Raw genomic sequence first — 93,656 nt, 5'->3', positions numbered from 1 at the left:
AGCCGGGACGGCCACCGCCATAGCCACCGCCGCCCCAGCCTCCATGATATCCGCCACCGGGAGGGCGGAACCCACCTCCGCCCGGACCATGAAAGCCACCTCCCATACCACCGGGTCCCATACCACCACCGTGAAAGCCCCCACCGGGGCCTCCGCCGCCATGAAAGCCTCCGCCTCCGCCACCCGGACCTCCGCCCGGTCCGCCCCCATGCTGGGCAAAAGCGGGAACGGAAATCGTGGACGCCAGCAAGGCCAGCATCAGTGCAGCGGCCGGTCTATATGTGAGGGTCATGGCAAGTCTCCTGCGGGAAAGCCCGATCATATGTCCCATATCGGCATTACCAGATCGTGTAGGAAGAGGGCATTTCCATGACGAAACAACTTGTTTCACGTGAAACACTTCCGTCACCTTCGCTTCCGCTTCGCGCCAAGATGCCCCCCAAGGCTTTCCAGCGCCAGACGAAGCTCCTCGTCCTCGATATCCGGCACTTCGATCTGCAACGGTTTCGGGCGCTTCGGCGTCGGCCGTTCGAACGCCACCAGATCCTGAACAATCTTCAGACGCTCGATCCCATATTCGCCCCGCAGCCCACACGCCACATTGATGCGCTCGATAATCTGCGGCGCAAGATGCTGAAGCTCCATGGCAATCGGCCCCGCACAGGCCAGCGTCAGCGTTCCCGCAGACAAACGGCGCGGTTCGGTCTGTTTGGACAGACGCGGACCGACAAAATCCGCCCAGTCCATCATCAGGCGCGCCAGAACCGGCGGCTTCTTCTTGAAGACAGGCTGCGTCAGCGCCTGAACGAAAGACCCGATCTGCTTCGTGCCAGAACGACGCGGCGTCCAGTTACGATCAGGCGCGGGAACCCAGCCATCAGGCTCCTGCGCCGGTTTCTTTCGGGCTGTATTTCGTAACGGGCGCTTGTCCGAACCGCGATCCTTCGTCATATCCGTTCCCGTGACTCCTGATGCATCCGCCCTGCTGCGCTGGTACGACCACCACCGCCGCGCCCTTCCTTGGCGCAGCCTGCCCGGCCAGCGTCCAGACCCGTATGCCGTCTGGCTGAGCGAAATTATGCTCCAGCAGACAACCGTCAAAGCCGTCATATCCTATTACGAGCGCTTTCTCACGCATTACCCTACAGTTCAGGACCTCGCGGCGGCTCCGCTCGAAGACGTCCTGCACCTCTGGGCCGGCCTCGGCTACTATGCCCGTGCCCGCAATCTCCATGCCTGTGCGAAACGGGTCTCCGAACGCGGCGGCTTCCCAGACACGGTCACAGAGTTACTGACCCTCCCCGGAATCGGCGCCTACACGGCCCGCGCCATTGCCGCCATCGCCTTTGGGCGCCCCGTCGTCCCCGTTGACGGCAACGTCGAACGCGTCACGGCCCGCCTCAACGCAACCGAAGAGCCGCTCCCGGCTGCACGCCCGCTTCTGGCAAAACAGGCCGCACTCCTGAACGCCGACCCTGTCGCCCAAAGCCGTCCCTCCGACTTCGCACAGGCCCTGTTCGACCTCGGCGCAACGATCTGCACACCCCGCAATCCCGCCTGTCTGACCTGCCCCTGGCAGACCTCCTGCATCGCCCATGCAAGCGGGATCGCAGCCCGACTCCCGGCCAAACAGCTCAAACAGACACCCCCCACCCGCTACGGCGCACATTTCCTCTTGCATGATACCGACGGCCAGATCCTGCTGCGAACCCGCCCTCCCACAGGCCTGCTGGGCGGCATGGACGAGCTTCCCGGAACGGACTGGCGCAGCGCACCCTGGAGCGAAAACGAAGCCCTCACCCATGCGCCCTGCCTGACCGACTGGACCCGCAAAGGCGAAATCCGCCACGTCTTCACCCATTTCACCCTGTTCCTCACGGTCTATGAAGCTTGCCTTCCACAGGGCCATAATGCAGGGATCGATTCCTCTTTCGGCACGTTCCGTTCCACGAAACGCGCCGCCCTGCCCGGCGTCATGAAGAAATGTCTGGCCCTCACCCAACAGCCTTCGGAGACATGATGACTGAGACCCCTCCGACACTCCGCCTCTGGTTCATGGACTGGTTCGGCTGGATGCTCGATCACGACTCCCTGAAAGACGCCCTATGCCGCACTCCCTTTAAGGAAGGGCGCCTTCCGGGCCTCAGCGCTACCGTCCCACTACCCTTCCAGCTTCCCTGTAACCCGAGTCTAGAAAAGCGGATTTCACTGCCCCGCCCCTTTCCTGAAATGGAACTCAGGGAGCTTGCCTCGAACCATGTGGTCTTTTTCATCCCACAAACCGGAACCTATCTGAGAAGCTCCCCGACGGGTCCGAATTCAATAGACCTCTGGGCTCCCGAACCCAAAGAATGGGAAAAGTTCTTCCCCATGACAATGGAAATGCTGCGCGGCCTCTCCCTGTTCCTGAGGTCCGATCTCATCAACCTGCAAGACGACGCGGGAAATGCCCTGCCTGCCCCCACGCTCCAGCAAGGATTCGTGCTCCAGTTTGGCGACAGGACCCTCCCATTGTTCCTGAACACGACAACCCTGATCCAGATCGGCCAGATCATGCCAGGCGCCATCGCCAAAATCGCACTGACATGGGATACCGACGCCCAACCTGTCCATTTTACCGTATCCCGCGAAACACCCACCCAATCAGAAATAGTATAAAAATATCCCTATAAACGAAATATATGGAAAGATTTCTCCCATATATTCGACACACCATGACAAATTCTGCTATTTAAAATACCTGAACAAGACCGTTTCAGTCCTTATAATTTTCACAGAAATTGTCTGTCTGTATTGTATTCTCCCTCACGTGAAAGGGTTTTTTCAATTAATTGTAATTTTTGATCGATGTCCTTCACAGACAGAATTTTTGTTCTAAACATTTATGCGTCTGAAGCAGGCGGGTATTTCATACGAAGCCGGTCTGTTTTCCGGCTGTCATGGGAAGATATGTCGCCAACTGGTTCTTTTCTTGCCGTTTTCAGGGACCGTCTCAACGGACCGGACCGTTTATTGTCTTACCCCACCCATTATTTAACGACAGACAATCGCTATCCCGGATTTTATAATTTTCCGCTATCCCTGACAGTACATCATCCCTCGCAACTCTGCTTCAGACACCAGCCCGCAACCTGCCATCCGCCTGTCTCTGGTCGGATGACTGCATGGTCCTGTCAGCACGCCAGACCATCCAGTCATCTGACCGTCCCTATGGCTCCTGAGGTATCGAAATCATGACCTACACTGTCGGACATTATCTTTCCGAACGCCTGACGCAGATCGGCCTGAAGCATCATTTTGCCGTCGCAGGTGACTACAACCTCGTTCTGCTCGACCAAATGATCGAACAGGGCGGCACCAAGCAGATCTATGACTGTAACGAGCTGAACTGCTCCTTCGCCGCCGAAGGCTATGCCCGCGCCAATGGCGCCGCCGCAGCCATCATCACCTTCAGCGTCGGCGCCATTTCCGCCATGAACGGTCTGGGCGGTGCTTACGCCGAGAACCTGCCGATCCTCGTGATTTCCGGCGCGCCAAACACTAACGATCACGGTTCGGGCCACGTCCTGCATCACACGATCGGCACGACCGAATACAGCTACCAGATGGAAATGGCGAAGCACGTTACCTGTGCCGCCGAAAGCATCACCTCCGCTGAAACAGCGCCGGCAAAGATCGACCACGTCATCCGCACCATGCTGCGCGAGAAGAAGCCGGCCTATCTCGAAATCGCCTGTAACGTCTCGGCCGCACCCTGTGTCCGTCCGGGTCCGGTGTCGTCCCTGCACGCCCATCCACGCCCCGACGAAGCCAGCCTCAAGGCCGCTCTGGACGAGAGCCTGAGCTTCCTCGACAAGGCCAGCAAGGTCGCCATCCTCGTCGGCACCAAGCTGCGTGCCGCCGAAGCGCTCAAGGAAACCGTCGAGCTGGCCGACAAGCTCGGCTGCCCCGTGACGGTCATGGCCGCCGCCAAGAGCTACTTTCCCGAAACGCATCCCGGCTTCCGGGGCGTCTACTGGGGCGATGTCAGCAGCCCCGGTGCCCAGGAGATCATCGAAGGCGCCGATGCCGTGATCTGCCTTGCTCCCGTCTGGAACGACTACTCCTCGGGCGGCTGGAAGAGTATTATCCGCGGCGAAAAGGTTCTCGAAATCGATCCGGACCGCGTGACCGTCAACGGCAAGACCTTCGACGGCTTCCGCCTCAAGGAATTCGTCAAAGCCCTGAGCGAGAAGGCCCCGAAGAAGTCCGCAGCTCTGACCGGCGAATACAAGCCCGTCATCCTGCCGAAGGCCGATCAGGCCAAACCGCTGACCAACGACGAAATGACCCGCCAGATCAACGAACTGGTCGACGGCAACACCACCCTTTTCGCCGAGACCGGCGACTCATGGTTCAACGCCATGCGTATGCACCTTCCCGAAGGTGCGAAGGTCGAGACGGAAATGCAGTGGGGCCATATCGGCTGGTCCGTTCCGTCCATGTTCGGCAACGCCACCGGCTCGCCGGAGCGCAAGCATGTGCTGATGGTCGGTGACGGCTCCTTCCAGCTCACCGCGCAGGAAGTGGCCCAGATGGTCCGCTACGAACTGCCGGTCATCATCTTCCTCGTGAACAACCACGGCTACGTCATCGAAATCGCCATCCATGACGGCCCGTACAACTACATCCAGAACTGGGACTACGCCGCTCTAATGCAGTGCTTCAATCAGGGCGTCCCCGGCGAGGAAAGCGGCAAGTACGGTCTCGGCCTGCATGCCACGACGGGCGAAGAACTGGCCGAAGCCATCGCCAAGGCCAAGAAGAACACCCGCGGCCCGACCCTCATCGAGTGCAAACTCGACCGGACGGACTGCACCAAGACACTGGTCCAGTGGGGCAAGGCTGTTGCAGCCGCAAACTCCCGCAAGCCCCAAAATACCTGATCAACACCTGATCAACACCTGATCATAATCAGGTCTCTAACGAAAAACCCCCGTGTCAGACACGGGGGTTTTTTCTTTTGTACCGTATAAAAACCTGACAACCATCAGAGCAGACGCGCCACCTTCATGAACAGAAACGTCACGCTCATGAAGACGAAACAGACAATGCCTGCCTCCACGGTCCCCAAAGACCCCTGAGCCAGAAACATCCCGCCGGTATTCATCCCGAAGAAGCCGGTTACAAATGTCGCGGGCAGCATCAACGTGGTCCCGACGGAAACGATATACAGCCGCCGGTTGGTCTCTTCCGCCTGATTAGACCCAAGCTCATCCTGCAATGACCGCGCACGGTCCTGAAGCGCAATCAGATCGTCCAGAGCCGCATGAACCTGCCGCTCCGCACGGTCCCGGAGTTCGTCCTCCGCCCAGTCCGGAAGATCCAGATCCTCGTCTTTCAGAACGCGGTCAATTGGCGTCACAACCCGGCGCAGCTCGGTCGCACGACGACGCACCTTGCCCACAATACTCCCCAGATGCCCCAGATCGGAACGATGCTCGATCAGCAGGAGCACATCTTCCGCCCGATCCAGCTCATCATCCAGATGCCCGAGCTGACGCCGAACAGTTCCGGTAAATTCCCGCAAGGCCCGGTCAATAATCCCCGCAGGCGTTCTGGGAATCTGATCCGGCCTCAGGGAGCGATAGGCCGCCCCCAGTACCGGAATGGGATTGCGTCGCGTCGTAATCAGCAGATCCGGGCGCATCGCAAACCGCCAGGCACAGATCTCCCGGTCTTCTTCGGACAGCGCATCGTCAAAGGCGGGCAGCGCCCCCCAGATCAGATCCTCGAACGCCTCAAGCGCAATGCCATATTCCGTCTCGGCCAGCATGGCACAAACGTCTTCGGGCAAATCCGGCAGATGTGCGACATAGCCCCGCGCCGAACTATGCACCGTATCGAAATGCAGCCAGTACCAGCCTTCGTTCTCAAGCGGGCGTCCCGGCGCCAGAAGCGCCTCCACCTCAGCCGATCCCAGCGTCCGCAGTTCCTGTCCCGGAACGGCATGCACCGCCCAGACAAGCCCGTTTGCGAACGCAGGCGCGCCGGTTTCCTGATGCTGTGGGTCCAGAACCGTGAAGGGGAAGTTGTAGGCAGTGCTGTCTGACACGACATCCTCCTGTTTTCAGGGGGTTCAGGACCGGCAGAACCGGCATGCAGGTTCAACAGAAACGACAGGGCGACACGCCCTCTCCGGCTTCTCGCATGCCCTGCATATAGACGCAATATACCCGTATTTCCGCACCCAAACCGTCACGGAAATGCAACTCCATCCCAAACAGACAGTTAAAACACCATATCGCAATGAGTCTGCCCCGACATACGGGCACGCTCCTCCGGAAAGGAATATCCATGTCCATCCGCACAGCATTCTTCGCCACAAGCCTTCTGCTCGGAACCGCAATCGCCGCTCCTGCAATGGCTCAGGCTGTCAGCGCACCCAGCAACGATCAGCCACAGACCTCAACCTCCGCGATCCAGAAAGCGCAGAACTCCACAATCAGCCAGCCGAACAACGCCTTGCCGACCAACCCGCGCACCATAGCGGAACAGCCGGACCAGCCCGCTCCCGCAGCCCCCAGCCCCATGACCCGCAGCACGAACGAAACCGGTCCCGTCCCGTCGAACCAGAAGGACATACACACGCTTCCCGGCAAGCACCATCACACGCATAAAAAGACGTCCGCCCCAAGCAAGACGTCCGCGCCGGAATAAGAGGTAAAAGCCTATTGCCGGGCCCGCCCTTTGCGCGGGTCCGCCAAGCCTTTATACAGGCAGCCATCCAAAGATGGGCAGCAAGGGCCATTTCATGACGACGCAGGATTACAAGGTTCGCGACATTACTCTGGCAGACTGGGGCCGCAAGGAAATCTCCATTGCCGAAGGCGAAATGCCGGGCCTGATGGCTCTTCGCGAAGAGTACAAGGACACACAGCCGCTCAAGGGCGCCCGCATCGCTGGGTGTCTGCACATGACCATCCAGACCGCCGTTCTGATCGAGACGCTGATCGACCTCGGCGCCACGGTCCGCTGGTCCTCATGCAACATCTTCTCCACACAGGATCACGCCGCCGCCGCCATCGCCGCAGCGAACATCCCCGTCTTCGCCTGGAAGGGTCTGACGGAAGAGGAGTTCAACTGGTGCATCGAGCAGACCATCCACGGTCCCGATGGCTGGACGCCGAACATGATCCTCGATGATGGTGGCGATCTCACCATCATGATGCACGACAAATACCCCGAAATGCTCAAGGACGTGCGCGGCATCTCCGAAGAGACAACAACGGGCGTGCATCGTCTGTGGGAAATGTCCAAGAAGGGCACGCTGAAGGTTCCGGCCATCAACGTGAACGACAGCGTCACGAAGTCCAAGTTCGACAACCTGTATGGCTGCCGTGAGAGCCTCGTGGACGCGATCCGTCGCGGCACGGACGTCATGATGGCTGGCAAGGTCGCCGTGGTTGCCGGTTACGGTGACGTGGGCAAGGGCTCCGCTGCCTCCCTGCGCAACGCAGGCTGCCGCGTGCTCGTGACCGAAGTCGATCCGATCTGCGCCCTTCAGGCCGCCATGGAAGGCTATGAAGTCGTCACGATGGAAAACGCTGCCCCGCGCGGCGACATTTTCGTCACCTGCACCGGCAACGTGGACATCATCACGATCGACCATGTGCGTGAGATGAAGGACCGCGCTATCGTCTGCAACATCGGTCACTTCGACAGCGAAATCCAGGTCGAAGCCCTGCGCAACTATCGCTGGAACAACATCAAGCCGCAGGTCGACGAGATCGAACTGGCTCCGAACCGCCGCATCATCCTTCTGTCCGAAGGCCGTCTGGTGAATTTGGGCAACGCAACGGGCCACCCGTCCTTCGTGATGTCCGCATCCTTCACCAACCAGACCCTGGCGCAGATCGAACTGTGGACGGCAAAGCCCGGCCAGTACGAAGTCAAGGTCTACACCCTGCCGAAGTCTCTGGACGAGAAGGTTGCTGCCCTGCACCTCGCAAAGGTCGGCGCAGAACTTTCCAAAATGTCACAGAAACAGGCGGACTACATCGACGTTCCCGTCAACGGTCCGTTCAAACACGAAGAATACCGCTACTAAGACGAGGCCGGTCAGGAAGGGCGAAACCCGGTTGCGCCCTTCCAGATTTCCTTAACCAGCAGGAGTTACACCCATGGGTCTTTTCAGCACGATCATGTCCAAGATCTTCGGACATGCAGAAGCCGCCACACCGTCTACCACAGCCGCTCCGGCTGAAGCAGCCGCCGCTCCCGCAGCAGCAGCCCCGGGAGCAGCGCCCGTGGATGTGGACGCCGTCCTGTCCGGTCTGGCAGCAAATGCAGGCCAGCCGCTGAACTACAAGACTTCCATCGTGGATCTCCTGAAGCTGCTCGGCCTCGACAGCTCGCTCCAGTCCCGTAAGGAACTGGCAGGCGAGCTGCATTATTCGGGCAGCACGGACGACACCGCGACGATGAACGTCTGGCTCATCAAGCAGGTCTATGCCGAGCTGGCCAAGAATGGCGGCAAGGTTCCGGCTGACTGGACGCACTGATCCGCGTCCTCTCCATCACGAAAAAAGCCCGGCTGGTGACAGCCGGGCTTTTTTTATGAAACGCTGACCTTAGGGAAGGATCGCATTCCTCGGCTCAAGCGTCTGCATCGAACGCTCCACACCGGACGCCTGCCCTGCACGCAGTTCCTCCAGAGACTGATGGAATATCCTCACTCTGACCTCTACATGCCGGTCCGGATAACGCCACCGCTCGAACGCCAGAACCGTATCCGGCGCAGTACTGTCTGGCTGATCGTCAAACGTCCATGACAGCCCGAAGATCGCCGCCAGCGCATCCTGGTTCGTATCGTGCCCCGCCAGAACCAGCAGACGTGTGGAGTCCGTCACACCCGGAATCTCCGGCACCGGACCGTCTGCCAGAAACGCCCGAATGCTCTCGGCCATCACCCCGTTACGCGCCGCCGCCACAACAGGCAGACGCCGCAACATCCGGCTCTCTGCTTCATGAACCGGCAAAACGGTTTTCAGCAGCTCCCGAACGTCCGCTTTGGCAGATCCGAAAACATCCAGCGGAAAGCCTTCGGAATAGAGCAGCGACAGACTTTCCGCCGCCATGCCGCCCGTCGCCACCCCTCCCGAGAGACGCGGGGCGCCTTTCTTCCATTCAAGCACCGCATCATCGCGCAGACACCATGCTGGATGCGCAACACCGTCACACGCGCCGGGCGCCATAAGTGTCTGCAAAGTCTGCAAACCATGTTGAACGTCCGAACTCTTTGAGACGGGCAGCATGGAGGCAAACGCCTGCTCCGTCTCGTGCTTCGACGGCACTGCGCGTCCAGCCGAAATGGCATTGAACACAGGGTCCGGTCCATGCTCCTGCCAGTGTGCAGAAACATGACAGTCCGGAGCCAGTCTCCGCGCCCAGACCTGCCCGGTCTGCTGCGTTCGATGATCCGCACCATCCGCCCAGATCCGCACATTATCGGAACAGGATCGTAACGGATCAAATCCGAGATTCACATAATGCGTCCGGACAGCCTGAACCATGGCCCCAAGCGCCACAGTCCCGTGCGGCGTCATTTCTCCGGGCGCAACAGACCATTCAGGCCAGTCGAAGCCAGTCTTCTCCCGCAACGCCGTTGAAGACGCCGTCGGACTGCGAATCCCGTGTCGCGACAGCAGCACAACTTTTTCCAGAACAGGCCCTGACGGCACGGAGGCACCGCCCGAACATCCCGTCAGGAACAAGGCCAGCAGAAAAACAGAGTGCGTCTTTTTCACGGGAAGGTCGCCGTCATGTTGAAGAAGACGCTACGACCTGCCAGACGCCAGTAAAGCGGCGCATCACCATAAGACTGGTTGCCCGCAAAATCGCTGATGGAGCGGTTGTTGAAGAGGTTGGAAATCTTGAGGCTCGGCGTCACGTCGCGCATGAAACCACCGATATTGTGAATGCGCCACCCCAGTGCCAGATCCGCCGTCACATTGCTGTGGATTTTGTACTGGTTTTCAAACATCGCATTTCCGGCCGCATTCGTGGTACTGTCCAGCCCCCAGTGATGCCCGACATATTTCCCCATCAGTGAGAAATACGGCCCCTTCGGATTTTCATAAAGCAGACCGAACGATGCCAATGAATCCGGCGTCGTCGCAACGCGCACGGTGCTATGTTTGTAGCGCGCATCATTTACGCTGTAATTGCCATAAAGCGAGAAGCCATATCCAATGACATACTGCCCCTCAAGCTCGATGCCTTTATAAATCGCGCCGCCACTATTCACGTATGTGGATGTCGTTCCGATCCCATCGACCTTAATCTGTGCAGAGGCGATATAATTGGAAAAATCGATATAATATCCATCCAGTGACAGCATCCAGTTCTTGCCGTGATAGACCGACCCAACCTGATAATTCAGCGTCGTTTCAGGCTTCACGTTTCCAACCGACTTCACCTGAAAAACCGACATCGGAGGCGCCAGAAAACCGCGCGCGATCTGTGCATAAGCGCTCCAGTTTTTCATAATCCGTTGATTAATCGCAATAGACGGCTGCCAGGATCCATAATGCTGCGTATCATTCAGCGGCACCTTCGTGGACTTGTTGATGGCCGCATCATAGTCCCTTGTGAACATGGAATATTTCACACCCGGCTTGATAACCACCCCCTTCCAGGGGTGAATATCCAGTTCGAGATAGGGCTGAATGGTCGTGTTCAGATCCGAAATATCATAACTGTAAGCCGACCCGGTTTTGGACGGAACCGGTATCGAATTTTTACTCAGATCGAGTGCATAGGTGTACCGACGGTCCTTCTGCACGTCCGCCCATACACCGAACAGAACATCCCCATAAACCGTATGCGCCTTGAATCGTAACGTATCGCCATAAGAACGGAATTTGGCGTCCGCATATTTCCCGGGAATATCATTTGCATAGGTCGCCACCTTTTTCCCGGCCGTATTGTAGAACGTCACCCCGTTCGCAGCCGTGCTCGTCTGGCTGGCATCCGTGCTTTCCGTATAATCATGCTCAAAACCGCTCGTATAAAGCTGGTTCTCCATCGTCAGCCACGACGCAAGACGGCTTTTCAGACTGACGTAATCAAAATCGGACGTGTAGGTGCTGGGGTTATATCCATAATAACACTGCTTAGACGGGTCGTTGCACAGCCCGTAATTCTTTCCGTATTTCGCATATTCCGCGAGCGTCGCGCCCTGCGTCGTAAACTGCCATTCCTTGTTATAGGTCGTCTCCAATGTCAGCGTCGTCTCAGGCGCAAGGTCAATCACGTCTTTGAACATCAGATTGCTCCGGCGTTCTGCCGAATTGGTCAGATATCCGTTCGTTTCCTCATGCTGCATATCGAGAAATGCACGACCAAAGCGCGTCTTGCCACTATCAAATTCGATACCGCCTGCACGTGTATTAAAGCTGCCATAGGTCCCATACAGCGACACACCCCTCTTGGCCGGAGGCGTCTTGGACGTGAAACCCATCGTGCCACCAAAGGTGGCATTACCGATCGTCGAGCCCGTTCCCGGACCGCGATCAATCTGCGCCTCTCCAAGGAAATGCGAAATAAACAAAGACGATGTCGTGTGATGCAGATCGGTAGCATCGCCAAACGGAATACCGTCGAACGTCATGTTGTACTGGCCGTCCTGAAACCCGCGCAGGCTCATCGCCTCCGCTTTACCCATTCCGGGACCGTTAGGATTTTGGGAATAAACGCTCGGCTGAAAGCGGATGATGTCGTCGATGCTGGCAAGCGGAATAATATTGTTGCTCAGAAAGCCGGACTGAATTTTTGATGTCGGCTCCGTAATGTCTAGCGGAACCGTCGCAGGCGCAATTCGCGCGGCATGACCCAGAACGGTCAGATTTTCCACACCGGGCGTCGCGTCTTTTTCTTTTCTACTTTTATGCTCCTCATGCTTTTTCTGTTTTGCATCAGGAACATCAGCCTGCGCGCCTCCTCCCAGAAACAGGGCACCGGCAAAGCACCCGGAAAGCAGGATATGGTTACGCATCTTGAACGTCATGGGGAGTGGGCTCCAGTGATTGGCGCGCACTCCATACGGAAGGCTTCAGGTCAGGAAAACTGCTTTACCGTTCCTGAAATAAAACATTCACACGTTTTACTTCAAATCTTCATACTTATTTTGAAATATTTCTTATTTTATATTTACGGCAACGGCCTTTTATCTGCAATAGGGTCAATCTTCGGCTCGGTCAGTGGTCCTGAATCCACCACAACCACCAGATCTCCCGCAATCGGCGTGGGCTGCCGATCTTTTGGAAGCAGCGCCTGAAAACGCGGATCGTAGCTGGCAGCCTGTTCATACAGAGCGTCGATCAACCCGTAATGATCCATGAACTTGTTCATGGTCGCCGGAATACGAATGCAGCCTTCCGACGCCGGATGCCCCAGACGCCATTCAAGAAACTGCGGGTCCGTCGCATGGATCTCCAGCCGGATCTGCCCGGTTTCATGTCGCGGCAGCCAGCCCTTCATCGCCGTCTGCCACCCCATGTCCCACACGCGCGATCCCTTCGCGCCGATGCCACGGATGCCGTTCTTGTTTTTGGTGCCTTCCGCCCGGTAGCCCAGACGGTCCGCCGTGTTCTGAAAAACCCCGATCGGGGTAATGTAATAATATTTACGCCCCGTCGTCCCGGTTGAAACCGGCGTCCCGCCAAGAGACTCCCACGGCGCATCCGGCAATGCCAGAACGTAATCCAGATGCTGGATCTGCTCGTTGCGATCCACAACCATAATGAGCTGCGGCCGCGAAATCGGCATATTCGCCTGCGTTACCTGCTCCTTCGCAAGAGTCAGAAACGCCCGGCGGCGCTCAGGCGTATAGGTGCTGAACCCCTTAATATTATGCTTCATCAGCACAGCAAGACGCGACGCCTCCTCCCGCGCGGCCTCATCGGACACAACCGGCAGATCCGGAATATCCAGAGGCGGCGGTGCCAGATCGGGCCGCGGAGGCGTATCGGTCGGCGGATTGCTGGCTGGCGGCGGGACTGACACTCCCAAGGACGGCGTCGTATCCGGCTGATGGCCGGACAGTTCCGGGCCCGCGCCATCTGGTCGCGCACAGGCTGCTAGTGGTGCCAACCCCACAATCATTGTTGTGGACGCACATAACAGAACTGCAAACCGCGTCAGTCTGGAAACATCACGCATCTTCAGGGCACCATCCTCGGGTTCGGAACAACAGACAGAACGCGAGGGAGCAGAGACCTGTCCGGCGTTCGGCATGACTGGAACGTCTTCAACGCACCAGCCACGCAAAAGGCATCACAGATCCAGAAGCAGGCGCCTCGGATCTTCCACAAGCTGCTTGATCCGGACGAGGAAGCTCACCGCTTCCCGCCCGTCCACGATCCGGTGATCGTAGGACAGCGCAACATACATCATCGGCCGGATCACGATCTGTCCGTCCCGCACGACCGGACGGTCCTGAATGGCATGCATCCCCAGAATGCCCGACTGCGGCGTGTTCAGGATCGGCGTAGACAGCAGCGAACCAAAAATCCCGCCATTCGTGATGGAGAACGTCCCGTGCGACAGTTCCTCCAGCTTCAGACCGCCCGTCCGCGCCCGCTTGCCGTAATCGGCGATGCGACGCTCCAGCTCGGCAAAGCTCATCTGATCGGCGTCATGCAGCACCGGTACCACCAGCCCGCGCTCCGTGCCTACCGCAATGCCCAGATTGACGAAATCGCGATAGACGATCTCATCGCCTTCGATCTGCGCATTGATCGCCGGATAATCCTTCAGCGCGCCCACCACGGCCCGCGCGAAAAAGGACATGAAGCCCAGACGCGCCCCGTCATGCTTCTTCTCGAACTCGTCCTTGTATTCCGCCCGCAGCGCCTTGGCGGCTGACATGTCGATCTCGTTGAACGTCGTCAGAATGGCCGCGGTGTTCTGCGCCGCCTTCAGATTCCGCGCGATCGTCTGACGCAGACGGCTCATGGGAACCCGACGCTCCCGCGCTTCATGTGAGAACAGCTTGGGGGCCGGGGTAACGGAAACAGGCTTCGGCGCCTCAGGAGCAGGAGGTGTAACACGCCCAGAGGATGCGACAGGTTCCGGAGCCGCAGCCTTGGGAACAGGAGCCGGTTCAGCCGCGGCAGGTTCAGGCGCAGCCGGTGCGTCCGCCGTCTCGTCCACCGCCCCCAGCAGACCGCCGATTTCGACTTCCGTGCCCACCGCCACACAGTCTTCCAGACGCCCGGCGGAAGGGGCAGTCACTTCAACACTGACCTTGTCCGTCTCCAGTTCAACGATGGTCTCGTCATGCTGCACATAGTCGCCGGAGTTTTTAAGCCACCGCGCGACAGTCGCAGTCGTCAGGCTTTCTCCAAGCGCCGGAACCCTGATTTCGACCGTCATGCTGCTTCCCTGTCTTGCGTCCCGCCGCGAAGCGGGGAAATGTCTGTGCCGTACCCGGCACTCTGTCCGGAAAAGGTTAAGAATGCAGAATACTGCATCTTCGTTCCCAGTGGGAGGCGGAACCCTCCCCGTCGCCGGACTTTGAAACCAAAACACAGGAGGCCGCAATGTCCCACCCGCCCGACCGTCCTGAAATTCTGGACTCCGACCATCTTTCCGCCCGTACCCGCGAGATCCTGACATCGCGGCTTTCGGTCTCCACCGCACAGCCGCGCACCCTGTCGCTCCGGGCCTATGCCGTCCTCGACGCGCTGCTGCCCGTCCTGCTCCCGCTGGACGAAATCCTGCCTCCCGGCACCGACATCGCCATGACGGTCCGGATCGACGCCGCGCTCTCCGGCCCCCGCGATGGCTGGCGTTTCGCGGACCTCCCGCCCGATGCCGAAGCCTGGGAATCCGCCCTCCTGACCCTCGACGACGTCGCAGCCGAACAGCACGGACTCGCCTTCATCCACCTGGCCCCGGACCTACGCGGCACCCTGCTCGACGCCGTCATGGACGGGCAGATCGGTCTCGAACGCGAAGGCCGTCTCACGGCATCCCAGATGAAACGCTGGTCTGGAGACCTGCGTGGCGAGGTCGTGGACTGCGTCATGAGCGACGCGCGCATCCAACAGGCACTCGGCATTTCCTCCAGCCTCACCGGCGGCGACACTGTCTTTCAGGGCTTCACCGAAGTCGGCCCCGACAGCCGCGAGTCCTTTGAACCCAAAGCCACCGCTCCCCTTCTCCAGATGGCAGAGTCCAGCGAATGAGCAGTACGACCGTCATAAAGACATTCGCCGAAACGGACATCGTCGATACCCTCATCATCGGCAGTGGTGCCGGTGGCGCGCCGCTGGCCGCAGAACTCGCCCGCAACGGCAAAAGCGTCGTGGTGCTGGAAGCCGGACCCGCTTTCCCCGCCACGGGACATACGCCCGACGAAGTGGCCGCCCGCGAACTGTACTGGCTGCATGAACGCCTCTCCGCAGGCACAAACCCTCAGGCTTTCGGTGGCAATAATAGCGGCACCGGTCTTGGCGGCTCCATGCTCCATTACGGTGCCTTCATGCCGCGCATGGACGCCCGCGACTTTCACCTGCATACCGAAACCGGCAAGGGCGTGGACTGGCCCTTCGGTCTGGACGAACTGCTGCCCTATATCGAGCGCGTGGAATCCTTCATCGGCGTCTCCGGTCCCGCCCATTACCCATGGGACCCGGAGCGCCGCTACGCCTATGCACCCCCACCCGCCAATTCCGCCGCCCTCAAAATGCGCGAAGGCTGCGACGCGCTCGGCCTGCGCCACGCAGACGGCCCGGCCGCCCTCATCACACGCGATATCGAACAGCCGCATTTCGGCACCCGCCATGCCTGCGCAAACTGCGGGGCCTGCCATCAGGGCTGCCGCAACGGCGCCAAGTCAGGCACGGACAACACATGGCTCCCCATGGCCGTCGCCTATGGTGCGGAACTACGCCCCGGCTGCTTCGCCCACACGATCGAACGCGACAGCTCCGGCCGCGTGACCGGCGTGGTCTATCGTCAGAACGGCGTCGAGCACCGCCAGAAATGCACAAGCCTCGTCCTCGCCGCCGGTGCCGTCGAAACCCCGCGCCTGCTCCTGACAAACGGCCTCGCCAACAGTTCCGGCCAGGTCGGCCAGAACTACATGACCCATGTCTCCACACAGGTCTGGGGCGAGTTCGACGAAGATATCCGTCCCAATCGCGGTTACCCGTCCCTGACTATCACCGAAGACATGATGCGCCCCAAGGATGCGGATTTCGTCGGCGGCTACCTCGTGCAGTCGCTGGGCATGATGCCCGCAACATGGGGCCAGAACCTCGCCCGCAGCACCACGACACGCGGCCCGGCCTTCGCCCGGGCACTGGCCGGATACAACCGCTCCGCAGGCATGGGCATCAACGGCGAATGCCTGCCCCGCCCCGAAAACCGCGTCACACTCTCGGACGAAAAAGACGCCTTCGGCATCCCCAAACCGCTGATCGAACATTCCTACGGCCCCAATGAATGGGCCATGCACCACCACGCTGCCCGCCTCCTGACGCAGATGTGGGAGGCCGTGGGCGCAAAGGACATCCGCGTCATCGACCGCGCCGCCCACATGATCGGCACCTGCCGCATGGGCACGGACGCCGACAGCAATGTCGTCAATCCGGTCGGCCGCAGTTTCGATATCGACAATCTGTGGATCTCCGATCATTCGATCTTTCCAAGCGCTGCCGCCGCCAACCCGGCTCTGGCCATCATGGCGCTCTCCCTCCGCACTGCGGAGGCCATGCTGAAGGCCTGATTGAAATCTGACATAGATCAAAGTGATCCGGAGCCTGCGCAGGAGTCTTGACACTGCTTCGCGCGCTCCGGTAAGCGAAGGACGACTTTCCGGTGGCGTCCTGTCACCCGGTCTCCCTTTCCTTACGGATGCTTCCTGCTTCCCCCGTCCTGCGAAATCCTCACAGATCACCGCCTGACACAAGCAGTTCCCGTACAGTAGCTCCGCCTTCTGTACGGTCGCGCATTCCTCCCCCTATCAGGTCTGCCACTACCGGCACATCAAGGCGCGTCTTTCATGCATCTTGCCGAACTCAAGAAAAAATCCCCAGCCGACCTTCTGGATTACGCAGAGGAACTGGAGATCGAGAACGTCTCGTCCATGCGCAAGCAGGACATCATGTTCGCCATCCTCAAAGCCCTTGCCGAGCGCGATCAGGCGATCTACGGCGAAGGCACGCTCGAAATCCTGCCGGACGGCTTCGGTTTCCTGCGCAGCCCGGAAGCCAACTATCTTCCCGGCCCCGACGACATCTACATCTCCCCCACGCAGGTCCGCCGCTTCGGCCTGCGCCCGGGCGACACGGTTGAAGGTCAGATCCGCGCCCCGCGCGACGGTGAGCGCTATTTCGCGCTGCTGAAGGTCAACACCATCAATTTCGAGGCCCCGGAAACCGTCCGGACCCGCATCAACTTCGACAACCTCACGCCGCTCTACCCCGAGCGTCGCCTGAAGATGGAAGTCGAACAGTCCGAAGCCGCTATCACGGAATCTTCTCCGCGCAGCAAGGGCAAGAAAGACCAGCGCGACTACACCCCGCGCGTGATCGACCTCGTGACGCCGATCGGCATGGGTCAGCGCGCCCTGATCGTCGCCCCGCCCCGCACCGGCAAGACCGTGATGCTCCAGAGCATCGCCGCCTCCATCTCCGCCAACCACCCCGAAGTGTTCCTGATCGTCCTGCTGATCGACGAACGTCCGGAAGAAGTGACGGACATGGCCCGTTCGGTCCGCGGCGAAGTCGTCTCCTCCACCTTCGACGAACCGGCAACCCGCCACGTCCAGGTAACGGAAATGGTGCTGGAAAAGGCCAAGCGCCTCGTCGAGCACAAGCGCGACGTGGTCATCCTGCTGGACTCCATCACCCGTCTCGCCCGCGCCTACAACACCGTCGTCCCCTCCTCGGGCAAGGTGCTGACCGGCGGTGTGGACGCCAACGCCCTGCAGCGCCCCAAGCGCTTCTTCGGCGCCGCGCGTAATATCGAGGAAGGTGGCTCGCTGACGATCATCGCAACAGCCCTGATCGACACAGGCTCGCGAATGGACGAAGTGATCTTCGAAGAGTTCAAGGGCACCGGCAACGCCGAACTCATTCTGGACCGCAAGCTCGCCGACAAGCGCACCTTCCCCGCCATCGACATCACCAAGTCGGGCACGCGTAAGGAAGAACTGCTGGTCGATCGCGCCGAACTGTCCAAGATGTGGGTCCTGCGCCGCATCCTCGCCCCGATGGGCACGATGGACGCCATGGACTTCCTGCTGGACAAGCTCAAATACAGCAAATCCAATCAGGACTTCTTCGACGCCATGAACAACTGATCCCGAATCAGCATGGCCGACATGAAAAAGGGGAGCTCCGGCTCCCCTTTTTTGTTGTCCGGTCTATCGGAATGACGGGAAAGCCTGTCTGTTACAGCACACCTTCCAGATGCAGCATGGCATGCTTGTCCGCGATGCCTCCCAGTCCCGAATATCCGCCAAGCCCCGCCCGACCGACAACACGGTGACAGGGGATCAAGATCGGAATCGGATTCGCTCCAACCGCTCCGCCAACCGACCGCGCAGACCCACCGACCTCGGCCGCGATATCCGCATAAGTCCGCGTCTTGCCGTAAGGAATCCGGCGCAACGCGTCCCAGACCTTCTGGCGGTATGGAGTCCCGTAAGGACGATAGGGCAACGTGTCGAAATCGACCGATTCCCCATCAAAATAGCGCTCCAAAAGGTCGCGGGCCTTCAGAAGAAGTGGAGTCTCCTCCTGATCGCGCCCCCAACCCCAGTCCAGAGCGACGATCTGGCCCTCATCTTCACTGATGGTAAGGGCCCCGAAAGGTGAGTGGCAGGATAGCTGTGGCATGAACGACACGGTGCCCGAGCGGCTCAAAACCGTCAATCCGGCAGTGTTGCCATTGAGACCGATGCTTTTTAGCCATGCGATTGACGCATATCGCTTAGCCTCAATATGCAAAATAAACATATTGTACCGCTTCAGTAGGCTTTCCAGCAATACTCTGTAATGTGTTGGAAAACTGCCCTTTTTTGTATCAGAAACGCGACAGGACGTTATCCGGAACGCCTGTGTAATCATTCCCTGAGCCACATCATAGCCCGTTTCAGGATCATCCTGCCCCACCCCTCACGGAAACGTCAGAAGCCGTGTTTGTCTTAAACAATAAAATAGGGTCAGTAAGTTCTCATGCTGGCGGTGTCTGGTACTGATCGTTGGATTGAGAGGACAGGATTTTCCCCTGCCCCTTTCAAGACTGCATAGGTCCAGAATATCACAGCGGAAACAGTCTTTACAAAAAGGACAGTTGGATCATGACTTCTGGTCTACTGACGCCGATCAAGGTTACGAAAAAGCGCCTTCTCAGCTGCGCAGCCGTACTGGCACTCTCAGCTGCTGTTCCCGTCGCTTTTGCGCAGGAAGATACGGGCTCAGCAATTACAAGTGCCGATAACGGCGGCAATGTCGGAAACTGGATGTCCTACGGGCGCTCCTATTCCGAGCAGCGCTTCAGCCCGCTCGACCAGATCAACAAGGACAATGTCGGCCAGCTAAAGCTCGCCTGGCACTACGATCTGGATACGAACCGCGGTCAGGAAGGCACGCCTCTGGTCGTGAACGGCGTCATGTACGCCACGACCAACTGGAGCAAGATGAAGGCGCTGGATGCAGCGACCGGCAAGCTCCTGTGGGCCTACGATCCCAAGGTTCCGGGCAACATCGCCGATCGCGGCTGCTGTGACTCCGTCAACCGCGGTGCTGCCTACTGGAACGGCAAAGTCTATTTCGGCACGTTCGACGGACGTCTGATCGCACTGGATGCCAAGACCGGCAAGCTGGTCTGGAGCGTCTACACGATCCCCAAGGAAGCCCAGCTCGGCCACCAGCGCTCCTATACGGTTGACGGCGCACCGCGCATCGCCAAGGGCCGTGTCATCATCGGCAACGGCGGCGCCGAATTCGGTGCCCGTGGCTTCGTGACGGCCTATGACGCCGAAACCGGCAAGATGGACTGGCGCTTCTTCACGGTTCCGAACCCCGACAACAAGCCCGACGGCGCAGCCTCCGACGACATTCTGATGTCCAAGGCCTATCCGACCTGGGGCAAGGGCGGAGCCTGGAAGCAGCAGGGCGGCGGCGGTACCGTCTGGGATTCGCTGGTCTATGACCCGGTGACGGACCTCGTCTATCTCGGCGTCGGCAACGGCTCGCCCTGGAACTACAAGTTCCGCTCCGAAGGCAAGGGCGACAACCTCTTCCTCGGCAGCATCGTCGCGATCAACCCGGATACCGGCAAGTACGTCTGGCACTTCCAGGAAACGCCGATGGACCAGTGGGATTACACCTCGGTCCAGCAGATCATGACGCTCGACATGCCGGTCAACGGCGAAATGCGCCACGTGATCGTCCATGCCCCGAAGAACGGCTTCTTCTACATCATCGATGCGAAGACCGGAAAATTCATCTCGGGCAAGCCCTACACCTACGAAAACTGGGCCAATGGTCTGGACCCCATCACGGGCCGTCCGAACTATGTGCCTGACGCTCTGTGGACGCTGACGGGCAAGGCCTGGTACGGTATTCCGGGCGATCTGGGTGGCCATAACTTCGCCTCCATGGCCTACAGCCCACAGACGAAGCTGGTCTACATCCCGGCACAGCAGGTTCCGTTCCTCTACGATCCGCAGAAGGGTGGCTTCAAGGCCCACCACGACAGCTGGAATCTCGGACTGGACATGAACAAGATCGGCCTGTTCGACGACGCCGATCCGCAGCACAAAGCCGATAAAGCGCAGTTCCTGAAGGATCTGAAGGGCTGGATTCTGGCCTGGGATCCGGCAAAGCAGCAGGCAGCCTTCACGGTTGACCACAAGGGTCCGTGGAACGGTGGTCTGCTCGCAACCGGTGGCGGCCTGCTCTTCCAGGGTCTCGCAACCGGCGATTTCCATGCCTACGATGCTACGAACGGCAAGGATCTCTTCAGCTTCCCGGCACAGAGCGCCATCATCGCGCCTCCCATCACCTACACCGCCAACGGCAAGCAATATGTTGCGGTGGAAGTGGGCTGGGGCGGCATCTATCCGTTCTTCCTCGGTGGCGTGGCCCGGACATCCGGCTGGACCGTCAACCATTCCCGCGTGATCGCTTTCGCGCTGGACGGCAAGGACGCACTGCCGCCGAAGAACGAACTCGGCTTCCTGCCGGTCAAGCCGCCTGAGAAGTGGGATGAAGCCCGTACGAAGAACGGCTATTTCCAGTTCCAGACGTATTGCGCCGCCTGCCATGGCGATAACGGCATCTCGGGTGGCGTTCTGCCTGACCTGCGCTGGTCCGGTGCGATCCGCGGACAGGAGAAGTTCTACAAGCTCGTCGCCAAGGGGGCTCTGACCGCCTACGGCATGGATCGCTTCGACACGTCCATGTCCCCGGCCGAGATTGAAGACATCCGCAACTATCTCGTGAAGCGGTCCAACGAGTCCTATGAGGACGAAGTGAAAGCCCGCGACAACAAGCAGGGCGTCCCCAACGACCAGTTCCTCAACGTACCCCAGGGTCCGGTTGAGCCTGCAACGGCGGACCATCCGTAACGGGCAACCGTTACGGTAAAAGGAGGCACGTGACATGCTCAATGCATCAATTCGCGACAGGCTGGTATCTGAGATGAAACAGGGATGGAAATTCGCGGCCGCAATCGGCCTCATGGCGGTGTCGTTCGGCGCCGCCCATGCCCAGGACGCTGATGAAGCCCTGATCAAGCGTGGCGAATATGTCGCCCGCCTGTCAGACTGCATCGCCTGCCATACGGCTCTGCACGGACAGCCCTATGCGGGCGGTCTGGAAATCAAGAGCCCGATCGGCACGATCTATTCGACCAACATCACGCCGGACCCGGAACACGGGATCGGCAGCTACACCCTTGAGGACTTCACGAAGGCCATCCGCAAGGGCATCCGCAAGGATGGTGCAACGCTTTACCCGGCAATGCCCTATCCTGAATTCGCGCGTCTGTCCGACGACGACATCCGCTCGATGTATGCCTACTTCATGCATGGCGTGAAGCCGGTCGCCCTTGCCAACAAGGCACCGGACATCAGCTGGCCGCTCTCCATGCGCTGGCCGCTGGCCCTGTGGCGCGCCATGTTCGTTCCGAGCATGACGCCGGGTGAAGACAAGAGCATCAGTGATCCGGAAGTCGCACGCGGCGAATACCTCGTCGACGGACCGGGCCATTGCGGCGAATGTCATACCCCCCGCGGCTTCGCAATGCAGCTCAAGGCTTACGGAACGAGCGGCGGCAACGTCTATCTGTCCGGCGGTGCACCGATCGACAACTGGATCGCCCCGAGCCTGCGCAGCAACAGCGATACGGGTCTGGGTCGCTGGTCTGAAGATGACATCGTCACCTTCCTCAAGAGCGGCCGTATCGACCACTCCGCCGTCTTCGGTGGCATGGCCGACGTGGTGGCCTACAGCACGCAGCATTGGACAGACGACGACCTGCGCGCCACGGCCAAGTACCTGAAGAGCATGCCGGCCGTTCCGGAAGGCAATAACCTCGGCCAGGATGACGGTCAGACGACCGCCCTGCTGGACAAGGGTGCTCAGGGCAACGCCGGTGCGGAAGTTTATCTGCACAACTGTGCCCTCTGCCATATGAACGACGGTACGGGCGTCAACCGCATGTTCCCGCCGCTGGCTGGCAACCCGGTTGTCCTGACGGATGATCCGACGTCGCTCGCCAATGTCGTGGCCTTCGGTGGCATCCTGCCCCCGACCAACACGGCACCGTCCGCCATCGCCATGCCCGGCTTCAAGAACCACCTCACCGACCAGCAAATGGCCGATGTCGTGAACTTCATGCGCAAAGGCTGGGGCAACAAGGCACCGGGAACCGTATCCGCTGCTGATATGCAGAAGCTGCGTACGACCGGAGCACCGGTCTCAACGGCTGGCTGGAACGTCTCCAGCAGGGGCTGGATGGCCTACATGCCGCAGCCTTACGGCGAAGGCTGGACCTTCTCTCCGCAGACCCACACGGGCGTGGACAACGCACAGTAAGCGTTTCCCACTCTCTGACAGTCTGAATAAAAGGGGCGGATCGGAAACGATCCGCCCTTTTTTCATGCTCGCACGCCCATCATTGCAAGCTAACCATTTTCACCACGGGGCCTCCTGCACTACATAGAACCCCATGACGCGCTCCTCCCGCCCGGACCACACCCCGCAGGTCATTTTCGCACTGGCAACCGGTCCCTCCCGCGCCGCCATCGCGATCATGCGCGCCAGCGGCCCCGGCAGCGATACGATCCTGCGCGCGCTGTGCAACGGACATCTCCCCGAACCCCGCCGTGCAAGCCTGCGCACCCTGCGCCATAACGAAGAGGTGCTCGACCATGCCGTCGCCCTCTGGCTCCCCGGCCCGAACTCCTACACAGGCGAAGACGGCTTCGAACTGCATCTCCATGCCGGTCCCGCCATCATCGCCCGCGTCGCCGACGCCCTGACCGATCTGGGCGGCCGCCCTGCCGAACCGGGCGAGTTCACCCGCCGCGCCGTTCAGAAAGGACGGCTGGACCTGCTTCAGGCCGAAGCCATCGCCGACCTCGTGGATTCTGAAACTGAAAGCCAGCGCAAACAGGCCCTGCGTCAGGCCGACGGCGCCCTGAGCCGCCTGTACGACGACTGGGCACAGCGCCTGCGCCTCGTCCTCGCCCATCAGGAAGCGCTGATTGACTTCCCGGACGAAGACCTCCCTCAGGACGTGGAAGACGGACTGGTCGAGGAACTCTCGAAGCTCCACACCGAAATGTCCGCCCATCTTCAGGACAATCGCGGCGAACTTCTGCGTCGGGGCCTGACCGTCGTGATCGCGGGCTCACCGAACGTCGGAAAATCCAGCCTTCTCAATGCGTTATCCGGAACAGATGCGGCAATCGTCACCCATCGTGCAGGCACGACCCGCGATGCCATCGCACTCGACTGGATTCTGGGCGGTGTCCGCCTCCGTCTGATCGACACGGCGGGCCTGCGGGAGACGGAAGACGAAATCGAAGCAGAAGGCATCCGCCGCGCATTGTTTCACGTGAAACAGGCGGATGTCGTACTGCATCTGATCGGCCCCGATGAGAGCTTTGAAACTCTCTCTGGACAGGAAATTCCCATCCGGACGAAAATCGACATCGCACCAGCCCCGTCCGGCATGTTAGGGATCAGCACGCAGTCCGGCGAAGGACTTGATGCGCTGCGTCAGGTTCTGTCCGAACGGGTGTCCGCTCTCATGGCCGGTTCGGCCGCGCCTCCTCTGACCCGTGCCAGACACCGCACCGGAATCCAAGAGGCCGCAACCCATCTGGACCACGCCCGGACCGCGACATGGCCGGAACTGCGGGGCGAGGAACTCCGGCTGTCCATGCTGGCTCTCGGGCGTCTGACCGGACGTGTAGATGTTGAATCCCTGCTCGATGCGATTTTCGGGCAGTTCTGTATCGGGAAGTAGGTTGTGAGCGATTTCGATGTCATCGTGATCGGCGGCGGTCATGCCGGATGTGAAGCTGCAGCGGCATCGGCCCGTTTCGGCGCGCGCACCCTGCTGCTCACCCATCGGCTGGAAACGATCGGCGCTATGTCCTGCAACCCCGCCATCGGCGGGATCGGCAAAGGCCATCTTGTGCGCGAAATCGACGCGCTCGACGGCCTGATGGGCAAAGCCGCAGACCGCGCAGGCATCCACTTCAAACTGCTCAACCGCTCCAAAGGGCCGGCCGTTCACGGCCCCCGCGCACAGGCCGACCGTTCGCTCTATCGCGCCGCCATTCAGGATCTGCTCGCCGCCACCCCCAATCTGACGATCCGTGAAGGCGCAGTCGGAGACCTGATCGAAGAGAACGGCGGCATCACCGGCGTCATCTGCGAAGACGGTCGCGAGTTCCGTTGCGGCGCAGTTGTCCTGACCGCCGGAACCTTCCTGCGCGGCGTCATCCATGTCGGCCACACCCAAACGGAGGCCGGACGCATCGGCGAGGCTCCGGCCAAGCGTCTGGGCGAACGGCTTTATGCGCTCGGCCTCCAGATGGGCCGCCTCAAGACCGGCACACCGCCACGTCTAGCCAAAGACAGCATCGACTGGGAAAACCTCCCGGCCGATCCCGGCGATGCCGAGCCCGAAGCCTTCAGCCCTATGACGACGGCCATCACCAACCCGCAAGTCGTCTGCCGCATTACCCAGACTACCGCCGAGACCCACAGGATCATCAACGAGAACCTGCACCGCTCGGCCATGTATGGCGGCGCCATCGCCGGACGCGGCCCACGCTACTGCCCGTCCATCGAAGACAAGGTCGTCCGCTTCGCCGACCGCAGTTCGCATCAGGTCTTTCTGGAGCCCGAGGCCCTGCCCGGCAATCCAGGCGGCGATCTGGTCTATCCCAACGGCATCAGCACCAGCCTGCCCGCCGACGTGCAAGCCGCCATGATCGCCACCATGCCCGGCCTGGAAAACGCCCGCATCGTCACCGCAGGCTATGCCGTCGAATATGATTACGTGGACCCTCGCGAGCTTCTGCCGTCCCTGCAACTGCGTCGCCTGCCGGGCCTGTATCTGGCCGGACAGATCAACGGCACGACCGGCTATGAAGAAGCAGGCGCACAGGGCCTCCTCGCAGGACTGAACGCCGCCCGCGCCACGGCTGGAAACGAGGCCCTCACGCTGGATCGCAGCGACGCCTATCTCGGCGTCATGATCGACGACCTGACGCTGCACGGCATCAGCGAACCCTATCGCATGTTCACATCCCGCGCCGAGTATCGTCTCACCCTGCGCGCGGATAATGCCGACCTACGCCTGACGCCCAAAGGAATCGCCGCAGGCTGCGTCCTGCCCGAACGCGAAACGGCTTTCACCGCCCAGAAAGCCGAACTCGACGCCGCCATGGCCCGCGCCGCCGAAACAAGCTTCCTGCCGCAGGCCCTCCGCGACGTCGGTTTCGAAGTCTCTCTGGATGGCCGCCGACGCACGGTTCTGGACGTCCTCGCCAGCAACGGCGACCACACGATCCTGAACGCGCTGGCCCCGTGGTTCGCCGAACTTCCTCTGCGTGTGCGCCGTCATGTCGAGACCGAAGCCCGCTATGGCGGCTATCTTCACCGGCAGGATCGTGAAATTCGACAGCTCTCATCGGAAAGTGCCATCGCCCTTCCGGCCGATCTGGATTACACTGCCATCGGCGGCCTGAGCAGCGAAATGCGCGAGCGTTTTTCCCAGGCCCGCCCGACCAGTTTCGCCGCAGCACAGCGCGTGCGCGGGGTCACACCTGCCGCGCTGGTCGCCCTGCTGGCCCATGTAAGGACCCTGTCATGACCACCGTTTCACGTGAAACACACGAAAGGCTGGAGCGCTTCGCCGACCTGCTCGTGCAGTGGAACGCGAAAATCAATCTCGTCAGCCCGCGTGACATTGCCCAGCTCTGGCCTCGTCATATCGAGGACAGCCTCCAGCTTGCCGAACTGATCCCCGAAGGGGCCACCATCACCGATCTGGGTTCGGGCGGCGGTTTTCCGGGCATCATTCTGGCCATCGCCACAGGCAACCCGGTCACGTTGATCGAATCGGACCAGCGCAAATGCGCCTTCCTGCGGGAAGCCGGACGCATCTGCGACGCGAAGGTCACGGTCATTGCCAAGCGTATCGAAGCCGCTAGCCCCCCTCCGGCCGACATCATCACGGCCCGGGCGCTGGCCCCCCTCAACAGGCTCCTCGACTGGGCGCGGCCATTGCTGAAAGAAGACGGGTTCTGCCTGTTTCTGAAAGGTCAGAAGGCGCAGGCCGAGTTGACCGAGGCCAACGCCGACTGGCACATGAGCCACACCATTGTTCCCAGCCGCACCGACCCCGGCGGAGCCATCATCAAGGTCAGTGATTTCAAGCGTGTCGTCTAAAACCGAATCCCCCACCACCCGGATCATTGCCGTCACCAACCAGAAGGGAGGCGTCGGCAAGACCACCACCACCATCAATCTGGCCGCAGGCCTCGCCCGTCAGGGACAGCGCGTCCTGCTCGTGGATCTGGACCCGCAGGGCAACGCCTCCACCGGCTTGGGCATCGACTACGACCAGCGCAACACCGGCACCTATGCCGCACTGATGGTCGAAGCCGAACCCCACGCCCTGCCCCAGCCGACCGCGTTCGAGAATCTCTCGATCATCACGGCCAACAACGAACTGGCTGGCGCAGAGCTTGAAATGATCGGGGACGAGCGCCGCGAATACCGTCTGCGCGACGCCCTGCATGCGCTTGAAGGCGATTACGACACGATCCTGATCGACTGTCCGCCAAGCCTCGGCCTGCTGACTCTCAACGCGCTGGTCGCGTCCGACAGCGTGATCGTGCCGCTGCAATGCGAGTTCTTTGCGCTCGAAGGCATCAGCCAGCTCGTCCGCACCATCGACCGCGTCCGCCGCGCCTTTAACGCAGACCTGCATCTCGAAGGCATCATCCTGACGATGTACGACCGGCGCAACAACCTGTCCGAACTTGTGGCGCAGGATGCGCGCGGCTTCTTCGGCGATCAGGTGTTCGAGACAATTATTCCGCGCAACATCCGTATTTCCGAAGCCCAGAGCCATGGCAGTCCGGTGCTGGATTACGACGCCCGCTCCACGGGCGCCATCGCCTATCTGGCGCTGGCGGACGAGTTAATCAAACGCAACAAGAATAAGACAAAGGCGTAACCGGCGATGGCCAAAAAGGACAGTTCCCCGCGTCTTGGTCGCGGCCTCGCAGCCCTTCTGGGTGATCAGGCGCCGCAACTGGCCCGCGCCACACGCGCAAACGCCACACCACAACAACATTCATCCCTGCCCGTGGATATTCTGGCCCCAAGCCCCTTCCAGCCGCGACAGGACATGAACCCCGAGCGCCTGTCCGAACTGGCCGATTCGATTCGCTCACGCGGCGTCCTGCAACCCCTGCTTGTCCGCCCCGATCCGGAAAAGCCGGGTCATTACCAGATCATCGCCGGTGAACGCCGCTGGCGCGCCTCACAACTCGCAGGCCTGCACAGCGTCCCCGTCCATATCCGCGAACTGGACGACACGGACGCGATGGCGGCCGCTCTGGTCGAAAACCTCCAGCGCGCGGATCTCAACCCGATTGAAGAAGCCGAAGGCCTGCAACGCCTCGTTACGGACTACACCCTGACGCAGGAAGAACTGGCCGGTGCCGTCGGCAAGTCCCGCCCACACATCACCAACACCATGCGCCTGCTGAACCTGCCGCCGGAAGTCCGCGCGCATGTCCGTAACGGCGCCCTCACAGCCGGTCACGCCCGCGCCCTGCTCACCCATCCCGATCCGGTCGCTGCCGCCAAACTCGTCATCGCCCGCGGCCTGAACGTCCGCCAGACGGAAGCCCTCACCAGCGGCAAAGAGACCACGACCCCGGCCAAAAAATCGCGGGACGCGGAAATTCTCCAGATCGAAAACGATCTCTCCTCCCGCCTCGGCCTGAAAGTCCATATTTCCTATAACGGCAAAAAAGGCGGCTCCCTGAAGATCGACTATACGTCTCTGGAGCAGTTCGAAAGCGTCATGCGCCTCCTCAACCGCAAATAAGACACTGAAAAATAAGGTTTTTCTTCTTTTTCAGACCAGACGCGAAGAAAAGAAGAAAAACCTCTTGCAGCCTCCCGCCGAATCCCGCTATAAGCCGCTCCACCGGTAGACGGGCCATGGGCACATAGCTCAGTTGGTAGAGCAGCTGACTCTTAATCAGCGGGTCCAAGGTTCGAGCCCTTGTGTGCCCACCATGCCCGTCTCCGGTTATTTCCCAAAAATTCTATCTTGATCTGCTAAAGCCCGCTCCGGGTCTTTTCGCATGTCTGGACAGCCCCTGAAATCCAGAGACTGCCCCACAGTTCAGCCCCGGAAATCAGGCAGTTCGTTGACCGTCACGACACGCCACAGGCAGTCGATACGCTCCAGAATGGTGATGGACAGGTTCTGGATCGAAAACCGCAGCGCCGTATCGGGATGCACGCCCAGCGCATGCGCCAGAGCCGCGCGGATGGCCCCCCCATGACTGACGACAACCATGTCCTCGCCTTCATGCGCATTCGCCAGATCCTCCAGACCATGCGCCACACGCGCACAGACATCCAGCATGCTCTCGCCGCCCGGCGGCAGTTCACAGGCAGAAATGGACCAGAACGGATTGGGCGGCAGACGCAGCAGAGACATGAACTCCGTATGCGGCGTTCCATGCCATTCCCCGATCGACTGCTCGATGAAACGGCCGTCAATCGTCACATCCTGCGAGAATGCTCCCGCCTTACGGATTTCGCTCGCCGTGTCGCGTGCGCGCTGGAGCGGTGAACTGTACCACAGCGCATCAATCGGCAGACGTCGCGCCAGCGTGGCATAGCCCCCCAGCTGGCTTGCCATTGCTTCCCGGCACAGCGGCACATCGAGCGCCCCATACATCGTCTTGCGCGCACTGGCTTCCACGACCGCGTGGCGAATCATCCAGAACCGGGTAACGCCCTTCGGCAGTTCCGGCGTATCGAGAAAATGCCCGTGCGGGACCGCTTTATCTGTCTGGGTCATGCTAATGGGGCGTAACGGGGGACAGGGTTCGCGTCCAGCAGAACATCCCAGTGTTTCAGGATCAGTTCCAGTTTTCCAAGCACCCGGCGCGCATCCATGCATTCGCGCTGCAAGCGGCGCTCCTCGTCCAGCCCTTCATGCGACGGCTCTCCCGAAACCAGCCGCGCGCCCGCACACAAACGCAGCGCCCCCGCCGGTCCATCCAGCATCGGATGCGGCACCGGGACGGGCTGCCCCAGAACACAGAGCAGACTGCCCTCCCCTTCCGTCACCCAGGGCGACAGATCCGCATTCAGCCAGCGATGCAGCCGTCGCGCATCTTCCAGCGCAAGGGGCTGGCCGGGCGCATGCGGGTCCTCCACCAGAAACGACAGGATGGTCGGAACGGCATCCCAGCGCCCGTCATCAAAAGGCGTGCCCATGGGCAGCATGGTCAGGACAGGACGGGCCCGCACCATGGCAACGGCCTCCGTCATGAACCGCGTCAGACGACTGCGAATGACCGGATCGGGCAGCGCAAACAGCGCGTCCATTTCGGCCAGCGCCGCATACCAACGCAGGGCCAGCCCGATATTGTGACCGTTATTGAGCGCCGACGCATCCGCGCCTTCCGGCCACTCATCGCGGTTGCCATAAGCCCGCAATCCCTTCGGAAGCGACAGGGACGGTAAACGGTTGCGAATTTCAGGAGGGAGAAGAATGGCCCCACAGAAAGGTGGGCCCGTAAAGAACTTGGAGCCGGTCACCATGACGATGATCCCCCGCTCCACCCAGCCCGCCACCCGCGACGGACTCAGTCGCGCCTGACAGACATCGATAACGACGCTGAGCTGATCGCCCAGCTCGGTACACAATTCCCAGACAAGATCCATGTCCGGTGCCGCAAGCCCGGTCTTGGACTGATCCAGCCGATGCAGCAGCACATGACGCCCTTCAGCCGCTTCGCGTCGCACAAGAGCCGCACATTGCGCATTGATCTCCGCAACAGGCCGCGCCGTCCCGTCAGCCGCACGGATATCAACACCGATCAGCCGCGTTTCCGGAGAAAACCCTTCGATCACCTCGCCCTTGCCCACCAGCGTGGAGCACGCACTGTCCGTCGCAAAATGTCGACCGCAAGCCGCCAGAGGCACCCCGCTGCCCGTTTCATCCGGGGCCAGAAGAATGGACGTCACCGGACGCTGCGTTCCCGCCGCCACAAGCGCCAGAACCGCCAGTTCACAGTCCGTCCCGGATGCCGACAGCAGAACCGCATCCTCCGGCAGACCATAATGAGCCCCGATCGCCGCACGAGCCCGGCGCACGACACCTTCCTGAACCAGATCCGGGTCCTGCTTGGCAAGCAGCGCACTCATCATGGTGCGTCGAGCGGATTCAGCCCCTCCAAAACCGCGTTCGGACAGCGAAGACGCCGTCGATGAACCAAAAGTGATCGCCCAGGGCCGAGGACGATGGGAGCTGGAATACCGGTTCAACCCGGTATGCGGATCAACGGCCAGCCGGGAATCCCCGCCCCCGCTCATCAGGCTCTCGGCGGGTGCCAGAACGGGCCACAACCGGGTCAGAACCCCTTGCAGACGCTCGGCTTCAGACTGTGTGAAAGGCGGCATATCCGGCAGAAACGCGCTCAGCGTCTCCCAGCTCTGAAAAAGGGCCGGAGCGTAAGGCACATCGCCCGCAAACACGGCCAACCAGGCCGGAAGCGGCGCAACATCACCAGTATCCAACGCATGAAACAACGCCGCCACGCGCGCCGCGGCAAAGCTGGCCAGAAACGGATTGGCGCCCGGCTCCAGCAACCGCATAAGTTCAATCGCATGGCGCAGGAAAGTCGGCGCAAGGCGCGGGGCCTCAAGACATAGTCCGCCGAGCTTGAGCGTCGCCGTATGCAGGCAGAAAGCCTGCCCCGGCACCAGCTCTCCCTCGATCCGGAACGGAAGCGGCAGTGACACATCCAGAATCGGAACCAGCCCATCCGCAATCACCCGCAGATCGGGCCGCTCCAGAACATCCGTCAAAGAGCGTGTCAAAGTATCAGCCAGCATGCCTGCCTCTCCTGCCTCCGCACGACTGTGGGATTAGCCCATCAGCCCGGCCAGCGCGAGAGGCGAAAACAGTCCGTGAAAATCATCTTCATGATTTTACAGAAGCTCCCGCAGCGTTATTTGCGCTGTTCCAACAACACTGTAAGATCAAATGACTCTGCAGGGGTCCAGACCCTGATTTTAACCAAGAGGTTCAAATGCGGATTTTGCTGACAGGCGGTTGCGGCTTCATAGGATCGGCCGTTATACGCCATCTGATCCGGAACACGGACCACTCGGTCCTGAATGTTGACTGCATGACTTATGCAGCCTCGGAAGACACCATCAGCGAAGTCACAGGCGACCCCCGCTACTCCCATGCGCGTGCGAACATCGTGAACGGTGTGGAAATGCAGCGCCTGTTCGAGGAATATCGCCCCGACGCCGTCATGCATCTCGCGGCGGAAAGCCATGTGGACCGCTCAATCGACGGCCCCGGCATTTTTATCCAGACGAACGTCGTCGGCACCTACTCCCTCCTCGAAGCGGCTCGCAAATACTGGAACACGCTGGGAGACGCTGAAAAGAAGGCCTTCCGCGTCCACCATATTTCCACGGACGAAGTCTTCGGCCATCTGGAGCCAAACGATCCGCCGTTTACGGAAACAACCCCTTACGATCCCCGCAGCCCGTATTCGGCCTCCAAGGCGTCGTCCGACCATCTGGTCCGCGCCTGGTTCCATACCTACGGCCTGCCGACCTTCGTCACCAACACCACCAACAATTACGGCATCTGGCATTTCCCGGAAAAGCTGATCCCGCTGGTCACGATCAATGCGATCGAAGGCCGCGACCTTCCGGTTTACGGCAAAGGCGAAAACGTCCGTGACTGGCTGTTTGTCGAAGACCACGCCGAAGCTCTGGTCAAGGCGGTCGAAACCGGCAAACCGGGCGAAACCTATGCCATCGGCGCCCGCCAGCCCCGCACGAATCTTGAAGTCGTCAAGAAGATCTGCGCCATCCTCGATGAGCTTCAGCCGGACCCGGCTGGCCCGCGCGAACGCCTGATCCGCTTCGTCACCGACCGCCCCGGCCATGATTTCCGCTACGAAATCGACCCGTCCCACGCCGAGAAGGAACTCGACTGGAAAGCGACGCACGATTTCGAAAGCGGCATCCGCAAGACGGTCCAGTGGTATCTCGACAACCGCGCCTGGTGGGAAGGTATCCGCTCCAAGCGCTACACAGGCCAGAGACTGGGAGCCAGCAAGTGAGCACCATCGAGACCAAGCCCATGAAGGGCATCATCCTCGCCGGCGGTTCGGGCACACGCCTGTATCCGATGACGATGGCAGCCTCCAAGCAGCTGCTGCCGGTCTATGACAAACCGATGATCTACTATCCCCTTTCCACGCTGATGCTGGCGGGAATCCGGGACATCATGATCATCACGACGCCCCATGACATGCCCCAGTTCCAGCGTCTTCTAGGCGACGGCTCGCAGTTCGGCGTGACTTTCGAATATCGCGTCCAGCCCTCCCCGGACGGTCTGGCACAGGCCTTCCTGATCGCCGAAGACTGGATTCAGGGTGCACCCTGCGCGCTGGCGCTGGGCGACAACCTGATTTTCTCCGAACATCTCGGCGTCCTGCTGCGCGCAGCCTCCAACCGCCCCGAAGGTGCCACCGTCTTCGCCTATCAGGTCCGCGATCCGGAGCGTTACGGCGTGGTCTCCTTCGACGAGAGCGGCCTAGCCCTCAAGGTCGAGGAAAAGCCGACCCATCCAGACTCCAACTGGGCCATCACCGGGCTGTATTTCTACGATCACCGCGTCGTGGACTTCGCCAAAAAAGTGAAGCCCAGCCCCCGGGGCGAACTGGAAATCACCGACCTCAACCGCATGTATCTTGAAGAAGGTACGCTTCAGGTGGACCGTCTGGGCCGCGGCTGCGCCTGGCTTGACGCCGGTATGCCCGACAGTCTGATGCAGGCCGGAACCTTCGTGCAGACCATTCAGTCCCGCCAAGGCATGCTGGTCGGCTCTCCTGCCGAGGTCGCCTTTCGCAACAAGTTCATCAATGCCGATCAGCTGCGCGATCATGCCAAGAAAATGGGCAAAACCGAACTGGGCCGCCTGCTTCTGGAACTGGCCAACAGCTGATTTTGTTCCCAGGGTTCCTGGTCCGCTGAAATACGCGGCCGGAACCCTTTTTTAGAAATTTTCACGGCAGGATTTCAGCATGAAGGTCGAACGTCTTTCCATTCCAGAGGTCATTCTCGTTACGCCTCCCCGTTTTGGTGACAATCGCGGCTTCTTCTCCGAGACCTACAATGTTGATCGTATGAACGACGCTGGCATTACCCTGCCCTTCGTTCAGGACAACCAGAGCCTGTCGCGCCAGAAAGGCGTCGTCCGTGGCCTGCACTGCCAGCTGGCCCCCTATGCGCAGGGCAAACTGGTGCGCGTCACACGCGGCGCCATCTGGGACGTCGCCGTCGATGTCCGCACAGGATCGCCAACCTACGGCCAATGGGCAGCCGCTGAACTGTCTGCTGAAAACTGGTCGCAGCTCTGGGTACCGCCTGGCTTCCTGCACGGTTTCGTCACGCTCGAGGAAAATACGGAAGTCCAGTACAAATGCACTGCACTCTACAGCAAGGCGTCAGAACGGGCGGTCATCTGGAACTGCCCGGAACTGAAGATCGACTGGCCCGTTTCCGAAGCTGATGCCGTCCTGTCCGACAAGGATCTGGTCGCACCGCATTTCTCGGAATCCAAAGGCTGGTTCCAGTACGAAAAGTGAGCATGACCATGCCCGGCACAGGTCCCATTCTCGTCACAGGCGGCAACGGTCAGCTTGCCACGTCCCTCCAAACGCTCGGCAATGACCGCGTCATCCGTATCGGACGGCCGGAATTTGATTTCGACCACCCGGAAACGATCCCCGCCGCCGTTGAAAAATACAAACCTTCCGTCGTCGTGAACGCTGCCGCCTGGACGGCTGTCGATCTGGCCGAAACGGACAAAGAGGGCGCTGCCCGCGCCAATAATTCCGGCCCGGCGGCACTCGCTGCCGCCTGTGCACAGGCAGACATTCCGTTCATCCACGTCTCGACGGACTATGTTTTCTCCGGCAACAAGGGCACGCCCTACACCGAAGACGACGCCACCTCTCCCGAGACGGTCTACGGCAGCACCAAAGCCGAAGGCGAACAGGCCGTCCTGACCGCGAACATCAAAAGCATCATCCTGCGCACGTCATGGGTCTATTCGGCCCATGGTAAAAATTTCGTCCGCACCATGATCAATGCGGGCGCCAAAAACCCCGTGCTCAAGGTCGTAGGAGACCAGAGCGGCAATCCGACCAGTTCAGACGATCTGGCCGAAGCCATTCTCGCCATCATCGCTCTGATCGAGCGGGATGGCTGGAAACCGCAGTACAAGGGCATTTTCCATGCCAGCGGCTCCGGCGAAACCACATGGTACGGCCTTGCCGTCGCTGCTCTGGAAGAAGCTGCGAAACATGGCCAGACCATGCCGCAGGTCAACGCCATCCGCACCGAAGAATGGCCTACCCCAGCCAAGCGTCCGCAGGACTCCCGGATGGACAATAACAAGCTCCATCGCGTTTTCGGCGTAAAGATGCCAGACTGGCGCGACAGCGTGACGCGTATCGTTCACAAGCTGTTTTCTGAAGCCTGACCGACTGTTGCCCTCTCCCGGCAGGGGGCAACTGCCTGTCTCTCTCTGGCGTTGCGTTCGAATGATTCCCTTTCTCCATCTTTCGGCCTTAAGCCCGGGTGCCGAAACATGACACAGAAAAGGGCCGAACCTTCCCGCCACGTCGCCATCCTCCTGTCATTATATAACGGTGCCGCTTATCTGGACGCGCAACTCGCCAGCATCCTGGCCCAGACCCATACGGACTGGACCCTGTACTGGCGCGACGATGCCTCCACTGACGGCTCCAAAAGCCAGATGCGCGCTTTTGCAGAAGGTCCCGGACGGGGACGATGCGTCGAAATCGCAAACCGGCATGAACGCCTTGGTGTCGCCGGGTCCTATGCCCATCTGCTCGACATCGTGGCAGACACACCCTATGTCGCCTTCGCCGATCAGGACGACATCTGGGAACACCAGAAACTCGGATGGGCCGTGAAAGAAATCGAAGACGCGACCCGCCGACACCCGAACGGAACACCACTCCTGTATTGTGCCCGGCAATATCTGACGAATGCCAATCTCACCATTCTCCAGAAATCCCCGACCCTGCGACGCAAACCCGACTTCCCGGCCTCCCTGACACAGAACATCGCAACAGGGCATACGGTTCTGCTGAACGCCGCAACACACAGGCTGCTGCGAAACAACTCTCCGCCGCCGTCGATCCTGCATGACTGGTGGGCCTATCTCCTGACAGCCGCCGCAGGCGGCGAGATCATTTTCGACAACCGTTGCGTCAGCTACTACCGGCAGCACGCCCAGAATACGGTCGGTGCAACCGGCTCTTTCATCAGACGTGCCGTGGCAGCCTGCCGCCGCGGCCCCAAGGCCTTCATGACGATCTTCCACACCAACGTGACACATCTGCTGGACCAGCCGGAAAACCTGTCTCCCCCAGCCCTGCGTCTTCTGCAGGATCTCGCGGCGGCACAAACATTCCCTGCGCGCCTGAGCCTGCTGTTCAGATACCAGAACCTCAAACGCCAGAGATTTTCCGAGAATGTTGTCTTCCGGCTCTGGTATCTATTTGCAGACCAGGAATGATTGAAACTCAACCAACACGACAATAAGATTTTCTACGCTCTCAGCCGAGAGAGGCTGGAATGACCGTAATATTCCCAGATAAAATCTTGATTAACTTTAATATTGTGGGACTATATTCATAAATCTTTCAGCCGTCTGACAGATAACCAGATCGGGCTTCTCTTTTTCCACAAGATCAAAATCAATATTTGATGACCAGACGCAATAAAAATTTTCTAAATAGTTGGAAAACCACCACCCAATACATCCCTGGTCAAGACAGTTTCCAAAAAAAGAATTTCCAAAAGCAATTACTTTCTTTTTTACGGGCGCTGATGGATTGTTCCAGACTGAATATTGCCCTGTATGCTTTCCAGGAACGCCATGGAAAGTTTCCACATTAATCCTGTCAGACATAAATTCATCATTTTCAGTCTCATAGAATTTATCGTAAATGAAATTACCTAAAATTCGATCACTCAAATCCCCTTTTAAAATCATTTCTTTATTAAATTCTTTTTCTCCAGAAATAAAATTAAAAATTAATCCCAATATGTGTGAGAATATTTCATAACTTCCTCTTGGCTGAAGGTGCGTATCAAGCTTTTTATATAAATTTTCCTTATTTTTTAAGTCTTTTCTAGAAAAAGCACTCAAAATAGACGTGTAAAAATCATCTTTGCGAAGTTTTTTTTCTAATTCAAACAAATTATTTGTTGGAGTTCTAATTTCAAACGGAAATAAATCAGGGTAAACAGATATTTTTTCTGGTATTATTATTTGAATAAATTTTGAATTCAAACTACTTACTTTTTTATTTCTTATTTTTAATAGGGAGTACCATGCTTCTGACGTTAGATCCTTTTCATTTTTATTATCATATTGTTCAATCAAATTATTTGAACCACCGGTCAAAAAAGCATGACCCTTTCTCCCCATCACCGCATCTTTATGTGCAGACATAAATCCCACTGGGATTTCAATAGGAGTTGTCTCAAATACTTGATAATTTCTATCTCTTTCAATATAATTTCTTAAAGAAGCGGAGAGAATTCCAACACCAAGATCAGGAACAATGTCAAAACTATCTGATTTTTGATTTTTTAAGAAAAAAACAGCTTCTTTTATTGAATTTCCTATATTCTTCTTTATAATGTTTAGATAATTTTCATTTTTTAACTTGTATTTTTTTATAATAATTGGATCAATATCTAAGTTTAAGTTGATAAAATTCTTTATTATATACAAATCCTTTACAAAGCTTGCCCAACCCAAATCTGAATTTAAAATAATATCTCCATCTAAGTGAGATGCTTTTATAATTTCTTCGCAAACTAATTTAACATTTTCATCAGATTTATTTTCATCAAAATATAATTCATTCAATTCTTCCCATCCTAAATAATGAAACCCCAAATCATCAACAGTCTCACTGGACGGTATACATCTTAGATAAGTTCCTGTTTCTAAAAAATTTATTCCAATACTTTCTCTTAAATATGCTTCATCTATGGAAATAATTTTCTTAAAACATTTAGTAAAACTTTCAATTCCAATATCAGGATCAAAATTTTCCAGAGAAAAAATAATTCCTAACGCCGGAAATTTCTTAAATTTAAGCATTATTATTTTACGCAACGGATTTTTTGGATTTTTATTTTTTGAAAATTCTTCGTTGCATCTAATAACGAATTCATCTTCTGCTGATTTTATATAATATGCCATAATAACTTTCTTTAAAAAATCGGCGTGGTTTTTATTAAATAGATCAAACCTGTATGCAAATCTACTCCAACAATCGCCTTGGAAAAGATAACCATCTCTTGAGAAAACAAGAAAATAACCCCTGGATTCACTATCTCAACAAAGAAAACTTTACGTGTTTTCAGCGGATACGATCATAGGTTTATTACATCCTGAGCCAGAAATAAAAACCGGCGCATGGCTTCCATGAACGCACCATCCTGCTCCATGCTGGACGGACGCGCGGCGTCGTAATCATAGACCGTCCCCGCCGGGCGCGTAGCTTTTTCGGGATCTTCGGACGCATAGCGCGGCACGATATGGGTATGCAGGGACGGTGCCAGATTACACCAGGTCTCGTAATTGATCCGCACTGCGTCAGTGACCGCCAGAAGCGCATCCCCGACCGCCGCCATGTCAGCCAGATACTGTACCCGTGCCTCGCCGTGCAGGTCATTGATCGTCGGCACAACCGGGTCGGCCAGGAGCTGACAATATCCCGGCAGAGGCTGCGTCTCCCCGATCACCAGCCAGCCCGATTTCATCCGCCCGATAACAGAAGGGTTGCTGCCACGTCGTGCGGCAGCAACCCTCTGTGCGATAACATCCGTCATGGTCGGTTCCCCTTCTACGTGAAGGGGAGAGCGTATCATGCAGCGGCTTCGACGTCCTCGTCTTCGCTTTGCACGATCCGCGTATTCCCACGCGTGGGGCGAAAGCGCTTTTCAACCAGCGCTTCTTCAATATCTTCCAGAGAGGCCCCCGCTGTTTCCGGCACGAAGAAGAACACGAAAATCACGGACGCCAGATTGACGAACGCATAGAACCACATCGTCCAGCTCAGCCCGATGGCTTCCGCCATGCTCAGCGCCGTGCTGGTCACCAGAAGATCAGCCCCCCACAGCGTCGCGGCATGAAGCGATGTCGCCTGTCCACGCATCGACAGCGGGAACATTTCCGCCCCCAGCAGCCAGCCACACACCTGAATCCCGCCGGAATTGAACATCATGAACAGTAGCAGGAACACAACGATCAGATAGGCTCCCGTGCTGCCCGGAGCCGGATGGCTCAGGAACATCACGCCAAGCCCAACGAGCGACAGCGCAGCCCCCGGCCCCATAATGAGCATCAGACGACGACGGCCGATCCGGTCCACGAACATGCAGCCCAGAAACGTCATGATGCAGTAAATCACCGCCACACCCAGCGACGCCAGAAGGGCGGAAGACGTGCCGAAACCCGCATCATTCAGGAAGGTCGGGGTATAGTAGATCATCATCTCCAGGCCGCCGCACTGCGTAAAGAACGCAACACCAAGCGCCGCCACAAGCGCAGGACGCACCCATGGCTGGAACAGACCGCGCCAACCCCGGTTCTGCGGCTCGATCCCTTCCGCATTCTCGCGAATGGTCTGGACTTCCCGGCGGATAGCCCGCTTGGTCGTGCGAATGCGGCCAAGCTGGATGATGGCACTCTTCATGCCCTCATTTTCTGCCACCCAGCGCGGGCTCTTGGGCATGAAAAACATGGAAACGAACACGATCGCTGCCGGAATGGCCGCAATACCCACCATCGGGCGCCAGCCCCAGGCCACACGCTGGGTAAAGCCGATGATGTTGGCAATCAGAATGCCCAGACCGATCGCCACATTAAACAGCGTCACCAGCGTGCCGCGACGTTCCTGCGGCGCCAGTTCGGAAATATACATCGGCACGACCTGCGTCGAACCACCAACCGCCAACCCCAGCACAAACCGTGCCGCAATCAAGCTCCAGACATCCGGCGCCAGCGAGCAGGCCGTCGCTCCCGCCACGAACACGCCACTGACCAGACAGGTGGTGTTCCGCCGTCCGAACTTCTCCGACAGACTTCCTGCACCAAAGGCACCGAAAATCGCCCCCAGAAGGATCGCGGAAGCCACCCATTCCTTCATGGTGGCATTCAGATGGAAATCATCCCCGATCAGAGGCAGCGTGCCCGAGATGATGCCGGTGTCATAACCATACAAACCGCCGCAGATCGCAGCGACTACAGCCGCCAGAATCAGCATCAGCTTGGCATTGGGAGAAACTTCGATGGACGCGGGATCAATATGCTCCCGTCCGGTTCGGACTGTTTTCGTATCGTTTTCCATAGGGGGATAACATATCACGAAACGATTGGTTTTTCAGGTTCGGCAGAAAACAGCCGAAAAATACACTCAAAATACATTCAGGATTGACTGTCGCCTCATAACCCCTTCAGGATACACGTCATGCAGACACCCGATACAACCAACGATGTTCCCGTTATTGGCACGAAAGCGCTGATCATCATGCATGTGATGCTGGTTGCATTCATCGCTCTGGTGCATTTCAAGCTGACGAGCGCTACGGACTTCTGAACCGCCGCCACAGGTCGGCCAGCGCATAGGATAGGGCAGCACCAAGCCCGATCCAGAACGGAACCGGCGCATCCGTCACCCAGGACAGCATCAGTCCACCCCACGACAATCCCAGCGCCAGCCCGACGGAAACGGCAATCCCGGCGAGCGGCCCAAGCCCGAGCTTCAGCGCTGTCGCGGCAGGCCCGATCATCAGGCTGAACGCCAGAAGTGCCCCGGCCACTTCCGCACAGGCCGCACAGGCCAGCGCCGCCACGGCCATAAACACCACCGACACTAACCGCGCCGGAACACCCCGCGCCCGCGCCACTTCCGGCGCCAGACTGGCAAACAGCAGCCTGCGCCCCAGAAACGCCAGCAGTCCAAGACACAGCACGGCCACCCCGCACAACGCCTCCAGCGTCGGCACATCAATGCCCAGAACGTCACCGAACAGCAGCGTAGTCGCAAGGCTGGAGCCCCGGTTGCTCATGTGCAGGAACCACGCTCCCAGCCCCAGACTGGCCGCCAACACAAGCCCGATCGTGCTGTCGCGCTGGGCGGGAACGCCACGCTCCCCTTCGCGCTCGGCCCCGATAACGAACCCCGCCATCAGACTGAACGCCACCATCCCCGAAAGCGGCGGAAAGCCAAGCCAGACCGCTCCGGCCGCCCCGCTGAATCCGATATGCGACAGCGCATGGGCCGCGAACGCCTGACGCCGCAACATCAGGAACCAGCCCACCGTCCCCGCCAGAACCGACACAACTGCCGCGCCCACAAAGGCATGGCGCATGAAATCAAACTCGAACATGCAGCCCCCCGTCCGCAAGCTGCACAACCCGTGTCACAGCCCCGGACAGGGCCTCGGTTTCATGAGACGTCAGCACAATCCCGATCCCCAGGCGCTCCGTCAGATCCCGCAACAGACGCACCGTCCGCTCCTGCCCCGCCTGATCGAGCGCCGCCAGCGGCTCATCCAGCAGCAGCAGATCCGGAGTCCCTGCCAGAGCCTGCGCCAGCCCGACCCGCTGACGCTCCCCGCCGGACAGCAGCCCCAGCGGACGATGCGCAAATGCCGAAGCCCCCGTCAGCGCCAGAAGCCGGTCCGCTTCCTCCCGCCGAGACCGCAAACGCAGCGGCAGACCCCAGCGCACACCGTCCACCGCTGCGCGCACATGACTGACCGCCGGAAGCAGCAACGCCGCATCAGTCACACTCTGCGGCATGTAACCGATATGCTGCCGAGCCTGCGTCGGCGGCAAACCATGCGTGAGAATTTCGCCCGCCTGAAGCGGGATCAGCCCCAGCATCGCCCGCAGAAGCGTGGACTTCCCCGCCCCGTTCCGCCCGGACAGAAGCGTCATGCCCGAAAGCGGCACCGTCAGGGACGCATCCCGCAACACACAGGTCGATCCTGCCGTCAGCGTCACGTCCCGCAGAACCAGCCCGCGCTCCGGCTGACAGCAGACCCGCTTATTTTCCGCCATCACCCAGCGCCTGCTCCACCGTCTGAAGAATGCCATGAACCCAGCCCTGCCAGGACTGGCCTGGTGGCAAAGTCTCCCCAATCGCCACGACCGGCAAGCCCACAGCCTGCGCACGATCCACCAACCGGTCGATCTGCGGCGAATGAATCGCCGGATTGGTCATCAGCATCCGCACCTTACGCCCGTCAATCAACATATCGACCTGCGCCACATCGCGCGGAGACGGCTCCGCATGGTTCATGATCGCAAGCGCAAAATTCTCATCCAGCACAGCCAGCCCCGCATCACGAAGCAACGTCTCCCCGACCAGCTCCACCGCCGCCACGGGCACAGCCTCATGACGGGCCTTCATCGCCGCCAGACGATCCGTCACGCCGTCCAGTTGCTTGCGGAACGCCGCCAACCGCTCCGCCACGGCCGGTGCGGAAATTCCCGGCTGATGCGACAGCCTGTCCGCAAAGACCTGTGCGACTTTCCCCACCGCCGCCGGATCGAGAAAGAGATGCGGATTATCGCCGGGCCGCCACCCCGCCAGAGACGCCACCACGATCCGCTCCGGCACGGAAGCCGTAAAGGGAAGCACCCAGTCGTCATAGGTCGCACCATTCACGACCGCGATGGTCGCCCCCGCCATGGCGCGCGCCATGGAGGGCGAGGGCGTCAGATCATGCGGATCGATTCCCGGTGTCGCCAGAAGGGCCTGCGTCTGCACATCCGCCCCCCCAATCTGCGCCGCCACATCGCACCAAGCTGCTTCAACGCACACCACACGCACGGGAGCGGGCGACGGCTCGGCCTGAGCGACGGCTACAGATCCTGAAATCAGTGCAGCCAGCAACAGAGCTGGAAAAAAACGCATCATGGTCCTCAGGGCAGGGGTCAAGGCTCAGGTGTTATAAAGTAACATTTACGGCCTGACCATCCTCACCGGATCGTCTTATCCCTGACGCAGATAAAGTGCCGCCGCCGCGGCCACAACCTTGCGCTGGTAATCCAGATTGAGCGGCAGCGTGCGGGAATGGTAATCCCCGATCGCCTTCATCAGATTGCCATGCTCCTCATTCAGCGCCCTGCGCAGGATCATCGCCGCCGCCGCGATATTAAAACACGGCTCCAGCGCCAGACGCGCCGCAACCTGCGACACCGGCTGATGCGTCATGGACGCGATCGGCAAAATCCAGCGCGAATTGATCTGCATGAGCCCGATATCAACCGAGCCGTCCGTATTGGTGCTGACATGCCCCATCGTCCCGCCCTCAACCCGCTGGATTGCAGGCAGGATGCGCGGCGGCAGATGGTAATGCAAAGCCGAAGCCAGCATGCAGGCCAGCAGACCGCCAGCCATGATTATGAACAGACCACAGGGTGAATCATGCCTCGACCCTAGCATCGGAAGCGCCTGCCTGCCATCCTGAACCCCTCGTGATGACCGCAAAGGACAGGAGGACACGTGCAGGACACATCCGCGACCCTGACACTGGACGCTCTCGGCATTCCCTATGAACGCCATGTCTATGACTACGACCCCTCAGCAGGGAAACTCGGCGTGGCCGCCGCCGCAGCGCTGGGCCTGTCGCCGGATCACGTCCTCAAGACCCTGATGGTTCAGATCGACGGACGCCCCGCCTGCGTGGTGCTGCCTGCGGATCGCGAACTGGATTTCGCCCGCGTGGCACAGGCCTTTGGAGGCCGGAAAGCCAAGATGCTCTCCCGCCCCGATGCCGAACAGCGCACCGGCTACCGCATCGGCGGCGTGAGCCCTTTCGGACAACGCAGCGCCGTCCCCACGGCCTTTGAGCAATGCGGCATGGACGGCCCGCCCGTCGTCATCAATGGCGGAAGCCAGGGCCTTCTGATCGCGTTATCTCCGCAGGATGCCCTGACCGCCACTGGTGGCCTCGTGGCCGATCTGGTCAAACCGCTTTAAGCAGCGCCATATCCATCTGGATGGTCCACACGCCAGCGCAGGGCCGTCTCGACAATATCATCAAGCTGGCTGAACTTCGGGTCCCAACCCGTTTCCTTGCGGATCTGCGAAGAATCCGCCACCAGAACCGCCGGGTCTCCCCCACGGCGCGGCGCCCATTCCCAAGGCACTTTCCGACCGCTGACACGCTCGACACTCTGGACGACTTCCAGATTGGTAAAGCCCAGACCATTGCCCAGATTATACGTCACGGACCGCTCATCGAGCTGCCCCATGGCGCGGATATGCGCGTCGGCCAGATCCGTCACATGGATATAGTCGCGCACACAGGTGCCATCGCTCGTCGGATAGTCATTCCCGAACAGCTTCAGCCCGGCCCGACGTCCCAGCGCCGCGTCGATCGTCAACGGAATGAGATGCGTCTCCGGCCGGTGATCCTCACCCAGACGTCCCTGTGCATCCGCACCCGCCGCATTGAAATAACGCAGGCACGCGCTCTTCATGCCGCAGATCCGGTCCGCCCAGACCAGCGCCCGCTCGATCAGATATTTGCTCTCGCCATAAGGCGATCCCGGATCCACCGGCGCATCCGCCGAAATCAGCGGCGGGCGGTCATCGCCACCAAACAGCGCCGCCGTCGAAGAGAACACAAAGCGCTTTACGCCATGCCGCGTGCAGGCCTCGATCAGGTTCAGAGCCGTGATGTAATTCCGGCGCAGATAGAGGAAAGGCTGGCTCATGCTTTCGCCCACAAGCGACAGCGCCGCAAAATGCAAAACCGCATCCCACTGCCCCGAAGCCACCGCCCGGTCCGTCGCCTCTGCATCTGCCAGATCGACATGAATGAACTGCGCGCCCTGCGGCACGGCGGCCCGATGGCCCGTGCTCAGATTGTCGAGAACGACAACCTCATGTCCGCCATCCACCAGAGCCTGTGCCAGATGACTTCCGACAAACCCGGCCCCGCCCGTAACGAGATATTTCACTGATCCAGTTATCCTTTTTCCAGAAACATCCCGGACTGCCACGGCTGAACCATGACAGGCCGGGACATCCTCATCAGATCAGAGAAGATTCTGCGCGCGACTAAGAATCATGCTGCATACTTTCTGCTTCAACTGGCCCTTGAGGCTCGACAGCGACAGCGGATTGCTGCCCCCTGTCAGAAGCTGCCCCTGCTGTCCGGCGGCATAATCGCTGGAGGACGTCACGTCCTGTTTGCCCGTCAGGCTGCTCAGGGCTGAAGTGGCGCTGCTGCCGCTCAGATAGTTGTTCTGCACACAATAGCTCAGAACACCCGCAACATTGCCCGTGCTGGCGGAAGACACATTCGGCAGCATGCTGCCCATGATACCGGTGCCCCCGGTCATGCCACTCATGCCCGACATGCCGCTCATGGCATTACCCGCACTGCCAACACCCGGAATGGACTGGGCATGGGCCGAGGACGCAACAAGAGCAGCGGCCACAAGACCCGCGAAGAGACCGTTCGAGTAACGCATCCTATTTCTCCTTCAGAAGACGCTCAGGGCAGCACCTGTCAGAAGTCACCGTCGCTGCCGACATGTTTACCGAAAGTGACGCTAACATAGGATGGCAGCGGGTTCACCCGTCTAACGTCCGCAGAACTCCCGCGCCGCACCATAAATATGGTAGAGCGAACTGGCCGGAACGTCCGAGACTGTCACGTTTCCAAAGGCGTCGAAGCGATCCACCCACAAAGCGCTCTTCTGATCGGGACTAAACGTTCCAAAGAAATGTTCCGTCAGCCCCCGCAGAATATCCGGCCTCTCATTCCGACAGACAAGTAGGCGGCAAAGCTCGGTCTGCGGCCAGATCCGCGTTGCCTTTTCAACGGTCTGCCCTCTCTCCGTCACGGCATCCCACACGACAGCGCCCTCTCCGACACGCCCCACGCCATGCGCTATTCCGAACGCGAACAACCCGTCCGCCGCCCGGCCAATCGCCCCGGCGTCCGGCGTTCCCGGCTCAAGACGCAGATACTCTCCCAGCAGCCAAGCCCATTCAAAGAGATGCCCCGGTTCTACCCGGTTGCTCCCCACAGGAGCCGTCGGGCGCCAGTCTGTCATGAAATCTTCAAGAAGCGCCCCCGATCCGGGCTGGATAAATTTCCCCAGCGCCAGACGCACCAGAGAGCGCGCTTCGTCCAGATAAAAGCTGTCTCCCGAAACCTCGAACAGCACCAGAAACGCCTCAAGCAGATGCATATGCGGATTCTGATGCCGGACCGCTCCCGTCAGCGGCACCTCGTCCAGAAAGCCGCCATGCTCCGCCCGGAAAATCTGATGCAGTTCCAGCACCGTCTGCCGCGCCACTGCCAGAAAATCCGGATTGCCACTCAGGCGATACGCCCAGCCATAGGCAAACAGAATGAAGGCATGCGCATAGAGGTCCCGTTTCGTCCCGACCGGCGTTCCGTCCGGTGCGACGGAAAAGATCCACCCCGCCTGCCCGTCCCGATGGCGATAAAGCCGCTCGACCTTTTCCAGACACATCAGCGCCTGCTCGGACGCCTCATGCAGCCCATCCAGCGCCGCCCGACAGAATGTCGAAATCTGCCGCGCCTGCACCATCAGCCGCGACGCTTCCAGAACCAGAGGCTCTCCGGAAAATGTCAGACGCTCGTGATACAGACCGCGTGTGCGATCAAACCCCACATCGCTCCAGAACGGCAATACCGTCCGCGTCAGCCAGCTGCCCCAAGGGGCCTGCTGCTCAGCATTCATGAGGGTCGGCAAAGAAGTGTGAGGCGTTCCGGTCTGCATTTGACTGCCGTATGAGAGCTGAACGTCCGCGTCAACAGACATAGATCAACCACAGCAGAGCCGGACCGGAAATTTCATATTTTTAGGAGAGAAGGAAACTGGTGGAGCCAATCGGGATCGAACCGACGACCTCCTGAATGCCATTCAGGCGCTCTCCCAACTGAGCTATGGCCCCACATGTTTCATCTGCGGCCCCTTTGGGACGGAGCCGGATGAGGGCGGTATATCGTCATGATTTCGCCCTGACAAGCCTGAAAAACAGATTTCGACAGCAGTTTTCACGCAGAAATCGCCTTCAGCCTCCGCAGTTCCTCCAATAACGGAAGCAGCGGCAGCCCCAGAACGGCATCCTGTGCCCCTTCGACAGCCGAAAAAAGCTGTATTCCGGGGCCTTCCAGCCGATACGCGCCCACACAGGACAAGATGGCAGCCCCTTCCCGCTTCAGATAGGCCTCAAGAAATGCCTCCGAAAACTCCCGCATCGTCAAACGCGGCGATGCCAGATGCTCCCAGATTTTCTCGTCCCCCTTATAGAGAACCACCGCCGTGCGCAGAACATGCGTCCGCCCCCGCAGCCGACGCAGATGCTCTCCTGCCTCCGCCACAGAGCCCGGCTTGGCAAAGGCCATCCCGTCCAAATCGAGAATCTGGTCCGCAGCCACAGTCAGATCCTCGAAGCCCACATCCCGTGTCGCGAGATTGGCTTTTGCATCTGCCAGAGCGATCGCCGTTTCCGAAAGCGTCTGTCCCTGTACCTCACAGGATCGCCGCAGTGCTTCCTCATCGAGATCGACCGGTCTGGCCTGCACCGTAAGACCTGCATTTTCGAGCAACATACGCCGGGCTGACGACCCGCTGGCAAGAATCAGGGAAGTACTGAAAGACATCATGATGTACGACTCCGTACTATCGACTGCGGAAAGGAGGACGAGTACTGCAAGAAACCCTGTGAAGGCATTGCGTCAGTACTGGGGTACATGGGGATAGTACCTGCCCTCCCGAAAAGAGTACCGAGTACCGTGGATTGTACGGTACACCAGCCGGAACTGGGGGTTGTACACAGCCTCTCTGTGGGCAATTCGGGATAGAATCAACGACTCCCTTGCAGACTGCGGCCTTCAGAGTTGTACACAGTGTGAACAAGACGGGGTACATTTTCAGAAAGCCGGGTACCCCGGTATCCACAGGGATCATCTTAACCTCCAGCATTTCTTTCTTTTTTCTTTTATGATTAGTGGGCGGCATGATTTCGGAAAACGCATCTTCCTCACCCTCATCAAAACCGCTTTTGCGGGCTCTCCGTGGTGAAGCCGTCTGGCCGCCTCCGGTCTGGCTCATGCGTCAGGCAGGCCGCTATCTCCCCGAATTCCGCGCCATGCGCGATAAGGCCGACTTCCTGACCCGGTGCATGACTCCGGACATGGCCACCGAACTGACGATCCAGCCGATCCGCCGCTACGGCATGGACGGCGCGATCCTGTTTTCCGATATCCTGATCCTGCCCTGGGCCATGGGTCAGTCTCTGGACTTCATCGAAGGCCGCGGCCCGGTTCTCGGTGCCATCCGCTCCGAAGCTGACCTCGCCCGGCTCGATCCCAAGCGCGTACAGGATGCCGTCGCCCCCGTGCGCGAGACCTTGTCCCGCCTCGCCAAAGAGCTTCCCGACGTCACGACCCTTCTGGGCTTCGCAGGCAGCCCGTTCACGGTCGCCTGCTACATGGTCGAGGGCGGTGGATCGCGGGATTTCGCTGAAACCCGCCGCATGATGCAGACCAACCCGGCCCTGTTCGATCGCCTGATCGACACCCTGACTTCGAGTACCGCCGAGATGCTCTGCGGCCAGATCGAAGCCGGTGCGGAAGCCGTGATGCTGTTCGATTCCTGGGCCGGAATCCTGCCGCCTTCAGCATTCCGCCGCTACGTGATCGAACCGACGCGCCAGATCGTCGCGTACATCCGCGCCCGTCACCCTAACACCCCGCTCATCGGCTTCCCACGTCTCGGCGGCATCATGGTCCGCGAATACGCGCAGAAAACCGGCATCAACACGCTGGCGCTCGACACGGTCGCCGACCCGGCCCAGATTTCCGAACTCCTGTCTGAAGCCGTTCCGGGCCTCACCCTTCAGGGCAACATGGACCCGATGATCCTGTTCTCCGGCGGTGAGACAATGATCCGTGAAGCCCAGGCCATCCGCGACGCAATGCGCGGAAAACCCCATGTTTTCAACCTCGGACACGGCGTCATGCAGCATACGCCCCCTGAAAACGTGGCAGCCCTCGTCGAGGCGGTACGGTCCGTATGACAACCGCTCTGGATCCAGCGGGCCAGCTGAAACTGGTCATCTTCGACTGTGACGGCGTGCTCGTGGACAGCGAAGGCCCGTCCTGCCGGGCCACGGCGGAATTCGCCCGATCCAAGGGCCTGTCCATCTCCGACGAAGAGGCGCATGAGCGTTTCGCAGGCATGGCCCTGCCGCAGATCGTAACCGAACTCGAACACGAAATCGGTCATGCCCTTCCGGCAGAAACGGCAGTCATGCTGCGCGAAAATCTCGTACAGATGATGCAGAAAATCGCAGAACCTGTAGGCGGAGCGCCCGAAATGCTGGCAGGCGTACGGTCTTTGGGACTGCCGGTTCGCGTCGGATCGAATTCTTCCGTCCGAGAGATGGAAGCCAAGTTCGAAAAAACCGGAATGTCGCAGTATTTTCCCGAAAACCGCGTCCACTCCGCCAACGATATGGGCTGCCCCAAGCCCGCCCCGGACGTCTATCTGTACGCGGCAAAAGTAGAGGGCGTCCTGCCAGAAAGCTGTGTCGTGATCGAAGACAGCGATACTGGAGCAGAAGCCGCCTGGAAGGCTGGCATGGCCTGTGTGCTTCTTCGCCCGGAAGACATGCCCGCACCGCCCTTCTGGCCCGTCGAAGGCGCGGTCCGCATCGCCCATCTGGACGAGTTGGTACCGCTGTTGCGCCGGACGCTTGAAAGCCAGACACACGCATGACCGACTTTCTCGCGACCTATCAGAGCTGGATACTGTCCCTACACATCATGGCGTTCATCGCCTGGATGGCCGGGACGTTCTATCTCCCGCGCCTGTATGTCTATCACTGTCAGGTGGTACCGGGGTCTGCCGAGAGCGAGCGGTTCAAGGTCATGGAGCGCAAACTCCTGCGCCAGATTATGACGCCCGCCATGATCGTGACATTCCTCGCAGGCGGCGCTCTGGCCTCCATTCCCGGATTGATCGACTGGAACGCAGGATGGTGGTGGACAAAGCTGATCTGCGTCTTCGGTCTCGCCGGATTCCACGGTGCCTGCGGCACATGGCGTCGCGGTTTCGCCGAAGACCGCAACCAGCATCCGGAAAAATTCTACCGGATCGCCAACGAAGTCCCCACCATCCTGATGATGGTTATCGTCATCATGATCATCGTCCGCCCCTGAAAAAGATCCCGAATAAAAGTTTTTGGTGAAGCTTTTTTCAAAAAGCTTCAAAAGACCGTCACCTTTTTGAAAAAAGGCGACACCCAAAAACTTTTATCACTTTCAGATCAGGCCGTATTTTACGCCGGTCATCTGTTCCGAGACAGTCCACAGCCGTGCGGCCAGTTCGGGTACATGCGCCAGAGCCGGCAGCCCCGCGATCCCCGGCACACCACGGCGTTCTCCCGGCCCCTGCGGGCCATAATAGCTGCCGTCATGCGCCTGCGGACTGGCAAGAGCATAGAGCAGCGGCCACGCCCCTTCCTCGACGGTTTGCCCCATGGCGTGAAACACCGGCCCGGCGACACTGCGCGCCAGACTGCGCATGAACCGCGCGGCTTTGTTGGCGGACTGGTCCAGACTGCCGTTATTCGCGACGATATCACTCGCCGCCCAGCCCGGATGCGCCGCACGCGAATGAATGGGCCAGGGCGCTTTCGCGGCCCGGCGGTTCAGTTCGAGCGCAAACAGCAGGTTGGACAGCTTGCTCTGACGATACCGCACCATCGGATTGTAGGAATGCCGCGCATTCAGATCACCGAACGGGATTTCGCCCTTCAGCGCCGCCAGAGACGCCACCGTCATGACCGTCGCATTCCCCGCCGCCAGCAAAGGCAGCAGGCGCCCCGTCAGAGCGAAGTGCCCGAGATGGTTGGTGCCGAACTGCAATTCGAACCCGTCTTTCGTCGTCAGACGCGTCGCAGGCCCCATGACCCCGGCATTGTTCGCCAGAAGATGGATCGGCTCGCCCCGGCTGTGCATCGCGGACGCAAACGCCTCGATCCCGGCCAGAGACGCCAGATCCAGCAACTCGAAACGCGATTTGACGAAGGGCACGCGCTCATGAAGCCGTGCCAGCGCCGCCCGTCCCTTGTCATGACTGCGACCGCTCAGCACGATCGCAGCGCCCTGCCTGGCCAGCCCGCAGGCGACCTCGAACCCCAGCCCCCCGGTCGATCCGGTAATGAGCGCCGTCTTTCCGTCCAGACGGTCAAGAGAGTCCGTAGACCATGCGGGAGCGGAGGGCTGTGTCATGACGTCTGTCCTTCCAGTCTGTGTCAGCTCGGTTTCTTGTCCATACGCGATTCCTCACGCTTTTCGTCTTCCTCGGCCTGCCGGAGCGCCTCATCCGTCAGGCGCTTCTCGTTCTTCTTGAGAAAAACGAGCCCCCCGATCAGACAGCAGACCCCCACGACTGCCATGGCGATCCCAACCGGCCCGGTGATCTTCTCGATCTGCTTGCCAAGCTCATAGGTCACAAAGGCATAGCCACCGGCCCAGCAGATGCCACCGAGCGCATTGAAGAACAGGAACGAATGCCAGGGCATCCGGTTCGCTCCCGCCAGCAATGCGACGAACACGCGCAGCACCGCGACGAAACGCCCCAGAAACACGACGATCCCACCATGCCTGCGGAACAGATACCGCCCCAGCATCAGCCGCTCTTCAGTCAGACCAACTTTCTGACCGTGCTTTTTCAAAATGCCGTAACCGAAGTGATGGCCGATCAGATAGCCGATATTGTCGCCCATAATGGCGCCAAGCACGGCTGCCAGCGCGATCCAGCGGATTTCAAGATGATGGGTGCTGCCTGCATAAAGCGAAGCGGCGATAATGACGCTCTCCGCCGGAAGTGGAAGTCCCATGCTCTCGAACATGACGGTGATGCCGACGACGCCATAGCCATACTGCACCAGCATGTGATCGAGAAAATGACTGAGATGAAACAGTGTCCTGGTCCTGTTCAAGCTGTGGCGGAAGAGAGTGCCACCGGCTACGATACTACGGCATCGGAGACAGGATGAAAAATGACGCCCCCTTCCCCCTCATCTTCCGCAGCCTTGTCGGGACACTGGCCGTCCTGGGTCACGCCCGAACTGGTGGCCGGACGCACGCTGTCTTTCTCCGAACTGCGCACTGCTGGGGAGTGGATCTTTTGGCTTGAAAGTCGCCCGGACGAACAGGGCCGCTCCGTCATCACGGCCCGCGACCCTGAAGGCCACATCCAAAACCTGATTCCGCCGGAATACTCGGTCGGCACTCGTGTGCATGAATATGGCGGTGGCGCATGGGACGTACGCCTGAAAGACAACGCCAAAGACAATGCCCCGCAGGTCGTTTTCAGCGATCGCAAACGCGGCGGCATCTGGTTCAGCGACGGCACCACCGCCACGCAATGGGCGACGGCGGGTGAAAGTCCCGAACACCGCTACGCCGACCTGACATTCGATCCCACTGCTGATGCCGTGTTCTGCGTGCGCGAAAGCCACGGCGATGGCGTGCCGCTCGCAACGCTGGTCCATGTGCAGGCCGACGGACGCGAAATCGTGCTGGTCGAAGGCGCGGATTTCTACGCCGCCCCCCGGCCCTCACCCGATGGAAATTTTCTGGCCTGGTTCAGTTGGAACGACCCGGCCATGCCCTGGACCGTCACGACCCTTTCCGTCGCCCCCTTCGATCGCACAACCGGCACGCTCGGCCCCGTTACCGACCTGACCGGACCCGAACCCTGCAGCATCATCGAACCCTGCTGGTCCCCCGACGGCACGCTCTACGCCACGTCCGACGCCTCGGGCCGCTGGACCCCCATCCGCTTTTCCCATGACGAGACAGGCTGGCACCCCCATTCCCTCGAAGGCGCCAACGCCGAAATCGGCCTGCCGCACTGGGTGTTCGGGCAGCGCAGCATGGCCCCGCTGCCCGGAAACCGCCTGCTGGCCCTCGGTATCCGCCAGGGCCTTAACCACGTTCTGCTGGAAGACAACGGACGCTGGACCGACCTTGCGCTCGGCACGCCCGTCAACGTCCCCGAACCTCTCGGAAATGGACAGTTCGCGTGGATCGACGCCCCGGCCGACGCCCCCGCCGCCATCGCCTTCGGCCGCCCCGACGAAGCCTGCGACCGCTTCCGAATCAGCGTCACCCTCCCGCACGGCGTCACGAAAGCCGATATCGCAACCCCTATCCCCCTGAGCTTCCCAACTGCAAACGGCGCAGAAGCTCACGCCTTGGCCCATGCCCTGTTCTACGCCCCCGCCAGCAGCACCAGCGCCCTGCGGGACGGCGAAAAACCCCCGCTTGTCGTCATGGCGCATGGCGGCCCGACCGGCCGCGCCAACCCGTCCTTCGCTTTCAAGGTGCAGTGGTGGACGTCGCGCGGTTTTGCCGTCCTCGACGTCAATTATCGCGGCTCAACCGGCTTCGGCCGCGCTTACCGCGAAGCACTGGACGGACAATGGGGTGTCGCGGATATCGAAGACTGTCTCGCCGGCGTGCAGGCGGTGCTTGATCGCGGCTTCGCCGACCCCGCCCGCTGCGTCATCCGCGGCAGCAGCGCCGGCGGCCTGACGGTCCTCGGCGCCCTCGCACAGTCGGACCTCTTCGCCGCCGGAACCTCCCTCTACGGCGTCACGGACCTGCGTGCTCTCGCCGAAGAAACCCACAAGTTTGAAGCCCGCTATCTGGACGGGCTGATCGGCCCCTATCCCGAAGACGAGGCCGTGTATCTGAAACGTTCCCCCATCACACAGGCCGAGGGCATTACCGTTCCTGTCCTGTTCCTGCATGGCGGCGCAGATAAGGTCGTTCCCCTGTCACAGGCGCAGTCCATGTGCACAAAACTCGAACATTCCGCCCTGCACGTCTATCCGGAGGAAGCCCACGGCTTCCGCGCCCGCGAAACCATAGAAAACGCCCTGCAACGGGAACTCGCCTTCTATCAGCAGGTTTTCACTTCATAGACCCCGGCAGATCCCGGTTTCAGTCGTCGGCAAGTCCGAACTGGCTGGGATAGGGCATGGCGTTGCGGCTGAGTTTCTTCTTTTTCCACTCCGCCAGCGCCCTGTCATATTCGACATGGCGCAGAGCGAACTGCAGGGCTTCCACATGCCGCTCGTCGGCCGGGTCCATCATGTTCCGGCGCCAGCCCGCCGCAATCAGCCAGTATTCCCCGGCCAGCCGCCAGTCTCCGGCCTCATGATGCTCCAGCGCCAGACGCTCAAGCCCATGATATTTGTTCTTCGGATTGGCGAGCGCTTCAGGCGTGAGAATGAAATCATCTCCTTTCCAGAGGAACGTCGATTTCATGTAGGGAAACTGCCGGGTCATCACACCCGGATCTCCGAAATGTTCTTTAATCAACATCGGAACCAGCCTGTCGTAAGACCTCCGCCATTCGCACTGCACAGACCGTTTCCCTGAAAATCACATTGAAAGAGTGCGGCCTCTATAACGAACAGGAACACCAGAGTCGATTTCTTCGACCAGCTCCCTATCCCGCATTAATAACAATATAATTGTTATTAATAAATAAAATTATGTTATCATTCAATCTATACCGTAATTGTCAAAGAAAATATTCGAAGTCCCGAAAACAGGTTTGAATTTCCATAATACTTCTTCTAAGAAGCCTGACCGCAATTACCGATGCCCTTTTTAGGCCCGAACGCTCTGTTATGCGTTCAGAGGGCACAGGGTTATTTTTTCGGCACGATTCCTTCTCTCTCCCGTCAGAGTCCCCGAGCCTTATGGACACCAAAACCCTCTTCTCCGGAATGGCGCTGGCCTTCGGAGCATACTCCGCATTCGCCATTAGCGACGCCTTCTCCAAATTGCTGGACGGGAGTCTCGATCCCTTCGAGGTTGCGTTTTTTGGCGGGGTGTTCGGGTTCCTCGTTCTTCCCTTCATCCGCAAATCAAACGAGTCCTACCTCGACATCGTGCGCCCGAAGCTTCGCGGCATGTGGCTGCTGCGGGCTGTCTGCGTCTTCGTCGCCACGGCTGCCAGCGTCGAAGCTTTCATGCTGCTCTCGATGCCCGAGGCCCTGTCGATCACCTTCCTGATGCCGCTGTTCGTCACGATCCTCTCCGTCGTGCTGCTCAAGGAGAAAGTGACGTTCTGGGCATGGCTTGCGGTCGCTTTGGGCTTTGCGGGCGTTCTGATCGTGCTGCGTCCGGGAGTGCGCCCGCTCAATCTGGGCCATCTCTGCGCGCTTCTGGCAGCCTGCGCCAATGCGGGCAGCGTGATCGCCTACCGGATCGCCAGCAAGGAAACCGTGCGCCTGTCACTCTTCGGGTCCAGCCTGATGGGCGCACTGGTCGGCAACGGTCTCCTCATGCTCGCCCACGCCACATGGCCCTCCAGCACAAAGATCTGGTTCTACCTGTTCGGCTACGGCTCCCTGGCCGCCCTCGGACAGCTCTGCATGATGCTCGCAACCGCCAGAGCACCGGCAAACCGCGTCGCCCTGCCGCAATACAGCCAGATGGCCTGGGGCGTTGCGCTGAGCTACTTCCTCTTCAAACAGCCGCTTGATCGCTGGACCTTCGTCGGTATCGCGGTCCTGACAGCATCAGGCATGCTGAACTGGATCCGTCAGCGCATCCGCTACGAGAAAATGGCAATGAAAGAGCGTCTCGAACGCCTCAAGGCGCGCAAAGTCGCCAAGGGAAACCTCAAAGCCGCCAAGCAAAGCGCGCTCTCCACTCGCTAAACACGCGTTCCGCCGCTGCGCATGCGGGTCAGAATGCTGACTCTCAGAGACGCGGCGGAACGCCTGATGACGGCTCTATAATCCCTGGCTCCAGCTTCCGGATCACCCGGAATGCCGTCACGACCGCGAGACTGCCAAACAGCACCACGCCCAGCGACTGCCCGACCAGTATCCCGACCGGCCCATAAGCCGACCCGATCCAGACAAACGGAATAGTCCCCAGCGTCGCCCGCCCCCAGTTAAAACCCGTGGAATAGAACGGGTGCCCCAGATTGTTGAACGCCGTATTGGCCACAAACAGCAATCCGACGAACATGTAACTCAGCACCAGCCAGCAGCAGAACAGCCGCACGATGTTCACGCCCACACCCTGAAGCTCAAAAAGCTGGATGATATAAGTGTGCGCCCCCGCCAGAACCAGCCATGTCACGCCCACACACAGCGCCGTCAGCTTCAGCGCCGCCAGAAGCGCCTCCTGCACGCGATGGATCTGCCGTGCGCCAAGGTTCTGCGCCATGATCGGCCCGACCGACCCCGTCAGTGCGAAAACCAGCGAAAATGCCACCGGCACGATCCGGTCGATGGTCGCCTGTCCCGAAACGGCATTGAGCCCAAACCGCGCCATCGCATGCGTCACGAACAGAGCGCCTGTCGGCGTGGCCAGATTGGTCGCAATCGCCGGAACCGCAATTCCGCCAATCAGCCGCGTGGACGGTCCGAAAGCGGAACGCTGCGGCCATTCCAGCATGGCATGGCCCCGAAGATTCAGAAATCCGCTTGCCGTAATGGCCAGCCGCGCCAGAACCGTGCTGATCGCTGCCCCCTCAAGTCCTAGATGCAGCCCGAAAATCATGATCGGGTCCAGACACGCGGACACAGCCGCCCCTGTCAGCGTCACCCGCATCGAGCGTTTGGCATCTCCCACTGCCCGCAGCAGCGATGAAAGCGCCATCCCAAGACACACAAGCGGCAGCGCCGGTGACACGATGTGCAGGAACGTGGCGGCATGCTCCTGCGCCTCGCCATGCGCGCCCAGCAAGCCCAGCAGAGGCATGGCAAAGGTCGCCGTCAACAGGCCCAGAACGGTCGCAATCCCAACCATGACCACCAGAAACGCCGAGGCCATCCGACGCGCCTCGGCATGCTGACACGCCCCGATCAGCCGCCCCGTGCAGGCCCCGAGCCCGATCGTCATCCCGATGGAAACCGATACCTGCACGTAGCTGACCGCCGTCGCAAACGCGATCGCCGCCGTCAGCGTCTTGTCATGCAGATGCGAAATATAACCGTAATTGAGCAGATCCACGGCAAACACGGCCATCAGCCCGATCGCCCCGGTCCCGGCCATCGTCACGACATGACGCATGATGCTGCCATGAACGAATCTGGCCGGTCTTACCGGGGAGTCGTCAGGAATACAGGGCTTTTTGGGGTCGTCATCTGGCTCTGGCATGTCACTGTATCATGCCCGTTTCAGGGAAGGAGAACCAGAGGTCGGTAGTGTTTTTTCGCCCCGGTCTTTACTCTGTCTCTGTTCGTAACAGTAGGCGAATCCGCCCTTTTTGCGCTTGTAAGGACTTCTTTAATATCCGGTGTGGAATCTTCGGTAGCGATGCTCGGGCATACGACCCGCAGCCTGTTGCATGTCCGGGAGTATGCCATGTCCTCGATCATCAATGCAGTTCACACTGCCGTCAGCGGCCTGAACTCGCAGTCACACGCCTTCAGCGATCTGTCCAACAACATCGCCAACAGCCAGACCACCGGCTACAAGGCCAGCACCACCAGCTTCGAGGACTACGTCACCAACAACGAACTGGCCAGTGACGGCGAAGCCCTGAGCGACAGCGTTGTCGCTACCACCCGCCAGCACAACGACAACCAGGGTATGGTGACGACCTCGACCAACAGCACGGCCCTCGCCATTTCCGGAAACGGCTTCTTCAACGTCGTGCAGGCCACCGGCCAGAGCAACGACAGCACCCCAGTCCTCGGCACACAGCAGTATTACACCCGCAATGGTGACTTCTCGCAGGACAAGAACGGCTATCTGGTCAACACGTCGGGCTATTACCTCGAAGGTTACAATGTCAACGCCTCCACAGGCACCCTGAGCACAGCCCTTAGCCCCATTCAGGTGCCCTCCACCGTCAAATTCCAGCCGACGGAAAGCACGAAGCTGACCCTGACCGGCCAGATCGGCAGCACCGCGACATCCAGCGGCGGCAGCGCCACCACGTCGGCCACGGCCTATGACAGCAAAGGCAACGCCCAGACCGTCTCCCTGAACTGGACGCAGGTGAACGCCACGACCTGGACCGTCAGCAATCCCAATGACGCGACCAACAGCGCGACCGTGACGTTCGATTCCTCCACCGGTGCGATTGCCTCCGTCAACGGACAAAGCCAGGCCTCCGGCTCCACCGCCAGCTTCGAATATGACGGCTCGCCTCAGGACATGACTGTCAGCCTCGGAACCATCGGTGGCACAAGCGGCGTCAGCCTCGCAACGGACGGCTCCACCCCGACCGGCGTTACGGCGGTGTCCGACAGCGTGACCACCGGCACGTTCTCCGGCATTTCCATGCAGACGGACGGCTCGGTCATGGCGACGTTTGACAACGGCTACTCCCAGCTCGTCGCCAAGATCCCGCTGACAACCTTCGCCAGTCCGAACAACCTGTCTCCCCAGAACGGACAGGCCTATACCGCTACGTCCCAGTCAGGCACCCCGCAGATCAACGCCGTCAATACCAATGGCGCCGGCACCCTGAGCACGGCCTCGGTTGAAGACTCCACAACCGATCTGACCGGCGATCTCAGCAAGCTGATCGTGGCCCAGCAGGCCTATGGCGCGAACACGAAAGTCGTCTCCACGGCCGATCAGCTTCTTCAGACAACCTTGGCGATGATCCAGTAAACACGACTGAAGGGACACCGGCTCCATGGGACTGAACAGCGCACTCTCGATTGCAACTTCCGGCCTGAATGTCGTTCAGAATGCCATGGCCGTTGCCTCCAACAACGTCTCCAATGCAGGGACAAGCGGCTATATCAAGGAAAACGCCAACGTCCAGTCGAGCGTGGCTGGCAACACAGGCACGGGTGTCCGCACCGCCGCCACCACACTCGCGACCAACCAGCAGGTCCAGAAGGCGCTTTACGCCCAGAACGCGGATGTGGCGGCCTACACGGCCACCAGCAATTCCCTGTCCAACATCACAGCGCTTCAGGGTTCCACCAGCGCCACATCCGGCAGCAGTGGAACGCTTTCAGATGAACTGGGTAACCTCCAATCGGCCCTGACGTCCCTGACTTCTACGCCTGATAGCGCCTCGGCCCAGAGTACGGTCGTCTCCGCGGCATCCACCTTCGCCCAGTCCGTCAACACGCTGGCTTCGGCCTATCAGACCCAGCGTCAGACAGCGCAGGATGCCGTCGTTTCCTCGGTCTCGGACATCAATACCGACCTCACCACGATCGGCACCCTGTCCACCAAGATCATGAACCTCAAAAGCACCGGTCAGGACACGGCCGCGCTGGAAAACCAGCGCTATACGGCCCTCTCCTCCCTGTCCTCCGAGCTTTCCGTCTCATGGTCCGAGTCCGCAAACGGCGACATGACCATCGCCACGGCCGACGGCGTCACCCTGCCCACGCGTGACACCAGCAGCTCCAGTGGCGCGACCGTCTCGTCCACATGGCCGCTCACCACGTCGTCCGCTCAGATTTCGGTCAGCACGACCTATCCCGGCACCTCGTCCAGCAACACCATTCCCGCCATCACCCTGAACGGCCGCGATGTCACCACGCATCTGACGGGCGGGACGCTGGGCGCAAACATCACCCTGCGCGATACAACACTCCCCACCATGCAGGCGCAGCTGGACTCCCTGTCTTCGACGGTCGCCACCCGTTTTCAGGCTCAGGGTATGTCCCTGTTCACGACATCGGGCACAAACGGCGTTGTTCCGGGAACCTCCCAGACAGACCTTATTCCCACCGGCAGCGTCGGCTTCTCGCAGGACATCAGCGTCTCCAGCACCTATTCCAATGACCCATCCAAACTGCTCGACAGCACGACATCCGGCACGCAGACCATCCAAAACGTCCTGAGCTATACGTTCGGCACAACTTCCGACTCTTCCGGAACCGCCCAGACGGCCGCGCCCAGCACAAATCTCGGAATGACCGGAACCCTGTCCACGGGATACACGGGCAACCAGAAAATCATTTCCCTTGCGACATCCCTGACCGCCAATCAGGCCGCCACGGCCAGCGATGCAAGCAGTGGCCTTGCCCTGTCGCAGACAACACAGACCAGCCTGACGTCCAATCTGTCCGGAACGTCCACTGTCTCCATCGATACGGAAATGGCGAATATCGTCACGCTCCAGAACGCCTACGCTGCCAACGCCAAGGTCGTTTCGACCGTCCAGACAATGTTCAGCGCCTTGCTGAGCGCAATCGGAACCTGATCATGACCGGAACCATCTCCAGCTTCGGCTTTGGCGGAATCTCCAGCCAGCTTCTCCTCGGCGTCCAGAATCTGTCGCAGGCGAAAGACGCCCTTCAGCTTCAGACCAGCACCGGCGTGCTCGCCAGCAGCTATGCCGATCTCGGGTCTTCGCGGACACAGGCCCTCGCGCTTCAGCCCGCCATCACGCAGGTTTCCGCTTGGACAAGCAACGTCACGAACGCCCAGACGACGCTGACCACAACACAAAGCGCCCTGTCCCAGATTTCCACCATCGCCCAGGACCTGACGAGTTCGCTTTCCACTCTCGGCAGCACGCTGTCTTATTCAACCGTCACGACGGCTGCCTCTGCCGCCCAGTCGGCGCTGACTTCTCTGGGCAACCTGCTCAACACCCGGCAGGGCGACAGCTACGTCTTCGCCGGGCAGCAGAATACGACTGCTCCCGTCAGCACGGATCTGGGCACGTCGGACCTCGCGACCCAGATTGCCAAAACAGTCAGCCAACTCGGTTCGACCAACGCAGCGGATGTGCTCAGCACAACGGAAAATCTGGCCGCCAATACTTCTGTCGGTCAGCCTTTCTCGGCCACGCTGTCCACATCGCCCGATCAGGCACAGCAGCAGAACACGCGTATCGTCGTCGGACAGTCTGAAACGGTATCCGTCGGGATGGTCGCCACACAGGGCGCGACATCCACGTCCACCACTTCCCCGATCCGCGATCTCATGCGCAATCTGATGGTGGTCGCCTCCCTCGGCTCGTCTTCAACCAGCACCACGGACTATTCAAGCCTGATTTCCGGTCTTCAAAGCTCCATGGACACGGTCACGAGTGGTCTTGGCACCATGAGCGGCCTGCTGGGTGTCCAGCAGAACAGCCTGACCAACCAGACCGCCATGCTGACCCAGATGTCTTCGGCTTTGACGACCCAGCTCGGTCAGGTGAAAGACGCTGATCTTGCACAGGTTTCCACGCAGGTGACGGATACCAACAACCAGCTTCAGGCGTCCTATTCCCTGATCGCGGACATGAAAGGCATGACGCTGGCTTCTTACCTCTGATCAGGCCTTTGATCCCGGTTGAAAAACCGTTTGTGACATCGCATATCAAGATCACTTTCCTAAACGGAGATTGATGAAATGAGTGAAACGAACAACCAGCAGGCCGCCGAAAAGCATGAGTTCAGTGCAGAGGTTGGACGGCTGCTGGACCTTGTGGTCCATGCCCTTTACTCGGATCGTGAAATCTTTCTGCGCGAACTCGTCGCCAATGCGGCGGACGCGACGGACAAACGCCGTTTCGAAGCCCTGACAGACAGTGCTGTGGCGCTTCCCGAGAATGCGTCCATCCGCATCAATCCGAACAAGAGCCAGAAAGAGCTGACAATCTCCGATGACGGCGTGGGCATGACCCATGACGAACTGGCCCAGAACCTTGGCACGATCGCCCGCTCCGGCACGCGCGCTTTCGGAGAAAAGCTGAATTCGGCAAAGCCTGAAGACCGCCCGAACCTGATCGGTCAGTTCGGCGTCGGGTTCTACGCAGCCTTCATGGTCGCGGACCGTGTGGAGGTTACCTCCCGCAAGGCCGGCTCCGATCAGGCCTGGACCTGGTCTTCGGACGGCAAGGGCGCCTTCACGCTGAGCCCCGCGTCCCGCTCAACTCCGGGCACCGACATCGTCCTGCATATGAAGGACGACGCCGACGAGTTCCTCGACAGCTGGCGCCTGAAATCCATCATCCGCAAATGGGCGGACCACATCTCCTGGCCCATTACCCTGCGTGAAACCAAGGAAGACGGCACCACGGAAGATCAGGCCGCCAATGAAGGCACGGCCCTGTGGAGCAAGCCGAAATCCGACATCACGCCGGAGCAGTATGCCGAGTTCTACCGGCACATTTCCCACGCTTTCGACGAACCCTATGCGACGCTGCACTGGCGCGCGGAAGGCGTGACCGAATTCACGGCGCTGCTGTTCCTGCCCAGCGCCCGCCCGTTCGACTTCATGGAACAGTCCCGCGAAAGCCGGATCCATCTCCATGTCCGTCGGATGTTCATCACCGACGAAGCGGAACTGGTTCCGAACTGGATGCGCTTCGTGCAGGGCGTGGTCGATACGGAAGACCTGCCGCTCAACGTCTCGCGCGAAATGCTTCAGGCCACCCCGGTTCTGGCCCGCATCCGCAAAGCCGTCACCAAGCGTGTCCTGACCGAGATCCGCAACCGGGCGAAGGACGCCGAGGGCGGTTTCAACACGTTCTGGGAAAACTTCGGCGCGGTCATCAAGGAAGGCCTGTGGGAAGACGCCGAACACCGGACGGAAATCGCCGGTTTCGCCCGCTTCCATTCCACCCAGGGCGACGATCTCGTCACGCTGGATGACTATATTGCGCGCATGAAGGATGGTCAGGACGCCATCTATTACCTGACAGGCGACAATCTGGACGCACTGAAATCCTCTGCCCAGCTTGAAGGTTTCCGCGCCCGGGGTCTTGAAGTCCTGCTGCTGTCCGATCCGGTTGATGGCTTCTGGCCGGAGCGCCTGTCCTCCTATCAGGACAAGCCGCTGCGTTCCGTCGCCCATTCCCATGGCGATCTGGAAAAATTTGAATCCACGGATGCCGACACGACCGAAGCCGCGGATGTCGAAAAGCTGGTTCCGGCCCTCAAGGACGCCCTTGGCGAGCAGGTCAAGGACGTTCGCAGCACGGTGCGTCTAACGGGAAGTGCCGTCGTCATCACATCCGATGGCGGCCCCGACCTGTCGATGCAGCGCCTGATGCGTCGCTCGGGTCAGGCCATGCCCGCCATGCCGCCGATCCTTGAAATCAACCCGAAACACCCGCTCATCAAGGCTCTGGCCGATCGTGTTGCAAAGGATGAGAGCATCACTGCCTATGCCAGCGTTCTGCTGGATCTGGCCCGTGTGCAGGAAGGCGAACCCCTGCCCGACCCGACCGGTTTCGGCCGTTCGCTCGCCACGCTGCTGGCGGGGCCGGCCGTCGGATAAAGCGGATCTGAACGCAGCATTCGCTTCGTTCCTATCCATCAAAGGCGAGGGATTTTATTCCTCGCCTTTTCTTTTTGCTAAGTTCCGGTGAGATATGGAACAGGTGCATGATTGAAGGAGTAGCAGACCGTGATCGACGATTTCCGCTTTGGCCGCATAACGATCATCGGCGATCTGCTGCTGGATCAGTATATCTCAGGAGACGTCAGCCGTATTTCTCCTGAAGCCCCCGTCCCCGTCGTCCTGCATGATGGCTTGCGCTGCGTGCCGGGCGGAGCCGCAAATGTTGCGGTCAATGCTGCCGCTCTGGGGGCACAGGTGCATCTTGTCGGTCTCGTCGGCGAGGATGAGTCGGCCCAGCGACTGAAAGACAGCCTGAACCTCTGGCCTAGCATCCAGACGGACGGGATCGTCTCTGCTCCGGACTGGACCACCATTACCAAGACCCGCGTCGTCAGTGGTCGCCAGCAGATTGTGCGCATCGACGTCGAAAAACTGACCCCCCTTTCCGACACACTTCAAAAGCGCCTCATGGAAGAAGCCCTCCGCGCGATTGAGCTTTCGGACGTGCTCGTCTGCTCGGACTATGCCAAAGGCGTTCTGACGGATGAGGTCCTGAAGGTCATCATTGCAGCGGGACGTGCCAAAGGCATTCCTGTCGTTGTCGATCCCAAAAGACGCACGCTGGATGCCTATGCCGGTGCCACACTCGTGACGCCCAATCGGATCGAAGCGGAACAGGCGAGCGGATTGTCTGTCCGGACGGATGACGATGTCCTGAAGGTTGCTGAAATCCTCTCCCGGCAGTTCGGCGGCGACGTTCTCGTCACCCGTTCGGAAGACGGCATGACGCTGTGGCAGCGTGACGCGACCCCCCTGCATGTCGCCAGCCGCAAATCCGAAGTGTTCGATGTTTCCGGCGCCGGAGATACCGTCGTCGCCACGGTCGCCGCAGTGCTGTCTGCCGATCAGACGCTGGAAACTGCCGTTGTCATCGCGACAGCCGCGGCCGCCCTGTCTGTCAGCAAATTTGGCACCGCCACCGTCTCGCGCGAAGAACTCTCCCGCGAACTTCTTCAGGAAATGCCTGAAACAGGCGCGCTTGTTCCGGTCAAACAGGCTGCCCGTATCGTGGAAAGCTGGCAGCGGCATGGTGCAAAAGTCGTGTTCACGAATGGGTGCTTCGATCTGGTCCATCCGGGACATGTCAGCCTGCTTCAGGCGGCAGCCCGCGAAGGAGACCGCCTCATTGTGGCCCTCAATACCGACAGTTCCGTCAGCCGTCTCAAAGGGCCAACCCGTCCGATTCAGAAGGAAGACGCCCGGGCCAGGGTGATCGGCGCCCTGCGTGCGGTCGATCTGGTCGTGCTGTTCGACGACGACACCCCGCTCGACGTCATCCGCACCCTGAAGCCCGATATTCTCGTCAAAGGGGCGGATTATACGGAAGATCAGGTTGTCGGTGCCGATGTGGTGAAGGGATATGGCGGCAAGGTGGTGCTGGTGGACCTCGTGGACGGCCAATCTACCACACGCCTCGTCAAAGGAATGCAGTCAGCCCCGGCCTGAGGCCCGTGTCCCCGGCCTCATGGCCGCCTGCTGCCGGATTTCGCGTGGAGACGCACCGAATTTCTGCCTGAAACGCCGGGAGAAATGCGCGGCATTGCGAAAGCCGTGGTTTAGAGCGATTTGAGCAATCGGGAGCGCATCATGGGCTGGATTTGTCAGATCCGAGTGAATGCGCTCCAGCCGACGGTTCAGAATCCAGCCCGCGACCGCGCCTTCTTCCCCGTCGAAAAGCTGGTAAAGCGCCCGTGTCGAAATCCCGGAAGCCTCCGCAATGCTCTGCGGGGTCAGATCATGCTCGTGCAGCCGTGATTCAATATGACGCCGGATATGCCTCTGCCGATGCCGCCGGCGTCCCGCCACGCTGACTTCCAGATCCAGACAATCCAGAATTGTCGTGATCATCAGATCCGTGACATGTTGCAAAAGGCGCTGACGCGTCTGGGGGATGGCATCGTCCAGAACGCCAGATTCAAGCATGGAAGTCTCGGCCAGCAGAAAAGCCCCTGGCCCCCGCGCCAGATCAAACGACAGCGGGGGCAGGCCCGAAAGCATGGGAAGATGTCGCAACAATGCCTGACGCGCCACACTGAGCAGAAAGACATCAGCCGTGGGCTCGATGCCGGGCGGTTTGGCGAGTGTGGAGAACTGGTGCGGGTCCAGATACAACTTGCCCGTGGACTGCCGAGACAGCACCAGAACCGTCCGACCCTGATCCAGAAGAGTGGCAATTGCCGGTGACAGCGCTGTGCGAAGACGAACGACAGACGGGTCCATCCCACGGGGAGAGGCCGCAAGCGTCGCCAGCGGAATGATGCGCTGGGCATTCAGGCCGCCGTGAGGGATGTCAGTCACGACCATGCTCTGGAGAAGAATGTTGAGATTCCGTTAAACACCATTTTCAGTAGTAAAGCCAATTGAAACAACCATAACGGGCTGGATATAGGGAAAATCAGCCAGAATGGAAATAGTTGTCTCGTATTTCATACTGTGTCGCCAAAGGACGTGCTTTGGATGGCTGAAACGTAGCTTTCAAACAAAGTAAATATTTTTTTATAAAAAGAATTATATTTCTATAGAATATGGAATTTCTTTCGAATTATTTATAATATACCCGTGGTGGGTAAAAAACAGAACTTGGGTTTTCTCTGAAAGCTCCGCGAGTATCTCCATTCCCGCTCCCGTCCGGGCTTCATCGAACGTCACGAACAGATCATCCGCCAGAAATGGCAGACGAATGCCCCGCGCCAGCGCCTGTTCTACTGATGCCAGACGCAGTGCCAGATAAAGCTGATCGCGTGTGCCCTCGCTCATGGCGTGAACCGGAACAGGCGTCGTGCTCGCCATGCGCTGCCCCGCCAGAACCAGACCGTCCGACCCGCTCTCTTCCGTCACAAGCCCCTCGTACCGCCCAAGCGTCAGACGTGAGAACAGGGCCCCCGCCCGCGACAGAAGAGGTCCATGCGCCTGCTGACGGCCCTGCTCCACCAGCCGTGACAGCATCAACTGTTGAAGCCGGAGGGAAACATACCGACTGGCCCGCTCGGTAATTTCTGCTTCCGTCTCCTGAATATCTTCCGCGACCTCACGCACGCCACGGGCATTTTCCAGTTCCGCCAGCGCGCTCCGCGCCCGCAACAGTCGTTCCATAACCGCTGATTTGCGGGCATCCAGTGCGATTGTTTCAGCTTCGATCTCCTCGAAGTCCCGCTCAAGCTGCTCCGGGTCCGTCATGCGCGCTTCGTCCAGAAGCGCCTCAAGGGAGCGGCCATTCCCGGCCTGAAGAATCTGCTCCCGCAACTCGTCGCGCCTGTCACAAAGCCCTGCCCGCTCTCGTGCCCGGGATAGCGCATGACGCAGGTCGTCCTCTACCCCAAGACCCAGAAGACGCCGCACGGGGTCCAGCTCCTGTTCCAGTTCCACAATCCGCAGATCGGACTGCGCGATCTCGTCTGCAAGAGCCGCACGCTGCTGCAGAACGGATTTCCGTTCCTGCTCGCGCTCCTGCTCAAGCATCAGGAACCGTTCAAGTTCTGCTGCAGATCCCTGCCCGTAGCGCTGAAGAAACACGCCCAGTTCCATACGGAACGCTGCGATATCGCGCGCTTCGGAGTCCTGCTCTTTCTGCTCGCTGTCCAGCCGCGTCCGGATTGTCAGCGCCTCTTCCACATCCCGCAGATCAGCCTGCTCGGGCCGCCCCGGATAGCGGCAGTCTCCACATGCCCGGACCCAGTCTTCCTCCCAAAGCGCCAGCTTCTGCTCCACGCCGGACAGGGCTGCCCGGTCTTTAAGCAAAGACTCCTCCCGCTGAAGACGGTCCTTTTTCCGCGCATCAGCCTGCCGCGCCGCGTCCTCTCCTTGCTCCAGCAAGGACGTCGCCTGCCGAATCTGAACCGCCAGTCGTTCGGACGCAGATTCCGCACCAAAAACCTGCAATCGCCGGCTCATATCGGCCCGGCTGTCCGTCTCGGCCTGAAGCTTTTTTTTTGCGCTCTGCAACGCCTCTTCCGCGGTCAGAGCCTCCTGACGCCGAACCACCCAGACCTGTAAAGACGCAGGCGGCAGCACCGGAGCCCCGAATGTTTCCAGCAAAGCGCTCCACGCGGTCTGGCGCCGGTCCAGTTCGTCCTGCGCCCGCATTCCTCGCCGACGGGCTTCCTCCGCCCGAAGCGCGACATCCTCACTCTGTCGCAACAGGGCCGCAAGCTGCGCCGACTGCTCGGCATGAGCATGACGCCGGTCCGCCAGACTATCCGCATTCTGGATCAGAACCCCGAACGCCTTCCGCGTCGCAGGAGCGGGACACCCGCCGGAGTGGAACTGATCCTCCATGCTCTGCCAGAGCCGGTCGCGCTCCTGTCGCGCTGCGGAAAGCTGCTCCCACGACACGGCCTGCCCGTCTTCTTCCAGACGCCGACACTGCTGCGCCAGACGCGCCCCTTCCGTTTCCGCCGCCTGCGCCTCGTCCCGTGCAACGCGCCGTTGTTCGTCCAGCATTGCCCAGAGCCGCGTTTCTTCTTCCAGAACCGTCCCATCCGGCAATCCAAGTGCCGTCAGTTCTCCCTTGCGATCGGCCGTGCTGGCGCGCCACGGCATCAGCGCCCCATAAGCCGCAGTTGTAGTGTCTTCCTGCCGCAAGATTTCGGCGGCAAGACTGTCAATCCGGTCATCCACTGCGCCCAGACTGCGGGCCTCATCCAGCTCCAGCCGGAACCGGCGCAGATTTTCAGGGCGGATTTTTTCGTTCGTTTCCGGAACGGATTCGGGATGCAGAATATTCAGCGCATGCTCCGTTTCCTGAAGCCGCGCTCGCAGATCCTGTTCCTGTGTCCGCAGCAACGCCCGCGCCTGAAGCCTCTGCTCCAGATCGTCAAGTTCTTCCCGACTGGGCAGCGTACCGGCCTCACAGCCATGCCGTGCCCAGAACTGTTCGAGCGAGATCGCATCCCGCGTTAGTCGTGTTTTCCGCTCGTCGACCTTTGTTTCAAGGCGCGCGATCAGATCACTGCGCTTCAGAAGCGTTTGGATGGCATCTTGTTCTGCAAGGACTGGGGAGCCGTCGCCAAATGCCTGAATTTGCCCGCATAATGCTTCGAACCGCTGCCGCGCGATCGAGATGTCATGTACTTCACGCTCTAACGATTCAAGAATATTTTCAAACCGAGCACAGTCTTCAATCGTTAAATCCCAGCTTGGAAAAGACCCTATTTCCGTTTCGATTTGCATGAGTTTCTGAAAAGGAACAGATGTCATTTTCAGCCGGGAATTGGTTCTGCGACGCACACCAAGTTCCTGTGCCGCCGCGTCGCAGGATTGTTTTTCTGTTTCTGATTCAGAAAGTTCCTTATTAGAAACGGATAGTTTTTTGACGGTTACGGCGTCGCTCCGCAGGGTGCTTTGCAATGCCGTCAACTTCAGTCTGGCCTGTTGCAGCGCCGAACGCGCGCGTCCGGATTTCCATTCCGAACCGACATCTTCCTGCAGTCGCGCACTCAGTTTTCCAACGCCCTCAAGTCCCAGTCCGGCCGCCAGAATCTGAAGTCCGGCATCGTCTTTTAGGCGGCGCATTTCCTCGCCGCCGTCGCGCAGCCGCGTATGATCCAGCGCCCAGGCCGCCTCAAACCCCTTCGAATCCAGCCCCCCCAGCCAGCTCCGCAATGGCAGATCCTCCAATGGCGTCCTGTCATCGGCCGCAAACAGTGTCTGGGTCCGCCCCCGGCGTCGCACGCCCTCAAAAACCGTTCCATCCTGCTCCAGACTGGCCCCGACCCGCAGCAGCGACGCCGCCGTCATCCAATCCCCGGCGATATGATGCGGAAACCCGAACAGGAAATCCCGGATTGCACAGAGAGTCGTCGATTTTCCGGCTTCATTCGCGCCATAAATGACGTGCAGGTCGCGCGGCCCTTTCGGAAAATTCAGCGTGGTCTCCTGAAATCCACCATAGCGCAGAAGATCGAGGCGTTCGAACCGCATTATTCCGTCTCCCCCAACAACCGCGCTCTCAACGCCGCCTGGGCCTGTTCAAGCGGAAACTGCCCGTCCGGCATCAGGCTGTCGCGCTCCACACAAGAGGGCAGGGCAGAGAAAAATCCTTCGAAATCGTCGGGCAGGGAGGCCAGAAATGCCTCGTCCTGCATGAGGCCGTCCAGCGCCAGATCAAGTTCCCGCGTCTCTGTCACGCCGCTCTGCCGAAAGGGCGCAGACGTCTCGTTGCGGATTTTCTCCAGCGCAATCTGTGCCGTCCCGTCGGCGGACTCCTGCGCCATCGACACTGCAATGCCCCGCAGATCGTCTTCCCAACTCTGCGACGCACATAACCGGTCATGCAGAATGCTGCGTCCCGTCAGGACGATCCGCGCAATCACCGTGCGTCCTTCCGCTTGGGAAAGGGCGCGTTCCATCTCCCGCCGCGCGGCTCCCAGAACGCCATCCATGCTTTGCATGTCGCTGACATCCAACTCCAGCCGACACCAGCGCACGACATCACAATTCACGAAGTCGACCGAGCGGACGATCCCGTCCTCAACACTCACCAGCGCACAGCCACAGGCTCCGGTCTCGCGCGCATGACGCCCCTGAAGCACGCCCGGAAACACGATCCATGGATGCTCGCAGACGATTTCGCGCGCGTGCACATGCCCCAGCGCCCAGTAATCATACCCCTTGGCCGACAGCGTTTCGACGGAGCAAGGCGCATAGGTCTCGTGTTCTCCATATCCCGACAGCGACGTATGCAGCACACCAATATTAAAACACCCGGCGACGGGCGTGGGATAGGCCCGCGTCATGTCATGCGGGACATGACGGTCGCGGAAACTCTGCCCATGCAGCGCCACGCCGAGGTCCGGCCATTGAAATGTCTGCGGGGCCTCATAGGAAAAATGCTCGATTCCGTCGGGCAGCGGCAGTTCGCGCGCAATGACCGACTGCGCATCATGATTGCCCGAAAGCGTCACAACCCGGATGTCCGCCTGAACCAGTCGGCTCAGGGCCTTGAGCATGTAAAGCCCGGTCCCGACATCCTGCCAGGTCCCGTCATACAGGTCCCCCGCCAGAATAACGAAATCGACTTTTTCAGTCAGGGCCGTCTCAACCAGCCGGTCCAGCGCACGCCGCGTGGACCCGCGGATTTCCGCTTCGGGAAGCCCTTCGTAACGGCTCAGCCCCCTCAGGGGGCTGTCGAGGTGAATGTCAGCAGCATGGAGAAAGCGGAAAGAGGACATCCGCGAAGTTTACGCCCTCCACAATGTCTTGCAAGCAGCTCTGCCGGGATCAGGCAGCGGCCAGATATTGCGACACGATATCCGGCATCAGGCCCGCAAGCGCCTCGGCCGAAGCCGTCTCTTCGTCCTTCAGACATTCCAGCGCCGACGCATCCTGTGCAAAACCCAGCTGCCGTGCCAGCACGATCAGCATCTGAAGAGACGTGATCTGATGCGCCCGGTATCCACTCGCCGCCAGCACGTTCTTCAGAACATCCCGCGCTTCGCCGCCATGCAACAGCCCCGAGACGGTGCTGAGAATGGACGACACCGTTTCATGTGGAACCGGGGCAGGGTGCCCGTGCCGCGACAGAAGGATCGTGATCTCCCGCGCATGGCTCCGCCCCATCGCCAGATCCTGCTCCATCCGCTGGCACAGCCCCGGATACCGCTCACACACTGGAAGCTCCGACAGCGCGGTCTCGATAGCCTTGGATTCAATGGACAGATGATCCCGAAGAGCGCCCAGATAGATATCCAGAGCTGACCTGTCCGTCGTTTTCGTTCTGCCCACCGTGGATCCTTATGTGTCTCTGGTGTGTCGCGGGTGTGAACTTAAATGGCCATATTGTCCAATGGAGTGCAAGAGCGCAGCACTCCGTTTTGGAATCCCTTCATGGTCATGAAAAACCCCATGCCGGAGACCGGCATGGGGCATTCAGGGACAGCAGGATCTGAAGGATCAGAAACCGGCGCTGATGGAACCCGTCGCAGCGAACGGTGCCGCGATCATGTAGTTGGGAGCGGTACCCTTGATCGAGGTGCCGAAGATGCCAGTCTGCGTCTGGGCGTTGACGCGGGTGCTGGTCGGGAAGCCCAGATAGTGCTTGTTCGTGATGTTGGTCAGGTTGAACTTGATGTTCGGTGCCTGCAGGAAGCCGAGATTCTTGAAGCGGTAACCCACGGTGATGTCCATCTTGACGTAACCCGGGATGCTTTCGTCATTCATGAACGTGGCATACTGCTTGGCGACATATTTCAGCTTGTAGGCGCCGAACAGGTTGCCGTCGTCATAATCGAGGTTGAAGCCGACCTGATACTTGGGGGTGTCAGGCGCGAACTTGCCGCTTGTGCGCATGTAGTCGACCTTGTTGCCCGAACTGGAGAGCAGGTTGCTGGTCGTGCGCGCGTCCACATACTCGAACGAGGCATAAGGACGGATGTGATAAAAGATCGGACGCGTTCCAATTTCCGCATCCACACCGTTCGTGCTCTGGCCACCCGCGTTGATGTTGGTGGTTGCGTAGTTGAGGCACGCGTTGTCGAGGCATTCCTGCTGGGAGATCAGGCGGTTCGTGAAGTTGTAGTGGAAATACGTGACCGAGGCCATGACCGTCGGGCCCGTGTAACGCCAGCCAGCTTCTTCCGAGATGGAGATTTCCGGCTGCTGGTTCTTGTTGGCCTGTGTGCTGTAGCCGCCGTTCTTGTAATAGGCGCCGGCGTCATACAGGGAGTAGTTCGTCGGGATACGGAAGTTCGTGGCGCCCGAGACGAAAACCTGCATTTCGGGATTGATCTGATAGCGGATCGACGCTGTCGGCAGGGGCTCGTAATACGTCTTGTCGATATACGGACCCGTGGAAGTGTCGGGCAGCATGTTGTGACCGTCACGGGTGACGATCGCATATTTCAGACCGGCATCAATGGTGAGCTTGTTGTTCAGCAGCGACAGGCTGTCACCGATGAACATGGTGTGCGTTCGCGTCTGCGTCAGGCTGGCGCGATACTGATAGGTGGTGCCGTCATTGAATACGTAGTTCGGTCCGCCACCCCAGATATCCCAGGGCGTACCATCGGCGCCGATACCCGTGGCGGGAGCCGTCTGGGACTGCTTGGCGTATTCGAACCAATAACCGACCATCAGGCGGTTGACGCCGGTGGTGAGCGTCAGCTTCGTGACGGCACCCGGACGATAGGTCGTGGTGATGGACGGTTCATAAAGCAGCGAGCCTTTGGCGACGGACTTGCCATCCAGCGTGCCGCTCATGGACGTTGCGCCCCAGCTCGTGGGAACCGTGTAGGCTCCGCCACCGCTGCCGCTGCCGTACCAGAAATATGGCGTCTCGGTCAGGACAAGGTGATCCGTCAGCTTGAAGGTCGAGGGAGCACTTGCGTAGATGTTGGTGAACGGATTCTGGTGGAATTTGTAATAGTTGGCGTCGCCAGCCTTGTAAGCGCCGTTATAGACCGTGTTGTTGATCGTAGCGTTGCTGGTGTTCTTGAACGTCGTACCATCCGGACGGGTACAGGTGCTGCCGCTGTAGCAGGAGGCCACATACTTGTCTTTGACGCCGAAGCCATAAGCGTCCCAGGACGCCTTGTTCACGCTGGGTGTCAGGTAGTTGTACAAACGGTTGCCGACGATGGCGAGCGAGACGCGGTTTCCGTCACCCCAGTCGTTCACGATCTTGGCTTCGGCATGCAGCTTGCGGTTCGTGGCCATCGAATGGATGGCATCTTCGGTCGCATAGGAACCGGAGAAATAGGCACGCAGGTTGGTCTGCCCGATCTTTCCTGTATCCAGACGCAGGAAGCCGCGCGTGTAGTCATAAGAACCGTAGGAGACGTCGAACGCGCCACCCTTCTTCATCTTCGGGTCGATCATATACATGTCGACCACGCCGCCGGTGGCGCTCAGATGGGGGCTGTCGAGGTCAGCAGAACCCTGTGCAAGGCTGATTTTGCGCAGGTTTTCGGAGTCCACGATTTCCTGGGAATAAACCGCGAAGGAGCCGATATCGTTGATCGGGAAACCTTCAAGCGTGAAACCCATCTGTGACTGGTCGAGGCCGCGGGCGCTCATATGGCTGCCCGTCAGACCTGCCGGATCGGAGGATGTGACGTTCGCACCCGGAAGCAGTGCGATCAGCTGCATCGGGTCCTGACCCGGCGCCTGCTTTTCGATGTAGTCGCGCGAGATGGCCGAAACGGACTTCGCTGCGTCCTGTTTCTGCATCAGACCACCACCAACATCGCGGCGTGTTACGCCATCGAAATAGGAATGGTGACCGCTGACTGAGACATGTTCTTCATGTTCGTCTGTTGGAGCCGTGTTGCCCATCATGGACGGAGCGGCAGCAGCGACTTTCGTAGGGCTCTTCTTTGTAGAAGGAGCCGTGCTGTCTGCGGGGGCGGCAAATGCCGATACCGTACCAAACGCAAACAGGGCCGAAGTCGAAAGCAGGCGAGCAAGGCGCATTGTGTTTTCGGTCTTTCTCGGTCAGGTGAACTTTCGGCCGAGAAAAAGCATGAGTGCACACTTCATTTCAATCAGATGTGGCATGATACACTATGACATGAGGGGGGTATGGCAATTTAGTCACATTTCACCTCCGGAACGGCGATAAATGGCAGGAAACTCCCCGCTGATTGTGACATTTGGAAGACATGTCCCGTTTTTCTGGGGAAAGATCGTTTCAAAATCCTACCCTGTAGGGCGCAGGTCTTCATCCGCGCTGTAGATCTGTCGAATCCTCTTGGCCTGCGCGGGGGTAGCCGCGGCATCGTGGCTGTTGCTGTTCAGATGGGGCACGATCCTGCCGCGCAAGGCAGGTACCAGATCGGGCAGGGACGAGATCCGGTCCATCGGAACAAGCTGATCCACCGCAAGCCGACCATTCCGATCACAGACATACAGGCTCTGGGGCCGGAACACGTGGTCCATGTCATAAACGGAGGAGCAGGATTCCACATGATCGATGGCATCATCCAGCGTGTGGAGCGAGCGGTAGAACTGGTTGAAGGAAGGATGGATCCGAACGCGCGCCGTCCCGCCGCGCCGTGCAAAAGACCATGCGGAGACAAAACGCTTCACAGGATCGCGCCAGATCGCAAAACTGGGTAGCGTCCGACAGAGTTCTGGCGCCACATGATGATAATAACGCCATGTCTCATGCAGCATGATCCCACCATAGAGCAGGTCACAGACTGACGTTCCGCCATTTTTGGGAACATGGATGAACAGCGCTCCGGCTTCTCGGATGCGTTCAAGCCGCTGAAGGCGCTTTCGACCAAGCGGCAGCCGTAGCCTCAGATCGGCGACACGGGCATGAACATCGGGATACTGCTGCACTCCGAACAACTGACACAACATCCGTTGCGGAAGGCCGGAGCCTTCTGGGCCGCGATCGACTGGGTCAGCGAGAAGGGTATGGGTCTCGTCATTCATCCGAACGGCAGAAGGGGGCGTCATGACCGTGTCCTGATCCTGTCTCTGTTGAAACGGACACTGGCGGCGGCAGGAAACGGAGGCAAAGGGTAGATTGTAACGGAATGAAAGCCATGTTGCGGACTTTACTGTGTCAAATCTGTCACAAAAGGTCTTTTGTATTTGACTTGCCCTGTGCAGGGCGCTTCATGACAGCTGACGGTGCCCGTTTGCGCGGGTGAAAAGGGAATGCAGTGTGAAACTGCGGCTGCCCCCGCAACTGTAAATGCTGGCTGCTACCCCAACAGGCGAGCAGCACGATTTCAGGACAGAACCCACTGGCGCAGGCCGGGAAGGGACCTGAAGACGGAGCATGAGCCAGGAGACCTGCCGTCAGCATGAGTTGTCCGAAGGACGGTCCGGGCGGGGTGCATCGGAACGCCGGGTCAGACCGCGCGACGGCGGGTCTGCCTCCTTCTTGAGGGCAACGCAGAACGACGAGACACCACCATCACCATGCCCCGTATTTCCCGCCTTCTTCTTGCGACAAGCATGCTCGTCGCTGTTCCGGCGCTGGCGTCCGTTCCGGCACAGGAGCCGGTTTCGCCGCTGAAGCCCAAGGCATCTCCGGCTCCGAAAGCCGTTTCATCGTCCGTCCCCGAGACTGTTACGGTGACGGCAAACCGCATCCCGCAGGATCTGAGCAAGGTCGGCTCGCAGGTTACGGTTGTGACCCAGCGTGACATTGAACTGCTCCAGCGGCGTGACCTCGCCGACCTTCTGTCGCGCGAGCCGGGCCTGAACATGGTGCGGACGGGTGGCCCCGGTGGTACGGGGTCGATCTTCATGCGCGGCACCAACGCCAACGAAGTGAAGGTGCGGCTGGACGGGATGGACATCAACGATCCGTCCACCCCGGCCGGGGCGTTCGATACGGCGCAGTTCCTGACGGATGGGCTGGCCCGCGTGGAAATCCTGCGCGGACCGCAGAGCGGCCTGTATGGTGCGGATGCGATGGGTGGTGTCATCGACATGACGACCAAGCAGGGGCAGGGACCTCTGCATGGTTTCGTCCGGCTCGAAGGTGGCAGCTATTCCACCAAGAACCAGACGGCCGGGTTCTCGGGATCGCTCCATCGCTTTCATTATATGGTCGAAGTTTCGCACAACCATGTCGGCGACTATCAGGCCGTGCCGAAAGATATTCGCGCGCAGGTTCACGGTCATGACGTTGCGTCCAACCGCAACGACAACCGCACCGCCAATGTGCGCCTCGGCTATGACGTGACGGACAATTTCGATCTCGGTTTTACGGCCCATCTGACGCAGGCGGATTACGAATACGTCGCCGACGATTACAGCTCCTACCCGGCGCTGCCTTCAGCCCAGCAGAACGAGAGCGATCTCAAACAGGCCATCCTGCGCGGAACGGCCCATCTGAAATCCTTCAAGGGTGTGTTCGAGCAGACGCTGGGCGTCGGGTACGTTACTTATCGCCGCCACGACATTACGGCCGGGGAATCAGACATTGCGTCCAATCGTGGTGACCGGTTGAAAGTGGACTGGCAGGGCCTGACGCATCTCGGCCATAACGGCTCATTCCTCGTCGGATATGATTATATCCGCGAGCGCATCCTGACGCCGATCGACGCCCAGACCACGACGAACGCCGCCTGGGGGCAGCTTGAGGGGCACTGGCACGACATTCTCTTCGGCTCGGCCAATATCCGTTACGACAACAATTCGCGTTACGGCAATTACGTGACATGGCGTGTGGCCCCGGCTGTAAAAATCCCCGGAACGGGTCTGACGCTGAAGGCCAGCGGTGGCTCGGGCTTCCATGGCCCGTCCCTGAACCAGCTTTTCGTCAGCTACCCGGCCTATTATTTCCTCGCGAACCCGAACCTGCGGGCCGAGCGCCTTCTGGGCTTTGACGCCGGGTTTGAAGAGCGCCTTCTGAACGGCAAGCTGACCTTCGGTGCCGACTATTACGGCAACCATGTCCGCAATCTCATCAATACCGCGCTGTCGGGCTACAACTACACCTATGTCAACGTCGCCCGTGCCCAGACGCATGGTGTTGAGGCATTTGTCGATTACCGCATCATCAAAAGTGTTGATCTGCGCGGCACGTACACCTGGACCGATGCCACGGACCGCAGCACGGGCGCGGCCCTCGTTCGTCGTCCCCGTCACAAGGCGACGGCCAGCGTCATCTGGACGCCGACCAAGCGCCTGAGCATCACACCAAGCCTGCTTTATGTCAGCGGCTGGCACGATCTCGACCGGTACACGTCCATGAGTACGATCGGCCATGATTATGTGACGGTGAACATTGCCGCCGAATACAAGCTGGCCAATTTTGTCACCCTGTTTGCGCGTGGCGACAATCTGGGGAACCGGTATTATGAAAACCCGGTCGGCTACCTCCAGCCGGGCCGGTCTTTCTACGGCGGTGTGACGTTTGGCCTTTAAGGCGTTCCTTCACGTCCTTTCAGCCCCGGCGGCAGTGCTTCTGCTGTCGGGCGCTCTTGCCGGATCGGCCTGTGCCGGTCCGGTGCGAACCCGTATCGTCTCGCTTAATCTGTGTACGGACGAACTGCTGCTCGAACTGGCGGACCCGTCCCATATCCTCGGCCTGAGCCCGTTGGCGACGGATTGCGCGGAATCCGTCCGCTGCGAACTGGCGCAGACCTATCCCGTGCAGCGCCCTGACGGGGAGAACCTCGTCGCCACTCATCCCGATCTTGTTCTAGACGGCACATGGCACCGCCCGACCGCCGCGCTCGTGACGGGTGCCCTGCATGTTCCGTTCGTCCAACTCCCCTCTATCGCGTCCCTTGCGGACATTCCCGTTCAGATCCGGACCGTCGCCCACGCCATTGGCGAAGAGGCGCGCGGCGAGGACATGATCCGCGCGTTTGCGGACCGGCTTGAAAGCCTCCATCCTGCCCAGCCGGAAAAAATCCTGACGGCGACGGTTGTCGGCGCGAATCTTGCGGGAGAAGAGGGGGGGCTGATCTCCGATCTTCTCAAACGCGCCGGGTTCCGCCTGTCCGCTTCCGAGCGCCCGGATGGCACCATCGCGCTCGAAACTCTGATCGCCCATCCGCCAGACCTTTTGGTAACCGATATGATTTCCGAAAGTTCGTCCCTGGCTGAAAATGTCGTTCACCACCCCGCCTTACAGGGACGATTTACAGGCGCGCACCGTCTGGCGCTCCCCGGCCGTTTGACAATGTGCGGCACACCCGAGACCCTCGATGCGCTGGAGGCGCTGGTCGCCGCGCATGATCGCCTGACCGCAGCGGAGCCTTCACCATGAGCCGTTATGTCCTGATCGTCGCTGTTCTGGGGGTATTGGTTCTGGCTCTTGCCATCGTGTCGCTGGCCGCAGGCCCGGCGGGGATTGGCGTCCTTCAGGGGCTGTCCGATATGCTGCATGGCCGCGAGACGATCGCCGCGACCATCATCGGCCAGATCCGCCTGCCACGCATGATTCTCGCCCTGCTGGTTGGCGGGACGCTTGGTCTGTCAGGAGCGGCCCTTCAGGGGCTGGTCCGCAATCCGCTCGCCGATCCGGGCGTGCTCGGTATTTCGGGCTGCGGAGCGCTTGGGGCGGTCCTCGTCTTTTACACCGGCGTCTCGGCCGTCTGGGCGCCCGCGCTTCCACTGGCGGCATTGTTCGGCGCCGGGCTTGCAACGCTGCTGCTTCTGGTCCTCACGCGCGGCGGGACGCTCGTTCTGGTACTGGCCGGTGCGGCACTGGGCTCCATGAGCGCCGCCCTTCTGGCCCTGACGCTCAATCTCGTGCCAAGCCCTTATGCCTCCTACGAAATCATGCACTGGCTGATGGGCTCCTTGTCCCGTGCGAGCCTGCATGACGTTCTGATCGCCTTGCCCGGCCTGCTGATTGGGTCGGCGTTTCTGCTCGGGACCGGACGCTCGCTGGATGCCCTGACCCTTGGTGAAGACGTAGCCCATACGATGGGTTTTTCCCTGCGCGCCGTGCAATGGCGCGTCGTGATCGGAACGGCCTTGGCTGTTGGAAGCGGTGTGGCGGTCGCGGGCGGGATTGGGTTCGTCGGCCTCGTCATGCCGCATCTGCTGCGCCCGTTCGTCGGAGCGCGACCCTCACGTCTGTTGTTGCCGTCCGCGCTGGGAGGGGCCGCACTGCTGCTGGCAGCGGACCTGTTCGTGCGCCTGCCTGTCAGTGGTACCGAACTGCAACTCGGCGTCGTCACCTCCCTGATCGGAACGCCGGTTTTCTTCTGGCAGGTCTGGCGCCTGCGCGGACGGCCGGTATGAGGCACGAATCATGATCCTTCAAACCGACACACTCAGCCTGACCCTTCAGGGGAACAAGCTTCTGCATGACATCACGCTCGACGTCCGCCCCGGCGAAGTGCTTGGCGTGATCGGCCCGAATGGCGCAGGTAAAAGCACGCTCCTGCGCGTCATGGCCGGGCTGCTTCGTCCCGAGACCGGGCGTGTCCTGCTGGACGGGCAGGACCTGTTCTCCATGCCGCCCGATCAGCGCGGGCGGCATCTGGCTTATCTGCCGCAGGACGCCCCGGCCGCCATCGGCATGAGCGTGCAGGATGTTGTGACACTTGGTCGTCTGCCTCATCGCCGCACAGCTTCGGCGGAGCAGGATATGGCTGCCGTTCAGCAGGCGCTAAATGCCGTGGGAATGAGCGCGTTTTCCAACCGCTCCTCCGCCAGTTTATCAGGTGGCGAACGCGCGCGTGTTCTGCTCGCCCGGGCGCTTGCGGTGCAGGCTCCCGTCCTGCTGGCGGATGAGCCGGTCGCAGCGCTCGATCCCGCTCAGGCCCTGATGGTCATGGAGTGGTTTAACCGGTATGCGGCGCAGGGTCAGGCCGTGGCCGTCGTCCTGCACGATCTGGCGCTCGCAGCCCGTTTCTGCACCCGGATCGCCGTATTGTCGGAAGGTGCTCTCGTCAGCATCGGCACGCCATCAGACGTACTGACGGACGCGCTCTTCGCCGAGGTTTACGGCGTGGCGGTGCGGCGCTGCGGAGAGGTCGCCGTCCCCTGGTCGCTGGTGTCAAGAAAACGCGTGCTATAGCGCCGGGCCAGCAGCGTGCAGGTGAAAAGCTGGATCTGGTGATAAATCATGAGTGGCAGCACGATGATGCCGACCGACGCCGCCGGGAAAATGACGCTCGCCATCGGCACACCTGACGCCAGAGACTTCTTCGACCCGCAGAACTGAAGCGCGATGCAGTTTGATGTTGTCTGTCCAAGCCCCTTGCCCATCAGATGCGACAGACCCAGAACCAGCGCCAGCATGGCACTGTCGAGCAATGCGACTTCCAGAAGATGCGCGCCCGAAACACGATGCCAGATCCCCTCCACCACGGCGGAACTGAACGCGGTATAGACCACAACGACGATAGACCCGCGGTCGGTAAATGAGATCAGGATCTTGTGCTTGCGCACGATCGGCCCGACCCATTTCTGTAGGATCTGCCCGAGTGTGAAGGGCAGCAGAAGCTCTTTGCTCACGTCGAGGATAGACCCCAGCGGGGAATGCTCCGCCCCTACATGCCCGAGCACCAGCCCGGTCAGCAGCGGCGTCATCGCAATGCCTGCAATGTTGGAGACCGTCGCGGCACAGATTGCCGCCGTAACATTGCCCCTCGCAATGGAGGTCAGTGCGATGGAAGACTGCACGGTGGACGGTAGGCAGCACAGGAACAACACGCCCGACCACAGTTCCTCGCCGAACAGCGCATCAGGAAAGATCGCCCGGAACAGCAGATGAAGCCCGACCCCGAGCAGAGGAAACAGAGCGAACGTGCAGAGCAGAACGCTGCCTTGAAGTTTCCAGTCCTTCACGCTGTCCACGATAGCGTGACGTTCGAGCTTCGCGCCCTGAAAGAAGAACATGAAGGTGATGAGGATCGTCACGACATGCTGAAGAAGATGCTCCATCTGTCCGCGGCAAGGCAGGATGGAGGCCAGCGCAATCGCGCAGATCAGGGAAAAGAGGAAAGGGTCAAGGCGCTTCATGCCGCACTATGTCCGTATTCACCCTGAACATGCAACGGTTCGGGAAATGAGGGGTTCCAAACCGTTTCGGGATTTGATCGGTGCCCCCTAGGGACATGTTTGACACCTGCTGGTATCTGGAAGGCCCTTCGGACATTTTATCTTGCCTCATCAGGTTGTTACAAACTCCTTAATTCTTACCATGCGGATCTTTTCCAAAAGACAAACCAACGATATGTTATTTTCCATCTTCGATGGAGTTACATTTCTATGGCTGGCAAGTTAGGTATTGGGATTATTACCTATAATAGAAAAGATATTCTTTTAGAGACAATCCAAAATATCTTCCGTTTTACAAAAGTACCGTTTGATTTTGTTGTGGCTGATGACGGGTCTTCTGATGGCACTCAGAAAACCCTAAAAGAGATGCGGATCACATGTGTTACCGGAGATAATAGAGGAATAGCGTGGAATAGAAATAGAGCTATTTGGTATCTTAAAAACGAAAGAAAATGTGACAATATCATCATCTTTGAAGATGACTGCAAGCCTGTAGAATTCGGGTGGGAGCAACAATGGATTGATGCGTTAGAGTCCTTTGGGCATATCAATTATATGCCTGAGATCACCATCGAAATAGACAATGATATTTCCTCCGGATCGGGAACAGCCGTCGATCCTTATATTGCGCCCATGCATCAGGCATTATGTGTGGGATATCACGCAAAAGCTCTTGATTACGTCGGGTTCTTGGATGTCAGATTTAAGAAATATGGCGAAGAGCACGTTGAACATACACACCGGTTTCTCCGAGCAGGCTATGGAGGTCTGCCTCAATACCTTACTCCGGAACGGGGGCAGGTTTATTATCTTCGCGGCGGGCTCAGTGTTATGCCTTCCGAAAGTCATGGAGATCATGAAATTGCCAGCTATAATCAGCGTGTTCACGAAGAGATCAAAAAGGATCCCATATACCGTTCGCCCTGGAGAACGGACGAGCAAATGTTTTTATTCAGAGAAGAAATTAATTCTTCACTGAATCGTCCTTCAACAAATAACGATTTCGAAGACAAAGAATTCGATTCCATAATTTCGTTGGGAGGAGACCATCGCTCTTCCTTATTTGTGGAAAGTTTCTTTCATAAAACAGGTCCGGACCTGTTTGGACAGTTTATTACGCCTTTTCATACACTGATATCGCTATTTGAAACGAATTTTGAGCATCTCCTCTCTACGGTATGCCTGTATGGATATTATGATGCCTTGCGATGCCGTGAAACATTATTGATTTATCATAAAAATATTAACAATATTGCAGAGCCAGCAGAAAGGGTTGGAAATTTTGTCTCCAATATAGATGATACAAGAAAAAATTATCGTCCTCTAATTGAGAAGATGGATAGTGCGTGTGATGGTTCCAAAAAGGTTCTATTTGTAAGGGACTGGCGGGACAGTTATCTGTACGCGGGAAGTCATCGTCCTGAAGGCTCTAATCCAGCTGATTTTCAGCGTCTTATTAAAGCTATATCTGCCCGCTATCCTAATCTGGACTTTAAAGTCTTGTTCGTTAATTTTGGCTCTTCGGCTAAGGCTGATCCTAGAATGCTATTTTATAACACCGATGTCCCAGATATCTGCGAAGTCGAAAGAGAACAGGAAGCATGGAATCAAATGTTCAGGAATTTGAACATATCGTGCCGTATACAGGACTAACATTTAACTGAATTTCGAAATAATAATAGTAATCTATTGCCTGTATGCCGTCGCCGCAATGCGGTCGGCATACAAAGGGTTTCTTGATTCTGTGTGATAAAAGACAGTTTTTGGCAAGAATGGGCGTAATTCAACACTGCTCTTTACGAAGAGCAGTGAATGCACTCCGATCTGACGGAAAAATCAAACGATCATTGACGATCTTCTGTCGCGCTGGTTGGTGAAACGTTGTGAGCAATGAATCAACGTTGCAGAAATCATGATCCACATCCTCATGGGAAGCCTGATGATATGCCGAATTGCTCATCCATGAGGTTTCAAAAATCTCTTCACACACTGAAAAATTGAGGAAAGTTCGCGCATTGGAGGAGTGTTAGCTATAAGGGTTTCAGTATATAAACCGCTTTTGGTTCGTAAGTTACACATACGGTAATTTCTAGTAGAGCAGGAATATAGGATGATTGTTGTTACCGGAGGAGCCGGATTTATTGGGTCTAATATCGTTGCGTCTCTTAACGAATCTGGCCAAAATAATATTGTCGTCTGCGATACTCTCGGGTCCGAAGGAAAATGGCAAACCCTTGGGCGACGAATCGTGCAAGACGTCATTCCTCCGGATGAACTGATGTCGTGGCTACAGGGCCGCACAGACATTGAAGCCATTGTTCACATGGGCGCCAATTCATCCACCCTGGCTCAGGATGGGGATGAGGTCATGAAAAGTAATTTTCGGTTCTCCCTGAAGCTGCTTGACTGGTGTACGGAGCATCAAGTCAAGTTTATTTATGCCTCATCGGCTGCGACCTACGGTGATGGCAGCCATGGCTTCGACGATGATATTTCTCTCTCGTATTTGCGCCAGCTGAGACCTCTCAACCTTTATGGCTGGAGCAAGCATCTCTTCGATCAGGTTATCGCTACCCGTCTTGAGAACAGGGAAAAATTGCCTCCCGTCTGCATCGGACTGAAATTTTTCAATGTCTTTGGACCCAATGAGCAGTTCAAAGGTGGAATGATGAGTCTGGTCTCTAAATATTTTCCCCTCATCCGAAATGGCGAAACCGTAAACCTGTTTAAAAGCTACAAACCTGACTACAAAGATGGAGAGCAGCTTCGTGACTTCGTCTATGTCCTGGATATAACCCGCACCATCGAATGGTTACTGCAACACGCTCAGGGCGTCGCTCTTTACAATCTTGGGAGCGGCGAAGCGCGGAGCTTCCTGGATCTTATGTATGCCATTTTCGATACGCTGGGTCTGGAAAGACGGATCCGTTTTGTTGAAATGCCCGAAACAATGCGTGAGCGTTACCAGTATTATACCAAAGCTGATCAGAAGCGTCTGCGAGCAGCAGGTTATCCTGTGCCGTCCACTTCTTTGGAGACAGCGGTACGTCATTGCATCGACACGTATCTCAATTCTGAAGACCCTTATCGTTAAGCTGCATTGTCCATTTTTCACTATGGAATTTAGAGTAGGATTGTCTCGCCGTGCATTCAGATGACATATTGCACTCTCATGACTGGCAGTACGGCAATGGCAGTCGTTCTCTATTCGGCATTGCAGAGCGTTGGTCTGATTTGCCTGGCTATCAGGCCTTCAACAAAAAAGTGCCTCTTGAGCGCATCTTGCTGATCAAGGCGGATGCCATAGGTGACTTCATTTTATCGCTTGATGCTATGCTCGCCATGCGTCAGGCGTTTCCTAACGCACATCTGACATTAGCTTGCGGACCCTGGAATGTAGAAATTGCACGGGCACTGGATTTCTTTGACGAAATCCATGTCGTAAATTTCTTCGAATCCCGTGCAGACATACCCAGGCCGCCTTTCTCCGTTAAGCTCCTTAATGGCCTCGAAAAGAAATTCTTCGATCTTATCGTGGATGTGCGTATCGATATCGATACACGGGTCATGTTTCCTCATCTTCAGGCAACTTATAAATGTGGCTTTGATTCAGGCTCGCATAAATTAAATCAGATGATGACCATGTGGCTCCCACATGCCATGCCTCCAGGAACAGACATGAACCTGGGCATGCATCAGACCCTTCTGATGAAAAGACTGGCTGACAGTGTTATCGGCCTGTTCCGGACCTCTCCAGATATCGGTCGACTCTTGAGGGAACGCCTTGCGCAACCTGCTGCTGTCGATTTGGGATTTGCTCAGGGGCGCATCGTTGTCGCTATAAATACTTCGTCCGGGCGTTTGGTAAAAAACTGGCCTCTGAGTCGTTATCAGTCTTTGATTTCATGGCTCTGCAACAAAATGAAAGTAGCGGTTTTTCTTTTGGGGGGACCGGATCAGAAAGAAGATTCGGATTATCTTCTGGAAACCTGCCGAACACCTTTTCTTGCGTCTTTTATTGGTCAAACGACTTTAAGAGAATCCATGGATCTGCTGACACGCGCTGATTTATATATCGGCAATGATACGGGCCTGACCCATATGGCGGCGAGAATGGGAGTCTCATCGGTCAGTATTTTTTCCGGCATTGATCCTACCGCTATGTGGGCACCTGTCGGGGAAGACGTTACCGTTCTGCGCGTTCCCACACCCTGTTCAAGTTGCCATATTTTGCAGCTAAAAGACTGTAACCACAATCATAGCTGTATTCTCGATATCACTCAGGAAGATGTGCGGGCGGCTGTTAGAAACAAGATTATCGCGGCCCATCGACGCCGCATGATGACCGGCGTAATTGGGGCATAAGGATTTCACATGTTTCAGATGGCAAAAAATATTCGCAGTTTTCCACGCGATGTTTTCAGCGTTCTTAAAATTATTCTTGATAGACTGGATATACTCTCAAACAGGGTGGATGTTCTTGAGAGAAAGAAAATTATCATACCGCAGTCTCTTATCCGTGAAATGACTGCGGGTATGTCTTCCGTAAACGAGTTCTGTGATGAAACAACTCAGTTTCTGATCGAGCAGCATCGCGATATCACCAATTTGCTGAATACCCAGAAAAAGCTGTTGGAGCAAAGCACCAATACAGAAGCCCTGGCCAGAATCATTGTACCTGCAATGGAGCAGAGCATCCCATTCATCGTTCAGGAACAGATCGACAGGTTAGCGCGTCTTTCTGAAACTCAAAATCAGAAGCTGGAGGTTTTGGAGAGTCTGGCGCGTGCCCAAGAAGCAGTCTTTCCAAGCTGGAACGCGACGCCCGAAGGGTCGGAGGAAATACGCCATATTCTCCGCTTCCTTGCCCCAAGGAGAGCAAAAGACGTCGAAAAATGCCGTGTTGGACGTGATTACGATGGCGGATATGTCATGCTTGACAGTTTTCCATCGGGAAGCGTGGCAATTTCCCTGGGCATCAATGATGATGTTTCTTGGGACCTCGCTGTTGCAGAACGCGGTTGTGACGTCTTTCAGTACGACCATACTATTAGCGCATTACCGCAGTCGCATGAGCGTTTTCATTTCTACTCCCAGCGTATTACAGCCCAGGAAGAAGAGGAGGGGCGTCTCCTTCGGGATGTAATTTCGGATAACGCTATTCCTCAAAATGCCCCGATCATTCTGAAAATGGATATCGAGGGAGATGAATGGTCGGTTTTCGATACAACCTCCTTGGATATCCTCGAACGGTTCACTCAGATTGTTGTGGAATTCCATCATTGCGAGCGTCTTGCAGAGCAGGAATTCCGTGCGCGAGCAGAAAGGGTTTTTAAGAAGCTGGCAGAGAAATTTTTTGTTTTTCATGTCCACGGGAACAACTGCGGCAATCTCGTAAATGTGCAGAATATTATTCTGCCGGAATCTCTTGAGATCAGTTTTGCTCGAAAAGACCTTTATTCATCCGAAGAGACTGATGAACTTTTCCCGCAGGTTCTCGACATGCCTAATCAGGAAGGGCGTGCAGACTTCTATCTTGGCTGTTTTAGATTCTGACGGGAAATTGTATCCATGACATGTCGCATAGGTTTTTTAGGGAACTGTCAGGTACAATCCTACAGTGCTTTAACGCCCCTTATGGTCGCCGGAGCTGAAGTTGTAGCGCTGGATTATTCACGGCCCGAAACCCGTGAAGAGGCTGTTCGTGAGCGGTTTGTTGAGCAGTTGGAAGACTGCGATTATATTTTTACCCAAACAGCGTCCTTTTCGATCACAAACGAAACAGCTCTGCGTGAACGTTTTGGTTCGAAAGTCAAAACAATTGCAAACTTCTATTTTCGAGGGCTTTTTCCCGATAGCTGTATGATAGGCAGCTTTGGAAATCGCCTGGATAAACCTACGGCTATTAACAGCATTGTTATTCTGGATGCCTTCCTTCGGGGAGAAAGCGAAGAAAATGCTGCCCATTGTTTTAACAGGGAAAACTATAGTCGGCTTGGTCTCCTGCAGGCATGGGAGAACAGTATGGCGGAAATGTTTCGCCGTGAAGGGAGCAATAGTGTCGATGTTCCAGGCGCAGCCCTCATGGAACAGGCCTGTTTGCGCTATCCCGCATTCATCACAATGAATCACCCTTCTCTCGCCCTGATGTCAGAATATCTTGAGAAGGTTTTTCTGCATTCTGGTGTGATCTATAGAAGTATCAACCCTGTTATTATCGAAGACCCTCTGGAAGAGCATGATACAACACCGATCGATAATCTGGTTGCTGAAATGCGAAACCTACCTTATCGGGGGTCGGGCTATTGGCGCATCAATTCGTTGGGGCGTAGATTTATAAATCGTGCTGAATTGATTTCGCAGTTCTATGATACGTATAAAAATACACCACGTAGAGATCTTGTTGTTCACTCCCCAAGCGATTTGACCCAATATTATTCTAACGAAAGTAATCTACGTTTTCTGGTAGATCCAGATGCGCCTGTTATCCAGCCCCCTATGAGGGCCAGTCTGAAACGTCGGTTTTAATATTTCCATATCTTTGGTCCTGAATTAAAACCTAACCAAGGATATGAAAGCCCTTATCTAGACGCGGCACTCATAGCCAAACCCACTCACTGCGAGATACCAGCGCTCATCGCCGCGATAAGAATTCTCCACTGATCGGGCTTGGTAAACTCTATTATGGAAACGATGATGAGGTCTGATCATACACAAAACGAGGACGTTGGTTTGCCTGGAGATGTTCCAACCCTGAATGCAACACATGAGGGTCAGCAGCATGAATCCTCTATAAGGTGCGATAATCCGCAGGACAGCGTGCCGAATGAGGAAAAACAGTTTGAATGTCCCTGTTGCGTGAACCCTTGGTTTCGCTGATTGATAATCGCTCACATCAGCAGACATTCTGCGCAGAAAAACACATGAATGTTTTTCCGTTTGACAGGTTTTGGTCTGTCGGAAATCCATAACTTCAAACAGACCGGATACCTCATCAGTCCAGCCGAATGGAGGGACGGACAAAACCTTCCACCCAGTCCGAGAAAAAGGAAATCAAACCGCGATAGTATCCAAACAATTCGATTTGATGCTGTCGATACAACATAATATGACCCAGCCTTGCCGACAGGCCGTGAGAAAAGCCACCACCCCAGACAGTCCCTCCCGGTAAGGCTGCCCAGCCGTTGTATTTACCCAACGCCACGATGGCGCCTTTGTTGTGGAAGATGCATCCTGGCACGTCCCGCCCATGCTCAATCCATGCCGGCAAATGTCGCCCCAGATGATTGGCCTGCTGTCGCGCAACCTGTGCTGTCGCTGGTAATGGATCGTTTTCGATGAACGAGCAGTCTCCCATGGCAAAGATATTCGGATCATCTTTCGACGAAAGATTGTCATGAACCAGAATCTGCCCGGACCGGTTTAGTGGCAGGCCGCCATAAGTCTGTGTGACCTGCGGGGCTTTTACGCCAGCAGCCCAGACACGAAGTTTGGCCGGAACATGTGTGCCATCCTTGAGAATGAAACCGTCCGCATCCGCGCCGGCAACACGGGCACCGGTTCTGACCGTGACGCCAATCCGCTCCAGTTCATTTTTGGCCGCTTCGGAAACCGATTCAGGGAAGGCGGGTAAAATACGCGCCCCGGACTGCAGGAGCGTGACATGCAGCTTGGGGGGGGTACGGCCGAAAGCATGCAGGCTGTAGGGATCTACAATATCAAGTGCTTTGTGCAGTTCCGCTGCAAGCTGTGTCCCTGTTGCCCCTCCGCCAACGATCGCGATATCCAGTTCCGAGGTGTTGGCGAATGCTTTGAGTAACTCCATGCGGAATTTTTCATTGAAGTGGTTGGCATCGACCAGATTGTCGATCGGCAGACAATGTTCCTTTACACCTGGTGTACCGAAATCATTAGCGCAGCTACCAATCGCCAGCACCATGGCATCATAGCGCAGGGTACGGCTATCCAGGACGAGCGTGCCATCAGACGCATAAAATGGATTGAGAACAACCTCCTTCTTGCAGCGGTCAACCGAGACAACCTCTCCGGGCCAGAATTCAAAATGATACCGGCTGGCCTGCGTGATAAAACTGATGCGGTCGTTTTCGTTTAAAACCGTTCCCGCTGCAAAACAGTGAAGCATCGGTTTCCAGACATGGGAAAAACTTTTGTCGATAAGGGTAATCCGGGCTTTGCCACGCTTACCAAGGGACTTTCCCAACTGGGTTGCCAGAGAAAGTCCGGCCACACCTCCGCCAACAATCAGAATTTCAGGACGAGACGTCATTGGTTTACAAGCCTCTGTTTGCACGGCTCCTGTCAGAAAAACCATATTTGTCTGAATCAAACAGGGTTTTCTGACACACTGAAAGCTCCGGATGACGAAGTGTTATCCGCTGGCTTCAAGATTCATGCGTTTTTCTTGAGAAAGGTCCGTCAGCCAACTCCCGGCGTCATGCGTGATCAGACGCCGGGGTCAGAAGGCAATGGGAATAATTCCATTGCCCTTTTTTCATTACAGAGGAGCGTCAATATCAACGATGTTGATCAGCTTGTGATTGACGAACTCCTTGATGCCCAGACCAATCAGTTCACGACCGAAGCCGGAATTCTTGATTCCCCCGAATGGCAGGTCTGCCTTGGGAATGAGCGGATGATTGACGAACACCATGCCCGTGCGGATGCGAGATGCCACATGGGCGCCACGGGTTTCATCCTTCGTGAAAACGGCGCCGCCCAGCCCATAGGGGGAGTCATTTGCGATGCGCACCGCATCATCTTCATCCTTGGCACGATAAAGCTGCGTTACCGGCCCGAAAAATTCCCAGTGCCGGGCGGCATTGTTGCTGTCCAGCCCTGTCATCAGAACCGGCTGGAAGAAAGAGCCTTTTTCGGGCACGGGGGCCCCAATGACCTCAACTTTCGCACCATGTTCCTTGGCTTCTTTAACCTGGCGTTCCAGATCTTCCTTTGCGCCCTGGGAGCAGACGGGTGCCAGCGTTGTTGCCGGGTCCATCGGGTCGCCAGCCTTCAGTTCGGCAACACCCTTTTTATATAATTCCAGGAAACGATCATAAATGGCATCAGCCACAATAAGACGCTTGGCGGAAACGCAGACCTGACCGGCATTCCAGTGGCGTCCAATCACCGCAAACTTTGCTGCCTTTTCAACGTCTGCATCTTCCAGAACGATGAAAGCATCTGCCCCACCCAGTTCCATCATGGATTTCTTGAGCGCCTTGCCTGCCGTGGCGGCGATGATGGTTCCTGCCCCTTCGGAGCCCGTCAGCGCAACGCCGACGACACGGGGGTCACTCAGGATCATCTCGGTATGATGACGGGCCGTGTAGAGATTGCGGAAAAGCCCGGCCGGAAGACCGGCTTCCTTCATCAGTTCTTCGCAGATGGCGGCGCATTGCGGCAGGTTTGACGCATGCTTCAGAATGACCGCATTACCAGCAGACAGCTGTGGCGCAATGATGCGGACAACCTGATAAAATGGAAAATTCCACGGCTCGATCGCAAGAACAATTCCCAACGGCTCATGCACCAGAACAGCCTTGCCTTCGGCAGGATCGGCAACTGGCAGAGATTCCGGTTTCAACAGCTCTTCGGCGTATTTGGCGTAATATTCGAAGATCTCGGCGGAAAGGATGACCTCTTTCTTCGATTCCGAGAAAAGTTTGCCCATTTCCAGTGTTCCAAGACGGGCATATTTATCGACGTCACGACGCAGAATGTCAGCTGCGGTCTTCATGATTCGTGCGCGTTCGGCAAATGACGTCTCACGCCATTTTTCGTAGGCAACATTGGCCTGCGTCAGAGCAGCCTGAACCTCCGCATCTGTTGCATTCGGGAAAGTTGCCAGCACTTCGCCGGTAAAAGGATTGGTACTTGCGTAAGCCATTCTTACCTCGTGTTGCATATGTGGAAAAAGTGACGCTGAGCAGAGCAGGCCACCGTCATACAGATGACCATCAAGCTCCAACCGATCCGGATACGAAACATATGGCTCTCTGCTGAATGGGCAGAGCACGGCATCAAGAAAACTCCCTTCTCAGGCGGTCTTTTCCAAAAAATTAGACCGGTCGACTATTATTAGACCGGTCGTCTACAGAATCGAGCCAACAGGAGGCAGGGCCTCGCTGCTGGCTTCAGGTATGATCGAGAAAGCTTTTCGTCGCTACCCATGCATTATCAAATGGATGTGAGTCCCTCGTGATTTTGACCATCAGGGTTGCGCCAAGCCATTGCTGATAAAGTGCTTGTGCGAGAATATAGGAATTCATGGCGGACTGGATGGACCCATCCGCCTGGCCTCCCCGAATGATCGCCGTAATGCGCTCGACAGCCTGTTCCGTTCCTTTTTTGAGGATATGCCGCATGCGTTCGGAAAGGTCGGAAACCTCGGCTCCCAGCTTAACGATCAGACATTTGTCGCCTGTTTTTCCATCGACGTGTGTTTCCCACCAGAACTGGCAATAGGCGAGAATTTTTTCCCGGCCATTTTTCCGGGAAGCACCGAATATGACGTCCATCTTGGCCAGATAATCCGAGATATAAAGATGGAGAAGCTCTTCGCCAAACGCCTCTTTGGACTCAAAATAATGATAAAAAGAGCCTTTTGGAATCCCGGCGACCTCAATGATCTGAGAAATACCAACCGCCGAAAAACCCTGACTTCCGATCAGGGGGCGGGCCGCATCCACAATGGTGCGTCTGGCAAGCATCTGTTTGGTTGAAACGGTCATCTGTCATTCATGCGTCTGGTCGTCGGACGGGTCAATATCTTCTGCGGGGTTTCGGGGAGACAGAATAATTTCAGCCGAAATCTGGCCTGATATCGGCAGACAGTCCGCACCCCAAAAAATCATACTGAACCAACTGACCACACGATAGATAGGGTATATTTTATAATTACTTACATACGAGGCGGCATATGGTTTCAATATTAAAATCAATTCTCTCTTTAAGCGCTTCTGATGCTGTAAAGTCGCGTTCAAATATGACCGATCCGGTAAATCTGTTGGTAAAATAATAGTAATTTATTGAGGCAATGGTGATGTTTAACTGTGCTGCGTCAATGCCGTCACGGAAAATATTTTCCCGAACCCCCCGATCCAGAAGCGTTTGGATACGGCGAACGAATTTCTGGCTGATCGTTTTCAAGGTAGGCGAATTTTTGATATGGGCGGCCTTGCAAAGGTTTTCACTGTTCACGAGCGTGATGAACTCGGGATTTGCAATGTAATATTCCCATGTGAAGCGGACGAGCGTCTCAAGAGCGGTTCTTGGGGGGAGATTCTCCAGATCCAACAAATTCTCTTCCGCGCGGATTTTGAGATATTCCCGTTCCAGTACCGTTCTGAAAAGGCCGTCTTTACTTTCGAAATAATGGTAGAGCATTCTCTTATTGGCTTTGGCATCCAAGGCGATGGCATCGACCCGTGCGCCTTCAAGACCATTCTTTGAAAATTCCTTTTTGGCGGCTTCAAGAATGCGCAATTTTGTGGCGTCCGCGTCCCTCACACGTTTTTTCGTCGCCTGGGACAATCTGCTTTTCTCAAGGGGCATCAGGGCCTGTTCCGCACTCAATATGGACGCTCTTTTTGGGGGAATCCTTCCCAAAAGAAAAGTAGTGCCTAAAATCACATATAGAATGATAAAAAATATCAACGTAACGTGATTTCATGCTGGTGCACCCCTGAGATATGTGTAAGTAACTAAACGGTGCGTTATGCGTTGGGAAGTTGGAGCCTGAGCGTCTCCGGTCAAATGAAAGCGAGGAGCATCCGAGAGCGGAAATTATACGTTTCGATATTTCCCGGATCATCCACGTCAGAACAGTAAAAACCGGGCTGCACCTTGGAAAAAGGAATGACAGCTCCAAAGTCGGCAGGAATAAGTCTCATGAATGTTGTTGCAAAGAATATTTCTTTACCGTCAAAGCCTCGTACATTCGGATTCTTTGTTGATGGAGAATGGCGCGAAGGTAAGGAATTCTTCGACCGCTCTTCGCCCGCACATGATGTTCCCGTTACCCGCATTCCACGATGCACCCGTGAAGATCTTGATGATGCTGTGGCCGCTGCCCGTCGCGCCTTCGAAAATGGAAGCTGGTCGGGGCTTCCATCTTCCGAGCGCGCTGCGGTTCTTCTGAAGGTTGCGGGCCTGCTGCGTGAGCGCCGTGATGACATTGCTTATTGGGAAGTTCTTGAAAACGGAAAACCCGTTAGCCAGGCCAAGGGTGAGATCGACCATTGTATCGCCTGTTTTGAAATGGCCGCAGGTGCTGCGCGTTTGCTGCATGGCGATACGTTCAACAATCTGGGTGAGGGACTGTTCGGCATGGTCCTGCGTGAGCCCATCGGTGTTGTCGGGCTAATCACGCCGTGGAATTTCCCGTTCATGATCCTGTGTGAGCGCGCACCGTTTATTCTCGCGTCAGGCTGCACACTTGTCGTCAAGCCCGCCGAGGTGACCAGTGCCACGACGCTGCTTCTGGCAGAGGTTCTTGCGGATGCGGGCCTGCCAAAGGGCGTGTTTAATGTGGTGACAGGAACAGGACGCACGGTTGGTCAGGCCATGACCGAGCATCAGGATATCGACATGCTGTCCTTCACCGGTTCCACGGGGGTTGGCAAGTCCTGCATCCATGCGGCAGCGGACAGTAACCTCAAGAAACTCGGGCTCGAACTGGGCGGCAAAAACCCCATTGTGGTGTTTGCTGACAGTGACCTCGAAGACGCGGCTGACGCGGTGGCATTCGGGATCAGCTTCAACACCGGCCAGTGCTGCGTTTCTTCCAGCCGCCTGATCGTCGAGCGGTCCATCGCTGAGAAGTTCGAACGTCTGGTTGTGGCAAAAATGGAAAAGATCCGCGTTGGTGACCCGTTTGATCCCGATACG

The 93,656-nt window shown here is 58.2% G+C and carries 78 protein-coding genes, 2 tRNA genes, 1 pseudogene and 1 riboswitch (1 of these 82 cut by a window edge); of the genes and pseudogenes, 44 read left to right on the top strand and 37 right to left on the bottom strand.

Going from position 1 to position 93,656, the window contains the following annotated elements:
• Both JK176_RS11040 and JK176_RS11035 read right to left on the bottom strand, forming a co-directional pair.
• Positions 1 to 292, bottom strand: a pseudogene (locus JK176_RS11040) (hypothetical protein); the annotation flags it as partial.
• A 113-nt stretch (positions 293 to 405) separates the two neighbouring features.
• Positions 406 to 951, bottom strand: a complete 546-nt coding sequence (locus JK176_RS11035; protein ID WP_062032570.1) for a DUF721 domain-containing protein — start codon at positions 949 to 951, stop codon at positions 406 to 408.
• A gap of 10 nt (positions 952 to 961) precedes the next feature.
• Here JK176_RS11035 and mutY point away from each other — a divergent pair, with 10 nt between their 5' ends.
• The 3 genes from mutY to JK176_RS11020 all read left to right on the top strand — a co-directional run bounded on the left by mutY (position 962) and on the right by JK176_RS11020 (position 4,925).
• Positions 962 to 2,020 (top strand): A/G-specific adenine glycosylase, encoded by a 1,059-nt coding sequence (gene mutY, locus JK176_RS11030; protein ID WP_211587900.1) that lies wholly within the window; start codon positions 962 to 964, stop codon positions 2,018 to 2,020.
• Positions 2,020 to 2,658 carry a hypothetical protein gene (locus JK176_RS11025; RefSeq protein WP_211587899.1) on the top strand — a complete coding sequence of 213 codons (639 nt, stop codon included), beginning with the start codon at positions 2,020 to 2,022 and terminating at the stop codon, positions 2,656 to 2,658. Before mutY ends, JK176_RS11025 begins: the two co-directional genes overlap by 1 nt.
• A 575-nt stretch (positions 2,659 to 3,233) precedes the next feature.
• Positions 3,234 to 4,925 (top strand): alpha-keto acid decarboxylase family protein, encoded by a 1,692-nt coding sequence (locus JK176_RS11020; RefSeq protein WP_194262983.1) that lies wholly within the window; start codon positions 3,234 to 3,236, stop codon positions 4,923 to 4,925.
• Positions 4,926 to 5,029: 104 nt separating this feature from the next.
• Here JK176_RS11020 and JK176_RS11015 read toward each other — a convergent pair whose 3' ends face one another.
• Positions 5,030 to 6,094, bottom strand: coding sequence for a transporter (locus JK176_RS11015; protein ID WP_099285912.1), 1,065 nt, complete (start codon positions 6,092 to 6,094; stop codon positions 5,030 to 5,032).
• Positions 6,095 to 6,336: 242 nt separating this feature from the next.
• On the opposite strand from JK176_RS11015, the gene JK176_RS11010 reads away from it, so the two are divergent.
• The 3 genes from JK176_RS11010 (at position 6,337) to JK176_RS11000 (ending at position 8,543) form a co-directional block, all read left to right on the top strand.
• On the top strand, positions 6,337 to 6,699 hold the full coding sequence (locus JK176_RS11010; RefSeq protein WP_211587898.1) for a hypothetical protein: 363 nt from the start codon (positions 6,337 to 6,339) through the stop codon (positions 6,697 to 6,699).
• Between the two features lie 94 nt (positions 6,700 to 6,793).
• The gene (gene ahcY / locus JK176_RS11005) at positions 6,794 to 8,089 is read left to right on the top strand and encodes an adenosylhomocysteinase (RefSeq protein WP_062107190.1); all 1,296 of its coding nucleotides are present in this window, start codon (positions 6,794 to 6,796) and stop codon (positions 8,087 to 8,089) included.
• A gap of 73 nt (positions 8,090 to 8,162) precedes the next feature.
• The gene (locus tag JK176_RS11000; protein ID WP_211587897.1) at positions 8,163 to 8,543 is read left to right on the top strand and encodes a DUF3597 domain-containing protein; all 381 of its coding nucleotides are present in this window, start codon (positions 8,163 to 8,165) and stop codon (positions 8,541 to 8,543) included.
• Positions 8,544 to 8,612: 69 nt separating this feature from the next.
• Here the strand turns inward: JK176_RS11000 and JK176_RS10995 are convergent, their stop codons facing one another.
• The 4 genes from JK176_RS10995 to sucB form a co-directional block, all read right to left on the bottom strand.
• Positions 8,613 to 9,788, bottom strand: coding sequence for a histidine-type phosphatase (locus JK176_RS10995; RefSeq protein ID WP_211587896.1), 1,176 nt, complete (start codon positions 9,786 to 9,788; stop codon positions 8,613 to 8,615).
• Positions 9,785 to 12,049: a TonB-dependent receptor gene (locus JK176_RS10990; protein WP_211587895.1), complete on the bottom strand. Its 2,265-nt coding sequence runs from the start codon at positions 12,047 to 12,049 to the stop codon at positions 9,785 to 9,787. Before JK176_RS10990 ends, JK176_RS10995 begins: the two co-directional genes overlap by 4 nt.
• Before the next feature lie 143 nt (positions 12,050 to 12,192).
• Entirely contained in the window at positions 12,193 to 13,203 is a 1,011-nt protein-coding gene (locus JK176_RS10985) for a L,D-transpeptidase (protein ID WP_211587894.1), read from the bottom strand.
• Positions 13,204 to 13,317: 114 nt separating this feature from the next.
• A complete protein-coding gene (gene sucB / locus JK176_RS10980) occupies positions 13,318 to 14,418 on the bottom strand; it encodes a dihydrolipoyllysine-residue succinyltransferase (RefSeq protein ID WP_211587893.1) in 1,101 nt (366 codons plus the stop codon).
• Between the two features lie 167 nt (positions 14,419 to 14,585).
• Here sucB and JK176_RS10975 point away from each other — a divergent pair, with 167 nt between their 5' ends.
• The 3 genes from JK176_RS10975 to rho all read left to right on the top strand — a co-directional run bounded on the left by JK176_RS10975 (position 14,586) and on the right by rho (position 18,355).
• Positions 14,586 to 15,233, top strand: coding sequence for a gluconate 2-dehydrogenase subunit 3 family protein (locus tag JK176_RS10975; protein WP_211587892.1), 648 nt, complete (start codon positions 14,586 to 14,588; stop codon positions 15,231 to 15,233).
• Complete coding sequence (locus JK176_RS10970; protein WP_249194446.1) at positions 15,230 to 16,777, top strand: GMC family oxidoreductase; 1,548 nt, start codon at positions 15,230 to 15,232, stop codon at positions 16,775 to 16,777. The genes JK176_RS10975 and JK176_RS10970 overlap by 4 nt, the downstream gene beginning before the upstream one ends.
• Positions 16,778 to 17,053: 276 nt before the next feature.
• Positions 17,054 to 18,355 (top strand): transcription termination factor Rho, encoded by a 1,302-nt coding sequence (gene rho, locus JK176_RS10965; protein ID WP_099285917.1) that lies wholly within the window; start codon positions 17,054 to 17,056, stop codon positions 18,353 to 18,355.
• A 91-nt stretch (positions 18,356 to 18,446) separates the two neighbouring features.
• Here the strand turns inward: rho and JK176_RS10960 are convergent, their stop codons facing one another.
• Positions 18,447 to 18,893: a methylated-DNA--[protein]-cysteine S-methyltransferase gene (locus JK176_RS10960; RefSeq protein WP_086647993.1), complete on the bottom strand. Its 447-nt coding sequence runs from the start codon at positions 18,891 to 18,893 to the stop codon at positions 18,447 to 18,449.
• A 464-nt stretch (positions 18,894 to 19,357) separates the two neighbouring features.
• Here JK176_RS10960 and JK176_RS10955 point away from each other — a divergent pair, with 464 nt between their 5' ends.
• The 8 genes from JK176_RS10955 to JK176_RS10920 all read left to right on the top strand — a co-directional run bounded on the left by JK176_RS10955 (position 19,358) and on the right by JK176_RS10920 (position 28,847).
• Positions 19,358 to 21,631 carry a PQQ-dependent dehydrogenase, methanol/ethanol family gene (locus JK176_RS10955; protein ID WP_211587891.1) on the top strand — a complete coding sequence of 758 codons (2,274 nt, stop codon included), beginning with the start codon at positions 19,358 to 19,360 and terminating at the stop codon, positions 21,629 to 21,631.
• A 34-nt stretch (positions 21,632 to 21,665) separates the two neighbouring features.
• Complete coding sequence (locus JK176_RS10950) at positions 21,666 to 23,102, top strand: cytochrome c (RefSeq protein ID WP_211574810.1); 1,437 nt, start codon at positions 21,666 to 21,668, stop codon at positions 23,100 to 23,102.
• A 133-nt stretch (positions 23,103 to 23,235) separates the two neighbouring features.
• Positions 23,236 to 24,540, top strand: coding sequence for a tRNA uridine-5-carboxymethylaminomethyl(34) synthesis GTPase MnmE (gene mnmE, locus JK176_RS10945; RefSeq protein WP_211587890.1), 1,305 nt, complete (start codon positions 23,236 to 23,238; stop codon positions 24,538 to 24,540).
• A gap of 3 nt (positions 24,541 to 24,543) precedes the next feature.
• Positions 24,544 to 26,400, top strand: coding sequence for a tRNA uridine-5-carboxymethylaminomethyl(34) synthesis enzyme MnmG (mnmG, locus tag JK176_RS10940; protein WP_211587888.1), 1,857 nt, complete (start codon positions 24,544 to 24,546; stop codon positions 26,398 to 26,400).
• Positions 26,397 to 26,978, top strand: a complete 582-nt coding sequence (gene rsmG / locus JK176_RS10935; RefSeq protein WP_211587886.1) for a 16S rRNA (guanine(527)-N(7))-methyltransferase RsmG — start codon at positions 26,397 to 26,399, stop codon at positions 26,976 to 26,978. Before mnmG ends, rsmG begins: the two co-directional genes overlap by 4 nt.
• Positions 26,968 to 27,771 (top strand): ParA family protein, encoded by an 804-nt coding sequence (locus JK176_RS10930; protein WP_099285923.1) that lies wholly within the window; start codon positions 26,968 to 26,970, stop codon positions 27,769 to 27,771. The genes rsmG and JK176_RS10930 overlap by 11 nt, the downstream gene beginning before the upstream one ends.
• 6 nt (positions 27,772 to 27,777) lie before the next feature.
• Positions 27,778 to 28,653 (top strand): ParB/RepB/Spo0J family partition protein, encoded by an 876-nt coding sequence (locus tag JK176_RS10925; RefSeq protein WP_211587884.1) that lies wholly within the window; start codon positions 27,778 to 27,780, stop codon positions 28,651 to 28,653.
• 118 nt (positions 28,654 to 28,771) lie between these two features.
• Positions 28,772 to 28,847: transfer RNA gene (locus JK176_RS10920), tRNA-Lys, on the top strand.
• 109 nt (positions 28,848 to 28,956) lie between these two features.
• Here the strand turns inward: JK176_RS10920 and JK176_RS10915 are convergent.
• Both JK176_RS10915 and JK176_RS10910 read right to left on the bottom strand, forming a co-directional pair.
• Positions 28,957 to 29,643, bottom strand: coding sequence for a histidine phosphatase family protein (locus JK176_RS10915; RefSeq protein WP_211587882.1), 687 nt, complete (start codon positions 29,641 to 29,643; stop codon positions 28,957 to 28,959).
• Positions 29,640 to 31,688, bottom strand: a complete 2,049-nt coding sequence (locus JK176_RS10910) for a hypothetical protein (RefSeq protein ID WP_211587880.1) — start codon at positions 31,686 to 31,688, stop codon at positions 29,640 to 29,642. The genes JK176_RS10915 and JK176_RS10910 overlap by 4 nt, the downstream gene beginning before the upstream one ends.
• 197 nt (positions 31,689 to 31,885) lie before the next feature.
• Here JK176_RS10910 and rfbB point away from each other — a divergent pair, with 197 nt between their 5' ends.
• The 5 genes from rfbB to JK176_RS10885 all read left to right on the top strand — a co-directional run bounded on the left by rfbB (position 31,886) and on the right by JK176_RS10885 (position 36,435).
• On the top strand, positions 31,886 to 32,941 hold the full coding sequence (gene rfbB / locus JK176_RS10905; RefSeq protein ID WP_211587878.1) for a dTDP-glucose 4,6-dehydratase: 1,056 nt from the start codon (positions 31,886 to 31,888) through the stop codon (positions 32,939 to 32,941).
• A 20-nt stretch (positions 32,942 to 32,961) separates the two neighbouring features.
• Positions 32,962 to 33,828, top strand: coding sequence for a glucose-1-phosphate thymidylyltransferase RfbA (gene rfbA, locus JK176_RS10900; protein WP_194261305.1), 867 nt, complete (start codon positions 32,962 to 32,964; stop codon positions 33,826 to 33,828).
• Positions 33,829 to 33,907: 79 nt separating this feature from the next.
• On the top strand, positions 33,908 to 34,471 hold the full coding sequence (rfbC, locus tag JK176_RS10895; RefSeq protein WP_194260985.1) for a dTDP-4-dehydrorhamnose 3,5-epimerase: 564 nt from the start codon (positions 33,908 to 33,910) through the stop codon (positions 34,469 to 34,471).
• An 8-nt stretch (positions 34,472 to 34,479) separates the two neighbouring features.
• On the top strand, positions 34,480 to 35,370 hold the full coding sequence (gene rfbD, locus JK176_RS10890; RefSeq protein ID WP_211587913.1) for a dTDP-4-dehydrorhamnose reductase: 891 nt from the start codon (positions 34,480 to 34,482) through the stop codon (positions 35,368 to 35,370).
• 108 nt (positions 35,371 to 35,478) lie between these two features.
• Positions 35,479 to 36,435: a glycosyltransferase gene (locus tag JK176_RS10885; protein ID WP_211587877.1), complete on the top strand. Its 957-nt coding sequence runs from the start codon at positions 35,479 to 35,481 to the stop codon at positions 36,433 to 36,435.
• Between the two features lie 96 nt (positions 36,436 to 36,531).
• Here the strand turns inward: JK176_RS10885 and JK176_RS10880 are convergent, their stop codons facing one another.
• The 3 genes from JK176_RS10880 to JK176_RS10870 all read right to left on the bottom strand — a co-directional run bounded on the left by JK176_RS10880 (position 36,532) and on the right by JK176_RS10870 (position 40,291).
• Complete coding sequence (locus JK176_RS10880) at positions 36,532 to 38,139, bottom strand: hypothetical protein (RefSeq protein WP_211587875.1); 1,608 nt, start codon at positions 38,137 to 38,139, stop codon at positions 36,532 to 36,534.
• Between the two features lie 173 nt (positions 38,140 to 38,312).
• On the bottom strand, positions 38,313 to 38,771 hold the full coding sequence (locus JK176_RS10875) for an HIT family protein (RefSeq protein ID WP_211587873.1): 459 nt from the start codon (positions 38,769 to 38,771) through the stop codon (positions 38,313 to 38,315).
• A 35-nt stretch (positions 38,772 to 38,806) separates the two neighbouring features.
• Entirely contained in the window at positions 38,807 to 40,291 is a 1,485-nt protein-coding gene (locus tag JK176_RS10870; RefSeq protein WP_211587871.1) for a sugar porter family MFS transporter, read from the bottom strand.
• Between the two features lie 120 nt (positions 40,292 to 40,411).
• Between JK176_RS10870 and JK176_RS15125 the strand changes: the two genes are divergently transcribed.
• Positions 40,412 to 40,540 (top strand): hypothetical protein, encoded by a 129-nt coding sequence (locus tag JK176_RS15125; RefSeq protein ID WP_264815894.1) that lies wholly within the window; start codon positions 40,412 to 40,414, stop codon positions 40,538 to 40,540.
• Here the strand turns inward: JK176_RS15125 and JK176_RS10865 are convergent.
• From JK176_RS10865 to JK176_RS10850, 4 genes are all read right to left on the bottom strand, one after another.
• Positions 40,527 to 41,333 (bottom strand): metal ABC transporter permease, encoded by an 807-nt coding sequence (locus tag JK176_RS10865; protein WP_062032716.1) that lies wholly within the window; start codon positions 41,331 to 41,333, stop codon positions 40,527 to 40,529. The genes JK176_RS15125 and JK176_RS10865 overlap by 14 nt on opposite strands.
• Positions 41,320 to 42,009: an ATP-binding cassette domain-containing protein gene (locus JK176_RS10860; RefSeq protein ID WP_211587869.1), complete on the bottom strand. Its 690-nt coding sequence runs from the start codon at positions 42,007 to 42,009 to the stop codon at positions 41,320 to 41,322. Before JK176_RS10860 ends, JK176_RS10865 begins: the two co-directional genes overlap by 14 nt.
• On the bottom strand, positions 41,996 to 42,871 hold the full coding sequence (locus JK176_RS10855; protein WP_249194444.1) for a metal ABC transporter solute-binding protein, Zn/Mn family: 876 nt from the start codon (positions 42,869 to 42,871) through the stop codon (positions 41,996 to 41,998). Before JK176_RS10855 ends, JK176_RS10860 begins: the two co-directional genes overlap by 14 nt.
• Before the next feature lie 75 nt (positions 42,872 to 42,946).
• The gene (locus JK176_RS10850; protein ID WP_194260992.1) at positions 42,947 to 43,354 is read right to left on the bottom strand and encodes a lytic transglycosylase domain-containing protein; all 408 of its coding nucleotides are present in this window, start codon (positions 43,352 to 43,354) and stop codon (positions 42,947 to 42,949) included.
• A gap of 105 nt (positions 43,355 to 43,459) precedes the next feature.
• Here JK176_RS10850 and JK176_RS10845 point away from each other — a divergent pair, with 105 nt between their 5' ends.
• Positions 43,460 to 43,936, top strand: a complete 477-nt coding sequence (locus JK176_RS10845) for a YbaK/EbsC family protein (RefSeq protein ID WP_211587867.1) — start codon at positions 43,460 to 43,462, stop codon at positions 43,934 to 43,936.
• Here JK176_RS10845 and galE read toward each other — a convergent pair.
• The 5 genes from galE to JK176_RS10820 all read right to left on the bottom strand — a co-directional run bounded on the left by galE (position 43,933) and on the right by JK176_RS10820 (position 47,612).
• The gene (gene galE, locus JK176_RS10840; protein ID WP_211587865.1) at positions 43,933 to 44,922 is read right to left on the bottom strand and encodes a UDP-glucose 4-epimerase GalE; all 990 of its coding nucleotides are present in this window, start codon (positions 44,920 to 44,922) and stop codon (positions 43,933 to 43,935) included. The two genes, JK176_RS10845 and galE, sit on opposite strands and share 4 nt — an antisense overlap.
• Before the next feature lie 78 nt (positions 44,923 to 45,000).
• Complete coding sequence (locus JK176_RS10835; RefSeq protein WP_211574832.1) at positions 45,001 to 45,438, bottom strand: DUF2501 domain-containing protein; 438 nt, start codon at positions 45,436 to 45,438, stop codon at positions 45,001 to 45,003.
• Positions 45,439 to 45,549: 111 nt separating this feature from the next.
• Positions 45,550 to 46,764 carry an AGE family epimerase/isomerase gene (locus JK176_RS10830; protein WP_249194443.1) on the bottom strand — a complete coding sequence of 405 codons (1,215 nt, stop codon included), beginning with the start codon at positions 46,762 to 46,764 and terminating at the stop codon, positions 45,550 to 45,552.
• Between the two features lie 57 nt (positions 46,765 to 46,821).
• Positions 46,822 to 46,897: transfer RNA gene (locus JK176_RS10825), tRNA-Ala, on the bottom strand.
• A gap of 103 nt (positions 46,898 to 47,000) precedes the next feature.
• Positions 47,001 to 47,612: a Maf family protein gene (locus JK176_RS10820; protein ID WP_211587863.1), complete on the bottom strand. Its 612-nt coding sequence runs from the start codon at positions 47,610 to 47,612 to the stop codon at positions 47,001 to 47,003.
• Positions 47,613 to 47,965: 353 nt separating this feature from the next.
• Here JK176_RS10820 and hemE point away from each other — a divergent pair, with 353 nt between their 5' ends.
• From hemE to hemJ, 3 genes are read left to right on the top strand one after another with little or no spacing between them, the layout of a single operon-like run.
• Positions 47,966 to 49,027 (top strand): uroporphyrinogen decarboxylase, encoded by a 1,062-nt coding sequence (hemE, locus tag JK176_RS10815; protein ID WP_194260996.1) that lies wholly within the window; start codon positions 47,966 to 47,968, stop codon positions 49,025 to 49,027.
• Positions 49,024 to 49,728, top strand: a complete 705-nt coding sequence (locus tag JK176_RS10810; protein WP_211587861.1) for an HAD family phosphatase — start codon at positions 49,024 to 49,026, stop codon at positions 49,726 to 49,728. Before hemE ends, JK176_RS10810 begins: the two co-directional genes overlap by 4 nt.
• Positions 49,725 to 50,171: a protoporphyrinogen oxidase HemJ gene (hemJ, locus tag JK176_RS10805; RefSeq protein WP_194260998.1), complete on the top strand. Its 447-nt coding sequence runs from the start codon at positions 49,725 to 49,727 to the stop codon at positions 50,169 to 50,171. The genes JK176_RS10810 and hemJ overlap by 4 nt, the downstream gene beginning before the upstream one ends.
• A gap of 102 nt (positions 50,172 to 50,273) precedes the next feature.
• Here the strand turns inward: hemJ and JK176_RS10800 are convergent, their stop codons facing one another.
• Positions 50,274 to 51,245 carry an SDR family oxidoreductase gene (locus JK176_RS10800; protein ID WP_211587859.1) on the bottom strand — a complete coding sequence of 324 codons (972 nt, stop codon included), beginning with the start codon at positions 51,243 to 51,245 and terminating at the stop codon, positions 50,274 to 50,276.
• Positions 51,246 to 51,268: 23 nt separating this feature from the next.
• The gene (locus JK176_RS10795; protein WP_194261309.1) at positions 51,269 to 51,868 is read right to left on the bottom strand and encodes a DedA family protein; all 600 of its coding nucleotides are present in this window, start codon (positions 51,866 to 51,868) and stop codon (positions 51,269 to 51,271) included.
• A gap of 150 nt (positions 51,869 to 52,018) precedes the next feature.
• On the opposite strand from JK176_RS10795, the gene JK176_RS10790 reads away from it, so the two are divergent.
• On the top strand, positions 52,019 to 53,950 hold the full coding sequence (locus JK176_RS10790) for a prolyl oligopeptidase family serine peptidase (RefSeq protein WP_211587857.1): 1,932 nt from the start codon (positions 52,019 to 52,021) through the stop codon (positions 53,948 to 53,950).
• A gap of 19 nt (positions 53,951 to 53,969) precedes the next feature.
• Here the strand turns inward: JK176_RS10790 and JK176_RS10785 are convergent, their stop codons facing one another.
• Positions 53,970 to 54,317, bottom strand: a complete 348-nt coding sequence (locus tag JK176_RS10785; protein ID WP_062107198.1) for a hypothetical protein — start codon at positions 54,315 to 54,317, stop codon at positions 53,970 to 53,972.
• 419 nt (positions 54,318 to 54,736) lie between these two features.
• On the opposite strand from JK176_RS10785, the gene JK176_RS10780 reads away from it, so the two are divergent.
• The gene (locus JK176_RS10780; RefSeq protein WP_249194442.1) at positions 54,737 to 55,702 is read left to right on the top strand and encodes a DMT family transporter; all 966 of its coding nucleotides are present in this window, start codon (positions 54,737 to 54,739) and stop codon (positions 55,700 to 55,702) included.
• Positions 55,703 to 55,745: 43 nt separating this feature from the next.
• Here JK176_RS10780 and JK176_RS10775 read toward each other — a convergent pair whose 3' ends face one another.
• Positions 55,746 to 57,155, bottom strand: a complete 1,410-nt coding sequence (locus JK176_RS10775; RefSeq protein ID WP_249194441.1) for an MATE family efflux transporter — start codon at positions 57,153 to 57,155, stop codon at positions 55,746 to 55,748.
• Between the two features lie 159 nt (positions 57,156 to 57,314).
• Here JK176_RS10775 and flgE point away from each other — a divergent pair, with 159 nt between their 5' ends.
• The 5 genes from flgE (at position 57,315) to rfaE1 (ending at position 64,763) form a co-directional block, all read left to right on the top strand.
• Positions 57,315 to 58,622 (top strand): flagellar hook protein FlgE, encoded by a 1,308-nt coding sequence (gene flgE / locus JK176_RS10770; RefSeq protein ID WP_249194440.1) that lies wholly within the window; start codon positions 57,315 to 57,317, stop codon positions 58,620 to 58,622.
• Between the two features lie 25 nt (positions 58,623 to 58,647).
• Complete coding sequence (gene flgK, locus JK176_RS10765; RefSeq protein ID WP_211587855.1) at positions 58,648 to 60,180, top strand: flagellar hook-associated protein FlgK; 1,533 nt, start codon at positions 58,648 to 58,650, stop codon at positions 60,178 to 60,180.
• Positions 60,181 to 60,182: 2 nt separating this feature from the next.
• Positions 60,183 to 61,244 carry a flagellin gene (locus JK176_RS10760; protein WP_211587853.1) on the top strand — a complete coding sequence of 354 codons (1,062 nt, stop codon included), beginning with the start codon at positions 60,183 to 60,185 and terminating at the stop codon, positions 61,242 to 61,244.
• A gap of 78 nt (positions 61,245 to 61,322) precedes the next feature.
• The gene (gene htpG / locus JK176_RS10755; RefSeq protein WP_211587852.1) at positions 61,323 to 63,194 is read left to right on the top strand and encodes a molecular chaperone HtpG; all 1,872 of its coding nucleotides are present in this window, start codon (positions 61,323 to 61,325) and stop codon (positions 63,192 to 63,194) included.
• A gap of 129 nt (positions 63,195 to 63,323) precedes the next feature.
• Complete coding sequence (gene rfaE1 / locus JK176_RS10750) at positions 63,324 to 64,763, top strand: D-glycero-beta-D-manno-heptose-7-phosphate kinase (RefSeq protein WP_211587850.1); 1,440 nt, start codon at positions 63,324 to 63,326, stop codon at positions 64,761 to 64,763.
• On the opposite strand, the gene JK176_RS10745 is transcribed toward rfaE1, so the two are convergent.
• The 6 genes from JK176_RS10745 to JK176_RS10720 all read right to left on the bottom strand — a co-directional run bounded on the left by JK176_RS10745 (position 64,749) and on the right by JK176_RS10720 (position 74,717).
• A complete protein-coding gene (locus JK176_RS10745; RefSeq protein ID WP_211587848.1) occupies positions 64,749 to 65,615 on the bottom strand; it encodes a helix-turn-helix domain-containing protein in 867 nt (288 codons plus the stop codon). The genes rfaE1 and JK176_RS10745 overlap by 15 nt on opposite strands.
• A 210-nt stretch (positions 65,616 to 65,825) precedes the next feature.
• Positions 65,826 to 69,236: an AAA family ATPase gene (locus JK176_RS10740; protein ID WP_211587846.1), complete on the bottom strand. Its 3,411-nt coding sequence runs from the start codon at positions 69,234 to 69,236 to the stop codon at positions 65,826 to 65,828.
• Positions 69,236 to 70,486: a DNA repair exonuclease gene (locus JK176_RS10735; protein ID WP_211587844.1), complete on the bottom strand. Its 1,251-nt coding sequence runs from the start codon at positions 70,484 to 70,486 to the stop codon at positions 69,236 to 69,238. The genes JK176_RS10740 and JK176_RS10735 overlap by 1 nt, the downstream gene beginning before the upstream one ends.
• A gap of 49 nt (positions 70,487 to 70,535) precedes the next feature.
• Positions 70,536 to 71,039 (bottom strand): DUF892 family protein, encoded by a 504-nt coding sequence (locus tag JK176_RS10730; RefSeq protein ID WP_211587842.1) that lies wholly within the window; start codon positions 71,037 to 71,039, stop codon positions 70,536 to 70,538.
• A gap of 168 nt (positions 71,040 to 71,207) precedes the next feature.
• Positions 71,208 to 73,724: a TonB-dependent receptor gene (locus JK176_RS10725; protein ID WP_211587841.1), complete on the bottom strand. Its 2,517-nt coding sequence runs from the start codon at positions 73,722 to 73,724 to the stop codon at positions 71,208 to 71,210.
• A 225-nt stretch (positions 73,725 to 73,949) separates the two neighbouring features.
• Complete coding sequence (locus JK176_RS10720; protein ID WP_249194439.1) at positions 73,950 to 74,717, bottom strand: sulfotransferase family 2 domain-containing protein; 768 nt, start codon at positions 74,715 to 74,717, stop codon at positions 73,950 to 73,952.
• 158 nt (positions 74,718 to 74,875) lie between these two features.
• Positions 74,876 to 75,082, top strand: a riboswitch (cobalamin riboswitch).
• A gap of 106 nt (positions 75,083 to 75,188) precedes the next feature.
• Between JK176_RS10720 and JK176_RS10715 the strand changes: the two genes are divergently transcribed.
• Genes JK176_RS10715 through JK176_RS10700 form a run of 4 tightly spaced genes read left to right on the top strand, consistent with a single transcriptional unit; the run spans position 75,189 to position 79,761 of the window.
• Positions 75,189 to 77,147: a TonB-dependent siderophore receptor gene (locus tag JK176_RS10715; RefSeq protein WP_249194438.1), complete on the top strand. Its 1,959-nt coding sequence runs from the start codon at positions 75,189 to 75,191 to the stop codon at positions 77,145 to 77,147.
• 34 nt (positions 77,148 to 77,181) lie between these two features.
• A complete protein-coding gene (locus JK176_RS10710; RefSeq protein WP_211587839.1) occupies positions 77,182 to 77,997 on the top strand; it encodes an ABC transporter substrate-binding protein in 816 nt (271 codons plus the stop codon).
• The gene (locus JK176_RS10705; protein WP_211587838.1) at positions 77,994 to 78,980 is read left to right on the top strand and encodes an iron ABC transporter permease; all 987 of its coding nucleotides are present in this window, start codon (positions 77,994 to 77,996) and stop codon (positions 78,978 to 78,980) included. Before JK176_RS10710 ends, JK176_RS10705 begins: the two co-directional genes overlap by 4 nt.
• A gap of 10 nt (positions 78,981 to 78,990) precedes the next feature.
• Complete coding sequence (locus JK176_RS10700) at positions 78,991 to 79,761, top strand: ABC transporter ATP-binding protein (RefSeq protein WP_211587837.1); 771 nt, start codon at positions 78,991 to 78,993, stop codon at positions 79,759 to 79,761.
• Here JK176_RS10700 and JK176_RS10695 read toward each other — a convergent pair.
• The gene (locus JK176_RS10695) at positions 79,686 to 80,708 is read right to left on the bottom strand and encodes a bile acid:sodium symporter family protein (RefSeq protein WP_211587835.1); all 1,023 of its coding nucleotides are present in this window, start codon (positions 80,706 to 80,708) and stop codon (positions 79,686 to 79,688) included. The two genes, JK176_RS10700 and JK176_RS10695, sit on opposite strands and share 76 nt — an antisense overlap.
• 249 nt (positions 80,709 to 80,957) lie before the next feature.
• Between JK176_RS10695 and JK176_RS10690 the strand changes: the two genes are divergently transcribed.
• The 5 genes from JK176_RS10690 (at position 80,958) to JK176_RS10670 (ending at position 87,275) form a co-directional block, all read left to right on the top strand.
• Positions 80,958 to 82,400, top strand: coding sequence for a glycosyltransferase family 2 protein (locus JK176_RS10690; RefSeq protein WP_211587833.1), 1,443 nt, complete (start codon positions 80,958 to 80,960; stop codon positions 82,398 to 82,400).
• 457 nt (positions 82,401 to 82,857) lie between these two features.
• Positions 82,858 to 83,841 (top strand): ADP-glyceromanno-heptose 6-epimerase, encoded by a 984-nt coding sequence (gene rfaD / locus JK176_RS10685; protein WP_211587831.1) that lies wholly within the window; start codon positions 82,858 to 82,860, stop codon positions 83,839 to 83,841.
• Positions 83,842 to 83,891: 50 nt separating this feature from the next.
• Complete coding sequence (locus JK176_RS10680) at positions 83,892 to 85,112, top strand: glycosyltransferase family 9 protein (RefSeq protein WP_211587829.1); 1,221 nt, start codon at positions 83,892 to 83,894, stop codon at positions 85,110 to 85,112.
• 9 nt (positions 85,113 to 85,121) lie between these two features.
• Positions 85,122 to 86,303 (top strand): FkbM family methyltransferase, encoded by a 1,182-nt coding sequence (locus JK176_RS10675; RefSeq protein WP_211587827.1) that lies wholly within the window; start codon positions 85,122 to 85,124, stop codon positions 86,301 to 86,303.
• 15 nt (positions 86,304 to 86,318) lie between these two features.
• On the top strand, positions 86,319 to 87,275 hold the full coding sequence (locus JK176_RS10670) for a WcbI family polysaccharide biosynthesis putative acetyltransferase (RefSeq protein ID WP_194261019.1): 957 nt from the start codon (positions 86,319 to 86,321) through the stop codon (positions 87,273 to 87,275).
• 466 nt (positions 87,276 to 87,741) lie between these two features.
• On the opposite strand, the gene JK176_RS10665 is transcribed toward JK176_RS10670, so the two are convergent.
• The 4 genes from JK176_RS10665 to JK176_RS10650 form a co-directional block, all read right to left on the bottom strand.
• On the bottom strand, positions 87,742 to 89,034 hold the full coding sequence (locus tag JK176_RS10665) for an NAD(P)/FAD-dependent oxidoreductase (protein WP_211587825.1): 1,293 nt from the start codon (positions 89,032 to 89,034) through the stop codon (positions 87,742 to 87,744).
• A 228-nt stretch (positions 89,035 to 89,262) separates the two neighbouring features.
• Positions 89,263 to 90,654, bottom strand: coding sequence for an NAD-dependent succinate-semialdehyde dehydrogenase (locus JK176_RS10660; RefSeq protein ID WP_211587823.1), 1,392 nt, complete (start codon positions 90,652 to 90,654; stop codon positions 89,263 to 89,265).
• Between the two features lie 247 nt (positions 90,655 to 90,901).
• Positions 90,902 to 91,498 carry a TetR/AcrR family transcriptional regulator gene (locus JK176_RS10655; protein WP_211587821.1) on the bottom strand — a complete coding sequence of 199 codons (597 nt, stop codon included), beginning with the start codon at positions 91,496 to 91,498 and terminating at the stop codon, positions 90,902 to 90,904.
• A 166-nt stretch (positions 91,499 to 91,664) separates the two neighbouring features.
• Positions 91,665 to 92,321: a TetR/AcrR family transcriptional regulator gene (locus JK176_RS10650; RefSeq protein ID WP_211587819.1), complete on the bottom strand. Its 657-nt coding sequence runs from the start codon at positions 92,319 to 92,321 to the stop codon at positions 91,665 to 91,667.
• A 336-nt stretch (positions 92,322 to 92,657) separates the two neighbouring features.
• Between JK176_RS10650 and JK176_RS10645 the strand changes: the two genes are divergently transcribed.
• Positions 92,658 to 93,656 carry the 5' portion of an aldehyde dehydrogenase family protein gene (locus JK176_RS10645; RefSeq protein WP_211587818.1) on the top strand. It continues 498 nt past the right edge of the window, so the window shows 999 of its 1,497 coding nt (coding positions 1-999); the start codon lies at positions 92,658 to 92,660; the stop codon falls past the right edge of the window.

The sequence above is a fragment of the Gluconobacter sp. Dm-73 genome, assembly GCF_018256215.1.
GTDB lineage: Bacteria > Pseudomonadota > Alphaproteobacteria > Acetobacterales > Acetobacteraceae > Gluconobacter > Gluconobacter cadivus.
Note: the sequence above shows the minus strand (reverse complement) of the source record. Positions and strands in the feature narration are given on the sequence as shown.

Bases quoted from the DNA above. Each gene is read 5' to 3' on its own strand.
- JK176_RS11035 (WP_062032570.1), bottom strand. From the start codon at position 951: ATGACGAAGGATCGCGGTTCGGACAAGCGCCCGTTACGAAATACAGCC.
- JK176_RS11025 (WP_211587899.1), top strand. From the start codon at position 2,020: ATGACTGAGACCCCTCCGACACTCCGCCTCTGGTTCATGGACTGGTTC.
- JK176_RS11020 (WP_194262983.1), top strand. From the start codon at position 3,234: ATGACCTACACTGTCGGACATTATCTTTCCGAACGCCTGACGCAGATC.
- JK176_RS11010 (WP_211587898.1), top strand. From the start codon at position 6,337: ATGTCCATCCGCACAGCATTCTTCGCCACAAGCCTTCTGCTCGGAACC.
- ahcY (WP_062107190.1), top strand. From the start codon at position 6,794: ATGACGACGCAGGATTACAAGGTTCGCGACATTACTCTGGCAGACTGG.
- JK176_RS11000 (WP_211587897.1), top strand. From the start codon at position 8,163: ATGGGTCTTTTCAGCACGATCATGTCCAAGATCTTCGGACATGCAGAA.
- JK176_RS10990 (WP_211587895.1), bottom strand. From the start codon at position 12,049: ATGACGTTCAAGATGCGTAACCATATCCTGCTTTCCGGGTGCTTTGCC.
- JK176_RS10985 (WP_211587894.1), bottom strand. From the start codon at position 13,203: ATGCGTGATGTTTCCAGACTGACGCGGTTTGCAGTTCTGTTATGTGCG.
- sucB (WP_211587893.1), bottom strand. From the start codon at position 14,418: ATGACGGTCGAAATCAGGGTTCCGGCGCTTGGAGAAAGCCTGACGACT.
- JK176_RS10975 (WP_211587892.1), top strand. From the start codon at position 14,586: ATGTCCCACCCGCCCGACCGTCCTGAAATTCTGGACTCCGACCATCTT.
- JK176_RS10970 (WP_249194446.1), top strand. From the start codon at position 15,230: ATGAGCAGTACGACCGTCATAAAGACATTCGCCGAAACGGACATCGTC.
- rho (WP_099285917.1), top strand. From the start codon at position 17,054: ATGCATCTTGCCGAACTCAAGAAAAAATCCCCAGCCGACCTTCTGGAT.
- JK176_RS10960 (WP_086647993.1), bottom strand. From the start codon at position 18,893: ATGCCACAGCTATCCTGCCACTCACCTTTCGGGGCCCTTACCATCAGT.
- JK176_RS10955 (WP_211587891.1), top strand. From the start codon at position 19,358: ATGACTTCTGGTCTACTGACGCCGATCAAGGTTACGAAAAAGCGCCTT.
- JK176_RS10950 (WP_211574810.1), top strand. From the start codon at position 21,666: ATGCTCAATGCATCAATTCGCGACAGGCTGGTATCTGAGATGAAACAG.
- mnmE (WP_211587890.1), top strand. From the start codon at position 23,236: ATGACGCGCTCCTCCCGCCCGGACCACACCCCGCAGGTCATTTTCGCA.
- rsmG (WP_211587886.1), top strand. From the start codon at position 26,397: ATGACCACCGTTTCACGTGAAACACACGAAAGGCTGGAGCGCTTCGCC.
- JK176_RS10925 (WP_211587884.1), top strand. From the start codon at position 27,778: ATGGCCAAAAAGGACAGTTCCCCGCGTCTTGGTCGCGGCCTCGCAGCC.
- JK176_RS10915 (WP_211587882.1), bottom strand. From the start codon at position 29,643: ATGACCCAGACAGATAAAGCGGTCCCGCACGGGCATTTTCTCGATACG.
- JK176_RS10910 (WP_211587880.1), bottom strand. From the start codon at position 31,688: ATGCTGGCTGATACTTTGACACGCTCTTTGACGGATGTTCTGGAGCGG.
- rfbB (WP_211587878.1), top strand. From the start codon at position 31,886: ATGCGGATTTTGCTGACAGGCGGTTGCGGCTTCATAGGATCGGCCGTT.
- rfbA (WP_194261305.1), top strand. From the start codon at position 32,962: ATGAAGGGCATCATCCTCGCCGGCGGTTCGGGCACACGCCTGTATCCG.
- rfbC (WP_194260985.1), top strand. From the start codon at position 33,908: ATGAAGGTCGAACGTCTTTCCATTCCAGAGGTCATTCTCGTTACGCCT.
- rfbD (WP_211587913.1), top strand. From the start codon at position 34,480: ATGCCCGGCACAGGTCCCATTCTCGTCACAGGCGGCAACGGTCAGCTT.
- JK176_RS10885 (WP_211587877.1), top strand. From the start codon at position 35,479: ATGACACAGAAAAGGGCCGAACCTTCCCGCCACGTCGCCATCCTCCTG.
- JK176_RS10880 (WP_211587875.1), bottom strand. From the start codon at position 38,139: ATGGCATATTATATAAAATCAGCAGAAGATGAATTCGTTATTAGATGC.
- JK176_RS10875 (WP_211587873.1), bottom strand. From the start codon at position 38,771: ATGACGGATGTTATCGCACAGAGGGTTGCTGCCGCACGACGTGGCAGC.
- JK176_RS10870 (WP_211587871.1), bottom strand. From the start codon at position 40,291: ATGGAAAACGATACGAAAACAGTCCGAACCGGACGGGAGCATATTGAT.
- JK176_RS15125 (WP_264815894.1), top strand. From the start codon at position 40,412: ATGCAGACACCCGATACAACCAACGATGTTCCCGTTATTGGCACGAAA.
- JK176_RS10865 (WP_062032716.1), bottom strand. From the start codon at position 41,333: ATGTTCGAGTTTGATTTCATGCGCCATGCCTTTGTGGGCGCGGCAGTT.
- JK176_RS10860 (WP_211587869.1), bottom strand. From the start codon at position 42,009: ATGGCGGAAAATAAGCGGGTCTGCTGTCAGCCGGAGCGCGGGCTGGTT.
- JK176_RS10855 (WP_249194444.1), bottom strand. From the start codon at position 42,871: ATGATGCGTTTTTTTCCAGCTCTGTTGCTGGCTGCACTGATTTCAGGA.
- JK176_RS10850 (WP_194260992.1), bottom strand. From the start codon at position 43,354: ATGGCTGGCGGTCTGCTGGCCTGCATGCTGGCTTCGGCTTTGCATTAC.
- JK176_RS10835 (WP_211574832.1), bottom strand. From the start codon at position 45,438: ATGCGTTACTCGAACGGTCTCTTCGCGGGTCTTGTGGCCGCTGCTCTT.
- JK176_RS10830 (WP_249194443.1), bottom strand. From the start codon at position 46,764: ATGTCTGTTGACGCGGACGTTCAGCTCTCATACGGCAGTCAAATGCAG.
- JK176_RS10820 (WP_211587863.1), bottom strand. From the start codon at position 47,612: ATGATGTCTTTCAGTACTTCCCTGATTCTTGCCAGCGGGTCGTCAGCC.
- hemE (WP_194260996.1), top strand. From the start codon at position 47,966: ATGATTTCGGAAAACGCATCTTCCTCACCCTCATCAAAACCGCTTTTG.
- JK176_RS10810 (WP_211587861.1), top strand. From the start codon at position 49,024: ATGACAACCGCTCTGGATCCAGCGGGCCAGCTGAAACTGGTCATCTTC.
- hemJ (WP_194260998.1), top strand. From the start codon at position 49,725: ATGACCGACTTTCTCGCGACCTATCAGAGCTGGATACTGTCCCTACAC.
- JK176_RS10800 (WP_211587859.1), bottom strand. From the start codon at position 51,245: ATGACACAGCCCTCCGCTCCCGCATGGTCTACGGACTCTCTTGACCGT.
- JK176_RS10795 (WP_194261309.1), bottom strand. From the start codon at position 51,868: ATGTTCGAGAGCATGGGACTTCCACTTCCGGCGGAGAGCGTCATTATC.
- JK176_RS10790 (WP_211587857.1), top strand. From the start codon at position 52,019: ATGACGCCCCCTTCCCCCTCATCTTCCGCAGCCTTGTCGGGACACTGG.
- JK176_RS10785 (WP_062107198.1), bottom strand. From the start codon at position 54,317: ATGACCCGGCAGTTTCCCTACATGAAATCGACGTTCCTCTGGAAAGGA.
- JK176_RS10780 (WP_249194442.1), top strand. From the start codon at position 54,737: ATGGACACCAAAACCCTCTTCTCCGGAATGGCGCTGGCCTTCGGAGCA.
- JK176_RS10775 (WP_249194441.1), bottom strand. From the start codon at position 57,155: ATGCCAGAGCCAGATGACGACCCCAAAAAGCCCTGTATTCCTGACGAC.
- flgE (WP_249194440.1), top strand. From the start codon at position 57,315: ATGCTCGGGCATACGACCCGCAGCCTGTTGCATGTCCGGGAGTATGCC.
- flgK (WP_211587855.1), top strand. From the start codon at position 58,648: ATGGGACTGAACAGCGCACTCTCGATTGCAACTTCCGGCCTGAATGTC.
- JK176_RS10760 (WP_211587853.1), top strand. From the start codon at position 60,183: ATGACCGGAACCATCTCCAGCTTCGGCTTTGGCGGAATCTCCAGCCAG.
- htpG (WP_211587852.1), top strand. From the start codon at position 61,323: ATGAGTGAAACGAACAACCAGCAGGCCGCCGAAAAGCATGAGTTCAGT.
- JK176_RS10740 (WP_211587846.1), bottom strand. From the start codon at position 69,236: ATGCGGTTCGAACGCCTCGATCTTCTGCGCTATGGTGGATTTCAGGAG.
- JK176_RS10735 (WP_211587844.1), bottom strand. From the start codon at position 70,486: ATGTCCTCTTTCCGCTTTCTCCATGCTGCTGACATTCACCTCGACAGC.
- JK176_RS10725 (WP_211587841.1), bottom strand. From the start codon at position 73,724: ATGCGCCTTGCTCGCCTGCTTTCGACTTCGGCCCTGTTTGCGTTTGGT.
- JK176_RS10720 (WP_249194439.1), bottom strand. From the start codon at position 74,717: ATGACGCCCCCTTCTGCCGTTCGGATGAATGACGAGACCCATACCCTT.
- JK176_RS10715 (WP_249194438.1), top strand. From the start codon at position 75,189: ATGCCCCGTATTTCCCGCCTTCTTCTTGCGACAAGCATGCTCGTCGCT.
- JK176_RS10705 (WP_211587838.1), top strand. From the start codon at position 77,994: ATGAGCCGTTATGTCCTGATCGTCGCTGTTCTGGGGGTATTGGTTCTG.
- JK176_RS10700 (WP_211587837.1), top strand. From the start codon at position 78,991: ATGATCCTTCAAACCGACACACTCAGCCTGACCCTTCAGGGGAACAAG.
- JK176_RS10695 (WP_211587835.1), bottom strand. From the start codon at position 80,708: ATGAAGCGCCTTGACCCTTTCCTCTTTTCCCTGATCTGCGCGATTGCG.
- JK176_RS10690 (WP_211587833.1), top strand. From the start codon at position 80,958: ATGGCTGGCAAGTTAGGTATTGGGATTATTACCTATAATAGAAAAGAT.
- rfaD (WP_211587831.1), top strand. From the start codon at position 82,858: ATGATTGTTGTTACCGGAGGAGCCGGATTTATTGGGTCTAATATCGTT.
- JK176_RS10675 (WP_211587827.1), top strand. From the start codon at position 85,122: ATGTTTCAGATGGCAAAAAATATTCGCAGTTTTCCACGCGATGTTTTC.
- JK176_RS10670 (WP_194261019.1), top strand. From the start codon at position 86,319: ATGACATGTCGCATAGGTTTTTTAGGGAACTGTCAGGTACAATCCTAC.
- JK176_RS10665 (WP_211587825.1), bottom strand. From the start codon at position 89,034: ATGACGTCTCGTCCTGAAATTCTGATTGTTGGCGGAGGTGTGGCCGGA.
- JK176_RS10660 (WP_211587823.1), bottom strand. From the start codon at position 90,654: ATGGCTTACGCAAGTACCAATCCTTTTACCGGCGAAGTGCTGGCAACT.
- JK176_RS10655 (WP_211587821.1), bottom strand. From the start codon at position 91,498: ATGACCGTTTCAACCAAACAGATGCTTGCCAGACGCACCATTGTGGAT.
- JK176_RS10650 (WP_211587819.1), bottom strand. From the start codon at position 92,321: ATGCCCCTTGAGAAAAGCAGATTGTCCCAGGCGACGAAAAAACGTGTG.